This window comes from Actinomadura macra NBRC 14102 (assembly GCF_001552215.1).
Taxonomy (GTDB): domain Bacteria; phylum Actinomycetota; class Actinomycetes; order Streptosporangiales; family Streptosporangiaceae; genus Spirillospora; species Spirillospora macra.
The window spans coordinates 113,733-226,934 of record NZ_BCQT01000006.1; the positions used below are offsets into that span (position 1 = coordinate 113,733).

Here is a 113,202-nt window from a genome sequence, read left to right on the forward strand (position 1 = left end):
GCACTTCGCCCGAACATGACCGCCGCGGACCGCGATGTCCTCGACCAGCTCCCCCCGCTCTCCCAGGCCGCCGACCACCGGCTCCCGCTGTGGGTCCAGGTCGCCGACAGCGTCCGCGACTTCGCCGAACGGAGCACCGCCGGCGCGCCCGTCCGCCTGCCGACCGAGGTCCAGCTGGCCCGGCACTACGCGGTCAGCGTGTCGACCGTCCGCCAGGCGCTGACGGCCCTGGAGAGCGAGGGGCTGCTCACCCGCAGGCGACGGCACGGCACGTTCCTCGCGGCGCGCGACGTGCAGGCGCGGCCGCTGCACCTGACCGGTTCGCTGGACGCGGTCGTCCACCAGCAGGCCAGCGACGAGACGACCGTGCTCGACAAGACGATGGTCCCGGTCCCCGAAGGGCTGCGCGACGCCTTTCCCGGAGCCGCGGAGGTCGTCGAGTTCCAGCGCGTCCGGTACGCCGACGGCGCGGTGCTCAACTACGCGAAGAACTACCTGCGCCGCGATGTCGGCGCCCGCATCGACCGGGAGAGCCTGCGCAGGGGCTCGATGACCCAGTTGCTGCGCGACGAGCTCGGGCTGGAGCTCGGCCGCATCGACAACGAGATCGCGGCGATCTCCGCGGACTCGCAGATCGCGCGGTTGCTCGACGTCGAGCCGCACGCCCCCGTCCTGCTGTCGCGGAACCTGACCTTCGACACCGGCGGCGATGTCGTCGACGCCGCGCTCATCTACTACCGCGCCGACCGGTTCCGCTTCGCCTTCAGCCTCGCCCTGAGTCCGCAGGCCCAGACCTGAGCACGCGCCGGCCGATTGTCAGGAGGTCAGGGGGTCGGTGGCGGCGGTCCGCTCCAGGACTCTGAGGGACCCCTCCACCCGGCGTTCCTCGAACGCGCCGCTGGCCAGGGCCCGCAGGTAGACGTGGTACGGGGGCTGTCCGCCGTCGGCCGGATCGGGGAAGACGTCGTGAATCACCAGGGCTCCGCCCACGGCGAGGTGGGGCGCCCAGCCCTCGTAGTCGCCCTGCGCGTGCTCCTCGGCGTGACCGCCGTCGATGAACAGCAGGGCCAGGGGCGTCCGCCAGAGCGCCGCGACCGTGCGGGACTGGCCGACGATGGCGACGACCTGGTCCTCCAGACCGGCGGCGTTGATCGTCTTACGGAAGGCGGGCAGGGTGTCCATCCGCCCGGTGCTCGGGTCGACCAGGGACGGGTCGTGGTGCTCCCAGCCCGCCTGGTTCTCTTCCGAGCCGTGGTGGTGGTCGACGGTGACCACGACGGTTCCGGCCTGCCGGGCGGCCGCGCCGAGGTAGACGGCCGACTTGCCGCAGTAGCTGCCGACCTCCAGCATCGGGCCGGTCCCGGCCAGGCGCGCCCCGTAGTCCAGGGCCGTCTCGTAGAGGGCCAGGCCCTCGTCGTCCGGCATGAAGCCCTTGGCCCAGCGCGCGGTGCGCAGCAGAGCCGCCGGCATGTCGGCCGGCGCGGTCGCCCCGGGGCCGGTGGACGCCTGGGTGTGGGTCATCGTTCTCCTCCGCCGGGCACTGTTACCGAGATCCTTTCGCGGATCGGGAGTCTTGCCCAGCCGAACTGAAACGCGTTCTACTTTCGTGCTGGACACGCCCCTCCGAACCTGGTTCTGTAGGTTGGCGTCGAGGCGGCCGGGGGCCGTGCTTCGCGTCCCCTCGTCCCCTCCCGCACGCTCACCGCGACCGCGAACGGAGAAGGCGATGAGAGTACGAGTCGACCCGCTGGTGTGCGAGGCCAACGCCGTCTGCGTGGGGCTCGCACCCGAGGTCTTCGACCTCGACGACGATGACGAACTCCACATCCTCCAGCCGGACGTGCCTGCCGCCGAGGGCGACCGCGTCCGGCACGCGGTGCGGTCGTGCCCGAAGGCCGCGCTGACGCTGGAGGAGTAGGACCGGCCCGCCCCTCACCGTCCTCACCCTCTTCTTTCGGGACGCCCCGCACGCGCGGCGCGGGCGTCCTCCTCAGGGCCCTTCCTTTGGGCCAAACCAATGACGTGTGAGTGGTTGGTCAGGGATTCCCTCAGCGTGCCATCCTTCTTCGTGTCCGATCGGGACCTCTAGTCGATCATGGAGTGCGGGTGGCATTCGCTGGTGCGTGGGAACGGGTCGCGGCGGCGCGGGCGACACTCGCGGCGGCGATGCTGGCGGTGCCCCTGACGGCCGTCCCGCCCGCCTTGGCGGTGGGCCCCGTCCGCATCCACGACATCCAGGGCGCCGCGCACATCTCGCCGCTGAACCGCTCCGCCGTCTCCGGGGTTCCGGGCGTGGTGACGGCGGTGACCGGCACCGGGTTCTGGATGCAGGACCCCCATCCCGACAAGAGCGACGCGACGTCCGAGGGCGTGTTCGTCTACACCCGCACCCGCCCGTCCGCCGCGGCCGGCGACTCCGTGCGGGTGGACGGCAGGGTCAGCGAGTTCCGGCCCGGCGGCGCCAGGTCCGCCGGGCTCACCCGGACCGAGATCGACGCGACCGCCACCACGGTGGACGCGCACGGCACGCGCCTGCCCGCACCCGCCGTCCTCGGGCCCCGCGGGCGCCGGGCACCGTCGAGTCTCGTCAAGGACGGGCGGGGAGACGTCGAGAAGGGCGGCCGGTTCGACCCGCGCCGGAACGGGCTGGACTTCTACGAGTCGCTCGAAGGGATGCGGCTCCGGGTCGAGAACGCCGTCGCGGTCGGACCGTCCCGCTACGGCGAGCTGCCCGTCCTGCCCGCGAACGGCGCCGGCGCCGGGACGCGGACGGCGCGCGGCGGCATCCTGCTGCGCGACGGCGACGCCAACCCCGAGCGGGTGATCCTCGACGACTCGCTCGCGGCGCTGCCCGGCATGAACGTGGGCGACCGGCTCCCGGACGCCAACGACGGCGTCCTGGACTACGGCTACGGCGACTTCAAGCTGCTGCTCACCGCCACCCCCCGCCGCGCGGACGGCGGCCTCCCCCGCGAGGCGACCCGCCCGGCCAGGCCGGGTGAGCTGGCCGTCGCCACCGCCGGGCTGGACGGCCTCGACCCCGACTCCCCGCCCGAGCGCTTCCGCGCCCTCGCCGAGGACATCGCCCGGGGCCTGCGGTCCCCCGACCTCATCGCGATCAGCGGGCTGCGCGACAACAGCGGCGAGGCCGATGACGGCACGGTCGCCGCCGACCAGACCGTCGCCGAGCTGATCACCGCGATCAGCGCGGCCGGCGGCCCCGCCTACGACTGGCGGTCGGTGAACCCGCGCGACAACGCCGACGGCGGCGACAACGGCACCAACGGCCGGATCGGGTTCCTGTTCCGCACCGACCGCGGTCTCTCGTTCGTCGACCGTCCCTCCCCCGCCGAGCCGATGGCGGACGGGCCGCCCCCCGGCGGGCCCGACCCGGCGGTCACGGCGGTCAGGGCCGTCCCGCGGGGCGGCACGGCGGGGCTGACGCTCAGCCCCGGCCGTATCGCGCCGGGCGACGCCGTGTGGGCCGCGTCCCGCAAGCCGCTCGCCGGGGAGGTCACCTGGCAGGGACGGCGCATCATCGTGATCGCGGCGCAGTGGTTCGGGCAGGCGAGCGACGACCAGCCGCTCTTCGGGCGCTTCCAGCCCCCGTCGCGGCCGAGCGAGTGGCGCCGCGACGCGCAGGCGAAGGTGGTCGCGGGCTTCGTCCGGTCCATCCAGAAGGTGGACGCGAACGCCGGTGTGATCGTGGCGGGCGACCTCAACGGCGGCGAGTTCTCCCCGCCCGTCCGCACCCTCGCCAAGGACGGCGGGCTGACCGACCTGCCGGCCGGGCTCGCCGCCCCGGAACGCTACACGGCGGTCTCCGGCGGGAACGCCCAGCTGCTCGACCACATCCTGCTCAGCCCGTCCCTGCGGCGGCGCAAGCACGAGATCGACGTGGTGCACCGCGGCGCCGAGTTCGCCGACCGGGCGGGCGACCGGGACCCGACCGTCGTCCGTATCGACCTCGCGGGGAAGTGACCTGCGTCTTCCGAATTTGGGCTGTGCCAAAAATTCGGCATTGATCCGCCCTGAATAGGACCGGTGTTTTCCCGGTACGGCCCCGGGCACCGGTCGATCGTCACACCCCCCACGGGAGGAGACGCCCCTATGGCGCACCGATATCGGCCGGGCATCAGCCTGGTCGGCCTGCTCTACCTCATCATCGGCGTGTTCGTCGCCTTTGACCGCGACTACATCGACGCGGCCCTCCTGCGACGGGTCGGCAGCGCACTGCTGGCCATCTTCCTGTGGTTCCTCATCCTGCTCGGCGTGGACCTCCACATACACACCTGACCCGGAGCCGGCACGGGCCGCGCCGCATCCCCCCACGCGGGGCGGCCCGTGCCACCCCTACCCGCTCGACAGGTCGCCCTCGCCACCAGGTCATAGACCGAAGAACGCCGCGAGGGTTACTTTCCGCCCATGACGAAAAAGGGATGCAGTTGCGGGCACGGCAGCGGATGCTCATGCGCGAAGGGATGCTCCTGCGGCTGCAACGGCTGACGCCGCGTGCGCCAGTGCGGCGTGGTGCGGCACCGATGCCGCGTCAGTGCGAGGCTTGCCGGTGCCCCGCCGGCACCCAGTAGCGCAGCTTGACGCCCCGCCGGTCTTCGAGGACGCCGCCGTTCGCCTCGATGACACGGCGTGACCCCACGTTGTCCTCGTCGCAGGTGATGAGCGCGGGATCGATCCCCAGTTCGGCCGCCAGCGGAAGGGCGGCACGGAGCATGGCCGTGCCGTGCCCCCGCCGCCGCGCGGACGGGCGCACGTCGTAGCCGATATGGCCGCCCACGTCCCGCAGCCACGGGGTGAGGCGATGCCGGATCGACAGGCCGCCGAGGAACTCGTCCCCCTCCACCCACCACAGGGCCGTGGACGGGACGAACCCCTCCGGACGCGGCGTCGCCTCAAGGGACTGGGCGCGCAGCGACCACACGAACCGGTCGAAGACCTCGGGATCACTCCAGTCGGCGGCGTTCGCGCCGATCTCCCGGCCGATCCGGCTGTCGTCGTCCGGCCCGCCCCGTCCCTCCCGCCGGAACTCCTCCATCGCCGCGACATAGGAGCGGTGGACGGACGGGGTCGGCGGCACGAGCTCGGGCATGCTCCTCCTCAGGGCGCGACGGCGCGCCACAGGAGGGTGGTCTCGCCGCGGTGATCGGTGCTGGTGCCGAGGCCCAACAGGTCTCCGCCCATCGACGTCAGGGCGGTGAGTCGCTGGTCGCCCGGGCCGTCCAGCCCGGCCACCGGGACGCGGCGCCAGGTCGTGCCGTCCGGGGACGTCCAGACGGCGGCGTCGCCGCCGGTGGCACCGGCGGCGACGAAGCCCTTCGGGGTCGCGGCGACGGCGGTGACGGACGTCGCGCCGCCGAGAGCGCGCGGCGTCCAGGTCGCGCCGCCGTCGGCGGACACCAGCGGTAGCGAACCCGCCTGGCCGAGGGCGATGACCGTGTTCCCACGCGCCGCGACCTCGGCCAGCGGCCCCGCCGTCGGGGGACCGGTTCCCGTCACCGGGACGGGGGACCCGGCCGGGGGGCTCACGGAAAGCTTGGCCTGAGTCCACTTCAGGCCGTCCGGCGAGGTCCACGCGGCGGGGGCCTTCTCCCGCCCGCCGACCGCGACGTACCCGCCCGCGGTCGCGGAGACGTTCACGGGGTTGCCGTCGATGTCGGAGCGCTTCCAGGTCGTGAGATCGGTGGAACGCCAGGCCGCGCCCGTCCCGACCGCGACGTAGCCGACCGGGCCCGCGGTGACGGCGGCCGGCGCCGGGCCCGCGGGGAACGGGGCCTTGGTCCAGGACGCGCCGTCCGGCGAGGTCATCGCGAGGGGGCCGGGGGACGCACCGGACGTGCGGCCCACGGCGAGCCAACCCTGCGCCCCGTAGGCGACCTCGGACAACCAGCCGCCGGACCCGGGGAACTGGGCGCGGGCCCATCTCCGTCCGTCGGGCGCACTCCACACCGCCGTGGTCCCGTTCGTGCTGCCGACCGCGACGACCCGTCCAGGCCCCGCGGCGACGGATCTGATCGTCCGCTCGGGGCGGACGGCGCCGGGCACCGACGCCAGGTTCACGCCGAACAGGTAAGCGTCACCGCCCTGGTGGCCGGAGATCGCGACCGCGCCGGTGGCGACCGTCAGGCCGCTGACCTCGGGCGGTCCCTCGACCGTGCCGCCCGGCTGCCATGCGCGCCCGTCCATGCTGCGCAGCACCGCTCGCTTCTTGCCGCGGACGAGGACCGCCAGCCCGGCGGCGCCGCCGCCGAAGCGCTCGATGCCCGTGAACTCCGCGCCGCCGAACTGGCCGGCGGCCCGCCAGCCCTGGCCGTCCGCCGAGGTGAACACGACACCGAACCGTGTCGTTTTGCGGTGCTTCTTGCGTCCCGTGGTGCGCCGCCCCTCCCGGACGGTGGCGAACCCGCCGGGCCCGGCGACCAGGCCCTTCGTGGCGCCGTACGAACCCTGCGCCTGCGGGACGGTCACGGCGGTCCACGTCCTTCCGCCGTCGGCGGACCGCCACAGCCCGTCGCCGCGCACGGTGCGCGTGACCTTCCGCTTGCGCTTCTTCTGGGTGACCTTCTTGGTGAAGGTCCCGTGCGTCACCAGGACGTTCCCCGCCGCGGCGACCCGGTCGAGCCCGGTGATCCCGGGAACCTCGACGCGCTGCCAGGCCCGGCCGTCCGCCGAGCTCCACACCAGGGCCTTCCCCGGCGCGCCGCCCACGGCCACGAACCCGTACGCGGTGCGGGTCAGGGCGTTGATCTGGTCGGCCGGACGGAACGCGGGGCCGAGTTGCTGCCGGGTCCACGTCCTCGCGTCCTTGCTGGTCCAGGCGACGACACCGGCGGTGCCCCGGCCGAGCGCCACCCAGTTCCCGGCGCCGCCGGACAGCAGCCGCGGGCGGTCGCCGAGCGGCGGCTCCGTGCCGTCGGCCGCGCGGACCCGGGCGGTCCGCCAGGCGCGCCCGGAGTCGGCGGAGTACAGGAACGCGGTGCGCTCCCGCCCCTCCGCGCCGGTGCCCTCGGTGCCCGCGGCGACGATCGCCCCGCCGTCCGCGGCGATGGTCGCGAGGTCCTGGATGAGCCCGTCGGACACGGCCGCCGGGTCGGTGGCGAACAGCGCGTCCGCGGCCATCGCCCCCGCCGGCCGGGGCTTGGCGGGCTCGGCGTCGCCGTCGGCCCGCCCGAGGACGAAGATCACCCCGCCCGCGACCAGGACGAGCCCGGCGACGACCGCGATGCCCGACCGCAGCCCGCGCGTCCGGCCCGGCTTCGCGGACGGCCGCGGCGGCCGCGCCGATTTCGCCGCTCGCGCCGCGTCTGCGGCGGAGTACACCTTCTCGTCCACCGGCTCCGGTCGCGGCCGCACGGCGGGCGCCGGGCCGGCGGTTGGCGGAACAGCGGTTGGCGGAACAGCAGTGGGCGGGGCAGCGGGCGGCGCGGGACGTGCGGCGGGCGGGGGGCCGTGCCCCCACCCCAGCCCGGCGGACCGCCACGCCTCGTACGCGCGCTGCCAGGGCGTGAGGGACGCGGGCAGGTCGGCGGCGACGCCGAAGGTCAGGCGTTGCCGGACCTGGCGGGAGTCGGCGGGCCCGTCCTCGGTCGGGGGCCTGGCCTCGTCCTGCTCGGGGGTCCTCGCCGTCACGCGCGCTCCTTCACCGGGTCCGCCTCTGGACCGTCGATGGCACCATCAAACCGCGCCACACCCGCCCGTGTTGGGACATCGGTGTGAACGGCGGCCGATCTTAGCCGCGGCAGCGTTCTATCACCTCAGGCCCGGCGAAACCGATCTTTCGCCTCGATCGCCCCCTTGTAGGCGAAACCTTGGATGTGGATCACGGGCGCGTCCACCGCCGGAACGCCGTGGACCTCGGCGGACACTCCCACTCCACCCGCCTCGATCCGGACGCCCGGCGGGACCAGGATCTCGACCGTGGACTTGTAGGCGAGCACCCGGATCGTGGTGACCCGCCCTTCCAACTCGGCCGCGCGGAGGTCGAGCAGGGAGTGGCCCTTGTAGATCACGGCGGTGAAGTTCTCGGGCACCCGCCACCGGCCGCTGCGCTTCACGGCGCTCTTGTAGGCCATCTGGAAACGGCTCGCGGGACGCACCGGCGCGGGTTCCCTGGGGGCGGACGGCAGATCCGCCGACACCCGGTCAAGGTCCGCATGCGTCCGGGCGGCCAACGCCAGGTCGATGCGCTCGTCCAACTCCGCCTCGGTCAGCCGGCCTTCGGCGTAGGCCGTGTGCAGCCCGACGAGGGCCTCGTCCCGGTCCCGGTCCGAGGCGCGCAGACCGGGCCCGGCCTTCCGCTGCTCGACGCTCATGCCATCTCTCCTTCAGACCTCGACCAAGTCGCGATGTATCGTAACTCGTCATCGCTCGTTTCGCGAGACATTCGCCCGGATCCGGCCGTCGTGTCCCGACGCGCGATCTTGGTTCCGGCCCGTCCGGACGCCCGTCCACTAGATTCGGAGGCAGTCCGAAAGTCGAGGTGAGGGGGAGGGTCCATGGTCGGCACGCCCGGCCGCGCGCACGGCCCGTACACGCTCTACGACCTGGACGCGCTCCCCGAGGAGGGCCGCCGCTACGAGCTCGCCGACGGCTGGCTGCACGAACTGCCCGGCGACCTGTGGCACGACCACGCCGCCGAGCAGCTGAAGACCGTCCTCAAGGACGCGGCGCGCCAGGCCGACGCCGATGTCCACATCGCCGGCGCCCCGCAGGACGTGACGACCCCGGCGGGCATCCGCAAGCCGGACGTGTTCGCCGTCGGACGCGACGTCGCCCGCGCCGCGCTGGAGCGCCGCACCCGCACCTACTACGGCCCCGACCTGCTCCTCGTCGCCGAGGTCGTCACGCCCCGCACGGTCAACGAGCAGATCGACCGTGTCCGCAAGGTCGACGAGTACGCGGCGACCGGCATCCCCCACTACTGGCTCGTCGACCTGGAGCCGCGCCCAACAGTCACGATGCTGGAGCTAGAGGACGGCGGCTACCGCGTCACCGGCAAGGCACGCTCCGGCGAGACCGTCACCCTCGATCGCCCCTTCGCGATCGAGTTCGATCCCTCCCGCCTCTCCGAGATGGAGTAGCCGGGTCGCCCGGCCGACGGGCGGAGACCGCCTAGCGCCGTGCGAGATGGCGCAGGTAGGCGTCGCGGTCGAGCGGATCACCGTCCGTGCGCTCGCGCTCGGGCGGCCGTCCGGTCACGGGACGCTCACCGGACGGCCGCGACCACCACACCCCCTCGCCGTTCGTCAGCGCGGGAAGCGACTGCTCGGCCTCGCGGGCCAGGGACGCGGGGATCTCGCCGCGGACCGTCCAGCCCTCGGACGCCGGCTCCGGTTCCAGGGCACCGGCGCCGAGCGCGGTCAGCCTGGCCAGGACGGGGCTCAGCGCCTCGCCGGGAATCTCCGCCTCGAAGGCGTGGCACGGCTCGAACACGCGGGTCCCGGCCTCGGCCAGCGCCCGCATGAGCACGAGCGGGGTGAGGCCGCGGAAATCGGCGGCCGTGCTGAGCGGCGCGGCGTACCCCGACCGGGTGAGGACGACCGCGCAGTCGGTCACCGGCCAGCCGTGCAGGCCCTGCTCCAGCGTGCGGTGGACGGTCTCCTCGATCGCCCGGTCGAGCGCGTGCGGCAACGCCCCGAGCTCGACCTCGCGGCGGAAACTGACACCGGTCCCCGGCTCGACGCGCAGCCCGACGCTGGCCCAGAAGTCGGGCGTGCGGCGCCGCCAGTTCATGTCCTCCGCAGCCTCGCCGACGCCCGCCGGACGCTCCAGATAGACGGTGCGGCTCGCCTCGAACACCGCCTCGACGCCCGCGTCCGCGCGCAGCCGGGCCCCGATGATCTCCTTCTGCACCTCCCCGTACAGCAGGACGGACGTGGCGCCGCCGGGCGCGGGCCGCGCCCGGATCAGCGGGTCCTCCTCGGCGAGGTCGAGCAACGCGCCGCGCAGCCGGGCCGAGTCCGCGGGCCGCCGCGCGCGGACGACCGTCTCCAGGCTCGGCGGGTGGAACGGCGTGACGGCGCGCACCGGCGCCCCGATCCGGTCACCGACGCGGATACCGGCGAGGCCCCGGACACGGCCGATGTTCCCGGCGGTCAGGTGGGGCCCGGACGGGCCCACGACGTCCAGCCCGGTGACCCGCCCGACCCGTCCGCCGATGGTGACACGCTGACGGAGCCGCAGCTCTCCGGAGAACAGCCGCAGATAGGCGGCCCTCTCCCCGGACGGGCCGCGTTCGACGGCGAAGACCGAACCGCGGGTCTCCCCGCCCGCGTCCCCGTCGGCCGGAGGAAGCAGGTTCCCGATCCCGTCCAGCAGCTCGGCGACACCCGCGCCGGTCACCGCCGACCCGAAGTAGAGGGGGTGCACCAGTCCAGCAGCTGTCTGGACCCGCAACGCGTCCCGGACGACAGCGGACGCCGGTTCCCGCCCGTCCACGAGGGCTTCGAGGAGCGCGTCGTCGTTCTCGGCGAGGATCTCGGCCGAAACGGCACGGGCGGTGGTGCCGGCCGTGGCGGTCCCGACGTCGCGGACGTCGTTCAGCGGGACGGCACGCTCCGACAACCGCCGCCGGATCGCGGCAAGGGTCCCCTCGCCGCTCGCGCCCATCCGGTCGATCTTGTTGACGAAGATCAAGGTGGGCAGGCGCAGGGCGCGCAACGTCCGCATCAGCACACGGGTCTGCGCCTGGACGCCCTCCACGGCCGACATCACCAGAACGGCGCCGTCCAGCACGCCGAGGGCGCGCTCGACCTCCGCGACGAAGTCGGCGTGGCCCGGGGTGTCGATCAGGTTGACGTCCAGCCCGCCGGCGCGGAAGGACGCGACGGCGGTGCGGATCGTGATGCCGCGGCTGCGCTCCAGCTCACCGCGATCGGTCTGCGTATCGCCCGCGTCGACGCTGCCGAGCCGCCCGATGGCGCCGGTGTCGTACAGCAGCCGTTCGGTCAGGCTGGTCTTGCCCGCGTCAACATGCGCGAGGATGCCGAGGTTGAGGGTGGCCATGTGCGGTGAAGTCCTCGAAAGCTCTCGTCCTGACAGGGAACTGGGAGAATCCGAAGACTCGGCGCATCTCGCCTCCATCGCTAGATCGAACCAACCTGACCATGCTGCCAGCCGGGTCCGTACACGGAAACCGAATATTCTCTAGGCTCGGGGCGTGCTGCTCCTGACAACGCTGGAAGCGTGGCGAGCCCAGCCCGGCCCGAGGTTCGTCCTGTCCGACGCGGGCGCCGTGTGGGCGCCCGACGACAGGCCCGACCCGGAGGACGCGCTCGCGATCGCCGACGATGTGTTCGAGGAGGGCCAGGTCGTCGCGGTCACCCTCGATCCCGCACCCGGCCTGACACCGCCGCGCGGAATGATCGACCGGACGACGGCGACGGACGTCCGGTACGCGAGGCGGGCCCCGGACGGCCGTCACGTGGCGTTCCTGCCGCGCCCCGCCACCGCCGAGGCGCTCGACCTGCTCCCCCACCCCGAGGGCGGCTGGTACCGCGAGACGTGGCGGTCGGACGTCCGCTTCACCCCCGCCGGCTATCCCGGCGAGCGGGCGAGCGCCACCGGCATCTACTTCCTGCTGCCGCCCGGCGAGGAGTCGATGTGGCACAGCGTCCGCTCCGCCGAGGTGTGGCTGTGGCACAGCGGCGGTCCGCTGGAGCTCCTGCTGGCGGGCAACGGCGACCGCCCGTCGGACACCGAGGAAACGATCACCCTGGGCCCGGACGTGACGTCCGGTCAGGCCCCGCAAGCGGTAGTGCCCGCCGGAGCCTGGCAAGCAGCACGCCCCGCCGCGGGGCAGGAGGTCCTGGTCAGCTGCATAGTCTCCCCCGGCTTCGACTTCGCCGACTTCAAGGCCGGACCGAGCGGCAGCGACGCGGAAACCGGCGCCAAGGGCCCGTCCACGGGGTGACATCAGCCGTCACGCGAGCGCGAAACCCGACCGGTGGGGCAAAGCCGAAGACAAGCCCCACCGGGAAGATCGCGAAGCGATGACGCGCTCGCAAAATCATGGTCGAGGGGCGAGCCGCCAGGCGAGCCCCTCGGGCCAGGATTTCCTAATAAACAGCCTGCCGTCCGCTCATGGTGCGCATGATGTGCTCGACGAGTGTGATGAGGACCTTCTTGGCGTCCTCGCGGTCGCGGACGTCACAGTCGATCACCGGCACGTCCGCGGGCAGGTCCAGGGCGTCGCGGACCTGGCCGGGCGAGTGGCGTCCGGCTCCGTCGAACCGGTTGACCCCGACGATGAACGGGACTCCGCGGCGCTCGAAGTAGTCGACCGAGGCGAAGCAGTCGGCCAGCCGCCGGGTGTCGACCAGGACGACGGCGCCGAGCGCGCCCTTGGCCAACTCGTCCCACATGAACCAGAAGCGGTCCTGACCGGGCGTGCCGAACACGAACAGCACGAGGCCGTTGGGCAGCGTGATCCGGCCGAAGTCCATCGCGACGGTCGTCGTCGTCTTGGACGCCACCGCCGAGGTGTCGTCGATGCCGACGCTCTTCTCGGTGAGGGCCTCTTCTGTGCGCAGCGGGCGGATCTCGCTCACCGCGCTCACCAGGGTGGTCTTGCCGACGCCGAAGCCGCCGGCCACAAGGATCTTGACGGTTAGCGCGGAGTCGCCCGGTGAGGCTGCCGCGTCAGAGCGCACGGATTCCATCGATCACTTCCTTGAGTACGCGCTCGCTGGGGAACTGCGCCACCGGCGCGGGGCGTCGGACCTGGATCAGCGAGTGATCGAGAAGGTCGCCGAGCAGGACGCGGACCACTCCGAGGGGGAGTTCCATATCCGACGCTATCTCGGCGACCGACAACGGTGTGCGGCAAAGCTCCAAGATCATCTCATGTTCCGGCTCCGGCGCCCACGGCAACGCCGAGGCCGGCGGCGGCTCCCCGGTGGACCCTGGCGGGTCCGCGGTGGCCATCAGCGCAACGAGGTCCAGCTCGACGCCCTCGTAGTGCGTCCGGCCGCCCGTGAGCGCGTAGGGGCGCACGACCGGGCCGGCCGCGTCGTCGAACCACGCCGTTCCTCCCGCGCCCGTCCCGTGTCCCGGCCGGCCGGGACCGTGTCTGTGGTGGTCCACCTCAGCCGCCGCCCGGCTCGGACACGGCGGTCCGGGGGTTCGCCGACAGGTGCTGCCCGACCCGGGCCACCAGCATCGCCATCTCGTAGGCGATCATCCCGAGGTCGGCGTCACCGGAGGCGAGGACGGCCAGGCACGCGCCCTGGCCGGCTGCGGTGACGAACAGGAACGACGACTCCATCTCCACGATCGTCTGTCGGACGGGTCCGCCGCCGAACGACTCCCCGGCGCTCCGTGCGAGGCTCTGGAAGCTCGCGGCGACCGCGGACAGGTGGTCGGACTCCTCGCGCGCCAGGCCGCGCGAGGCGGCGATGCGCAGGCCGTCGCTCGACAGCACCACCGCGTTCCGCACCGGTGTGACGCGCTGGACGAGGCTGTCGAGCAGCCAGTTCAGCTCGCCTCCGGCTCCGCCCCGGACCTCCGCGTCGGAGTGCTGGGCATCTGTCATGTGGTGTCGTCCTCCCGGTCCCCGTGGTTCTGCCCGGCCTCGGGCCCGGCCGCCTCATGGCGGCCGCGCTGCCAGCCGCGCTGCATGGCAGACATCATCGATCGCAGCGCCTCGGGCGAGCGTGCGTCGCCCGCCTCCGGTTGGTCCTGGGGAGCGATCCCGGCGCCGTCGGCGGCGGTGCCCTCGTCCGCGGGCAGCGCGTCCGCGGGCAGCGCGTCCGCGGGCAGCGCGTCGGCGGGCACGGGCGCGGACAGCGGCATCATCCCGCTCGGTTCCGGTCGCGGTCGCGGCCTCGGCTCGGGCGCACCGTCCTGCGCGGCCAGGTGCGCGTCCACGCGCTGCTTGAGCTGCGGTGCGAGGTGCGTCTGCCGTTGCCGCTTCGGCAGCTCGCCGTCCTTGGGGGACGACGCGGGTTCCGGTACGGCCTCCGCGGGCGCGGGCTCGGCCCGTCGCTCGGGACGTGCCTGCTCGGGCCGCGCGTCCTCAGGACGTGCGGCCTCGGCGACCAGCCGGACGACGCCGCCCTGCTGCGCGGCCGGGCGGGCGGACGCCGACAGCGCGGGCGCGGGCGGGGCCTGGACGGTCTCTATCGGTCCCGTGGCCCGTCGCGTGACGGGCTCGGGTTCGGCGCCCTCCACGAGGAGCGAGCCGGGAATGAGTGCGATCGCCGTGGTGCCCCCGTACGGAGACTGGCGCAGCGTCACCTTGATGTCGTGCCGCTCGGCGAGCCGCCCGACGACGAACAGCCCGAGCTGCGCGCTGTCGGACGGGTCGAACTCCGGCGGCTCGGCGAGCCGCGCGTTGGCGACGCGCAGCGCCTCGTCGGTCATGCCTAGGCCGCGGTCCTCGACCTCGATCGCGAACCCGTGGGCGACGGGATGCCCGCTGACCCGCACCGGCGACTGCGGCGGCGAGAACGTGGTGGCGTTCTCCACGACCTCGGCGAGCAGGTGGATGACGTCGGCCACCGCGGAGCCGAGCAGCGCGATCCTCGGCAGTGGCTGGACGCGGACGCGCGGGTAGTCCTCCACCTCGGCGACCGCGCCGCGGACCACGTCCACCAGCGGAACGGGACGGCGCCAACCGCGGCCGGCGGTCTTGCCCGCGAGGATGACCAGGCCCTCGGCGTGCCGGCGCATGCGGGTCGCGAGGTGGTCGAGGCGGAACAGGTCCGATAGCTCGGCCGGGTCCTCGGTGCGGCGTTCCATCGTGTCGAGCAGGCTGAGCTGGCGGTGCAGCAGCGCCTGGTTGCGGCGGGCGAGATTGACGAACACCTCGCTGATCCCGCGCCGGGCGGCGACCTCGCCCGCGGCGGCGAGCAGCACCGCCTCGCGGGCCCGGTCGAACGACTCGGCGATCTGCCGGATCTCTCTGATCCGGTAGTCGACCTCGGGCCGCGGGTCGGGCTCGGCCGACTCCCCGGCGCGCACCTGCGCGGCCAGCAGCGGCAGCCGCTGCTGGGTGAAGTCGACGACGCCGCCGGCGAGCGTGCGGCACTCGCGCAGCAGCCGGCGCGCCACCCGCACCGCGATGAACGTCGACAGCACGACCGCGAGGAGGCCGAGGCCCCCCGCCAGCGCCAGCCGCGTGACGACGCCGACCGCGATGCCCTGCGCGCGTCCGGCGAGGTCGTCCAGGACGGTGTTCTCGAAGCTGTACAGGCGCCCGTTCGCGGTGTCGGCGACGGACCGCCACACGGCGGCGTCGACCGGCAGCGCACGGGACGGCTGCGCGGACTGCAGACTCTGGCCGCTCCGGCCGCGGGCACCGGCGGCCGGGCGCGCACCGCTGGCGCGGCTCCCCCGGGTCGTGCGGGCGACGGGTTCGACACTGCGGATGACCTGGTCCTCCATCGTCCGGAGCCGGGCGGTCTCCGGTGCGGCGGCGATGGCGCCGTAGCGCGCCCGGTCGGCGTCGGGGAGGTTGGGCGTCGCGTCGGCGTACAGCATCCGCTGCGCGCCGACGAGCTGCGCGAACTGGGCGCGCTCGGCGGCGGTGACACGGCCGGCCGCGAGCGCGCCGGTCAGCAGCGCGTCCTCGCGGGCGAGGAACTCGCGAGCGCGCCCGACGGAGATCAGCGTGCGGGCGTCGGCGGTGACCGTGCCGTCGCCAGGGATCGTCGCGTTGTAGACGGCGAAGCCGGCGTCGATGAGGGCGGAGTACTCCGCCAGGGCACGGGAGCGCTCGGCGACGCGCTCGTCCACGCTGCGGCGGGTCGCCTCCAGCGAGCCGAGCCGGGCGACGAGCGCGTCGATCCGCCGGACGGCCTCGGGTTGGATCGCTCCGCGCAGGCCGCCGTCCCGGCTGCCGCGCCGCACCTCCTCGCGCGCCGCGTCGGTCGCCTCCCGCTGCGCCCGCATCGCGCCGCGGTCGGTCGGCCGGGCGCCGCCCAGTTCGGCCATTGACAGCCGCCGCTCCTTCTGCAACCCGTCGATGAGCCGCTGCGTCGGCAGCAGGGACTTGCGCTGGAGCTCGCGGCTCTGCATCAGCAGGTGCGCGTCCCCGTAGGTGATGCTCGTGACGAACACCCACAGCGAGGCGAGCGCGAGCAGCGGCACGAGGACCAGCAGGATGATCCTCGACCGGATGCTGGAGAAGCGGCGCGCCATCACGGCGTGCGGACCATGCTCACGTGGACGGCCTTCGGCAGTGGGGGCTGAGACGTCGCCGGGACTTCTGACATGCTGCGAAACCTCCCGATGCGGGGTGTACGGGGGTCTGCCGGAGCCTACTACGTCGGGGCTTCGCGGAGGCCGGACGGCTGAACGTCATCCGGCAGGCACCGCGCCGCCACCGGCTCCGGCCCCGGCGCTGTCACCGGACTCCGCCCAGTTCAGGACGTGTTCCATGAGCGTGACGAGCACCTGCTTGGACGACTCGCGGCGGCGCACGTCGCACAGCACGACCGGCACGCCGGGGTCGAGGTCCAGCGCGATCGCGATGTCCTCGGGCCGGTGCCGCTCGGCGCCGTCGAAGCAGTTGACCGCGACGACGAAGGGCAGCGAGCGGCGCTCGAAGTAGTCGATGGCGGGGAAGCAGCCGGTCAGCCGCCGCGTGTCGGCGAGGATCACGGCGCCGATCGCGCCGGACGCCAGCTCGTCCCACATGAACCAGAACCGCTCCTGACCGGGCGTGCCGAACAGGTAGAGCAGCAGGTGGTCCGACAGCGTGATACGGCCGAAGTCCATGGCGACGGTGGTGGTGGCCTTCGCGGCGACACCGGACGTGTCGTCCACGTGCGTCCCGCGGTCGGTGAGGGGCTCCTCGGTGTGCAGCGGCCTGATCTCGCTGACCGAGCCGACCATGGTCGTCTTGCCGGCCCCGAAGCCGCCGGCGATGAGGATCTTCGTCGTGACGAGTTCGGGGGCGGGATAGCCGCCCCCGTAACCCCCGGGATACCCCCCGCCATGGCCGCCGTACCCGCCGCCGAACTCAGAGCCGTAGCCGCCCATCCCGTCATAGTGCGCGGAGCCCATTGAGCACCTCCCTCAGCACGCCGGTGCCCGGACGCGCGCCCTCCACCGCCGCCGCGGCCACCACCGCGACCAGCCCCTCGTCCCGCAGATCGCCGAGCAGCACCCGGACGACGCCGAGCGGCAGCCCGGAGTCCGCGGCGAGGTCGGCGACGGTGACGGGCCGGGCGCAGCCGCGCAGGATCCGCAGGTGGTCGGGGCTGTAGCGGAGCCGGTCACCCACCGGCCCGCCGATGGCGACCACGACCGCGATCAGCTCGAAGCCCTCGCCCTCCGGCCTCGTCCGGCCGCGGGTCCTGGCGTACGGCCGCACAAGCGGACCGGCGTCCCGGTCCAGCCACCGTTCTCCCGAGGAGGACATCGGTCACAATCCCCGCGGGGTGGTCCCCCCGAGGCCGCCGCCCTCGGCGGCCATCCGGTCGCCGGTCCCGAAGCGGGGATTGGCCTGCATGTGCTGGCCGACGCGCTTGACCAGCACCGCCATCTCGTAGGCGACCAGGCCCGCGTCCGCCTCGGCCTCGGCGAGCACGGCGAGGCAGGTGCCGTCGCCGGCGGCGGTCACGAACAGCAGCAGCGCGTCCATCTCGATGATGGTCTGGCGGACGCTGCCGCCGGCGAAGTGCCGTCCGGCGCCGCGCGCGAGGCTCTGCACGCCCGACGCCAGCGCGGACAGGTGCTCGGCGTCCTCGCGGCCCAGCTCGCTCGACGCGGCGATGGCCAGCCCGTCACGGGAGAGGATCACCGCCTGCCGGACGGTCGTCACCCGACCGGCGAAGTCGTTGAGCAGCCAGTTGAGTTCACCGGACACGGCGTTGTGCGTCATCGCGTCTCCTCATCCCCGTTGTCGGACGCGAGGCCGCGCCGCCATCCCTGCTGTATCGAAGCCATCAGCGAACGTGCCTCCTCGGGCGAGCGGGCGACGCCCGCCGCCCCGTCCACCCGCGTCGGCCGCGGCGGTGGCGTCTCGCGGAGCTGCGGCGCCAGGTTCTCCTGACGCACCCTGCGGGGCAGGCCCGCGTAGGTTCCGGCGGAACCGCTCTTCTCGACGTCGCCGACGGTACTCCGCTCCTGCGGCTCGGCCCGCGGCTCCCCGCCATCCGGTCTCGTGGGTTCCTCCCCGTCCGGCCGTTCCGCCTCGGGCTGCTCGGGTTCCGCCGCGTCGTCCGACCAGGGGTTCACGAACGGACGCGGCGACGGCGCGGCGGGGGCCTCGCGACGCGGCGCGGGAAGCGGCCACGGGGTCGCGTGCCCGGTCAGCTGCGGGACGGCGGGCGGCGGCTCCACCGGCTGCGCCGCGAACCGGCCGGCCGGCACGTCGTCGTGCAGCGGCACGACGGTCGTCTCGGGGAACGGCGTCGCGTACGCCGCCGGCCTGGCCGCCGGAGGCTCCGCGTCGTCGTCCACCTCCTCGGCCGGCACCACGAGCGCGAGCGGCAGCAGCACGATCGCGGTGACCCCGCCGTACGGGGAACGCTGGAGCGTGACCGTGACGCCGTGCCGGGCGGCGAGCCGCGCGACGACGAACAGTCCGAGCTGGTCGGTGTCGACCAGGTCGAACTCCGGCGGCTCGGCGAGCCGCCGGTTGGCCTCGACGAGCCGTTCGGGCCGGACACCGAGACCGCGGTCCTCGATCTCGATCGCGAATCCGGTGCCGACGCGGTCGGCCATCATCCGCACCTCGGTGCCGGGCGGGGAGAACGACGCCGCGTTCTCCAGCAGCTCCGCCAGCAGATGGACGACGTCGGTCACCGCCGCGCCGACCAGCCCGTCCGCGGTGTCGGTGAGCACGTTCACACGCGTGTAGTCCTCGATCTCGGCGACCGCCGCGCGCAGCACGTCCGCGATGTGGACGGGCTTCCGCCAGCCGCGCCCCGGCGTGGCACCGGACAGGATGATCAGGCTCTCGGCGTGCCGCCGCATCCGGGTGGTGAGGTGGTCGATCCGGAAGAGATCGGCGAGATCGTCGGCCTCGGCGCGGCTCTCCAGCCCGTCCAGCATCGTGAGCTGGCGATGCAGCAGCGACTGGTTGCGGCGGGCGATGTTGAGGAAGATGCGGCTGATGCCCGCGCGCAGCTCGGCCTGGCCGACGGCCGCGTTCACGGCCGTGCGCTGCACGGCGGAGAACGCGTCGGCGAGCCGCGCGATCTCGGTGGTGCGGCCGGGCTCCAGCGGCGGGACCTCCGCGGCGACGTCCACCGTCTCGTCGCGGCGCAGCCGTTCGACGACGTCCGGCAGCCGCCGCCCGGCCAGTTCCTCCGCGGCGCCGCGCAGTCCGACCAGCTCGCGGACGAACCCGCGGCCGAAACGCAGCGACAGCAGCACCGACACGAGGATCGCCAGCAGGCCCAGGCCGCCGACGGCGCCGAGCCGGGTGTAGGCCGCGCGCCCGAGGTCGTCGGCGTGCTCCCCCGCGCGCCTGGAGTTGCCCAACACCATCGCGTTGACCGTCAACACCAGCGGCTGGGCGGTCGCCTGCCACTCGGCGGCCCGGACCGGGAGCGGGCCGCGCCCGGAGTCGGCGATCCGATCCTCCATCGCGCTGAAGCCCCGGTAGCGGGCCGACTCGAAGATCTGCCGGGTACCGGTGTCGTAGACGCGCGGATCGAGCAGCGAGCGCTGCTTGGTCCACTGCCAGCGCTGCTCGCCGACCATCTCGACGAACAGCCGGTGCTCGGCCGGGGTCATCCGGCCGCCGCCGGCGGACGCGCCGGCGACCAGCGCGTTCTCCCGCTGCATCAACTCCATCGCCCGCCCGGCGGCGCGGGTCGACAGCGTCCACTGGTAGAGCTCGGAGTCGTCGATGACGACGAGGGCGTCGTACAGCCGATGCATGGCGTCCACCATGGCGCCGTACCCGTTGATCGCGGCGAGGCGGTCGACGGAGCGGGCATCCACCGAACCGCGCAGCCGCCCGAGCCCGCCGAGCACGCTCAGCACGTCCGCGACGCGCCGCTCCATCTCCGCGTTGGTGGCGCGGCGCGCGACGTCCGAGGTGGCCTCCCGGCGGAAGAACGCCACCGCCTCGTCCACCTTGGTGCGCTGGGCGGCGAGCTCGGCGAGCGACGCGGTGCCGGGCCCGCTGAGGTAGGTGGCGGACGCGAGCCGCTCCTTGCCCAGCTCGACCAGGACGCCCTGTCCGCCGGGCGCGAACTTGCGGTCGAGCGTGTGGTACCGGCGCTGGGCGAGCGCGTCGCGCCCGGTGACACTCGCGGCGTACCCCCAGAGCGCGACGAGCGAGAGCAGCGGCACCAGTAGCAGCGCCGCGACCTTCGAACGGATCGACGACTGCCGCGGACGGCGGACGGCGGTCCTGACCGGGGGATCCGGGGGGAGGTCCCCCCGAGGCTGATCGATTTTCATGGGACCTCGGACGTTCCGGGGCGCAGGTTCTTGCGATCATAAAGGCGCACCTTGTCGGCACCGCAACCCCTTCGGCCCCTTTCATGCGCAATGCCGTTATTTACTCGATCATGGGGGTACCGCCGCTTACCGCACCCACCCCACGAGGGCCCGTCCGGAATGAGATAACGGCAAATCTGGACAAGATAGTTCATTTCCCCCTGTTCCTCGGGGTGGAATGCGCCATACTCTGCTGCTTCACTCTGAAGCTCCGCTCACCGTCCGCCGGCGACACGGAAGGGAGATCGACGATCTATACAGGCAGTGACAGAGACGGGAACGAAGGCGCGCCAGACGCGCCCCGAAGCCAGTCCAGCCAGGGCGGGAGGCCGACTCCCGGCCCCGGGGGCGTTACGATTCCCGCCGTGAGTTCCGAAAGCCAGGCATCCGAGGCACTTCCGTCCCGACGCCGCCGCACCCCCCGCGGCGGACGCCATCGCGGCGACGAGTCCTTCCTGCTTCCCCCCGGATCCCCCACGCTGGTCCTCGCCGTCCCCGGCCCCGCCCGACGGGCCGGAACCGAGATCGCCATCGAACTCGCCCGCCTCGTCGAGATCGAGCACACCGGCCAGCCCGCCTACGTCGGACACTTGGAGGGCAACGAGGCCAGCCTGCCCGCCGTCCTGGCCGCGCTCCGCCAGGAACGCCCGGACGAGCCCGCGGCCGTTGTCGTCCCGCTCTCCACCGGCCCCGACCCGGCACTGGAAGGCGCCGTCCGCGACGCCGTGGCCGCCGCCCCCGTGCACGCCGTCGCCGCCGACCCCCTCGGCCCCCACCCCCTCATCGCCGAAGCGCTCCACGACCGCCTCGCCGACGCCGGCCTCGCCCGCGCCGACCGGATCAGAATGATGACAATGGTCACCGGCGCCTCCGGCTTCGTCGTCGGCACCCCCGGAGACGCCACAGCCGTCCGCCAAGCCGAGGTGACCAGCGTGCTCCTCGCCTCCCGCCTGGCGGCCCCCGTCTTCACCGCCCCCCTGGCCGACGAGGCCGCCATCAAGGCGGCGGCAAACCAGCTCCGCGCCTCCGGCGCCGCCTCCGTGGCCATCGCCCCCCATCTCATCGGCCCGGAACCCGAATGGGGGCACGTCGCCCCCGCGGCCGCCGCCATCGGCGCCGCCCACGCCGCCCCCCTCGGCGCCCACCCGGCCCTGGCCCGCCTGGCCGCCCTCCGCTACGTAGAAGCCCTCGCCACAGCCCTGGCTGATTGATTTTGGGGGGCGACCCCCAATCCCCCCCGGCTGCGCGGCTCGCCACCTCCTCACTCGCTGGCGCTCGCTCCGGGGGCGCGGCGCGCCGGGCATGCCCGCTGCGCTCGCTGGCGCTCGCTCCGCGTGCCTGTCCCGTAACCGGCGGCTGAGGCTCAACCTGCCGAGGTGCGGTTCAGGCCAGCAGCTGAGGTTCGATCCTGCCGGGGGCCTGGGAGGCCGGGTGATGTTCTGGGTCAGGAAGTGAGTTGCTGGATCAGTGGGCCCATCTGCTCGCCCATGTTCTTGTAGACCGTCAGCGGCGCGGTGGCGTTGACGGCGGACCAGTTGTCTCGGACGTCCTCGGCCGACAGAGTGACCCTCTGGCCGTAGCCGGGGCCCTCCGCCACGAAGATCTTCGCGATCCGGCCGCCGCCGACGGTGTAGACCTCGCCGGAGTCCTCGTTGTCCTCGTGGACGAGGTAGGCGACCAGCGGGGTGACCTGCTCGACGCCGAGCTTGGCAGCGAAGTCGGCGGGCAGGAGGTCCTCGGTCATCCGGGTCCAGGCGATGGGGGCGATGGCGTTGACCCTGATGCCGTACTTGGCACCTTCCTGCGCGAGGGTCTTGGTGAACCCGACCAGGCCCATCTTGGCCGTGGCGTAGTTCACCTGTCCGAAATTGCCGAACAGCCCCGCGGGGGACGACGTGTTGACGACACGACCGTAACCCTGCTCGCGCAGGTGCGGCCAGGCGGCACTGGAGACCAGGAACGAACCTCGCACATGGACGGCGATGACCGCGTCGAATTCGTCGGCCGTCATGTTCTTGAATGACCGATCGCGCAGGATACCCGCGTTGTTGACAACGATATCGACTTTGCCGAACGCGTCCAGGGCGGTCTGGACGATCGCCCGAGCACCCTCGGGCGTCGCGACGTTGTCGGGGTTGGCGACGGCCTCGCCGCCGGCCTTGGTGATCTCGTCCACGACCTGCTGCGCCGGTCCGGCGGACGCGCCGGTGCCGGACCGGTCGCCGCCGAGGTCGTTCACGACCACACGCGCGCCGCGGGCGGCGAGTTCCAGTGCGTGCCGGCGGCCGAGGCCGTGGCCAGCCCCGGTCACGATCGCGACCCGTCCGTCGTAGCGCAGTTCCGACATCCCTGTCTCCTCACCCATCGCACCGACTAAGCCCCAGGTAACCACTTCGGGTTACCCAGTGGTATCACCTAACCGAATCCCGCTCGGCCGCGCCCCCCGCCGGGCGGGTTGCGCGTTTCCCCGGCGCACGCTGCGGCTTCCCGGAAAGTTGCGGCAAATGCCGCATTTCACCGTCAATCCGCGTAGTGTCCACACTCATCGCGGTATCCCCCGCCGCTGCGATGGAGCACGGAGGTCCGGTCTCGATGAGCCCTGCCGACGCGATCCCACCAAGCCCTCGTCCGTACCGTGTCGTGCAGTGGGCGACCGGAGCGTTCGGGCGCCGCGTGATCCGGGGCGTCCTGGACCATCCCGGCCTGGAACTGGCCGGCGTCTGGGTCCACACCGCCTGCAAGGACGGCATGGACGCCGGCACGCTCGCCGGGCGCGAGCCCGCCGGGGTGACCGCCACCCGCGAACTGGCGTGCGTCCTCGACCTGGACGCCGACTGCGTCGTCTACGCGCCCGGCCCCACCGGCGACCCGTACGCCGACCTCGACACGGTCTGCGCCCTGCTGTCGTCCGGAAAGAACGTCATCTCGATGAACGGGCTGGTCTATCCGCAGGCGCACGACCCGTTCGTGGCGAACGAGTTGGAGCAGGCCTGCAAACGCGGTGGCGTGTCCGTGCACGGCAGCGGGATCAACCGCGGCTTCATGGCGGACGTGCTGCCGCTCATGCTGTCGCGGCTGTCCCGGCGGATCAACCACGTCTACGCGCGGGAGTGCACCGACCTTGCCCGGCATCCGTCGTGGCCACTCGTCCACGACATGATCGGGTTCGGCCGGGACGAGGAGTCCTACCTGTGCGGGCTGCGTCCCGCCCGCAGCGCCATGCGGGCGCTGTACTCCGAGAGCCTGCACCTGATGGCCGCGGGACTGCGCGTGGACGTGGACGAGGTGGACGTGGACGTCGATCACCGCCTCGCCGGTACCGACCTGCCGATCGCGGCGGGCATGATCCCCCGTGGCACCGTCGCCGCCGCGCGCTGGACGTGCAACGCCCTCGCCGGCGGCCGCCCGGTGATCACGATCGAGGCGATCCACAAGGCGGACGCGTCGCGGACGCCCGACTGGGGCGAGCCCGGCTATGCGATCCGGATCTGCGGCCACCCGTCCCTCACGCTGACGACCGGCGAGGACTGGATCACCGACCCGCTGTCGGCCGCGGCGGCGCACGTCCTCAACTCGATCCCGGTGGTCTGCTCCGCCGAGCCCGGCATCCGCACCTATCTGGACCTGCCGCTCGTCAGCGGCCGCATGGACCTCGGCCAGCAGGACGGCGACTGAGCCGCGGTCAGGGACGGGTCTGCTCCAGCGCCGGCTCCGCGGCGTGCGCTTCGGTCTCCTCCCGCGCTTCACGCCGGTGCTTGCGGACGCTCCACACGGCGATGGCGACGACCGCGGCCACCGCGAGCCCGATCGCCAGGCCGCGCCCCGCGAGCTTGGCGGCGTGGTCGAACGCCTCGCCCGCGAAGTAGCCGCCGAGCGTGAAGGTCAGCACCCAGGCGAGGCCGCCGATCACGTTGAACAGCAGGAACTTCGGGTACGGCAGCCGCGCGCTGCCGACGAGCGCGGGCATCAGCGCCCGCAGCAGTGCGGTGAACCGCCCGATGAACACGGCGAACGCGCCCCGGCGGCGGATCAGGTCCTGTGCTTTGCCGACCTTGGCCTGGTGCTTGCTCATCGCCCGGGTCTCCAGCAGCCGCGTCCCGTACCTGCGGCCGATCTCGTAGCCGACCGAGTCGCCCGCGACGGCCGCCACCACCGAGATGATCAGCAGCAGCGGCAGCGAGAGCGTGTCCTGACTGGCGAGGACGCCGCCGACCACGATCGCGGTCTCGCCGGGGAAGACGAACCCGAAGAACAGCGCCGCCTCGGCGAACACCAGAGCGGCGATGATCAGATAGATCAGAGCCGGTGGCAGCCCGTCCACCAGGGCGTTGAAGTTCTCCAGCATGTGTCTCCCGCCACGTGTCGCCGCCTGATCGGGCTCGTTCGCCAAAGCTACAGACGGTCATCGTAGCTGCGGGGTTCCCGCACTGGATCCACCGAACGGACGACCATCGGGTGACGCCTGGACGACCTGAGGAGGAGCCCGTTCGGGTCAGCCCATGCTGAGGAGGACCAGCGCGGCCCCCGCCAGCAGCAACGCGACCCCGGCGTAGGCCAGCATCCCTCCGAGCCGCCACGAGAACCCTCTGGAATGCGCTGCCGGGGCAAGTCCGGGCCTGGTCATCGTTGTGGACTCGTCCCCCGCTATGGCGAGAAGGAGCCTCTCCGCCACGTCCGCCGGCATGCGGCGCGCCGGGTCCTTGACGAGCAGCCCTTCCAGCACAGGACGCAGGGGTCCGGCGTCCGGTGGGACGAACGGCTCCTCGTTGAGCACGGCCCCGAGCACCGCCACCGGATCGTCCCGCTGGAAAGGCGCGCGGCCCGTCACCGTGGCCAGCAGCGTCACACCCAGAGCCCACAGGTCCGACGCCGGCACCGCGGGCTCCCCCTGGATCCGCTCGGGTGCGATGTAGGCGGGCGACCCCGGCAGCATCCCCGTCTGGGTCAGGCTCGCGTCCCCTTCGATGACGGCGATCCCGAAGTCGGTGAGGACCGCCCGGTCGTCCCGCGCGAGCAGCACGTTCCCCGGCTTGACGTCCCGGTGCAGGATCCCGGCCGCGTGCGCGGCGCCCAGCGCCCCCGCGAGCCGGGCCCCGATCCGCGCGGCCCGCTCGACCGCGAGCGGGCCGTCCTGGCTGATCACCTCCCGCAAGGACCGCGCCGGGACGAGTTCCATCACCACCCAGGGCCGTCCGTCCTCCTCCACGACGTCGAACACCGTGACCACGCCCGGATGCGACAGCCGGGCCGCCGACCGCGCCTCCCGGATCGCCCGCCGGGGCAGGACGAGGCGCCCGTCCTCGTCCATCCCCGGCGGGGCGACGATCTCCTTGACCGCCACGTCACGCTCCAGCACGAAGTCCCGCGCGCGCCACACGACGCCCATGCCGCCTCGGCCGACCTCCTCCACCAGCCGGTATCGGCCAACGACCGTCCGTCCCGCGCCGGAGACGCCAGGCACTTCTCCCACCATCACACCCGTTGTTCGTCACGAGGGGCGCCACGGATTGCCTCGAAGACGGGGAAGTTCAGAACCGGTCGCATCCCGTCGTTATGCTGGCGCACCTCCAGAAAGATCCCCACGACAGGACATGAGAGGCCACCCGACCATGCGCAGCCAGTTCTTCGGAAACATCGACCAGGGCCAGCAGTTGCCCGGTCACTTCGCGCTCCAGAACTCCAAGATGCTCCGAGTCCACCTCAACGGAGACGTCCTGGCCCGGCAGGGTTCCATGGTGGCCTTCCAGGGCCAGATGGACTTCGACTACGAGGGCGCCGGCGGTATCGGCAAGTTCATGAAGAAGGCCCTGACGGGCGAGGGCGTCCCCCTCATGCGCGTCAAGGGCCAGGGCCTGCTGTTCGTCGCCAACGACGCCGACGACATCCACCTGTTCTACCTGGAGAACGAGGGCCTCACCGTCAACGGCAAGAACATCCTCGCCTACGACTCGACCCTCCAGTCGGACATCCAGCGAGTCCAGGGCGCGGGCATCGCCGCGGGCGGCCTGTTCAACACCACCCTCCAGGGCACCGGCTGGGTCGCGCTCACCACGCACGGCACCCCGGTCATGCTCGACTGCGGCCGCGCCCCCACCTTCGCGGACGGCCAGTCCGCCGTCGCGTGGAGCACCAGCCTCCAGGTAGGCGTCAACCGCACCTTCAAGGCCGGCGCCCTCATCGGACGCGGCAGCGGTGAAGCGATGCAGCTGGCCTACCAGGGCCAGGGCTTCGTCCTGATCCAGGCCAGCGAAGGCCCCACGGTCCCCACGCACAGCCACTGATGTCATCTGGGGCCCAGCCCCCCATCCCCCCGGCCCCGCGGCCCCGCGGCCGGGGGGCAAAATCCACCAAGCCCGACCCCCGCACGACACAAAGCCCACCCGACGACCCGAACCGCACTCCGGCAAGGTTGAACCTCAGCTGAGGGTTACGGGACAGGCACGCGGAGCGAGCGCCAGCGAGCGCAGCGGGCATGCCCGGCGCGCCGCGCCCCCGCAGCGAGCGCCAGCGAGCGAGGAGGCGACGAGCCGCGCAGCCGGGGGGTTTGGGGGGTCGCCCCCCAATAGGCACCAGCCCAGATAAACACCACCTCCGGACCTCTTGGGCATCTGCGGGTTCAACTCCTAGTAGCCTTGACTCGTCTTAGAACTCACCTGCGAGCTGCGGAAGAGGGCGATCTCCGCCGTGTCGACAGAGTCGTCGCAAACTAGTGCCGACCCAAAGATCACAGACTTCGGTGCCAACGAGTGGCTGGTCGACGAGCTGTACCAGAAGTACCTCGAAGACCCGAACTCGGTTGACGAAGCCTGGTGGAACTTCTTCGCGGACTACCAGCCGGACACCCGGCCGTCGTCCGTGACCACCCCGGCCACCGATGGAGCGGCCGTGCAGGCCGCGAACGGCACAGCGGCTGCTCCGCCGACACCCCAGCAGCGACCGGTCTCGCCGCCAAAGGCGTCGGCGAAGACCGAGAGCGAGCAGGCCCCCAAGGCCGACTCCAAGCCCGCGCCGCCTCCGGTGCCCGCGGGTGCCGAGGAGGTCCGGCTGCGGGGTGTCGCGGCGCGGACGGCCACCAATATGGAGGCCAGCCTCGGCGTGCCGACGGCGACGAGTGTGCGGGCCGTCCCGGCGAAGCTGTTGATCGACAACCGCATCGTCATCAACAACCATCTCAAGCGCGGGCGCGGGGGCAAGGTCTCCTTCACCCACCTGATCGGGTACGCGATCGTCAAGGCGCTCGCGGCGATGCCGGAGATGAACGCGGCGTTCACCGAGGTGGACGGGAAGCCGGTGCTGGTCCGGCCGGAGCACGTCAACTTCGGTCTTGCGATCGACCTGCAGAAGCCGGACGGGCAGCGGCAGCTCGTCGTACCGAGTGTGAAGGCCGCCGAGACGCTGGACTTCCGCCAGTTCTGGGCCGCCTACGAGGAGATCGTCCGCAAGGCGCGTGGCAACAAGCTGACCCTGGAGGACTTCCAGGGCACCACGATCAGCCTGACGAACCCGGGCACGATCGGGACGGTCCACTCCGTGCCGCGGTTGATGCCGGGCCAGGGCACGATCATCGGTGTGGGCGCGATGGAGTACCCCGCCGAGTTCGCCGGCGCGTCCAGTGACACGTTGTCGCGGATGGGGATCAGCAAGATCATGACGCTGACCTCCACCTACGACCATCGGATCATCCAGGGCGCGCAGTCCGGCGACTTCCTGCGTCGTATCCACCAGCTTTTGCTCGGTGAGGACGGCTTCTACGACGAGATCTTCGAGGCGCTGCGCATCCCGTACGAGCCGGTGCGCTGGGTCAAGGACATCTCCGCCACGCACGAGGACGACGTCGCCAAGGTCGCCCGGGTGCACGAGCTGATTCACGCCTACCGGGTCCGGGGCCATCTGATGGCCGACACGGATCCGCTGGAGTACAAGCAGCGCCGCCACCCTGACCTGGACATTCTCAAGCACGGCCTCACCTTGTGGGACTTGGAGCGCGAGTTCGCGACGGGCGGGTTCGGCGGCAAGCCGACCATGAAGTTGCGCGACATCCTCGGTGTGCTGCGCATGGCCTACTGCCGGACGGTCGGCATCGAGTACATGCACATCCAGGACCCCGAGGAGCGGGCCTGGATCCAGGAGCGCGTCGAGGTTCCGCACGACAAGCCGTCGCGCGAGGAGCAGCTGCACGTGCTGCGGCGGCTGAACAGCGCCGAGGCGTTCGAGACGTTCCTGCAGACGAAGTTCGTCGGGCAGAAGCGGTTCTCGCTGGAGGGCGGCGAGTCCGTCATCCCGCTGCTGGACTCGGTGATCTCGGCGGCGGCGAAGGCGAGCCTGGACGAGGTCGTCATCGGGATGGCGCACCGCGGCCGGCTGAACGTCCTCGCCAACATCGTCGGCAAGTCCTACGGGCAGATCTTCGGCGAGTTCGAGGGCAACCTGGACCCGCGCAGCGCGCAGGGCTCGGGGGACGTCAAGTACCACCTGGGCGCCTCGGGCGACTTCGTGGCCGGGGACGGCTCCAAGATCCACACCGAGCTGGTCGCGAACCCCTCACACCTGGAGACGGTCGACCCTGTTCTGGAGGGCGTGGTCCGCGCCAAGCAGGACCTGCTGGACGTCGGCGAGGCCGGGTTCAGCGTGCTGCCCGTCCTGATCCACGGTGACGCGGCGTTCGCCGGGCAGGGTGTGGTCGCCGAGACGCTGAACCTCTCGCAGCTGCGGGGCTACCGCACCGGCGGCACCGTGCACGTCGTGATCAACAACCAGGTGGGGTTCACCACGGCCCCCGAGTACTCGCGGTCCAGCGTCTACTCGACGGACGTGGCCCGGATGATCCAGGCGCCGATCTTCCACGTCAACGGCGACGACCCCGAGGTGTGCGCGCGGGTGGCGCGGCTGGCGTTCGAGTACCGGCAGACGTTCAAGAAGGACGTCGTCATCGACATGATCTGCTACCGGCGGCGGGGCCACAACGAGTCCGACAACCCCTCGTTCACCCAGCCGCTGATGTACGACCTGATCGACGCCAAGCGCTCGGTGCGCAAGCTGTACACCGAGGCGTTGATCGGCCGCGGTGACATCACCGTCGAGGAGGCCGAGCAGGCACTCCGCGACTACCAGGAGCAGCTGGAGCGGGCCTTCACCGAGACCCGCGAGGCGGTGAAGAAGCCCCTGGAACCGGGGTCGGTGGTCAAGCCGGACGTCGAGGAGCGCATCCCGATCGACCATGGCAAGGCCGGGTCGGCGATCCCGCCGGAGACGGTCAAGCGGATCATCGAGTCGCAGGTCAGCCTGCCGGAGGGCTTCGAGGTCCATCCGCGGCTGAAGCCGATCCTGCAACGCCGCGCGCAGATGATCGAGGACGACGCGATCGACTGGGCGACCGGCGAGCTGCTGGCGCTGGGCTCGCTGCTGATCGACGGTCATCCGGTGCGGCTCGTCGGCCAGGACACCCGGCGCGGCACGTTCGGGCAGCGGCACTCGGTGCTGGTCGACCGTAAGACGGGCGAGGAGTACACGCCGCTCAAGCAGTTCGGGCAGGGCGTGTCGAAGTTCTACGCGCACGACTCGCTGCTCAGCGAGTACGCGGCGATGGGGTTCGAGTACGGCTACTCGATGACCCGCCCGGACGCGCTGGTGGCGTGGGAGGCGCAGTTCGGCGACTTCGCCAACGGCGCCCAGTCGATCCTGGACGAGTACATCTCGTCCGGCGAGCAGAAGTGGGGCCAGCACTCCAGCGTCGTGTTGCTGCTGCCGCACGGGTACGAGGGCCAGGGCCCCGACCACTCGTCCGCGCGGATCGAGCGCTATCTCCAGCTGTGCGCGCAGGACAACATGACCGTGGTCTACCCGACCACCCCGGCGAACTATTTCCACCTGCTGCGCTGGCAGGTGCTGTCGGGGCGGGGCAAGCCGCTGATCGTGTTCACGCCGAAGCAGCTGCTGCGGTTGAAGGCGGCCACCTCGGCGGTCGCCGACATCACCGGCGGCGCGTTCCAGCCGATCATCCCGGAGTCCGCTCCGGCGGTCGACCCGGCGGGCGTGCGGAGGGTGCTGCTCACCACCGGCAAGATCTACTACGAGGTGGTCAAGGCCCGGGACGCCGCGGGCGCGAACGACACCGCGGTGATCCGGGTGGAGCGGTTGTACCCGCCGCCGGTGGACGAGATCAAAGCCGAGCTGGCGAAGTACCCGGGCCACACCGAGGTCGTGTGGGTCCAGGACGAGCCCGCCAACATGGGCGCCTGGCCCTTCATGGCGCTGAAGTTGCCGCACCACATCGAGGGGCTGAGGCTGTCGCGGGTGTCGCGCCCGGCGTCCTCGTCCCCCGCGGTCGGCTCGGCGAAGCTGCACCAGGCCGAGCAGGAGGCCCTGTTGGCCCGGCTGTTCGGCGAGAGCTGACGCATACGGTCGAGGGCCCCGGCGCGCGCCGGGGCCCTCGGCGTCCTGGAAAGAGATCGCCATGTACTTCACCGATCGGGGCATCGAGGAGCTGGCCGACCGCCGCGGGGCGGAGGAGGTCAGCCTGACCTGGCTGGCTGAGCGGCTCCGCGAGTTCGTCGACCTCAACCCCGAGTTCGAGACGCCGGTGGACCGGCTCGCGACCTGGCTCGCCCGCCTCGACGACGAGGACGACTGACCTGCCGACACAAACGCGATACATCTTGACATTCCGAGGTCGCGACATATCGTGTTTACTGGTGAGGGGCCGTCTGACCGAAGGGCACCGTGATGTCGCGCTGGACGATCGACGAACCGACCGCTCTCGACTTCGACGGGGCGGTCGCGTTGCGGGCGACGCTGATCGCCGGGAGCATCTCGGTGCTCGCCTCGGACGAGCGGCCGTCCATCATGATCGGCGAAGTGGAGGGCCCGCCGCTGCTGGTCTCCCATGAGGCGGGGATGCTGACGGTCACCCATGAACGGCTCTGGGAGGGCGTGCTGAGCTGGCTGCGCACCCAGCGGTGCCGTGCGTCGATCACCGTGACCGTCCCGCGCGACTGCCCCGTCTCCCTCAACCTGATGTCGGCGGACGCGCTGATCACCGGGATGACGGCCCGCACGTCCATCAAGAGCGCCTCGGGCGATGTGACCCTGGACGGGGTGCTCGGTGCGGTCGACGCCAACACCGTGTCCGGCGCGATCGAGGCGCAGGGGCTGGACGGGACAGTGTCGTTCACCTCGGTGTCGGGCGACCTGTCCCTCGCGGGCGGCTCGGTCGAGCGGTTGGTGGCACGGACGGTCAGTGGCCGCATCGCCGCGGACATGGACCTCGTCGGCGACGGCCGCGTCGAGGTGAACACGGTCTCCGGGGAGGTGGCGCTCCGTATTCCCGCGTCCGCCGGGACGCAGGTCTCGCTGAACTCCGCCGCGGGGCACATCGACACGTCCTTCCCCGAGCTCGGCCGGCTGGAGCGGCCCGTCATCTGCGGTCTCAGCGGCAAACTGGGGGACGGCACGGGACGGCTCACGGTCAACACGGTGTCGGGTTCCATCACCCTCCTCCGCCGCGAGGACGAGGAACCGGAGATCACCACACCCCGAATGGAGAAGTGAGTTGAGCCCCGTTTTCGGCCATGGTCGCCTGCGGCTGTACCTGTTGAAGCTGCTGGAGGAGAGCCCGCGGCACGGCTACGAGGTGATCCGGCTGCTCCAGGACCGCTTCCTCGGGGTGTACTCGCCCTCGCCCGGAACGATCTACCCGCGGCTGGCCCGGCTGGAGTCCGAAGGGCTGGTCACCCATGAGGTGATCAAGGGCAAGAAGGTCTACTCGCTGACCGACAAGGGCCGCGACGAGCTGGAGCGGCGGATGGACGAGCTCGCCGAGCTGGAGGAGGAGATCACCGCTTCGGCCCAGGAGTTCGCGCGCGGCGTCCAGCAGGACGTCCGGCAGACGGTCCGGTCGCTGCGCGAGGAGCTCACCCAGGCCGCCCGGGAGATGCGCGAGGAAGGCAAGACCACGTCGAAGGAGGCGTGGAAGGAGACCGGCGAGCGCCAGAAGGAGGAGTGGCGGCGGCAGAAGGACCACTGGCGCGAGCAGAAGCAGGCGTGGAAGGAGGAGTGGCGGCAGAACTGGGAGGACGCCTGGAAGACGGCGACCGGTACCAGCGAGGACGTCGAGCGGCTCAAGCTGGAGCGCCTGCTCCGCAAGTTCGTCGAGGACGTCCGCAAGGGCGCCAAGAAGGCCCGGCTGGACGAGGAGAGCCTCGCCTCCTGTGAGGCGCTCCTGCGCGAGACTCGGGAGCGGTTGAAGAACGAGATCTTCCGCAATGACCGCAAGGACTGACCTGCGCCCCCACTGACCTGTTTCCCAGGAGATGGCGCGGGCCGCGGTCGCGGCCCGCGCGGCATCCTCAGGGCGTGAAGACGATCTTTCCGAAGAGGTCCCCGTCCGCCATCGCGGCGAAGCCCTCGCGCGCCTGCCCCAGCGGCAGCGTCCGGTCGATCGGCGGTCGGACTCCCGACTTGACCAGGAAGCGCGCGAGCCGCTGGAGCTCCGTCCGCGTCCCCATGGTCGAGCCGATGACCTGGAGCTGGAGGAAGAACACCCGGTTCAGCTCCGCGGGCGGCACGGCGCCGCTGGTGGCGCCCGACACCACGATCCGCCCGCCGGGCCGCAGCGACTTCAGCGAGTGCGACCAGGTGGCCTCCCCGACCGTCTCGATCACGGCGTCGACCCGCTCGGGCAGCCGCGCGCCGGACTCCAGCGCGACGTCGGCGCCGAGTTCCTCGGCGCGCTTGCGCTTGGCTTCGCTACGGCTCGTCGCGTAGACGCGGTACCCGGCCGCCGACGCCAGCGCGATGGCCGCCGTCGCCACGCCGCCGCCCGCGCCCTGCACCAGGACGGACGAGCCGGGCTCCAGCCCCGCCTTGACGAACAGCATCCGGTAGGCGGTGAGCCACGCCGTCGGCAGGCAGGCCGCCTCCTCGAACGACAGTTCCGCGGGCTTCGGGACGAGGTTGCGGCGCGGCACCGCCACCTTCTCCGCGAGCGTGCCGGGGTGGTCCTCCGACAGCAGCGTCCGCTTCGGGTCGAGGGTCTCATCGCCGCCGCCCCGGTCGGGGTCACCGACCACCGCGTGGACGATGACCTCGTTGCCGTCCTCGTCCACGCCTGCCGCGTCGCATCCGAGGATCATCGGGAGCCGCTCGGCGGGCAGCCCGACGCCCTTGAGCGACCACAGGTCGTGGTGGTTGAGCGCGGCGGCCTTCACCGTGACGGTGGTCCACCCGTCCGGGACCTCGGGATCGGGGCGTTCCCCCAGCGTCAGGCCGTTCAGCGGATCGTCTGCGTCGAGATGCGTTGCGGTGACAGCGAACATGGACGCACACTAACCGTCCGTCCTGGACCATGGACGGCCCGCCCCCCCGGCAGGGGCGGGCCGCACACCGTGGCCGGGTCAGATGACCTTGGACAGGAAGTCCTGCGTCCGGGCGTGCCGCGGGTTGGTCAGCACGTCCCGGGGGGTGCCCTTCTCGACGACGACGCCGTCGTCCATGAAGACCAGGGAGTCGCCGACCTCTCGGGCGAAGCCCATCTCGTGGGTGACCACGACCATGGTCATGCCGTCCAGCGCGAGCCGCTTCATGACCTCCAGGACGTCGCCGACCAGTTCGGGGTCCAGCGCGGAGGTCGGCTCGTCGAACAGCATCAGCTTGGGCTCCATCGCGAGGGCACGCGCGATGGCGACCCGCTGCTGCTGCCCGCCGGACAGCTGCGAGGGGTAGCTGTTGACCTTGTCGCCCAGGCCGACCTGCTCCAGGAGCCGCGCGCCCCGCTCCCGCGCCTTCGCCTTGCCCTCCCGGCGGACCCGGATCGGCGCCTCGCAGACGTTCTCCATCGCGGTCATGTGCGGGAAGAGGTTGAAGCGCTGGAAGACCATGCCGATCTCGCGGCGCTGCGCGGAGACCTCCTTGTCGCGCAACTCGTAGAGCCTGTCGCCCTTCTGGCGGTAGCCCATCAGGTGGCCGTTCACCCACAGCCGACCGGAATCGATCTTCTCCAGATGGTTGACGCAGCGCAGGAACGTCGACTTGCCCGATCCGGACGGGCCGATCACGCACATGACCTCGCCGGGTCTGACCTCCAGGTCGATGCCCTTGAGCACGTCCAGCCGCCCGAAGTGCTTGTGCACCGCCTCGGCCTTGACCATCAGATCCGCGACCGCCGGCTCCGGCGTGTCGTCCAGCCCGGTCATCCGCCGCCTCCCCCACTGCCGAAGCCCAGCGCCCGCAGCCCGGCCCGCTTCTCCCTGGGGACGCCCACACCGCGGGCGAAGTAGCGCTCCAGATAGTGCTGGGCGACCAGCAGGAAACTGGTCAGGATCAGGTACCAGATGCAGGCCGCGACCAGCATCGGGAACACGTTGAATCCCTTGTCCCCGACCGACTTGAGCTGGAAGAACAGCTCGTTGGTGACCGGGACGAAGGCGACGAGCGAGGTGTCCTTCAGCATCGCGATGGTCTCGTTGCCGGTCGGCGGCACGATGACGCGCATGGCCTGCGGCAGCACGATCCGGCGCATGGTCTGCATGCGGGACATGCCGAGGGCGCCGGCCGCCTCGTTCTGGCCGGCGTCGACCGAGAGCATTCCCGCCCGGACGATCTCCGCCATGTAGGCGCCCTCGGACAGCGCGAGCGCGAGGAGCCCGGCCATGAAGCCGGTCAGGAACGTGTTGGCGTCGATGGTGAACAGCGTGCCGCTCATGTCCACTCCGAGCAGGTCGCCGACCTGATCGGAGAAGGGGACCCCGCCCACGTGGTACTGGGCGTACAAGATCCCCATGTTGCCGAACAGGATCGCCAGCACCAGCCGGGGCACCGCCCTGAAGAACCAGGTGTAGAGCCACGCGACCAGGCTGAGGATCGGGTTGCCCGACAACCGCATGATGGCGAGGACGACGCCGAGGATCACGCCGATGATCATCGAGAGGACCGTCAGGAGCACCGTCGTGCGCACGCCCTCGACGATGTTCGGGCGGAACGCGTTGTCCACGATGAACGACCACTGGAACGCCTTGTTCGTGACGAGCATGTGCACGAACATCGCGGCCAGTACGACCAGCACGGCCACGGCGACCCAGCGGCCCGGATGCCGGACGGGCACGGCCTTGATGGCCGCCGGCCGTGTTCCGTCCGGCTTCGCGGTGTCAGGTGTTTCCGACATGCGGTCAGGAGACCTTCGGGTTCACGGCCGGATCGGTGATGGCCCCCTTGGAGACCTTCCACTTGTCCAGGATCTTCTGGTACGTCCCGTCAGTGATGATCGCCTTGTAGGCGCCCGCGATCGCCTCGGCGAACTGCGTCTGCCCCTTCTTCAGCGCCACGCCGTAGGGCGCCTGGCCGTAGGGCTGGCCGAGCAGTTCCAGCTGGCCCTTGGACTTGTCCACGGCATCGACGAAGACGGGGTAGTCGGCGGAGCCGGCGTCGTCCTTGCCGGACACGATCGCCGCGGTGGCGGTGGTCTGGTCCTGGAACTGGTCGATCTTGATGGCCGGCTTGCCGGCCTTCTTGCAGTCCTCGGACCTCTTCTGCAGGTCGGGCACCTCGACGGTGCCGGTCTGCACCGCCACCTTCTTGCCGCACGGGTCCTCCAGCTGGACCCCCTGCGGGTTGCCCTTCTTCACCACCCACTGGATCGGCGAGTTGAAGTAGCTCACCATCTCGGTGTCCTTGAGCCGCTCGGGGTTGATCGTGAGCGAGGAGATGCCGGCCTCGTACTTCCCGGACTTCACCCCCGTGATCACGCCCGTGAACGGCGTAGTGATCCACTGCGTCTTGAGCCCGAGCTTGGCGGCCGCCGCGTCGAACAGGTCCACGTCGAACCCGATCGCCTTGTTGTTCTCCAGGAACTCGGCGGGCGGATAGGTGGTGTCGGAGCCGATCTTGATGACGCCGTCGGACTTGATGTCGGCCGGGACCATGGCCGCCAGCTTCGGGTCCGGGCCGCCCTGCGGCGTGATGGACGCCGTCGGCTCGGTGGACTCCTTCTTCTCGCCGCACGCCGACAGGGCGAGGGCGCCCGTCAGCACGAGCGCGCTCGCCGCGATGGCGCGGCGGCGCAGAGAACCGGTGATCACTGGTCCCCCTCCAGATGGTTTCGTCGGATCCGTAGTGGTTCGTACTGATCCGTAGGTCAGATGCACATCTTGGCGCACACCGGCCGGTTCCGGATTAAGGGTCCGACACGATCGGACAACGAGGTAGCCCGGACGCAGCGCGCCTACCTTGACATTCCCCACGGGGGGCAGTTGATCCACCACCCGCTGTCACCTGCGTGGTGACGGCCGCCACCACCGCGCCTCAAGGCCGGCGGAGGAGCGTATGGCACAATCGGACAACGGGTGACCCCCGTACGTCGCGAGATGTCCGACCCGGTGATCAAGGCCACCAGACCGTCACCACCGCGGCGGCATCGCCCGAAGGCCAACTCTCACCGACAGGGGTCGCTGTGGCTGCCAAGCCCGTTTCCAAGGAACCGCTGAGATTCGACGACGATCCGGCCTTCCCGCTGCACCGCGGCGGAAAGCTGGAGATGCGGTCCACCATTCCCGTCCGCAACAAGGACGATCTCTCCCTCGCCTACACTCCCGGCGTCGCGCGGGTCTGCACCGCCATCGCCGAGAACCCGGAACTGGCCTACGACTACACCTGGACGTCCAAGGTCGTCGCGGTCGTCACTGACGGCACCGCCGTGCTCGGGCTCGGCGACATCGGCCCGGCTGCGTCGATGCCGGTGATGGAGGGCAAGTCCCTGCTGTTCAAGGAGTTCGCGGACGTCGACTCCGTGCCGATCGCGCTGAACTGCACCGGGGTGGACGAGATCGTCGACACGGTCATCCGGATGGCACCGAGCTTCGGCGGCATCAACCTGGAGGACATCAGCGCTCCCCGCTGCTTCGAGATCGAGGACCGGCTGCGCGCCGCGCTCGACATCCCCGTCTTCCACGACGACCAGCACGGCACCGCCATCGTGGCGCTGGCCGCGCTCACCAACGCGGCGCGGCTCGTCGGCAAGCCGCTGGCGCAGCTGCGCGCCGTCGTGGCCGGGGCGGGCGCGTCCGGCATCGCGGTGTCCCAGATCCTCATCGAGGCCGGCATCGGCGACATCGCGCTCTCCGACAGCAAGGGCCTCATCTACGAGGGACGCGACGGCCTGAACCCGGTCAAGGAGCGGATCGCCGCGATCACCAACCGGTCGCGGCTGACCGGCTCCACCGAGGAGGCGCTGCGCGGCGCGGACGTGTTCATCGGGCTGTCCGGCAGCACCGTCCACGAGTCGTGCGTGGCCACCATGGCGCAGGACGCGATCGTGTTCGCGCTGTCCAACCCCACCCCCGAGGTGCATCCGGACGTGGCGCGGCGGCACGCCAGGGTCGTGGCGACCGGGCGCAGCGACTACCCGAACCAGATCAACAACGTGCTGGCCTTCCCCGGCATCTTCCGCGGCGCGCTGGACGTGCGCGCCCACTCGATCACCGAGGGCATGAAGCTCGCCGCCGCGAGCGCGCTCGCCGGCATCGTCGGTGACGACCTGACGGCCGACTACGTGATCCCCGGCCCGTTCGACGACCGGGTCGCCCCGACCGTGACCGCCGCGGTCGCCACGCAGGCCCGCAGGGAAGGGGTCAATCGGATCTGATCCGGAGGACCAATTTCCGGCCCGTGCCGTAGGGCACGGGCCTTTTCCCTGACCAAGATTTCGATGAATTCGGTCGGCGGACTGGTCAATGCCCCATAGACGGTGTAATTCTCGTGACGAGGGAATGACCCTGACGATTCGCTGAGCAGGCCGGACTCTGTCGGGAGCGAATGTGGACCTCGTCTCTTACGGCGACCTGGCGGTCGATCTCGTGAACACGCAGCATCCCCACCACGATGATCTGCGGGATCTCGAAGGGCTGCAGGCCCTGTTGCTGAACCGTCCACAACTCGGAGGGCGGACGGCGCACCGCGACCTGGACGCCATGCGCGAGCTGCGCGCCGAGCTGCGCGCGATCTTCGTCTCCGCCGCCCGCGGGGACGCCGAGGACGCCATCGAGCGCCTCAACATCCTGCTCATCCAGCATCCGGTCCATCCGCAGATGACCCGGCACGACGGGCAGGACTGGCACCTGCACTTCAACGAGGGCGGCTCCGTTCCCGACCGTGTCGCGGCCCGTACCGCGATGGGCCTGGCCGCGAAGATCGGCTCCCAGGGGATCGACCGGCTCGGCGTCTGCCGCGCCGAGGACTGCGGCCGCGTCTACTTCGACACGACCGCCAAGCGGTCGCGCCGCTACTGCTCGGACCGGTGCGCGGGCCGCCCGAGTGTGACCGCCGCCTGCCATCCGAGCCCGCCGCGGGTGTCGGTCAGCAGGCGACCGGCGCGCCAGAGCGGCCAGTAACGGGCGGCGACCCGCCCGACGACGAGCGCGTCGGGCACGGCACCGAAGTCCCAGCTGTCGCGACGCCCCCGCGCGTGCTGGTTGTCGCTCTCCAGCCACCATCCGCCGCCGGACCGGCGTGTCGCCCGCTTGACGATGAGCAGGTCCGGGCGCCCGGGATGGCGGGCGACGACGAGGTCCCCGGGCACGACACGTCCGCCGACGTACACCACGAGCCAGTCGCCGGGACGCAGCGCGGGGAGCATCGAGTCGCCCGACACGGCCACCGCCCTGACCCGTCCGCGTGCTCTGGCCAGCGCGAACAGCAGCGCGCACCCGGCCGCCAGCAGCAGCGGGCGGTGCGGTCGCGTCCTTGCCATGGCGCTCCCTTTCCGGTTCGTACGCGGCGCATACTCCGGCGGCGCGAGGTCATCCTCCGCAGGAGGATTCCGGGCCGCGCGACGGCCCGGGTCTTAGGCCGAAATACCGAGCGCCCTGGCCGGACGGCCCCAGGGGCACAAGGGTAATGTCGGTGACCTGAGCATGATCCGAAACGAGGGAAGGGAACCGCAGGTGTTGCTCAAGCTTCTGCGTCCGAAGACCACGGTCTCCGCGCACTGCGACCTGCCGTGCGGCGTCTACGACCCGGCGCAGGCCCGGATCGAGGCCGAGTCGGTCAAGGCCATCGCCGAGAAGTACGCGGCCAACGAGGACCCCGAGTTCCGCGCGCGGGCGATCCTGATCAAGGAGCAGCGTTCCGAGCTGGTCAAGGAGCACCTGTGGGTGCTGTGGACGGACTACTTCAAGCCGCCGCACTTCGAGAAGTACCCGCAGCTGCACCAATTGTTCAATGAGGCCACCAAGCTCGCCGGGGCATCTGGTACCAAGGGCAGCGTGGACGTCAAGACCGCCGAGGACCTGCTGAGCAAGATCGCCGAGATCGACAAGATCTTCTGGGAGACCAAGCAGGCGTGACGCCGGCCGCACCGGCCGCGGGGGCCGTCCGATTTTCGGACGGCCCCCGCGGCGTGTTTAGGCCCATGTCTACTGACATTTCACAACTTCACGTGATCTTCTATGCCGCACATCCAGAGAGAGAGGATGATCCATGATCAAACGGATCACATCCGTCCGGTCGACGGCCGCGGTCACGCTCACCCTCGCGTGCCTGGTCTCACCGGCGGCTCCCGCCACGGCCTCCACCCACGGCCACCGCTTCACCCCCGGCGCGCCCGGCGCCGGCGACCCGTACTTCCCCGAGGAGGGCAACGGCGGCTACGACGTCGACCACTACGACCTCGCGCTCGACTACGACCCCGCGTCCAACGGGCTGGTCGCCACCGCCCGCATCAAGGCCCGCGCCACCCAGGACCTGTCACGGTTCGACCTGGACCTCAAGCAGCTCACCGTCAGCGGCGTCCAGGTGAACGGCAGGGCGGCGACGTTCACCCGCGCGGGCCAGGAGCTGATCGTCACGCCGCGGCGCGGTCTGCGGAAGGGCCGGACCTTCACGGTGACCGTCGCCTACGCGGGCACTCCGAAGCCCGCCGAGCGCCCCGACCTCGGCACGTTCGGATGGATCAAGACACCGGACGGCGCGTACGTGGTGTGCGAACCCGACGGCGCGTCCACCTGGTTCCCGAGCAACGACCACCCCACCGACAAGGCCACCTACACCTACCGTGTCACGGTCCCGCAGGGCACACAGGTGCTCTCGAACGGGGTGCCCGGCGGCGAGTGGACGCGGGGCGGCAAGTCCACGTTCGTCTGGAACGAGCGCTCCCCGATGGCGAGCTACCTGGCGATGCTGGCCATCGGGAAGTTCACCGTGCAGAAGGGCGAGACCGGCAGCGGCATCCCCGTCGTCACCGCCGTGGCGCCGAATCGCGCGGACGAGCTCAAGACCATCCATGAGGGAACGATCCAGGCGATCGACTGGGAGGAGAAGGTCTTCGGGAGGTACCCGTTCGCCTCCACCGGCGGCATCCGGGTCGGCGTGGACGTGGCGTTCTCGCTGGAGACGCAGAGCCGCCCGATCTACGGCTACAAGCCGGACACGGCGACGATCGTGCACGAGCTGGCGCACCAGTGGTTCGGCAACAGCGTCAGCGTGAGCCGCTGGAAGGACGTCTGGCTGAACGAGGGCTTCGCGACCTACGCCGAGTGGCTCTGGGACGAGCAGCACGGCGGCCCGACCGTGAAGCAGACCTTCGACAACCTCTACGGCAAGTCGGACAACTGGCCGTACTACGACGAGTTGTGGATCAAGCGGCAGACCGGTGACCCGGGCACGGACGAGCTGTTCACGATCACCCCGTACTGGCGCGGCGGGATGACGCTGCACGCGCTGCGGGAGCGGATCGGCGACGAGGCGTTCTTCACCCTGCTGAAGGCGTGGACGAGGGCGCACCGCAACGGCAACGTCACGACGGAGCAGTTCATCGCGCTGGCCGAACGCATCTCGCGCCAGCAGTTGGACGGGCTGTTCCAGGTCTGGCTCTACACCAAGGAACGGCCCACGACGTGGTGACGCGCTGACCTGCGAGGCCCTGGAACCGGGGTGTGTCAGGCGCGGGCGGCCTTGGTGAGAGCGTCGCCGGTGAGCCGGTAGACGGTCCACTCGTCCTGGGGCCGGGCGCCGATCGACTCGTAGAACCCGATGGCGGGGGCGTTCCAGTTCAGGACCGACCACTCGACGCGGGCGTAGCCGCGCTCGTCGGCGATGCGGGCGAGCTCGGTGAGCAGCGCCTTGCCGTACCCGTGGCCGCGGACGGCCGGGTCGACGAAGAGGTCCTCCAGGTAGATCCCGTGGACGCCCTCCCACGTCGAGTAGGTGAGGTACCACACCGCGAACCCCGCGACCGCACCGTCGTGTTCGGCGATGTGGGCGAAGACCTTCGGGTCGTCGCCGAAGAGACTCGCGCGCACCTGCTCCTCGGTGACCTTCACCTCGTGCAGCATGCGCTCATACTCCGCGAGCTCGCGGATCAGTCGAACGATCGCGGGGACGTCGTCAGGGGTCGCGGGTCGGATCACGCCTGCCAGGCTATTCGAGCGGGGCGAGTGGGACGGACGCGGCGACAGGGCCCTTGTGGACAATGAGGCGCCCCCGGGCGGGAGGTGGCCCGGGGGCGCGCGGGGAGCGGCACCGCCGTGGACGGTACGGCCTTGGGGCCGCCGGTCGAGGGGATGGGTCAGCCGGTCACCGGAACGAGGACGAGCCAAGTCCGGTAGATCGTGACAATACGGTAGTTGTCAGCACTTGGACTATTCATCCGATCCAAGCTGATGACGTTATCGAAGACCACTAAATAGCCGGACAAGGACAGCACCACCGCCCCGCGGTTGGGAAGCGAGCCGATGGGCACGAGCGAAGCGAGGTCCAGATCGCCGCCCGCACACAGCGAGGCGAGCCGCCAGGCGAGCAAAAGCGACACAACCACCACAACAGCACCAACCGCAGCAGTAGCCTCAATGATCACCGACCGAAACGCTGCGATCGCGTGCGAAGCCAGGCACGAGCGAAGCGAGGGCCTGATCGCGAAGTGAGCCGCCAGGCGAGCCAGAGCGATGCAGCGATCGCCGCGTTGCCCGCTGAAGGAGGGCCTCCAAGGCCCGACGCCAAGGGCAACGCAACAAACACAGCGCGCCGAAGTCTCGAAGCAGGCCCCGTAGGCGGTAGTTTCGGATGCAGCAGGACCATCCTGCGAGGGAGTGACGTGACCGAGGAAACCGCTGCAATGCCGGCCAGTACACAGTTGTCCGTCCGCGACGTGGTGACGGTGAAGTTGCCCGCCGCGAGCGCCTACCTGTCCGTCCTACGGACCGCCACCGCGGGTCTGGCGGCCAGGTTGGACTTCACGCTCGACGAGATCGAGGATCTGCGCATCGCGGTCGATGAGGCCTGCGCGATGCTGCTCGCCCAGGCCGTCCCCGGAACAGACCTGACCTGCGAGTTCGAGCTGACCGGGGATGCGATGCGCATCTCCGTGGCGGTGCTGACCGTGGACGGCCAGGAGCCCAGCCGCGACACGTTCGCCTGGACGGTCCTGTCGTCGCTCGCGGGCGAGGTCTACGCTCAGGTGGGTTCCGATGACCGGGTCACCGTGACGCTGCAGAAGCGCCGCGGTGCGGCGGGGGCCCCGTGACGGAGAAGACGACCATCGCCGGCGCCGGCAACGAGCGGTCCGAGAGCGCGGTGCCGGACCGCGCGAGGGCCCGTGCGCTGTTCGAGCGCCTCGCCGAGCTGCCTGAGGGCGACCCTGAGCGCCAGCGCATCCGCGACCAGCTCGTGGAGCTGCACCTGCCCCTGGTGGAATATCTCGCCCGCCGCTTCCGCAACCGCGGCGAGTGGCTGGACGATCTGATCCAGGTGGCGACGATCGGCTTGATCAAGTCCATCGACCGGTTCGATCTGGGGCGCGGGGTGGAGTTCTCCACCTATGCCACGCCCACCATCGTCGGTGAGATCAAGCGGCATTTCCGTGACAAGGGCTGGGCGGTGCGGGTTCCGCGCCGGCTCCAGGAGCTGAAGCTGTCGCTGACGAAGGCGATCAGCGATCTGGCCCAGCGGGAGGGGCGGGCCCCGACGGTCAGCGAACTGGCCGCCCATCTGCAGATGAGCGAGGAGGAGGTGCTGGAGGGCCTGGAGTCGGCGAACGCCTACTCCACCGTGTCCCTCGACGCACCCGACTCCGGTGACGAGGACGCCCCCGCGGTGGCCGACTCGCTCGGCATGGTGGACGAGTCACTGGAGGGCGTGGAGTACCGCGAGTCCCTCAAGCCGCTGCTGGAGAAGCTCCCCGCCCGCGAGAAGAAGATCCTGCTGCTGAGGTTCTTCGGCAACATGACCCAATCGCAGATCGCGGCCGAGCTCGGCATCTCCCAGATGCACGTGTCGCGGCTGCTCGCCCGCACGCTCGCGCAGCTTCGCGAGGGCCTCACCGCCGACGAGTGATCAACCGGTGGAGCGCGGCCTCGTGCCCGCTCCATCGCCGCCCCGGCCACTCTCGTCCCGGCCGGTCCGAGCGTCCCGGTCCGCGCCGGTCGGGTCGCCGGGGTCGTCCTCGTCGGTGTCGCGGACGAGCCAGGCGGTGCTCGGCGGGCTGAGCACCGCGATCAGCGCGAGGACCGCGGCGGCGGCCATCGGGACGGCGATCGCGGGGCGGTCGCTCTGCCACAGCGACCAGGCGACCGGTAGCGCGAACAGCTGCGTCAGCACCGTCGGCGCCCGGCTCCACTGGTCCGCGCGCAGGATCCCCCGGGCGCAGCCCAGCATGGCGAGGCCGCCGACGAGGGCGAGCACGGTCACTCCGATCGCGCTGACGGGGTCGGCGGCGGATCCGGCGGCGGTCTCCACGCCGGTGTACACCCCGAATCCGGCGGCGGCCACGCCCTCCGCGGCTTCGAGGGCGGCGGCTGCGTACACGGTGATGGGGCGCTTCGACACGTCTAGACCCTACTCGGCCCCGGCGGGGACCGGTGTCCGGGACCGTCGAGGGGAAAACCTCATGGGAACGGTCGATACGCTGACGCCGTGCGCGCCATGCTCATCGCCAACCCCAAGGCGACCTCAACCTCCCGGCGGGCCCGCGACCTTCTCGTGCGGGCCTTCTCCGGCGATCTCGATCTCGTCATCGCCGAGACCGGCCACCGCGGGCATGCCACCGAGCTCGCGCGGCGGGCGGCGGTGGAGGAGTACGACGCGGTGATCGCGCTCGGCGGGGACGGGACCGTGAACGAGGCGGTCAACGGCCTGCTGGCGGAGGGCCCCTCGCCCGACCTGCCGGCCCTGGCGGTCCTGCCGATCGGCAGCGCGAACGTGTTCGCCCGCGCGCTCGGCCTGCCCGGCGACCCTGTCGGGGCGACCCGGGTGGTGCTGGACGCGCTGCGCGCGGGGCGGCACCGGACGGTCGGGCTCGGCACCGCCAGCCACCCGGGGGGCACGGAGCGTTACTTCACCTTCTGCGCCGGTGTGGGGCTGGACGCGGAGGTCGTGCGGGAGGTGGAGCGCCGCCGGGGCGCCGGCGCCAAGGCCGACCCGTCGCTCTATGTGCGCACCGCCGTCCGGCATTTCTTCTCCGGCACCGATCGGCGGCGTCCCGCGGTAACGCTGGAAGTGCCGGGACGGCCACCGATATCGGGACTGTTCCTGGCCTTCATCTCCAATACCTCGCCGTGGACTTACATGGGTCCGCTGCCGGTGAATCCGAGTCCGAAGGCGAACTTCTCTCGCGGCCTCGACGTGTTCGGGATGCGGTCGCTGGACGTGGCGCCGACACTGGGGGCGCTGGGCCGGATGCTGACCGCCCGGACCCGTCCCGTTCAGGGCCGTCACATGCTGAACCTGCACGACGTGGCGGAGGTCACGCTGCGCGCGGAGCGCCCGGTCGCTTTCCAGTTGGACGGCGACTACCTTGGTGAACAGGAGCACATCACGTTCCGTTCGGTCCCGAAGGCGATACGCATCGTCATATGAGGCCGACCGATGCCCCCGTTAACGACAAAGCAACACGGCCGACCCACCGATGTGACACATGCGACACCCATACTTTGAGAATCCTTTCTCAAAGGTCTTGCGTGTGCCCGTGACCGGCTGACACGCTCAAAGTGCGCCAGCCGACAGGGGCCACAACGTCGTCAGCCTCCTGTTCGCGGCGCCGCCGAACAATCACCCCTGGACATGGCCACCGCCGCTCCGGGTGTTCGCGACATGTGAACCCGTTCACAAAAGTGGAGTGATTCCACCACCTGACGAAGGAGTGGACCGCATGGACTGGCGCCACCGCGCAGCCTGCCGTGACGTGGACCCCGAGCTGTTCTTCCCGATCGGCAACACCGGGCCCGCGATCCTGCAGATCGAAGAGGCCAAGCAGGTGTGCAAGCGCTGCGATGTCACCGACGCCTGTCTTCGCTGGGCGCTGGAGTCCGGCCAGGACTCGGGCGTGTGGGGCGGCATGGGCGAGGACGAGCGCCGCGCCCTGAAGCGCCGCGCCTCCCGCGCCCGCGCCCGCGCCAACGCCGGTCTGTAGCCGGTCCGCCTCGACCTACGGCGCCGCATCCGAACCCTCCGGCCGGAGAGCACCAGCGCCGTATCCGCACCACCCCGTGCCGAAACGGCACGCGCTCGTGCCCGTGGCCGCCCGGCCGCGGGCACTCGCCGTTTCCGTCACGGACGGGGCGGTCCGGGCCGGTGGTGCTGGTCGACGGGGACGTCCACCACCACCTCCGTGCCGCCTCCCTCGCGCGGCCTGAAGTCGAGCCGCCCGCCGAGCTCGCCCACGATCAGCGTCCGGACGATCTGGAGTCCGAGGCTGTTGCTGCTCTCCACGTCGAAGTCCGCCGGAAGTCCCTTGCCGTCATCGGCGACCACGACGACCAGCCGCCGCCCCTGCGCCTCCCCCTGGTCCGCACGGCGCGCGGCCCCCTGCCGCGGCTCGTGTTCGCCGGGCGCGGGCCACTCCCCCCAGACCGGCACACCGCCCGGATCCGGCGCCGGGTCGCCCTCGCCGTAGCGGTGCGCGGCCACTTCGAGCGTCCCGAAGCGGTTCGCCAGCCCGTGCTCCAGCGCGTTCTGCAGCAGTTCGGTCAGCGCCATCGCCAGCGGCGTCGCGACCTCGGCGGGCAGCACGCCGAAATTCCCGGCCCGCTTGGGCGTCACCTTCGTCTCCGGCGTCGACACCTCACCCGCCATCATGATCACCCGGTCCGCGATGTCGTCGAAGTCGATCAGCTCGTCCGGGGTGTGCGACAGCGTCTCGTGCACGATCGCGATCGATCCGACCCGGCGGACCGCCTCGTCCAGCGCGGCCCGCCCCTCGGGGATCTGCAACCGGCGCGCCTGGAGCCGCAGCAGCGCCGCGACCGTCTGGAGGTTGTTCTTCACCCGATGGTGGATCTCCCGGATCGTGGCGTCCTTGGTCATCAGCTCCCGGTCGCGCCAGCGCAGCTCGGTGACATCCCGGCACAGTACGATCGCGCCGATCCGCGTCCCGCCGACGACCAGCGGGATCGTCCGCAGCTGCATCACCGACCCGTGCGCCTCCACCTCGACCTCGCGGGGCGCCCGGCCGCTCAGGACGACGCTCAGCGCCTCCTCGCGCGGCTCTCCGGTGTCGCACAAATCCGCGGTGACCCGCCCGAGCGACTCCCCCACCAGGTCGGCCGGGAATCCGAGCCGCCGGTAGGCCGACTGCGCGTTCGGGCTGGCGTAGCTCACCCGGCCAGAGCGGTCCAGCCGCATCAGCCCGTCCCCGACCCGCGGCGAGCGGACGAGGTTCGGCTCCTCGCCCGGCACCGGGAAGCGCCCCTCGGAGATCATCTTCGCGAGGTCGCTGGCACTTTGGAGGTAGGTCAGCTCCAGCCGGCTCGGCGTCCGCGCCGAGCTGAGGTTCGTGCTGCGCTGGATCACCCCGAGGATCTTGGCGCCGCGCCGCACCGGGATGGACTCCTCCCGGACGGGGATGCCGCTGCCCCACTCCGGGTCGCCCTCCCGGACGATGCGGCGCTCCCGCCAGGCCACGTCGATCAGCCCGCGCCGTCCCGTCCGGACGACCTTGCCGACCAGGTCCCCGGGATAGGCGGTCGGCCCGGTCGTGGGCCGCATCTGCGCGATGGCCACCCAGCCGGGCACGGTCGCGCCGGTGTCCAGCGCGACCGGCTGGCGGCGGGACGGACCGGATCCGGCCTCGGTGGGCAGCGCGTCGCCCGACCGTAGCGGCACCCACAGCAACAGGTCGGCGAACGAGAGGTCCGCGAGGAGTTGCCAGTCCGAGACCAGGGCGTGCAGCCATTCCACGTCGGTCTCGGTGAGGTCGGTGTGATCGCGGACCAGATCGGTCAAGGTAGGCACGCGACCATCATCGCCCATGGGTTTGTGGGCGCCCCGCCCGTCCCCCACCCCCCACGGACTGGGAGGATTCGGGCATGACCGCTCCGGGAGATCCGCTGGCCAGGCTCCGCGACGCCGCCGCGCGCCGCGACACCGCGGGCCTGCGCCGCACGCTCCGCCCGCGCACCCCCGACCACGACGGCCTGGTCGACCTGGCCTCCAACGACTACCTCGGGCTGGCGGGCGATCCCCGGCTCGTCGCGGGCGCGGTCGCCGCCGCCCGCGAGTGGGGCACCGGTTCCGCCGGGTCGCGTCTGGTCACCGGGACGACGCGGCTGCACGCGGAGCTGGACCGGCGGCTCGCCGCGTTCGCCGAGGCCCCCGCCGGGCTCGTGTTCTCCTCCGGCTTCCTGGCCAACCTCGGTGCCGTCACCGCCCTCGCCGGCCCCGGCGCGCTGGTGGTGTCCGACCAGGTCAACCATGCCTCGATCGTGGACGCCTGCCGGTTGTCGCGGGCCCGCGTCGTGATCGTCCCGCACCGGGACGCCGCCGCCGTGACGGAGGCCCTCGCCGGACGCGAGGAGGAGCACGCCCTCGTCGTCACCGACGCGGTGTTCTCGGTGGACGGCGACCTCGCGCCACTGACCGAGCTGCACCGCGCCGTCCGGGCGCACGGGGCGCTCCTGGTGATCGACGAGGCGCACGCTCTCGGCGTCGTCGGCGAGCGGGGCCGGGGCGCCGCCCACGCCGCGGGCCTGGCCGGGGAGCCGGACGTGGTCCGCACCGTCACGCTGTCGAAGTCGCTGGCGTCCCAGGGCGGGGCCGTCCTCGGCGCGCCCGAGGTGATCGACACACTGATCGACACAGCCCGCGCGTTCATCTTCGACACTGGCCTGAACCCACCCGCCGCCGGCGCCGCGCTCGCCGCGTTGGACGTCCTGGAATCGGACCCGGACCTGCCCGGCCGTGCCCGTGACCGGGCCCGGCGGATGGCAAACCTCGCGGCCGGTTCCGGCCTGGAGACCGCCACTCCTGCCGCGGCCGTCGTCCCGGTGTTCCTGGGCGAACCGCATGCGGCGCTCCGGGCCGCCGAGATCTGCGCTGAACATGGCGTCCGCGTAGGCTGTTTCCGGCCTCCCTCGGTCCCCAAGGGCCGCGCCTGCCTGCGGTTGACCGCGCGCGCCACGGTGGACGAGGCAGACCTCACAAGGCTCGCGGCAGCCCTGGCGGAGGTCGCACACTCTACCGCCCGTAGTCTTCACGCATAACATCGGGGAGAACCGATGATGAACGTGAGGAGATGCCGTGACGGAGGTCAGGGGCGGGCCCCGGCACGGGGGCGGATTCGAGCACGGATTCGAACGGGCGACACTCGGGGAAGTCGGCAGGCACCACACAAGCCAGGCGCCGCGCATTCCGAAGTACTACAAACTCAAAGAGCTCCTCGTGGAGCTGATCCAGTCGCTGCCCCCGGGCAGCCCGCTACCACCGGAACGGACCCTCGCCGAGAAGTACGAGACGTCCCGCACGACCGTCCGGCAGGCCCTCGCCGAGCTGGTCGTCGAGGGGCGCCTTCAGCGGATCCAGGGCAAGGGGACCTTCGTCGCCAAGCCGAAGGTCTCCCAGGAGCTCCAGCTCGTCAGCTACACCGAGGACATGCGGCACCACGGGCTGCGGCCCGAGACCCGCATCCTTGAGGCCGGCTACGTCAGCGCCGACGAGCGTCTCGCCACCCTGCTCTGCATCCGCCCGGGAGGGCGGGTGCTGCGCGTCCACCGGCTTCGGCTCGCCGACGGCGAGCCCATGTCCGTCGACACCTCCCACCTGCCGGCTCGCCGCTTCCCCGGCCTGCGCCGCGAGCTGCCCCGGCACCACTCCCTGTACGAGACGCTCGCCACCGCCTACGACGTCCACCTGACCGAGGCCGAGGAGACGATCGAGACCGTCCTCGCCACCCCGCACGACGCCCAGCTCCTCGGCGTGGACGTCGGCCTCCCGATGCTGCTGCTGTCCCGCCACGCCTTCGACTCCACGGGCCAGCCGGTGGAGTGGGCCCAGTCCCTCTACCGCGGTGACCGGTACAAGTTCATCACGCGCCTGCGCAGATGAGTCGTTCGGTGACTCGATCTCACCGATCCGCATACACTCCGAACACACGTTCCCTACGATGACCGGAGCAGATCGTGAGGAAGGAGTCACCGAAAGTGACGCTTGTTGATCACAAGGGTCCGATGTTGCTGCCCGACACGGCATACGACATGTGGGCCCGCGGCGAGCTCGACGACTTCGTCCACGCGCCCGAAAGCTCCCGGGTCGAGGTCATCGGAGGAACGGTCGTTGTGACGCCGCCCCCATCGTTGGAACATAACGCCATCATCGGCGATATCACGTATGCGCTGGCCTTCGCCCATGCGGGCCGGGCCGACTTCCCCTGGCGGGCCGATCAGGGAACCGGCCTGTCCCTCGTCGGCGTTGGCGAAGGGTTCATACCGGATCTGATGGTCCTGGACCAGGAGGTGTATCTCGCCGCACGACGCTCACGTGTGAGAACGCTGGTGCCCGACCAGGTTGAACTCGTCGTCGAGGTCACCTCGTCCAGCAACGCCGGAAACGACCGGCGCCCCACGGAGAAGCGGCGTACCGACAACAAATGGAACGGGTACGCCGCGGCCGAGATCCCTTACTACCTCCTGATCGACCGCTCCCCCAAAGTCATGCAGTCCATCCTGTACTCCATCCCGGATCAGGGCTCGGCGGCATACCTGCATGAGGAATCCTGGGACTTCGGACAGACCGTGAAGCTCCCCGAGCCGTTCGACATGGACATCGACACCACCGAGTGGAAATCCTGGGACAACTGAGACTTCACAGGGTCTTGGACAGGGCCTTGATGGGCATCTGGAGTTCGGTGAGGAGGTCCAGGTCCTTCTCGGCGGGGCGGCCGAGCGTGGTCAGGTAGTTGCCGACGATGATCGCGTTGATGCCGCCGAGCATCCCGTCGCGGGTACCGAGATCGCCCAGGGTCAGCTCGCGCCCGCCCGCGTACCGCAGGATGGTGCGGGGCAGCGCGAGCCGGAACGCCGCGATCGTGCGGAGCGCCTCGGTCCCCTCCACCAGCGGGAAGTCCGCGAACGGGGTCCCCGGACGGGGCGCGAGGAAGTTCAGCGGGACCTCGTCGGGCTCCAGCTCGGCGAGCTGTGCGGCGAACTCGGCGCGCTGCTCGACGGTCTCGCCCATGCCGACGATGCCGCCGCAGCACACCTCCATTCCCGCCTCCTTGACCATCCGGAGCGTGTCCCAGCGCTCCTCCCACGAGTGGGTGGTCACCACGTTCGAGAAGTGCGACCGGGCGGTCTCCAGGTTGTGGTTGTAGCGGTGGACGCCCATCGCCGTCAGCTCGTCCACCTGCTCCTGGGTGAGCATGCCGAGCGAGCAGGCGATGTTGATCTCCACCGCCGCGTTGATCGCCTTGACGCCGTCCCGGACCTGCGACATCAGCCGCTCGTCCGGACCCCGGACCGCCGCGACGATGCAGAACTCCGTCGCGCCCGTCAGGGCGGTCTCCTTCGCGGCCTCGACCAGCTCGGGGATGTTCAGCCACACCGAACGGACGGGCGACTCGAACTTGCCCGACTGGGAGCAGAAATGGCAGTCCTCCGGGCAGCCGCCCGTCTTGAGCGACACGATGCCCTCGACCTCGACCTCCGGGCCGCACCACCGCACGCGGACCTCGTGCGCGAGGGCCAGCAGGTCCTCCAGCCGGTCGTCCGGCAGGTTCAGGCACTCCAGCACCTGGGCCTCGGACAGCCCCCGGCCCTCGTCCAGCACCTGCCGCCGCGCCACCTCAAGGATGTCCGTCACGTGTTCCCCTTCTCCAGCACCGAATCCCGGAAAGTAACAGCATCGAATCCACCACCGAACGAGGGGGCCAGGCCCCGGTGCGCGGTGACGAGGAACTCGGCCGGGTCCAGGGCGCCCGCACCCGCCGGCAGCACGCCCGCCAGCGGCCGGGCGGCGATCGTCTCCAGGTCCCGGACGTTGCTGCGCATGGCGAGGTCGGGCTCGTCCGGCCACGCGCCGATCACGACCCCCGCGAGCTGGACGCCGCGGTGCGCCATGGCCTCCAGGGTCAGCGCGGTGTGGTTGAGCGTACCGAGATCGGGCCGTGCCACCACGACGACGGCGGCGCCGAGCCAGCGCGCCAGGTCCGCGATCGTGGTGCCCTCCTCGTCGTAGCGGACGAGCAGCCCGCCCGCGCCCTCGACCAGCACCAACCGGTTGCCGCCGGACAGCTCCCGAACGCGTTTCGCCACGTCCGGCAGCCGGACGGGCGGGAGCCCCGCGCGGCGGGCCGCGGCGGCGGGCGACAGCGGGTCGGGGAAGCGCGCGAACTCGTGCACGTCGCCGATGCCGGCGAGCCGCGCGACCTCGTCGAGGTCACCGGGCTCACCGTCCCCCACTCCGGTCTGACCTGGCTTGACGACGGTGACCGGTGCACCGCGCGCGGCGGCCACCGCGGCCAGCGCGGCGGTCACGACGGTCTTGCCGACCCCCGTACAGGTCCCGGTAATCACGAGCACGCTCACGAGCCGCACACTAGCGCGCGCGTGTGGCGGCGACGGATACCGGATCCCCACAGTCTTCGGCCCCGGTTCTTGTGACGGGGGAACCGGCGGAGCCTCCCGCACGTCAAAGGGCGCATGGCCGGTCCATACGCACGTCTCAGCTGGGTCGTGGCGCTCGCATGCACGAGCACCCTCACCGCCTGCGACGGGGACTCTGGCGTCACCAAGCCCCCGCACTCGCTCGCCTCCCCCACCGCTTCCGCGTCGCCGCCTTCCGCGGCACCCTCGACCGCGCCCCCCGCCGAGAAGACCCCCGCCGGTGAACACCTCGTGCTGCGATGGCGCGAGACCGGCGGGATCGTCGGCAAGGGCGGCCCGGGAACCCTGCCCGATTTCTCCCTCTACTCGACGGGCCGCGCCGTGGTCGCGTCCGCGGGGGACCCCGTGGAGTACCGCCTGAAGCCCGCGGCGCTCAAGCGTCTCCTGGACGAGGCGCGGGCGGCCGGGCTCGGTCGCCCGCACACGACCGGCTCCGGCCAGATCGCCGACGCGATCACGCTGGAGTTCACCTTCGGCCGGGCGCACACCAAGATCATCCAACCGGAGGAGCAGTCCGACCCCGCGGTGAGGTTCCGCGACCGCCTGGACCCGCGCACCTGGCCCGCCTCCGACCTCGCCGCCCCGCGCAAGCCCTACTCCCCCGCCCGTGTCGCCGTCCTGGCGGGCGAGGGCGGTGGCGGGACGGTCAAGAACTGGCCGCTGTCCCCCCTCGGCAAGGGCGAGCCGGCCGCCGGCGCGACCTGCACCCTGGCACCCGCCGCGAAGGTTCCCGACACCAATCCCGACATCGCCTGGCGCAGCGAGGGCAAGACCTACTCCGTCCGCCTCCGCCCCCTGCTCCCCGGAGAGTCCACCTGCCGCGACGTCTGAGCCGGTTGCGACCACCCCCTCTCGTACGTACAATTTCTTGTACAAGCAAGGGGGGCGACCATGAGGACGATGACCTATTCCGAGTCCCGCGCCAGGTATGCCGAAACGCTCGACAAGGTGGTCGACGATCGCGAGGAAGTGATCATCACCCGCGCCGGTCACGAACCGGTGGTCATCGTCGCACTCGATGACTATGAGTCTCTCAAGGAGACCGCCTACCTGCTCAAGAGCCCCGCCAACGCCCGCCGCCTGCTGGCCTCCATAGACCGGCTGGAGCACGAGGGCGGGATAGAGAAGCCCCTCGCCGAATGAAGCTCGTCTGGGACGAGAGCGCCTGGGACGACTATGTCTGGTGGCAGACCGAGGATCGCAAGGTCCTCAAACGGATCAACATCCTGATCAGGGATATTCAACGTAACGGCAACGACGGGATCGGCAAGCCCGAGCCACTGAAACACGGATTTCACGGCTACTGGTCGCGTCGCATCACAGACGAACACCGCCTCATCTACAAGGTGACCGAAAGCGACGTCCGCATCGCTGCCTGCCGCTACCACTACGGGCGTTGACCCACGTGCCGTGAGGCCGTGGTGCGGCGGCGGGATATCGTGGCGCCGTGTTTGGGGAGAAGGTCGAGAAGGTGGTTGTTCGGGAGGCTCGGGCGGAGGAGTATCCGCGGGTCGGCGAGCTGACCGTCGAGGTGTACGTCCATGGCGGGCTCGTGTCGCCCGCCTCGACCTATGTGAACACCCTGTGTGACGCGGCTGATCGGGGCGAGAAGTCCGATCTGCTGGTCGCGGAGGTCGGCGGCCAGCTGGCGGGAGCGGTCGCGTACTGCCCGCCCGGCAGTCCCTACGCCGAGCTGGCCGGGCCGGACGAGGGCGAGTTCCGCATGCTCGCCGTCCTGGAGTGGGCACGCGGGAAGGGCGTCGGCGCGGCAATGGTCCGCGCGTGTGCCGAGCGGGCGCGGGACGCCGGGCTCGTCGGCCTGCGGATATCGACGCAGCGCAACATGGACGCCGCACAGCGCATGTACGAACGGTTGGGATTCGTCCGGACACCGGAGCGCGACTGGGCACCGGTGCCGGGCGTCGATCTGCTCACCTACGCGCTGGCGTTCTGATCAGGACGAGACCAGGGCGCCGTGGGTGGAGCAGCGGGCCGTCCAGCCCGCGGGCGTGACCTGGACGATCAGGCGGCGGCGGCAGCGCGGGCAGTAGCGCGGCGGCTCCATCAGCCGGGCGGCGCGGCATGCCTCGTGATCGTCGTCGCGGGCGGGGCCGCCGCACCGGTCGCAGTAGATGTCCACGCCCGTACCGTACCCGGGCTACTCGACGGGGCACGCGCCTCGGCCACGGCCCGTCCTCTCCTCAGGCGGTCGAGAGCGGGCGCATGCGCGCCACGACCCCGGTGTCGTACGACCCGTCCGCGAACTCGGGACGGTCCAGCAACTCGGCCAGGAAGGGCAGGTTCGTGCGGAGCCCTTCGATGTGGAACGCGCCCACGGCCGCGCGGGCGCGCCGCAGGGCGTGGTCGCGGTCATCGCCGTGCACGCAGAGCTTGGCGAGCAGGGCGTCGTAGTAGGGGGTGACGGTGTTGCCCTCGGCGTAGCCCGCGTCGATGCGGATGCCGTCGCCGACGGGCTCCTCCCACACCTTGATCTCACCCGGGCCGGGGACGAACCGCTGCGGGTCCTCGGCGTGGACACGGAACTCGACCGCGTGGCCGCGCGGGGTCGCGTCGGTGAACGAGACGGGCTCGCCGGCGGCGATCCGGAGCTGCTGCTCGACGAGGTCGATGCCGGTGACGAGCTCGGTGACGGGATGCTCGATCGGGAGGCGGGTGTTCATCTCCAGGAAGAAGAAGTCCTGCGCGGCGGGATCGAGGATGTACTCGACGGTGCCGGCTCCCCGGTAGTTGACCGCCTCGCCGGCGCGGACGGCGGCGGCCAGCATCCGCTCGCGCAGCCCCGGGGAGACGCCCGGTGACGGGCTCTCCTCGACGATCTTCTGGTGCCGGCGCTGGACGGAACAGTCCCGCTCGCCGAGCGCGAGGACGGTGCCGTCCGGCAGGCCGAGGATCTGCACCTCGACATGCCGGGCACCCTCGACGTACCGTTCCAGCAGGATGTCGGTGCTGCCGAACAGGCGCCCGGCGTGGCCGCGCGCCGTCTCGTACGCCTCGCGGAGCGCGGCCTCGTCGTACGCGGCGGCGAGGCCGATGCCGCCGCTGCCCGCGGCGGGCTTCACCATCACGGGGTAGCCGATGCGCTCGGCCTCCTCGACCGCCGTCGCCGCGTCCGGGACGGGCTCCCAGACACCGGGCGCGACGGGGACGCCCGCCTCCTTCATCAGGTTCCGGGCGTTGATCTTGTCGCCCATCCGGGCGATGGCGAGCGACGGCGGGCCGACCCAGATCAGGTCGCGTTCGGCGACCTCCCGGGCGAACGCGGCGCTCTCGGCGAGGAACCCGTAGCCGGGGTGGAGCGCCTGCGCGTTCGTCCGGCGCGCGGCCTCCAGGACGGCGGCGGCGTTGAGGTAGCTGCGGGACGGGTCGCCGGGGCCGAGCAGGATCGCCTCGTCCGCCTCGGCGACGAACGGGAGCGACGCATCGACCTCGGAGTACACCGCGATGGCCTTGAGTCCCATCGAGCGCACGGTGTTGATGATCCGGCTGGCGATCTCACCGCGGTTCGCCACCAGAACGGATTCGAACACCCGCGGGCCTCCTTCGGTGGTCGGGGCGGGCCGACCCGGCCGACACTAGTGCCCGCCGCGTCCCCGCGTCCGGCCGGGACCCACAAATAGGGGATCGTTGATTTGTGCCCGCCGTCAGGACCGGGGACGGCGGTCGACGACGCGGCTCAGCGCCTCGACGACGGTCGGGTCGTACTCGGCGGCGGAGTCGAGCCGCAGCCGTTCCAGGACGGCGGCGCCGCGGTCGCGGTCGGCGGAGTCGCCGACGAGGTCGTCGTAGGCGTTGGCGACCTTGATGACGCGCCCGGCGAGCGGCGGTGGGACGGGACGGGACGCCGCGGCGGGGTCGCCGGCTGCGGTCTCACGGCCCGTCCGGTACGGGTGGGACGACAGCCGGACGATGTGGGCGACGCGGTCCAGCACTCCGGTCTGTTTGATCACCTCTGCACCCAGTTCCGCGATGCGGCGCTGCTCGGCCGGGGAGGCCAGCACGGTGGCGCCGCCGGGGATGGGGTCGCCGAGGGACAGCTGCCCGATGTCGTGCATCAGCGCCGCGTACTCCAGTTCGAGCAGTTCCTCCTCCGACATGCCGAGCTCGCGCCCCATCGCCACCGCGAGCTGGGACACCCGCCGCGAGTGCCCGGTCTCGACGTATCCGCCGACCTCGGTGACCCGTGACAGGGCCCGGACGGTCTGCAGATAGGTGGCGCGGATCCCGGCGTACCGGCGGAACGCGAACTGGGTGACCAGGATCGGCACCGTGAAGATCAGCAGTGCGGCCTCGCCCATCGCGGTGGTCGCGACCGCGATCAGCATGGCGGTGGCACTGGTGGCCGCGCACAGCCCCAGCTTGGCGTCCACCTCGTCCCGCAGCGCGATGCCGAACCGGGCCCGGACGGCCTCCGCCCGGATCATCGCGGCGATCAGCACGTCGGTGAAACAGGAGGCCACCACGGCCACGCCCATCACCGCCAGCAGCAGCTGCCAGGGCAGGTGGAACGACAGCAGCGGCCGGAAGCACAGCGCGACCACGGCGACGGTGAACAGCCGGCGCGCCATGGCGTCCGGCCGGGGGGAGCGGCCGACGGCGATGTGCGGCAGGGAGCCGACGAGCATCCCGGCGGCGGTCACCGCGACGACCTGGAGCGGGGAGTGCGCGGCGGCCTCGACGCCGAGCGGCGCGCCGGGCGGGGCGTTCTCGGGGCCGACGCCGACCAACAGGGCGTAGCCCGTGGCGCCGGCGCTGGCGATGGGCGCGACCTCGCGGTTGCCGGGCATCACCATCCGGAACAGCTCGCCCAGCGCGATCAGCACGCCGAAGATGATCGCGATGTCGGGCTGGACGAGGCGCACGGCGGCGACCTGGGTGATCGCGACGATGACGAACAGGCCGGCGGTGGCGATCAGCAGGAGCTGGCCGGAGTCGATGGTCTGCCACGCGGCCCGCTCCCGGGTCCGCATCTTGGTGTTGGTCATGGGGGGCGTGTCACCGCCGCGCTTCGTCGCCGGCGACCTTGAGCGGCGCGCTCGGGTCGTCGTGGTCCTGCTGGGTGGTCTCGACGACGTCGTCGTCCGGCAGGACGACCGGGTCGGGCGGATCCCAGCCGTCCCGCTCCAGCGCCCGCAGGAACGCCTCGACCATCGCCGGGTCGAAATGGTCGCCCATGCCGCGGCGCAGCTCCCGGACGGCCTCCCGTGTGGTGCGGGCGGCGCGGTAGGAGCGGGTCGAGGTCATGGAGTCGAACGCGTCGGCGACGGAGATGACCCGGGCGAACTCGGGGATCTCGTCGCCGGCGAGGCCCATCGGGTAGCCGCGGCCGTTCATCTTCTCGTGGTGGTGCATGATCCCGGCGAGCGCCTCGTCCAGGAACCCGATCTCCCGGACGATCTCCAGCCCGCGCATCGGGTGCAGCTGGATCGCGGCGAACTCCTCCTCGGTCAGCGAGCCCGACTTCTGGAGCACCTTGGTGGGGACGCCGAGCTTGCCGACGTCGTGCAACATGCCGGCGTACCGGATGGCCTCGACGCGGTCGGCGCGCATGCCGATCTCCTGGGCGATCATCACCGACCCGCGGGAGACCCGTTCGGAGTGGCCGCGGGTGTAGAAGTCCTTGGTCTCGACCGCCTGGCACAGCGCGGCGAGGGTCGCGGCGTGCGCCTGCTGCTGCGCGTGCGCCTGTTCCAGCGCCCACCGCGCGACGAACAGCGGCAGCAGCACCAGGACGGCGGAGAGCGGGCCGACACGCGGGTACAGGCCGGCGATCAGCAGGCCGAACATGCCGAAGCCGAGACAGCCGAACGCGAGCTGGCCGCTCTCGCGCAGCAATTCGCGCGGCGCGGCCTGCCGGCTCAGCAGCAGCACCCCGGCCATGAGCGACAGATTGACCAGGACGAACGTGACGAGCGCGCCGAGGAAGGGACCGGTGACATGTTCCACCCAGTGGGCCTTGCCGGGCTTGAACTCAAGCCCGCCGAGAAGGCGAAAGACCGTTCCGGCGATGAAGCCGCTGATGGCGAACTGGGCGCCGTTGAACACCCGCTTGACCGGTGCGAAGAACCGCTGCCCGGTGACGAGCGCGCAGACGCCGAGCAATGCCGCCCCCTCGGGGCCGAGCAGCACCACGGAGGCAAGGCTCGCGGCGAAGCTGAGCGAGACACGTGCGCGCTCGACGTTCAGGCGGGCGGGCGCGGAGTCGCAGACAAGGAAGAGCACGGCCAGCACGGCCAGCTTGGTCCAGTCCAGCTTCGCGAAGGACGACGTCGCGATGAGCCCCGCCGCGAGAGCGGCCACACCGCACACGTACGCCCAGGCAGCAGGAGGAAGTCCACGCATTGCCGCCCCCTCGGGAGTGACGAATGAGCGGGCCGCCGCCGGGATCGGTCGTGCCTGCCGGCACTAGACCCAGGACACGCCCTTGGGCATCATCAGCGACGACGACGCCGAGGCGCTCGGGTGCCGGTCGTCACCGGCCGGCATCTCACGCTTCATGCTTGCTCTGCCTCCCCCCGCCGATCCGGGCCGTCCGGCCTCGCGGCCGGCCGCCGGGACCCTCTGGCCCCGGTCCTCCCGGGCGAGCACATACCCCGATTTCCGGGGCGTGCACTTGCTCCCGTCGCTGATTTCGGCACAAGCCTAACGCTCGCGGCCCGAGCCACACAGGCAAGCGGAGAATCGTGAGCAAAGCGTGAACCAATCGTCACCTCACGTGATCATTTGTCCGTCCGGAAAGGCGGCTGTCGTTTGCCTTCAAACGCTCGATGCAACACACAATGCACGTGCACTGCCACGGCAAGTCACAAACGCAGTCAGAATCAGGCCCGAAAGCAGTCGCGCCCCTCTCATGTCACGTTCAAGGGCGCCCGGCGGTGCTCCGTTCCCGTGCCCAGGCGACAGTGTCGGCCAACCCTTCCCGCAGGCCGAACTTGGCCATCCAGCCGAGGGCTTCACGCGTCAGGCGCGGGTCCACGGCCATGGCGGGGAGGTCACCGAGCCGGGGCGGCACGAACTCGGGTTCGTCGGGCGCGCCCGCCGCGTCCGCGACGAGCGAATGCAGCTTCCGGTCGGTCGTCTGTAGCCCGGTGCCCACGTTGAACCGCCCGCCGCCGCCCTGGTCGCCGGTCGCGCGGGCGAACGCGTCCACGACGTCCAGGACGTGCACGTAGTCGCGGGTCTGCCCGCCGTCGCCGAAAATGCGCGTCGGACGCCCGGCCAGCAGCGCGTCGGTGAAGATCGAGATCACGCCGGCCTCGCCCTCGGGCGTCTGCCGGGGCCCGTACACGTTGGCCAGCGTCAGCGTGGTGAAGTCGATGCCGTGCAGGTCCCGGTACATCCGCGCGTAGATCTCGCCGGACACCTTCGACGCCGCGTACGGCGAGGCCGGCCGGAGCTCGGCGCCGGGCGAGACGGGCAGTGCGTCCGGCACCCCGTACACCGCACAGCTGGAGGTGAAGACCACCTTGCGCGCGCCCGCCGCCCGCGCCGCCTCCAGCACGTTCGCTGTACCGACCACGTTCACCCGGGCGTCACGCAACGGGTCGGCGACGCTCGCACGCACGCTCACCTGCGCCGCGAGATGGCAGACGACCTCGGGGCGGCGCGCCGCGACACGCCCGGTCAGCGCCGGGTCCGCCACGTCCATCTCCCACAGGTCCATGCCGGGATTGGAGGTGGAGCCCGACGACAGGTCGTCCACGCCGACGACCTCGTGGCCGTCGGCGAGGAGCCGGTCGACGAGATGGGATCCGATGAATCCGGCCGCGCCGGTGACGAGAACGAGCACCTTCGCACGATACCGAGGGCACCCCGGCGTGCGGCCCGCTCAGGCGGTCTCGGACTTCCCGGCGTCGCCGGCCGTCCGGATCTCGCCGCAGATCTCCTCGATGCGGCCGAGGACCTTGCTGCGCAGATCGTCCGGCGCCTGCTCGCAGCCGCACGACTTGCTCACGAGCTTCTTGACGGCCTCCTCCAGCCCGTACTCGCGCAGGCAGGGCCCGCACTCGTCGAGGTGGTCGCGCACCTCGCCGCAGCCCCCCTGGTCGAGCTCGCCGTCAAGATAGGTGTAGATCCGCGCGAGCACCTCGTCGCACGGCGTCTCGTGGTGGTTGCCACAACTCATGGCTCACTCACCCTCCTCAAGCACCGCGTGGGCGGGCGCGGTGTCCGACATGTCTCCTGGCTCCGCGCGGCGGGCGCTCTCCCGGCTCATGCGGGGCCCCTGCTCGCGCGCGTGAGACCGCGGTCGCGGGCGTAGTCCTCCAACATGCCGCGCAGCTGCCGGCGGCCCCGGTGCAGGCGCGACATCACGGTGCCGATGGGCGTGCCCATGATCTCGGCGATCTCCTTGTAGGCGAAGCCCTCGACGTCGGCGAGGTAGACCGCGATGCGGAACTCCTCGGGCAACTCCTGCAACGCCCGCTTCACGTCCGAGTCGGGCAGGTGCTCCAGCGCCTCGGCCTCGGCGGACTTCAGCCCGCTGGAGGTGTGCGACTCGGCACGGGCGAGCTGCCAGTCCTCGATCTCCTCGGTGGCGGCCTGCTGGGGCTGGCGCTGCCTCTTACGGTAGGAGTTGATGAACGTGTTGGTCAGGATGCGGTAAAGCCACGCCTTGAGGTTGGTGCCTTCCTTGAACTGGTGGAAGGACGCGAACGCCTTGGCGAAGGTCTCCTGAACGAGATCCTCGGCGTCCGCCGGGTTGCGCGTCATGCGCAGCGCGGCCGAATACAACTGGTCCAAGAACGGGAGCACGTCGCGCTGGAACCGCTCCTGGCGCTGCTCCACGGTCTCCGTGGTGCCCGGTACCTGACCCACCCCCTTGACTGTGGCGACGCCGGCGGCGTCGTACCCCACAGACGATATCGGTCCGCGCGGCCTGCTCACGCGGGCGGGGGCCTTCGCGTCGCCGGGCGGCGCCGCCATCTCGGCGCTCCGCCTGAGATCGGCAACGGCTGTGGTCATCAGTCGCACCTCCGCTGTACTGGTGTTTGTGAGACGGTGCAACGCCGGGGCGCCCCCGCCGATTCCCTGACCGGGGGCGGCTTGCAAAAGGGTTTCCGGAAGTTTTCCCGCGGGCCGGGGATGACCGACCCTGACCTGTACGGAGGGTGATGACCGGGGCCAGACGGGGAAAGAAGTCACATACATGGCGAGAACAGGAGCAAACCGTTGCTACCGGTGCCGGCGCGACCTCCCGAGCCCACCATCGCCAGCCTGCGCGACGCCCCCTCGGAGGGGGCCGGGGACTCGCTGGCGAGCTACTGGACGTTCTACTGGGCGGTGGCGGAAGCCCAGCTCACACGCTGGTTGCCGCGCCGCCCGGCACGAGTGCTGGACATCTCCGGCGACCGCGGCCGCAGCGCGCGGCGGGCCGCCGGGGCCGGCCACTCCGTCCTGGAGGTCCGGGACCCCATGCTGGAACGCCCCGGCTCCGGTGGGCGCGTGGCGTCCGGTAACGGGCACCGTCAGCAGGGAAACGGACAGTCCGCAAGGGGACGCAGCGCAACCGTCGTGGCCGGCGATTCCGGTGCCCTCCCGTTCGTCGCCGACGCCTCCATGGACGCCGTCATCGCCGAGAACCGCGTCCTGTCCCGCCATCTCGCCACCGAGGCGACGGTCACCGAGATCGCCCGCGTCCTGCGTCCCGGGGGCCGTGTCCTGCTGTGCGTCGACTCCCTGACGCTCGGCATGGCCCTGTTGGCCGAGCAGAACTACTGGGCCCATCTGTCGGACGTCCCGTCCGCCGAGGTCGTCCTCGTCCCCTGGCCGGACGGGACGATCACCCGCTGCTTCTGGGCCGACCAACTGCGCGAACTCCTCACCGAGGCCGGCCTGGAAGTGGAGTGGATCAGACCCCGCACCGTCCTGTCCCCCTCAGCCGTGGAGCACGTCCTCTCCTCGTCCCCCCGAGCCCTCCCCCGCCTGGTCCGCACCGAGCTCAACGCCCCGCCGGCCGACGACTCCCTGGGGATCCACCTACTCGCCAGCGCCAGAAGGATCACCCAAGACCCCTGACCCCCACGACCGCAGCACCGCCAAAGGTAGTAACCCCAAGCGCCAACGACCTCCCATGGCGATCGCGTCCGAAGGCAGGTGCGAGCGGAGCGAGAACCTGATCGCGAAGCGAGCCCCCTAGGGCGAGTCGAAAGCGATGCAGCGATCGCCGCAGTACCCGCCGAAGGAAGGGCCGCCAGGCCCGACCGCCAAGGGCACTGCAATTAAGAACAGCTATTCACACAGCTCCTGGCAGGGGAGGCAGCGGGCGGCGTCGGGGCGGGCTTCCAGGCGGCCTTCGGGGACGGGGCCGCCGCAGCCGAGGCAGCGGCCGTAGGTACCGGCGGCGATGCGGGCGAGGGCCGCCGTCACGGCGTCGCGGTGGCGTTCCAGGGATTCGAGGGCGGCCTCGACCCGGTCGCTGTCGGTGAGGCCGGAGCCGGCGTCGGCGGCGGAGCCGTCCCGGCCGGGGTGCTCGCTCCGGAGGATCGCTATGGAGCGATCCAAGCCGTCGACCATGGCCTCAAGGCGGGAGCGGGCGGCGTCGGTGTCCACGGTGGTCCGGGCTCCTCCCGGGCGGTCCCTGGCGGGGGGCTCACTTCCGGCCGCTGGGGGACGGCGGTCAGAACAGGGCGTCGGAATCGTTGCCGAGACTATCCCCGTTCGTCGATGGTTCTATGAGTTGTGGCCCGTTGTTTTTCACGTTGTTGACCGCCTTTGACACGGGGTAGGCCTCCATCGTCCCGGCCATGGCGGGGACGAGCAGGCCGCGCACCTCCTCGACGTCAGTCAGCGCGGGGTCGAGCCAGGCCTGCCAGCGGTCGGGCTCGACCACCATCGGCATCCGGTCGTGGATGCGGCCGAGGTCGTCGGGCGCGTCGGTGGTGATGACCGTGCAGGTCCACACCCATTCGTCAGCGGGGTTCTTCCACAGCTCGTAGAGGCCGGCGATGGCCATGAGCGCGTCGTCCTTGGGGTGGATGAAGAACGGCTGCTTCTGCGGTTTCTTGCTCTTCTTCTCGGCGGGCTCGTCCTGGCCCTGGAGGGTGTACCACTCGAAGTAGCCGTCGGCGGGGAGCAGGCAGCGGCGCTTGGCGAACGCGCGGCGGTAGGACGGCTTCTCGTGCGCCGTCTCGACCCGGGCGTTGATCATGCGGGAGCCGATGGACAGATCCTTGGCCCAGGACGGTACGAGGCCCCACCGCAACGTCCGCAGCTGGCGGACGGCGGCCTCCTCCTCGGGGGCGTCCTTGGGGCGCCGGGTGAGGACGGCGGGGACCTGTTTGGTGGGGGCGACGTTGTAGTCGGGCTCGATGTCCCCGTCGACGGCGTCGAACTGGACCTGGAACTCGTCCAGCAGCTCCTGACGCGCCCGGGTGGTGGCATAGCGACCGCACATGCCTCCATCCTGCCCGCTTGAGGCGCGGCGCGGTGGGCATGTAGCGGGTCATGCGACCCATCACGACCTTGGCCCGCCCGTTCGTGGCGGCGCCGTACATCATGTCCGGCCTGGACGCGCTCCGGGATCCGCGCGGGCGGGCCGAGCAGGTCGGCCCGTCCGTCAAGCCGATCGCGGACCGGATCGAGTGGCTGCCGAAGGACCCGGAGGCGCTCGTCCGGATCGAGGGGGCGGTGAGCCTCGGTACCGGCGCGCTGCTGCTGACCGGCAGGTTCCGGCGGCTGACCACGCTGCTGCTCGCGGCGCAGCTGCTGCCCGCGCTGGCGACCGAGCACCGCTACTGGACCGAGGACGACCCGGAGCGCCGCGCGAACGAGCGGTCCCACCTGCTGAAGAACGCCGGGCTGTTCGGGGCGCTGCTCATGGTGGCGGGCGAGCCGCGGCGCGCGCCGCGGACCGCCGAACTGCGCCGGCGGGCGCGGGAGACGCAGATCAGGAGCGGCGCGGAGGCCAAGGCGCTGCGCCGCGAGGCCGCCGCGACGTTGAAGGACGCGCGGCGGGAGGCGGCGCGCCAGGTGCGGCAGGCCCGCGCCGAGGGCGCCCGGAAGGCGGCCAGGTCCGGGACGAGGGTCACGAAGGTCGCCAAGAGCGCGAAGGCGGCGCGGGCCGGCGCGGCCGGCAGAGCGGCCAAGGCGGGCAAGTCGGTCAAGGCCACGGCCAGGAAGAGCCGTGCGATGGCGGGCTCCCGGCGCTGAGGTCCGCGGCCACTTCCCGAAGACAACCTTAAAAGAGGCTCAAATCGGTTGAACCGCGCGCCGGTGCGGTCCCGTACTGCTGGCTGACCGCCCGTTCCCCCGACCTGACGGAGACGCCCGGCCATGGCAGCACCCGGATCGACCGGACGCCGGACCGGCGGGCTGCGGAGCCTTATCCGCAGGCCCGGCGGGCCCGCCCGGCCGCAGCCGAGATCGGCAGACGACGACGAGCGCATCGTCGCCGAGTTGTATCGCGATTACCATCGCCCTCTGCTGGCCTTCGTCCTGCGGCTCACCGGCGGCGACCGCCAGTGGGCCGAGGACGTGGTCCAGGAGACCATGATCCGCGCGTGGCGCAGCGCCGACCGGCTGGACGACCGCACGGCATCGCTGATGCCTTGGCTCGCCACGGTCGCCCGGCGTATCGTCATCGACAACCGGCGGTACCGGGAGGTCCGGCCGCCGGAGGTAGGCGACAGCCCCCTGGAGAACCTGCCGATGGCGGACGAGATGGACGGCCTGCTGCACAAGGTCGTCGTGGCGGAGGCGCTCGCCTCGCTCTCGCCCGCGCACCGGCAGGCACTGACCGAGACGGTATTGCGCGACCGGACGGTGAACCAGGCCGCCGAGGCGCTCGGGATCCCGGTAGGAACGGTCAAGTCCCGTGTGTACTACGCATTGCGCGCATTGCGCGTGGCCTTGGAGGAAAGGGGCGTGACGGCATGAGCTCCCAGGTCGAGCACACCGACGTCGGCGCCTATGCGCTGGGCCTTTTGGAGGACGGTGACCGCCGCGCCTTCGAGGTGCACCTCAGCGATTGCGAGTCCTGTTCGGAAGAGCTCCGGCAGATGACGGGAATGGCGCGGGCCCTTTCCGGGATCGGACCGTTCCTGGCGTCGGCGGATCAGGTGGCGGACGAGCCGCCCGACGGCCCCGACCGGCTCGACGGGGCCGGCGGCACGTCCGGGCGCCCGCCCGGGACGGTGTCGACCCTCAGCCCGCGGGAGCCGGGCGAGGAGGACCCGTCCGCCGCGGCGGCACCGGTCATCGACATGCTGCGCCGGCGACAGCGGGCCGAGCGCCGGTTTCGGCGCGGGACCTACATCATCGGGACGGTGGCGGCCGCCGCGCTGCTCGCCACCGGGGTGACCATCGGTACCTCACTCGACAACGAGAGCGTGTCCCCCGACCAGCACGCCGGGCACGGCCCGGCACAGGCCCTGGTCATCTGGGGTGAGCGCCACCAGGCCGCCAACACGGGGACGGGCGCGTCCGGCGTCGTCGGGCTGGAGAGCAAGGGCTGGGGAACACACGTCGGGCTGGAACTGCGGGGCGTCAAGGGCCCGCTGCGGTGCCATCTGGAGGCGGTGTCGCGCAACGGCGAGCGCAGCGTCGTCACCGGCTGGCAGGTCCCGCCCAAGGGGTACGGCGTGCCCGGCTCGCCCGCCCCGCTGGTGACACACGGTGGTACCGGGATCCTCCGCAAGGATCTCAGCCGCTTCGAGGTCGTGGTCGACAACGGCGGCCCGGTCCTGCTGACCATTCCACTCTGATTCCCGATCTGCGTACAAGACCGCCCGGCCCGGCATTCCTGCCGCGCCGGGCGGTTTTATCGTCATTAATGGCACGCTCCATTGAACGGTCGGACAAAAAGTTTTCGATCCCGCTGAACCCTGTGCGGGCCGCCGTCCGTGCGACTGGTTGAAAGGGAAACAACGTTCCGCACAGCCGAAGTGGCGGACAATCCTAGAGACCAGGGATAATTCCATGTCCATTCGTAGAATCGCTCTTCCGGCGCTCGCCGCCGCCGCTTTCATCGCCGCGGGCGCGGGCGTGGCGGGCGCCACCGGGATGGCCGGATTCGCCGGAGCCCAGGCCGGGACGGCCGCCGGGCCGAAGGGCGAGGTGACCTTTCTGGCCGCGAGCCTGAACGGCCGCAACGAGGTGCCGACGCAGGGCGGCCCGGCCGTCGGAGACCAGGACGGCAAGGCCCTTGCCGTGCTGCGGATCCAGGGGGACCGCCTCTGGTACGCGCTGCGCTGGCAGAACATCGCGGCCCCGACCGCCGGGCACATCCACCTGGGCGCCGCCGGGACGAACGGCGCGGTCAAGGTGCCGTTCTTCGCCGGGGCGTTGCCGGGCTCGGCCAGGGCCGTGACGGGCACCGTCAAGATCACCGACAAGGCCACCCTCGACCAGCTCCGCAAGGACCCGGGCGGCCTCTACGCCAACCTGCACACCGGTGAGTTCCCCGGCGGGGCCGTGCGGGGCCAGTTGCACAAGCTGAGCCGGCCCGCCGACCTCAACGGGGTCCTCAACGGCGGCTCGCCCTCGACGCTACAGTCCATCGCGGACGGTGCGCAGGAGATCCCGGCGCCGGACGGCAAGCCGACCGGCGACCCCGACGGCCGCGCGACCGGGCTCGCCCGCCCCCACGACGGGACGCTGGCGTGGAACCTCACCTGGTCGTCCATCGCGCCACCGACCCTCGGCCACATCCACCGCGGCGCCCGGGGCGCCAACGGCCCGGTCGTGGCGGACCTGTTCGCCGCGCCGTCCGGGCTCCCGGCCTCGGTGACCGGCATCGCCGGCACATCGCAGATCGCACCCGACCTCGCGCGGCAGATCGCGCACGCCCCGGGCGGCTTCTACACCAACCTGCACACCGCCGAGTTCCCCGGCGGCGCGGTGCGCGGCCAGCTCGCCCCCGCCCCCGGCCGCACGCCCCGCGCGTTCACCAAGGCCGTCGTCGAAGGCGTGCAGATCTACCGCTGCACCCCCCAGCCGTCCGGCGGCAACGCCTTCACCCAGGACGGCGTCGCCGCGGTGCTGGAGGACTCCATCCGCCACTCGTTCGTCAAGCCCGGTCCGACCGGCCCGCCGCAGTGGATCGCCGCCGACGGCAGCGCCGTGACGGGCAAGGCCGTGACCAAGACCCCGAACGGCCCCGGCAACATCCCCGAGCTGGTCCTGGACGCGACCCAGACCGGCACGCAGGGCGGCCTGCTGTCGAGCACGACGCAGATCCTGCGGCTGAACACGGTCGGCGGCGTCGCCCCGGACGGCGCCTGCGACCCGGCCACGCGGCCCGTCGCCCGTGTCCCCTACAAGGCCGACTACCTCTTCATCGGCTGATCTTCACAACCCTCCGTCCGACCGGGGCCGCTAGCCTTGCGGGTATGTCCGTACCGCACTGGCCGGCCCCGGTCGCACGCGTCCCCATCGACGCCACCGTGCCGCTGCCCGGCTCGAAGTCGATGACGAACCGGGCGCTGGTCCTCGCCGCGCTGGCCGAGGACCCCACCCGCATCAGCCGCCCCCTGCACAGCAGGGACACCGAGCTGATGGCCGCGGCGCTGCGCGCCCTGGGTGCCGGGGTCGGCGAAGACGGAACCGGCGGAGAGCACGCCGACTGGCAGGTCCTCCCGGCCGATCTGACCGGCCCGGCCCGGGTGGATGTGGGCCTCGCCGGCACCGTGATGCGGTTCCTGCCGCCGGTCGCGGCGCTCGCGTCCGGCGAGGTCGCGATCGACGGCGACCCGCGCGCCCGCGAGCGGCCGATGGGCCCGATCATCTCCGCGCTGCGGGCGCTCGGCGCCACCATCGACGACGACGGGCGTGGCGCGCTCCCCTTCACCGTGCGGGGGACGGGCGCGGTGCCGGGCGGGCCGGTCACGATCGACGCGTCCGGGTCGTCGCAGCTGGTGTCCGGGCTGCTGCTGGCCGCGCCGCGCTTCGAGAAGGGCGTGGAGGTCCGGCACGAGGGACCGCCGGTCCCGTCGGCGCCGCACCTGGCGATGACCGTCCAGATGCTGCGGGACGCCGGCGCCGCGGTCGAGACCGGCGAGGACGTGTGGCACGTCGCGCCGGGGCCGATCCGGAGCCGCGAGTGGCGCATCGAGCCCGATCTGTCCAATGCCGCGCAGTTCCTCGGCGCCGCGCTGGTGACGGGCGGCCGGGTGACCGTCCCCGGCTGGCCTGCCGAGACGACGCAGCCGGGTGACGCGTTGCGCGGGCTGCTCGCCGACATGGGCGCCGAGGTCGCCCTGGGCCCGGACGGCCTGACCGTGCGCGGCCCCGGCGGGTTCTGCGGGCTGAACGCCGACCTGCACGAGGTCGGGGAGCTGACGCCGGTGCTGGCAGCGCTCGCCGCGCTCGCCGACTCGCCGTCCCGGCTGACCGGGATCGCGCACCTGCGCGGCCACGAGACCGACCGGCTGGCAGCGCTCGTCACCGAGATCAACGCACTGGGCGGCGACGCACGCGAACTGCCCGACGGCCTGGAGATCCGGCCGAGGCCGCTGCGCGGCGGCGTCTTCCACACCTACGACGACCACCGGATGGTCATGGCCGCGGCCCTGCTGGGGCTGGCGGTTCCCGGTGTGGAGGTGGAGAATCCGGCCACCGTGGGCAAGACTCTTCCGAACTTCACGCGGTTGTGGGCGTCGATGCTGGCGCCCGCCTGAGACAGGGGTTGGACCACTGGCACGACGAGCACGCGACTACGACGAGGACGACGTCCGGGTGCGCCCCGGGCGTCGCGGGTCACGTCCGCGGACCCGCCGCCGCCCGGCGCACGAGGACGCCTCGCCGGGGCTGGTCACCGCCGTGGACCGCGGCCGCTACCGCTGCCTCGTGGCCGCCGGGACCCCCGGGGAACGCGCCGTCACCGCCATGCGGGCCCGCGAGCTCGGCCGCAAGGGCGTGGTCGTCGGTGACCATGTCGCACTGGTCGGGGACGTGACGGGCGACACCGACACCCTCGCCCGGATCGTCCGGGTGGAGCCCCGGACGTCGTCGCTGCGCCGCACCGCCGACGACACCGACCCGTTCGAGCGGATCATCGTCGCGAACGCCGACCGGCTCGTGATCGTCACGGCGCTCGCCGACCCCGAGCCCCGCCCCCGCATGATCGACCGGCAGCTCGTCGCCGCCTTCGACGCCGGCATGGACCCGCTGCTCTGCCTCACCAAGGCCGATCTCGCCGACCCCGCCGGGCTGGTCTCCGAGTACGCGCCGATCGGCGTCCCCTACGTCGTGACCCGACGCGGCGGTGACCTGGAGGGGCTGCGTGAGCACCTGACCGGGCACACCAGCGTGCTCGTCGGCCACTCCGGCGTGGGGAAGTCCACCCTGGTCAACGCGCTGGTTCCGGATGCCGAGCGCGCGGTCAGCCACGTCAACGCCGTCACCGGGCGCGGCCGGCACACCTCGTCCTCGGCCATCGCGCTGGAACTGCCCGGCGGGGACGGCTGGATCATCGACACCCCGGGCGTGCGGAGCTTCGGGCTGGCGCACGTCAAGCCGGAGAACGTCGTCCGCGCGTTCGACGACCTCGCCGAGGGTGCGGAGGAGCGCTGCCCGCCGCACTGCGACCACCTCCAGGACGACTGCGGCCTGGACGGCTGGGTCAAGGACGGCCGTGCCAGCCGCGCACGCCTGGACTCCCTGCGCCGCCTGCTCTCCAGCCGCGAGGGCGAAGCCGAGTAGTCGGGCATGTCGCGACGTTTCGGAAAACGTTCCGCGCGCCGCGCTGAGCCGAAACAATGACCGCATGGAACGGCGAGCGGTGCTCAGGGCGGCGGCGCTGGGCGGTCTGGCCGCGGCCGGGTGCTCCGACGAGGACCGGCCGCCGCCCACGCGGGCGACGCGTCCCGCCGCCGGGCGCCCCGGAGCCACCGTCACCCCGGCTGACTGGAACGCGCTGCCCAAGCACCTCACAGGCAGGCTCGTCCGTCCCGGCGACGCCTCCTATTCCGACGCGCGCCGCCTCTACATCCCCCGATATGACGGCATCCGGCCGCTGGGGATCGCCTACTGCGCGTCCCCCGGCGACGTGAGCACGTGCCTGGCGTTCGCGGCCAAGAACCGGGTGCCGGTGGCCGTGCGCTGCGGCGGGCACAGCTACGCGGGCTGGTCCACGGGTACGGGCCTGGTCATCGACGTCTCCGCGATGAGCACGGTGACGCCGGACGGGGACCGCGCGACCGTCGGCGCGGGAACCCGGCTGATCGATCTGTACGACCGGCTCGCACGCGAGGGCGTGAGCGTCCCGGCGGGAAGCTGCCCCACGGTCGGGGTGGCCGGGCTGACACTGGGCGGCGGCCTCGGCGTCACGTCCCGCGCGTACGGGCTCACCTGCGACGTCCTGGAGTCGATCGACGTCGTCACCGCGGACGGGCGGATCCGGACCTGCGACGCGAACCGCGACCGCGACCTGTTCTGGGCGTGCCGGGGCGGGGGCGGCGGGAACTTCGGGGTCGCGGTCTCGTTCGCGTTCCGCACGCACCGGGTCGGCGATGTCACGCCGTTCTCCCTGCGCTGGCCCTGGTCACGGGCGTCGGAGGTGGTCCGCGGCTGGCAGCGGTGGGCCCCGTCGGCCCCCGACGGGGTCTGGACGAGCCTCCAGCTCAACAGCCGTCCGTCCGAGGGCGTCCCGAGCGTCGAGGTCTCCGGGGTCGCGCTCGACGACGCCGGACCGTACCTGGACCGGCTGACCGCCGCGACCGGTGTCGACCCCGGCACGTCCAGCGCGCGGACCCGCACCTACATGGACGCGATGAAGTTCATGGGTGGCTGCGCCGGAAGCACCGTCGACCAGTGCCATGGGCAGGGCTCGCTCCCCGGCCAGCGGCCCGGCGGCACCTTCCCGAGGACGGACTACAACGGCAAGTCGCATGTCGCGTACCGCCCGTTGCCGGACGTCGCCATCGGCGCGCTCCTGCGGCGCTTCGAGCAGGGCAACGACGTCGGCGACAGGTCCGTCCTGATGGACGCGATGGGCGGGGCGATCGGGCGGATCCGTCCGGGCGACACGGCGTTCCCGCACCGGGCGGCGCTGTTCTGCGTCCAGTACCTCGCGCCGGACAATGCCTGGCTGGACGGGACGCACCGGGCGATGGAGCCGTACCTCGGCGGCACCGCCTACGTGAACTACGTCGACAGCGGGCTGAAGGGCTGGGCACGCGCCTACTACGGCGCCAACCTCGAACGGCTCGCGAAGACGAAGGCGGCCTACGACCCCGGCCACCTGTTCACCTTCCCGCAGGCGATCAGCTAGCCGGCGGGGCTCGCACGGCGCCCGGGGTCCGCCCTAGCCGCCTGCCGGCTCACCGAACAGGGTGCGGGCCCGGGCCTCGGCCTCGTTCAACGCCTTGACATGCTCGGGCGCCAGCTCCTCGACACACCGGGTCATCTCTTCGGTGACCTGGCTGAACGCGCTCTCCTCCGCGCCCCGCAGCGCCGCCCGAACGCTCGCCGATCGGGCGCCCAGCGCGGCCCACTCCAGCTCCAGCCGGGCGACCGCCTCGTCGAACGCGCGAGCCGTCTCGGCTCCCGCGTCCTTGAGTTCGCCGGGGATCGGGCCCCGGCCCGCCTTCCTGGCGTGGCTCGACAGCGTGGAGATGCGGCTGGCCAACGACAGGCCCTCGCGGGCCAGCGGCAGCACCTCGTGGATGAGGTCCGTCACGGCCTTGGCCAGTTCCTCGACGCGGGTGAGCAGCGTCTGCGTCGCCTCCTCCAGCGCCGCCGACGTCCGCGCGGCGACCCGCTCGGCCACGTCCTGCTGCTGCCTGGACAGTGCGGGCACGATGTCGCTGTCGAGCCGGCGCCGCAGCTCCCGCTCGCGGGCGCCCCGGTCGCCCGGCCCGGCGCGCTCGGCCCAGTCGGCCCACACCCGCTCGATGCGCTCCTCCCCGGAGGCGGCGATCTCCGCCGTGATCTCCTCCAGGGCCTCGCCCGCGCGGGCTTTCAATCGTTCCACCCGGCCGTAGAGGGCCTCGCGCTTGAACGGGTCGTTGAGCTCGTTGAGCTGCGCCTGCAATCGACGGGAGACATCGATGGCGTGCTCGGCCAGGGGGACGAGGCGGTCGGCGAGCTCGTCGAGCGTCTGGGCCCGGCGTGGGTCGGTCAGCTCGGCCACCCACCCGGGAAGGTCGTGCGCCATGCGCCCCATGCTGCCATCTCACCGCCCCGGGAACGGTCCGCAACGCCTCGGCGCGCCCTAACCGGGACGACCGAAAAGCCGGAACCGCATGGGTAAGTGTGTCGGCGCCCCGCGTGATCAGGGTAGCGTTGCACGCCGTGGCGGGCTATTCCGATGACCTGCGTCTCGCGCATGTGCTGGCGGACGGGGCCGACGACATCACGACCAGGCGTTTCCGTGCGCTCGATCTAGAGATCGAGACCAAGCCGGACCTGACGCCGGTCAGCGACGCCGACCGCAGCGTGGAGGAGCAGATCCGCGGCACGCTGAAGCGGGCCCGCCCACGCGACGCGGTGGTGGGCGAGGAGTTCGGCAAGACCGGCTACGGGAACCGCTGCTGGATCATCGACCCGATCGACGCCACGAAGAACTTCGTCCGCGGCGTCCCTGTTTGGGCGACGCTCATCGCGCTGATGGAGAACGACCAGATCGTCGTGGGCGTCGTGTCGGCGCCGGCTCTGAACCGCCGCTGGTGGGCGGCGCGCGGCGGCGGCTCCTGGACGGGCCGCAGCCTGACCCGCGCGACCAGGATGAACGTCTCCGCCGTCTCGGACCTGTCGGACGCGTCGATGTCGTTCTCCAGCCTGAGCGGCTGGGAGGAGCAGGGCCGCCTCGCCCGGTTCCTGGACCTGACCCGTGAGGTGTGGCGGACCCGGGCATTCGGCGACTTCTGGTCGCACATGATGGTCGCCGAGGGTGCGATCGACATCTCCGCCGAGCCCGAGGTGTCCCTGTGGGATCTCGCCGCGCTCCAGGTCATCGTGGAGGAGGCCGGCGGAATGTTCACCGACCTGTCCGGCGTGCCCGGCCCGGACGGCGGCAGCGTGGTGTGCACCAACGGCAAGCTGCACGCCGACGTCCTGCGCACCCTGGGCGGCGGCCAGCTCTCCCTCCGTATCTGACATCCCCGGCACGATCACCGGGGGCTAACGGGTTTTGCGTACGCGATATATCGTGGATTGACAGGCGGTCCCGGAACCACGACCTCACGGCGGCCGTTGACCTGGTGAGAGCCTCGGAGGTGCAGGGATGGGAAAGAAAGTCGTCTACGTCATCGGCGGTGTGGTGGTCTCGATCATCGCCCTCAACGTCCTCGGTCCCCTGATCGCCCTGCTCATCGTGCTGGGACTCGTGGCCCTCCCCGTCGTCGCCTACATGATGCTGGACCCGTCCCAGCGGAAGCGGGTGCGCGCGCAGGGCCGCAAGCGCCTCGGGAGTTGATCTCCCCGTAGGGTGCGGGGTGTGGCGGAGACAAGGATCGGTGTTGTCGGCGCGGGCATCCTCGGGCTGGCCATCGCGCGCCGGCTGACCGAGAGCCGACCGGACGTGAAGGTGACGGTCCTCGACAAGGAGGACCGCGTCGCGGCCCACCAGACGGGCCACAACAGCGGCGTCGCGCACGCCGGTCTGTACTACGCGCCGGGCTCGCTGAAGGCGACGCTGTGCCGCCGGGGTATCGGACTCCTGAAGGAATACTGTGCGGACCGGAACCTCCCCTACGAGGAATGCGGCAAGATCGTCATCGCCCGGAACGCCGCCGAGACGGGCCCGCTGGAGGAGATCGAGCGCCGCGCGACGGCCAACGGCGTCCCGGGTCTGCGGCGGCTGACGGCCACCGAGCTCCGCGAGATCGAGCCGCACGCCACCGGGGTGGCCGCCCTGCACTCCCCGACCACGGCGATCGTCGACTTCCCGGCGGTGGCCCGCGCGTTCGCCGACGACGTCGCCAAGGGCGGCGGCGAGGTCAGGCTGGGCTTCGAGGTCGTCCGGCTCGGCAGAAGAGGCGAAACGGTCACCGTCGCCTCCCGCTCCGAGGAGCTCGTCTTCGACCGCCTCGTGGTGTGCGCGGGCCTGCACTCCGACCGCGTGGCACGCATGGCGGGCGACTCCCCCGCCCCCGCGATCATCCCGTTCCGCGGCGAGTACTACCGCCTCGTCCCCGACCGGACGGACCTGGTCCGGGGCCTCATCTATCCGGTCCCCGACCCCCGCTACCCCTTCCTCGGCGTCCATTTCACCCGCCGCGTGGACGGCGGCGTCGACGTCGGTCCGAACGCCGTCCTGGCCCTGGCTAGGGAGGGATACCGGCGACGCGACATCCACCCGGCGGACGTGTGGGAAACCCTCCGCTGGCCAGGCTTCCGCCACCTGGCCCGCCGCCACTGGCGCACCGGGGTCCGGGAACTGTACGGCTCGGCCGTCCGTCGCGCCTTCGTGGCCGAGGCCAGGGCGTTCGTCCCGGACCTGACGGTCGCCGACGTCGTCCCCGCCCCCGCCGGGGTCCGCGCCCAGGCGGTGGACCCCGACGGCTCCCTGGTGGACGATTTCCGCATCGGACGCCGCGGCCCGGTCACGACGCTGCGCAACGCGCCGTCCCCGGCCGCGACGTCCTCCCTGGCGATCGCCGAGCACGTCACCGCGAACCTGTGACGATCACCTCAGCCGTTCGACGAACGACTCTCCCCCCGCCTGAACCACGGACAGGATCGTCGTCGTGCCGGGCACGTTCCGCATGTTGCTGACGAACACCCGGTCCTCGGAACCCCGCACCGGCCCCTCCGCCGACGTCCACTCACCGGCGTTGTAGCGGAGGTACTTGGACCGGCCGACTCCGTTGCTGGTGCCGAGCCAGACGCCGCCGCGGCCATCGGAGGCCAGATGCGGTTCGTAGTCGAGCCACTCGGGCACCGGAATGTTCTCCCACTCGCCGCCGCTCCAGCGGAGCAGCGTCTGGTGGTTGGGCACGGCGCCGCCCCGGCGGTAGGCCCATGCGCGGCGGGGCCCGAGGGGCAGGATCTCTGTGATCTCGTGGGCGCCGTCGGTCGGCGGGGTGTTCGGGATCTTCGTCCAGTTCCGGCCGTCCCACCGCAGGGTGTACGGCCGGCTACTGAAGGTCTTTACGGCAACCCAGATATCGCGGGACGAGCCCACGGACACGAGCTTGGGCTCGTCCAAACGGTCCAGCGGCAGCGTCTGCCGAGCCCAGGCCCCCTTCTCGAAGCGTAGGACCGGATAGTCCTGCTCCCGGTAGTTCTCCATGACCGCCCAGGCCGTCGTGCCGGGCGCAGCCGACAGCGACTCACCACCCCGCTGGAGCGGGCGCTCCACCTCGTTCCACCGCGTCCCGTCCCAGTGGGAGGCCGATCCCCAGTCGGTTCGCAGCGTCCAGGCACTGCGGGGCCCCGACGCCGCGAACAGGTTCCCGCCGACACCGAACGTTGCCGGCAGCACGGACCGCGTCCAACCGTGTCCCCTCCACCTCAGCAGGAGCGCCCCTTCGAGCCCGGTCTCCGCCCCGAGCAACCAGATGTCGCGCGGGCCGGTCGCGGCGAGCTGCCCCAGCGTCTGCGGGGCCGCGGGCTCGGGCAGCGGAACGTTCCGCCACATGGGAACGGCCGCTGCCGCCGGACGGGCGAGAGGCAACGACAGCGCAGCGGCGGCGCCGGTTAACAGTGCGGTACGGCGGCTGATGGGACCAGTGGTCATCCGGACTCCTGAAGCGGGGATGGGCGACGGTCGCAGCCAAGAAGACAAGATCCCCCGCCTCCCCGCAATGCTCACGACCGGATGCGGGCAGTCACCTCCCGCACCACCACCACTGTCCGAACCCGGCCGGTTTGACCAGCCCGAACCCGCGCACGCCGTAACCCCAGGAACCAACAACCACCACGTTGCGATCGCGTGCGAAGCCAGGTGTGAGCGGAGCGAGAACCTGATCGCGAAGCGAGCCCCCTAGGGCGAGTCGAAAGCGATGCAGCGATCGCCGCAGTGCCCGCCGAAGGAAGGGCCCCCAAGGCCCGACGCCAAGGGAACTGCAATCAACACAGCGATCGCGTGCGAAGCCAGGTGCGAGCGGAGCGAGAACCTGATCGCGAAGCGAGCCCCCTAGGGCGAGTCGAAAGCGATGCAGCGATCGCCGCAGTGCCCGCCGAAGGAAGGGCCCCCAGGGCCCGACCGCCAAGGGAACTGCAATCAACAAGAGCGGATCCGGGCGTCGTAGTTCTTCCTGGCCTCCGGGTCATAGTCCAGGAAGATCGTGTCCAGCCCGTACCGGCGCGAGATCGCCTGTTTGAGCCGGTCGGGGAACAGCGTGCCCAGCCGGATCTGCGCGCCGAGCCGCCTCGGGACGACAGTCTGCGGGCGCGGGCGTCCGATGAGCTGGGCGACCGCGGCGGCGACCTCCTCGGGCTCGCAGTTCGTCCCGCCCTTCGGGCTGCGCGTGCCCGCGATCAGTTCGGTGTTGGTGAAGGTCGGCAGGACGGCGCTGACGTGCACGCCCCTGCCCTGGACCTCCAGACGCGTCGCCTCGGTGAAGGCCACCACGGCGGCTTTGCTGGCGTTGTAGAGGGCCAGGCCGGGGGTGGGCAGGACGCCCGCCAGCGAGGCGATGTTGATCACGTGGCCGCGGCCGCGCGGCAGCATCCGGTCGAGGGCGAGCTTGGTGCCGAGCATCACGCCGTGCACGTTGACGTCGATACAACGGCGGGTGTCGGCGTCACTCTCCCCGGTGACCGGACCGATCGGCATGATCCCCGCGTTGTTGATCAGCACGTCCAGGCGTCCGGCCGTCCCCTCCGCTTGGTCGAGGAAGTCGGTGAACGACGCGCGGGAGACGACGTCCACGGCGAGCGCCTCCACGCCCAGGCTCGCGCCGGCCTCCCGCACGGCGGCGTCGTCGATGTCGCCGATGACGACGGTGGCGCCCCGTGCCTTCAGCGCGCGGGCGGTCGCGAGGCCGATGCCGCGCGCCGCCCCGGTGATGGCGACGACCTTGCTCACGTGTTCTCCCATCGGTCGAGCCGGACGGGCAGCCCGTCCTTCGGCGAGGGCAGGGACGTGGTGTCCAGTGGCCATTCGTACCGCGCCGGGACGCTCCAGCGGTATCGCAGCAGCATCTGATGCAGGATCGCCTTCACCTGCATGCCCGCGAAGTACAGGCCGATGCATTTGTGCGCTCCGCCGCCGAACGGCGCCCACGCGTATTTGTGGACCTTGTCCTCGCGGCGCTCGGGTCCGAATCTCTCGGGGTCGAAGCGCTCCGGGTCCGGCCAGCATTCGGCCATGTGGTGGTTGGTGAGCGTCGGGACGACGACGGTCGTGCCCTCGGGGATGTGGAAGCCGAGGATCGAGGTGTCCTTGACGACCTTGCGGGGCAGCGCCGGGACGGGCGCCACCATCCGCAGCGACTCCTTCATCACCATGTCGATGCCGGTGAGGGAGTCCAGGTCGGCGTGGTCGAGCTCGGGTCCGCCGAGCGCGAGGGACTCCTCGCGCAGCCGTTCCTGCCAGTCGGGGAACCTGGCCAGGTGGTAGGCCATCGTCGTCAGCGTGATCGTGGTGGTGTCGTGCGCCGCCATCAGCGCGAAGATCATGTGATTGACGACGTCCTCGTCGCAGAACCGGTGGCCGTCGTCGGTCTCGGCCTCGCAGAGCGCGGCGAACAGGTCGTCTCCGCCGTCGCGGCGCTTGGCGGGCAGGTGCCGGTGGAAGAACTCCTCCAGCACCTTGCGGGCCTGAAGCCCTTTGTGCCAGCGCAGCCCCGGGACGGGGAAGCGCACGTAGGCCGTGCCCGCCCGAACGGCGTCGACGAACGCGCCGTTGACGCGGCCGCGCTCGGCCCGGCTCAGCTCGACGCCCATGAACACATCCGCGGCGAGGTCCAGGGTGAGCTGTTTGACGTGGTCGTAGACCGTGAAGCCGCGGCCGGGTTCCCACGCCTCCAGCCCCCTGACGATGCCGGGCGCCATCGCGTCCATGTACGTGCGGAGCCGCGCCTGCGTGAACGCCTGCTGCATGATCCGGCGGTGGTGCAGGTGCTCGTCGAAGTCCAGCAGCATAATGCCGCGGTGGAAGAACGGGCCGATGAAGTAGCTCCAGGCGGGGCCGTTGGCGAACGCCTTGTCCCGGTTGACCAGCACGACCTCGGCGGCCTCCGGGCCTTGCACCGTGACCGTCCGCTGGCCGAGCAGCCATCCCCAGGAGACCGCGCCGTACTCGTCGTAGCGCTTGCGCGCGTAGCCGAAGGGGTTCCGCATCACCTGGAGGGTGTTGCCGATATAGGGGATGCCGGGCACGCCGGGGACGGCTTTCAGCCCGCTGCCCTCCGGCGGCGACGCGAGAACGCTCGTCATGAACCCTCCGGCCGTGCAACAGATGAGCGAATTCTGTGCTTTGTTGTAACGCAGCCGGTCACTGTAAGTCCAGACTTATCCGCCCATTTCATCGGCCCGAATCAGCGGACGGTACACGCCGGTCCCGTCCCGGGCATAGGTGCGTCCGTCGCCGCCCGCGGGGACGCCCTCCTCGCGCAGCGGCGCGGTCCGCAGCCGCCACCCGGCCGTGACGGGGATCTCGTCCACCACCCGGACGATCGCGGGTCGCAGCGCGGGCTCCACCCGCAGCAGCGCCTCGGTCAGGTCGATCGGCCTGAGGGGTTCCCGTGAGGGGGAACGAGGTCCGGGCGAACGCCGCCCGGCCGACGGGCCGCCGCGCAGGCTGACCGCCGCCGCGGCCAGTTCGGTGTCCCCGTCCGGGATGCCGTAGACGGCGACCGTGTCGATGCAGGGCAGGTCGCCCAGCGCGTCCCTGATCGGGCCCGGCGGGACGATGCCCTCCGCCGTCCGGATCAGCTCGGCGTCCCGTCCGACCAGCCAGAAGTCGCCGTCGGCGTCGCGGCGGAACAGATCCCCGGTGATCGTCCAGGCGTCCTCGGGGGCGAACACGCTCCGCATCGGGCGCCACCCCCCGACAGGGGGTGTGGGAGGCCGCCCGCCCTCGAACGGCACCGCGCCCAGCGCCGACAACCGGACGCGTGCCAGCAGCATCCCGATCTCGCCGGGCTCGCACTCGACCGCGAACCCGTCCGGTCCCTCGACGAGACGGCCGCTCTCCAGGTCGTAGCGGGCGAGCCTGACGGGCGCGCTCCCCGGCATCGGGCGGCCGAGCGAGCCCGGCTTCCTCCCGCTCAGGTTCACCAGGATCGTCTCGCCCTCGGTCGAGGCGTAGAACTCCAGGACCCGCGCCGGGGCGAACCGCTCCTCGACCCGCCGCCACAGCCCGCGCGGCATACCCGACCCGATGAACAGCCGGACGGGATGGTGCCGCTCCCCCGGATGCGGCGGCGCGTTCACGAGGTCGCGCAGCAGCGTCCAGGTGTAGGACGCGACGGTCACCCCGTAGCGGCGTGCCTCGTCCCAGAACGTCTCGGGGTCGTAGGCGCTGGCCAGGGCGAGCCGGGCACCACCGGCGACGGCGCCGCCGAGGCTCATCAGCAGCGCGGACGGATGCTGGATCGGGGTGATGCTGAACACCGTGTCCGCCGGCGACAGCGCCGCCGACGAGGCGGTGCCGAACGCCGACAGCGCCCACCGGCGGTTGGTGACACGGCTGGCACGCAGGTGCTCGCCGTCTCCGGTGAATACCACGAAGGCCAGGTCACCGGCCCGCCCCGGGTTGGGCCGGTACCAGCCGGGGAGCGTGACCTGCTCGGGGTCGATCAGCTCCATGTCCGTCAACTCGTCACGCTCGCCCGAACCGCGCCCACCGAGCAGATAAGCCCGGACGCCGTCCAGCCGCGCCGCGCGCCCGGCGTGCTCGGGGTCGGCGATCACCCGCGTGACCTGCCCCAGGCGCGCCTCCGCCGGCACATCCCCGTCCGGCCGCAGCAGCACCGCGACCGCACCGAGCCGGCTCAGCGCCGCCACCAGCGCGAGCGCGGTCGGCCGGGTGCCCATCAGCACGCCCACCGGCTCGCCCCGCCGGACACCGATGTGGATCAGGCCGCGCACCACCGCGTCGATGCGGCTCTTGGCCGCGGCGTGCCGGTGCGCCCGCCCCTGGTAGAGGAAGAACACCTCGTCCGGCATACGCGCGGCCTGCTCGTCCAGCAGCAGGCCCAACGACATGCGCGTATCGGAGCTGATCCGCTCCAGCCGGGCGAGCCGCGGCAGGTTCTGCGCGGCCTCCCCCGCGAGCTGGCGCGTCCCCCGCACCGCACGCGCCGCCGTCATGAATGCCTGCCGGGCGGCGCCGGCCCCGACTCCCATCGCAAGCTGGAGCCCGTATCCCGCCGGACCGCCCGGCAGCCCGGCGGGCGGGGCCTCCTCGTCACCGGCGACGGGCGCGACGATGTCCGGCAGCGTTCCCTCGCCTTCCCGCCACCTCGCCCACCCGGCCACCGCCGGCCATGTCTGCCCGATCGCCAGGCCCCCGACCACCAGCCCGAAGTGCCCCGCCCGCAGCGCCGCCTCGTACACCTGCGCGCGCGGCGCGGCCCGGCGGATGCCGCGGACCATCGGCGGCGGCGCGATCTCGTCCACCTCGCCGACGAACGTGAGCACCGGGCACGTGATGTCGGCCAGCGTCACCAGCCGGTCGCCGATGACGAACCCGCCCGTGAGCATCCGGTTGTGCTGGATGAACTGGCGGACGAACTCGGCCAGCGCCGGCCCCGGCCACGACACCCAGCCCTCCCGCTCCAGGAAGCGCCGCTGCCGCTCACGCGGTGCGAGACGCTCCCGGTCGTGCAGCTGCAAGATGAACTCGACCCGCGACCGCACCGACTTCACCGGGCTGAGCAGCTGGAACCCCATCCGCGTCACCCAGCCGGGCACCGCGAAGGCCCCGAGCAGCTGGTCGGGGATCCGCTCGATCCCCTCCGCCGCGAGCCAGCCCGGCAACCCGAACGGCAGGCCGACGCTCGTGTCGGACGGGCTCCCGAACGTCACGACCGACGCGATGCCTTCACCCCGCCGGTACGCGGCCGCCTGGTACACGAACATCCCGCCCTGCGAGTACCCGGCGAGGTGGACGTCCCGTCCGGTGATCCTGCGGATCCGGTCGACCGCGTCGTCGACCGCCAGCACATGGTCGGTGATCGTCCGTTCCAGCCCGCCGGGCTCCCGCTCCGGGGCCCCGAAATCCACCACCCACGGATCCACTCCGAGCCGCCGCAGCACCCCCACCGCGCTGACCCGCGAGGAGATGTCGTACACCTCCGCCGTGATCATCAACGGTGGGACGAGCAGCATCACGGGCCCGTCCCCCGTCCCGGGGAAGTAGTGCCGCAGCCGGTACACCCGTTGCTCGGTCACCACCTCGCACGGCGACGCGTCCTCGTCGGTGTCGAACCCGCCGAACCGGGCGACCTCAAGGGCGTTCTGCGCCGTGGAGCCCAGCCGGGCACCCAGGCGGAACAGCGTGCTGGCAACAGACGGCATCGTCGACCCCTCACAACGTCAACGACATGGTGTCCGTAATTCCCAACTTATGCCAACACTCCCGTACCAGACGCACCAGACCGCCGGAGGAACCTGGAACCGCCCGCCCACCGTCCGAAGAAAGGCGCCTTATCGGACAGTAAGGAGTCCATCTGCAATGGTCTCTCCACCGATCGATCCCTCCCGATCCTCAAGCTCGCGCGCGGCTCCAACCGTCGAGGAACAGCTCAAGACGGTGCACTGGCACCTCACGCGATGCGACCAGCTGCGAGCCGGCGTGGCCGCCCGCGCGGGCACGGTGCTCAGCACGAACGCCCTCGTGATCGCCGGGGTCGCCCTGTCGCTACGGAGCCAGAGAACGGACGCCTTCCTCATAACGCTCGCCATGGCGGCGCTCGCCTGCGTCGTCGTCTCCGTCAGCAATGCCGCGTTGACACTGATGTCGGTTCGGAACTGGCAACGCCAGTTCGGGGAGCCGGACACACCCTCCGCGTTCCTGTACTGCTACTCCGAGACCGGCGAGACCTCGCAAACCTTCGACGGCTTCAGGCAACGGGTGACGAGAGCGTCCGCCGACGACCTCCTCGACTTCGCGCTCGCCGAGTTATGGCGGTGCGGGCGTTTGCATGCGTATCGGTACAGGAGGCTCCGCGTGGCGACGCGCTGGCTCCTCGCGGCGCTCATCTTCTTCCTGGCGACGGGCGCCGCCTCGATGCTCCACTGACCCCTGGGGGAGGTGAGAACAGCCTGGTCGTGATGTCAATCCCCGGTGTTCGGGATGTCCACCGAGCCGCTCGGTGGCCGAGACTCGTGGTCGTAGGGGAAACAGGGCGGGCCTGCTCGGCGGACCCGTTGAACCAGGTGGACACGCAGCGGACTCATGAGGGGGTTGTCACATCATGATCACGGGGGCGACGGGCGCGGCGCGGGGGCTCGCGGCAGGGGTGGTCCCAGGCCGGTGGTCGGCGGCGGGGGAACTGCCGAAGGCCACGTGGCTGGCCACGAACACGGCGGTGCTGCTGGGCGATGGCACCGTACTGCTGGCCGGCGGGGAGGACGCACGGCGCAACGCGTTCGGCGAGGCGTCGGTGTACGACCCGGGCACCAACGCCTGGAGGCCGACCGGGGCGCTGACCGCGACCCGCAGGCTGCACACGCTCACCCGCCTCGCGGACGGGCGGGTCCTGGCCGCCGGCGGGATCGGCGGGACGTTCTCGGTTCCGCCGGGCGAACTCGCGTCGGCCGAGATCTACGATCCGTCCACGGAAACGTGGACGCCGACGGGAAGCATGGGTCAGGCTCGCTACTTCCATTCCGCGAACCTGCTGCCGGACGGCCGGGTGCTCGTCGCGGGCGGCACCTCGGTCCGCGACGACGAGTCCTACCGGACGCTGGACTCGGCCGAGCTGTTCGACCCCGACACCGGCACCTGGTCCGAGACCGGTCCGATGACCGGCGCCCGGACCGGGCACCCCGCCGTGTCGCTGCTCGACGGCCGGGTGCTGGCGGCCGGCGGCATGGTGATCGTCACCCGGGACGACGCCGCCGGCATCTCCCACTGCGAGATCTACGACCCCGCGAGCGGGACGTGGAAGCCGACCGGGAACCTCCTCACGCCGCGGATCAGCGCGGAGGCGGCACCGCTGCCGGACGGTTCGGTGCTGCTGACCGGCGGTGGTCAGGGCATCTTCCAGGACTGGGACTACAGCCCGTACAGCATGTCCTCGACCGAGCGCTTCGACCCGGCCACCGGGCGGTGGAGCGCGTCCGAGGACATGCCGTGGGCCCTGAGCTTCCACCGCGCCGTGCCGCTGCCGTCCGGGAAGGTCCTGGTGGTGGGCGGCACCGACACCGGGTGCGTGGACGTCGGCTACCGGGCGACGTTCATCTACGACCCGGCCGCGCGGACCTGGGGCATCGCGGGAGGGCTGAGCGTGGGCCGCTGGGACTTCGCGGCCGTCGGCCTGGCCGACGGGCGCGTGCTCGCCGCGGGCGGTATCGCCCTCGGCCCGCTGGCCACGGCGAGCGGGGCCGCACTGGAGCTGACCGCCACCGCCGAGCTCTTCACCCCTGACCGGCCCTAGGGCGATCGGGGGCGCCGAGTTGACGTAGTCGGCCTCGTCACCGGGTCAGGCGGCGGGTTCGCGCTCGGTCAGGGACAGCGCGCAGAAGACCAGGCCCGCCACCAGCCCGGCGCACTGAAGGATGGTGCCGGCAAAGGCGAGGAAGTCCCCAGGGTCGCCGAGGGCGTCCCGCGCGTTGTCATTGACCACCGCGCCGAACGACAGGAAGACCGCGATCAGCGTCGGCACGGCGAGCGCCCATTTCGGGCGGACGAGCAGGGCGACCAGCGCCCCGGCCGTGAGGATCAGCAGCCCGGGCGGGACCACCGGGTAGTCCATTCCCCCGGCGATCTGTACCGGAATGGCCACGGCGGCGGCCGCCAGCCCCGCTGCGGCGAGCCTGCGGTAGGTGGACGAGGCGACGTACATGATCGGTTCCTCACGACGGCTGGTCACGACACGACCATCGTCGGAGGGGGACGCGCGCCCCGTCGTCGTCGCCAGGGAGGCTCCGCGGCTACGCCACCGGGCGTAGATCAAGCCGGGCCGGCGTCACCCGCGGAATGGACGGCGAACGCGCCCTCGACATCTTCCCTGGGTGAGCAGCGCGGTGTTCGAAATCCCCCAGAAGGCCCTGGCCGCCGACGCCTACGGCCAGATCGTCGTCCCGGTCCTGGAACAGCGGCGGTGTGATCAGGCAAACGGTCGATCCCGCCGCGGCGACACACGACCGGCCACCAACCGCCACCCCAGCAGCACCAGCGCGAGGAAGGCGAGAGCGACGACCACGAACGCGAAGGCCGTCCCCTGCCCGGACACCACCCGCAGCACCATCCCCACGGCCACGGTCACGAGCCAGACCCCGACCCCCACGGGCACCACCCCGTCCGCCCGCCGCCAAGGCCCGCAAGGCTCCCCACCCCGCCACGAGCCCCACCAGGAACGGCCACGCGGTGGTCGCGAACCCCGTCACGCTCCCCGCCTCGTCATGGGAGGCCCGCCCGATGGCGACGAAGGCGAGCACACCGCACACATCCAGCCCACCAGCAACAAGATTCCGCACAAGAAAAAGATAAGCCCGCCCAGCAGACCCCCAAGAGGGGAGTAAGGCCCAGAGCCCCACAAGGGGTCGAGGGGCGAAGCCCAGGGGGCAAGGGGCGAAGCCCCGAGGGGGGCGTGGGGGGCGGAGCCCCCCACATCGGGGGGTCCGGGGGGTCGCCCCCCGGGAATGGCGAAGGGGCCCGCGGGGAAGTGCGCCAAAAGCGCACGACCACACGGACCCCAGGAACCGTAGCGGGGGCAGGATTTGAACCTGCGACCTCTGGGTTTTGAGACGCGTGCGGCGTTCAAGTCGGTCCCAGGCGATGCCATTTTCTCCAGGTATTCTCCCAGGTAGAGCACATGATCGCCGTGCTCGTGAATGTCCGACAGTGCTCATTAGTAGCGCCCTTTCCGCGGACGAATCACGGACGAATGATCGACCTGGGAGCCCCCCCGCCGTGGGATATGCGAAAAAGCGCCGCAACAAGCCGGCAAGTACCGCTACACCGCCTGCTACATCGACGGCTGCGGACGGCTGCGGTCGGCGGGAACCTTCTCCAGCAAGAAGGACACCGACCGAGCTTGGCAGGCCGCCGAGACGAAGCTCGCCGAGGGCCGCGTGGGTGACCCCGCCCGTGGCCGTCAGAAGTTCCGCAAGTACGTCGAGGAGACTTGGCTTCCGCACCATCAGATGGAGCACAGCACCCGCGAGGGCTACACCTACTCCATCGGCAAGCACGTAATGCCCGAGTTCGGCGACATGAGGATGATCGACATCCTGCCCGAACACGTCCGCGAGTGGATCACAAAGCTCAAGCAGCAGGGCGTCACCCCCGCCACGATCCGGAACAACAAGATGATCCTGTCGGCGATCCTGGCCACCGCGCTGGACGACCAGGTGGTCTTCCTCAACGCCTGCCATGGCGTCAAGACCCCACCCGTGCCCCGGAAGCCGTTGCAGATCATCACCCCGGAGCAGTTCGACGACCTGTACCACCATCTGCCAACCGAGGACTTTTGGTTGCTCGCCGAGACCGAAATCGAAAGCGGCCTGCGCTGGGGCGAGCTGGCTGAACTCCGCGTCCGCGACCTCAACGTCCGGTTCCGGATCCTGACCGTCAGCCGCACCGTGGTCGAACTCAACCCCAAATTCCACCCCGATGGAAAGCGGTTCCAGGTGAAGGGCTACCCCAAGGACCACGACTTCCGCCGCTTCAAGCTCAGCACCCAGATCGTCGACAAGCTGGCCCAGCACATCACCTCGCACGGCTTGAGCTCCGACGATCTGCTGTTCTCCGTCACCGAACGCGCATCAACCAGACCGCAGCTGCGCGTCGTCCCAGACCGGGACGAGCTGGGCTGGACCGAACCGAACGCCAAGGGCCGCCGCTATAAGCACGGCACCCTGTCGGCCTACAACTCCGGCCCCTGCCGCTGCGACCACTGCCGAGCAGCCTTCGCCCTCTACCGCGCCCAGCGCCGCAGCAGCGGCAAGGACGAGCCACGCAAGCCCCGCACCCGAGCGTCCGACGCCGACGGGCACATCTCTCGTGACTGGTTCCGGCGACAGATCTGGGTACCCGCCGTGACCGCCGCCGGACTGGACTTCCGGCCGACGATGCGCGATATGCGCCACGCGCATGCGTCCTGGCTCCTTGCCGGTGGCGCCGATCTCCAGGTCGTCAAGGAACGCCTTGGCCACGGCTCGATCGCCACCACCAGGCGCTACCTGCACACCCTCCCAGACGCCGATGAGACCGCACTGGACGCCATGGCCAAGACCCGCAGCCGAGCCGCCCGCTAACCGCCGTCCCCTCACATGCGTATCGACGAGGCAACAGGCATCTGATGACGATCGCACTCCGAGACCAGCACCCCGACCACACCGCCAGCTCAGCAGACGAGCACAGCGGGCACGACAACACCCGCCGCGTCGCGAACTGGGTTCACGCCCCTGCAACCCCGCACCGCGTACCCGTAGGCGACCGGATGATCCGGATCTCGACGACCACCGTAGTCATCGTGGTCGCGGCCGTCGCCGCCTACGTGTCCTACCGGCACGCCTACGAGCTCATCCGCGCCAAGGGCGAAGACCACGCGACCGCCGTGGTCATGCCGATCACCGTCGACGGGCTGATCTTCGCCGCCTCCATGACCATGCTGGACGCCACCCGCCGCGGCAACAAGATCCCCAACCTGGCCCGATGGACGCTCGGCTTGGGCATCACCGCCAGCGTGCTGGCCAACATCGCCCACGGCATCGCCCACGGCCCTATCGGGGCCATCATCGCCGGCTGGCCCGCCCTCGCACTCGTCCTCATCTACGAACTACTGATGACACTCATCCGAGGCAGTCACACACCCGGCAACACGCCACCGAACCCCTCCGTACCCGGGCCGCACCCGCTCGTACCCGCCGTACCTGAACCCGCCGTCAGCGCCTACCCGGCGGAACCCGGCGACAGCGCTGGGCCGGACACCGCCACCGATGCACTTGCGGTTCAAACACGCTCGCTGTTTGCCGACGACATCGCCGCAGGACGCCGCCCGAGCATCCGCGCCCCCGTCGAGCCCTCCACATCGGACAAGCCAAAACCCAACAAGTCCAAGCACACCTCACCGAGCCACCAGCGTGACCGGCTCCGTGAAGCACCGGCCCCGCCTGGCACGTCGCCGCCGAAGGCGACCAGGCCCCGGAATCGTTTTGCCACGCGCACACGAAATGGAATGAAATGGCTGATGGACTGAGTGGCACGCCGGAGTCACCCACCACACCGACCAGTGCTCCATCAAGCGGCTCCGATGCAGACGCGGGAACACCGACATGCACATTTCCCGGGTGCACCCGCCCCCGCCGCCCGGCCAAACCCGGATCAGGCAACAAGCCGCGCTACTGCGACCTGACCGACGCCGACGGCAGACTCGTTCACACAGCCTCCACGGCGTACAAGGCCCGCAACCCTCCATCCGGCACCACCTCGACCAACGGTCGCCCAGCCCCCAAGAGTCCGTTCACCGACTCAGTCACTACGGCCTCACAGGCTCGAGACCAAGTGCAAACCCTCGTCGCCGTGCTGGCCGACAGCCTCGCCGAGTTCCAGTCCGCGATGGAGCACATCACCGACACCCAAACTGCCGAGGCTGAGATCCAGGCCATCCGCGCCGAGGCGACCCAGCAGATCGCGCAGGCCCAAGAAGCACTCGCCCGCCAAACCCAACGCCGCCACCAAGCCGAAGAAGCCGCCGAAAAGGCGCGCAAGGCCGCCACAGAACTCTCTGCCCAGCGCGACACAGCCGACCAGGCCCGCCAACAAGCCGAGCAGGCCAGCCGTAAAGCCGAACAACGCGCCATCCAAGCCGTGCAAGATGCCGACAACGCGATTTCCCAAGCCCGACGAGGCGAAGCCGAAGCGAAAGCCGCAACCGACCGAGTTCACGCCGAGACCACCGCGCACCTGACCGAACTGCGAAGCGTTAACGAGCAGCGCATCACGGAACTGACCACCGCTCTGGAAGAAGCACGCCACCGCGCACAGCGCGCCGAAGCAGCACTGGACTCCCTAGCCGCCGACCACCAGGATCTGCAGAACCGCGTCCGCGACCTCACAGCCCAACTCACCAAACTCCGCAGCCGGCCAGACCAGCCCAACGAGCCCGCCTAGTAGCGCGACCGACGAACAAGCGTGACGGCTTCTCAGAGATGCGAAGCCGCCCCGGCGGCTGTGGCCAACCATCCAGTCGATGGCTCAGGTCATTGGAAGCAAGGTCCAGCACCGTGGGGACTGGTGACAGCAACGCTTCCACCTCTCGCCCGAAGATCGACCCGTCCGCGCGTAGGTCGTTACCGCCCATCCCCCAGCCGATGATCAGCCCACTGCCGGGCGGCCTCGGCGTGCTCTCTCGCCCAGTCGGCGTCATTGGCGGCAAGGTTGAGCTTCCATTTGTCGGCGAAGACGCGGCTGAACAGATCGATGGTCGCCTGGTCGGTGTTCGTCCACACGGGGAATCGGGAGAGCCATGCCTCCGCCTCGGCGGGCGTGTGCCCGGCCTTCAGCAGCCAGGGAACGAGCAACGCCAGCTCCAGGAACGCGGCACCACGGCCGACGAACGCCCAGTCCACCAGGTAGACCGTCCCATCGTCACCGACCAGCACGTTGGCGGGGTTCAGATCGGCGTGCAGCATCGTGTCGCCAGCGAGCATGGTGACGTCGGCCATCGCCTCCCAGCGTCGCTCGACGCGCTTGCGTTCGAGCACCGGCGGGACTGGGTGAGCCTGGAGGCCGTCGATGACCTTAGTCAAGACGTCCAGGTCCGCCGAACCCGGCGTGTAGTCGGCGTGGCGAGCCTGGACGTGCTCGAAGGCCAAGACGAGCCACCCCCCGGCCTCCACCATCCAGTGAAGGCGGGGGGCGTACTCGGTGACGTGGGGATTGATCGCGGCTTCCCAGCGCAGGGACCGGACCTCTGGGCCATCAGTGTCCGGCTCGGTCTTGCGGGCAGCCTTGACGAACAACCGCCCGCTGCCCGCGTGGACGGTCGCGGCGATGTCCGCGTGATTGCCAGCGGGCGCAGGCTCGACCCCGTGGATCGGCCCGGTGTGCGCCGTAATCGCCCCGAGCACCTCGGACGGCAGTGCGGACCAGTCGCTACGCATTGATCAATCCCCGTCGTCGAATCAGGCGGTGTGAGGTGGCTGCGCGCAGTTCTCCGGGCAGCAGGACTCGCCGTCCGTCCACCATTCCAGATCGACCCTGTACCCGGTGCCACGCATCGCTGCCAGGCCGCGCTCGGACGCCTGCCCGGACCGGATGTCCTCGTCCATGATCGGCAGGTGGTGCATGTACCGGCCCGCGACCCGGCCACATACCTCGGCGAAGGTGCGGGTGCGCATCATCGAGCGGTGCCAGATCTTGTCGACGGCGGGCGACGGCGCGAACTTCACCCAGGCGCGCGGGTCGCCGCCGACTTCGGCCATGGTGTCGCCCCACGCCTTGAGGAAGACCAGGAACTGCTCGACGCCGCGCTCGGCGTAAGGACGGGTGACCTTGTCGAAGGTGACCACGTCGTCGACCATGACCTGGAACTGCTCCAGCGTCACCAGGTCGCGAGGGTCCTTGGCGACCGTGGCCGCCCGTTCAGTGGTGGTGATGGTCATCGTGACCTCCAGCGGCGCGCCTGATGTGTGGTTCCGCGACCCGGGTGCGCGCCTGCTGGCCCAGGCCGCGGAGTTCAGGGGCGCTCGGTCGCGGCATCGACCGCCGGGACCCGCGCGCCGAGGCTCACGGCAATCAGCTGAGACGGGGAGTGAAGAAACCAGTTCGCGGTTCCACCGCCGTGAGCCCAAGGTGTCGGTGCGAGGACTACTCCTCGTTCTCCAGTTCCTGGATGTTCTGTTCGGCCAGCGCTCGGATGGCCTTGATGGAGGCGGCAGCATGCCGTGCTGCACCATCGCCTGTTCGTAGGCGCCATGGGCGATCTCCAAGGCGGCCTGTACGGAGACGAGGGTTTCGCCTGCGACGACTGCGGTGCTTTCAGACATTGGGAAGTACCTCCAGAACGGCGAAGACCCACTTGCCTTCGTCGGCGGGCCGCCAGCCGGTGTGGGCCGCAAGCATCTTCACGATGAAGAGCCCACGCCCGTTCCCGGCGTCGAGCTGTAGAGACTTGTGCTGGGGCGATGCCGGGACGGAGTCCCAGACCTCGACGGTGAGTGTGTTGACGACCTCTTCGCAGATCCGGACACGGATCTTCTTGTGGCTTGCTTGTGTGACCGCGTTCGTCACCAGCTCGGACACCACCAACTCGAAGTCTTCGGCCTGTCTCTCGGAGAGCCCCCACACGACGAGAGCGCGCACCGCCGCACGGCGGGCGATGCCCACTGTCGCTGGTGTTGAGAGGAACTCGTGATCCATGAGGATCTTCCGCGTCTCCTGCGCTGCTGTCGTCATCGGTGACTCCCGAGTCGGTACCGGGCCCGTTCTGCTGTGCCACACCAGACAGCGGGCCTCGTGTCACACGACACTGACTTGCGGCGAGGGTTCTGCACCAGAAGAGAGGCAAAAGGAGGCAGACAACCTCAGCGGTAGGCGTCGGCCGCTGCCTCGATCAGCCTCCCCGCCTCGTCTCCAAAGACGGCAGAGCGGTAAAGATCTTCAAACGCAGCCAGATACAGGGAGACCTCACCCGGCACGGTGATGGTGACCAGGGCAGACAGGATCTCCACCTCCACCTTGTTGCCGTCGAACACGGTGAAGTTCTCCAACACCCACTGCGAACGCGCGCGAGAGAAGGGGAGCACTCCCAGCGCCACCGAAGGGATCGCGGACGCTGTGATGTTCGCCAGGTGCGAGAGCTGGTTGACCATTACCTGTGGTTCACCGAGGCGGTAATACAGCGCCGCCTCTTCCATCAGGAACAGGAACTTGCGACCGGGCCGCCACAGAACACGCTGCCGGTCAATGCGAACGGCAGCCGCTCCTGGTACGTCGTCGTCGGGCCCGCCTGAGCGGCGAGAGATGAGAGTGAGCAACTCGGTGACGTAATCCCGAGTCTGGAGAAGGCCAGGCACGACCTGAGAGCAGTACGTCCAGTCAGTGGAGGCCCCCTCGTACAGGGCGAGGCGGCTCTCCTGGAGCCGCCTCAGGCCGCCTTTACCTCGCTGGAGCCGCTTCCAGGTCGCATAGGCAGAGTCCGCGGACTGCAGAGCCGCTATGAGGTCTTCGCACTGGTCATCGGCGTCACAGATGTGGCACCAGGCCCTGATGTCGGCGACGGTCGGCGCCCGCTGAGCATGCTCGATCTTGCCGACCTTCCACCTGTCCCATCCGGCGGCTTCGGCAAGGTACTTGGTCTTGATCCCGGAGTTCAGGCGGATCTCGCGCAGGCGGTCTGCGAGGGCCTGCCGGGCCGCTTGAACGGCCGGGTACTGGGGTGAAGGCACGGTGTCAGTGTCGAATCGGCTACTGCGGGCAGTAGTCCTTATGCGGAATCGCTCGCTCCCATGCTGCCTCGAAAGCGCTACCGCACTGCTCCGCCACCGCCGCATCGTCGGTCAGTTCTGCGCCAAGGTAATTCCCGACGCCAGAGAAGTAGCCGAATCGAACGAGACGATCGTCCAACACCCAATAGTCATTGGCGGGCAAGCACAGGCCGATAGCCTGCCGGCGGGGCAACCAACGGACCTGCTCGCCAGCCGCCTCGTTGAGCGCGCCGGCCCCGTCGTACTCGAATCGGGTGAACGGGGCCAGAGGCTCAGAGACGACCCGGACACGGCGCATGGTGACGCCGCGTCCCACCGCAGTCCGCACGATCTCGGCCCACTCGTGCTCATGCTCGGCGATGTCGGCGGAGGTCACACGACCGTCCAGCCAGCGCAGGAACAGCGGGTCATTGGGCGTGTATGCGTCCCTCAGTTCGAGGTGAACCGCCGTCCGCCGCACCGTGGCGAACAGCGCGGCAAAGTCCTCTGCATCGAGATCGTCAGGTCTCGGCGTCGTCACGTAGCGCCTCCAAGATGGTCTCCCGCATCCGGGCCGGGAACCTCACCAGACTCTCGTGAGGAGCGAGAGGACTGTTCCTCTCCGCCTCGGCGAGCACCTGCGGGGCCACCTCGGTCCAGCCCTGGAAGAGGATGTCGCCGGTGTCCTCATCGAGGTGGACAGCCAGGCAGTTTCCGCCCTGCGTGTTCGGGTCGATCGCCAGCAACCGTAGCGCCATGACGGCCTCCGTCATCGATGGTGAGGCGAAGAGAGGCATCTCGTCTAGGAGACTCTCCTGCCCATGCAGCTCTGGTCAAGGGGTTCCACAGCAAGCTAACGTCCGCGCATGGATGCCGCGAGGACGTCGAAGAGCGTGGCGTGGAGGACGTCGACTTACACCAGGGAAGGCAACTGCGTCCAGCTAGCCGAACTCGAAGCCCGAGTCATAGGCATCCGAGACTCCAAAGACCCAGACGGCCCGCACCTGCCCCTGTCCCACGCTGTCCTGGCGACTCTCCTCACCCAGATCAAGGCTGGCGTCCTCGACCTCTAACCCGGGCGACCAGCCACCAAACACACTTCGTGACGACGACTCTTCGTGCTGCTCAGTTTCGTCGCTGTCCAGGAAGTGGGTCTGCGCTCACTGCTGGCCTCGACCGCACCGACGAGGTCACGGGCAACGTGGAGCGCCCCTCGTATGGGTACCGAGCAGTGGCGGATGGCGCCCTGAGCACCTTGCTAAGGATGCTCTACCTGCCCCGGCCCCGCGGCTACTCCCTTCTCAGGCGGATACAACTATGGAGAAGGTTACGGACCGCGCTATAAACCTGCACCTGATCGTGAAACGCACCTAAGCTGGCCCGTCCGGTTTACTCTCCAAGGGCACTGCGGGCAGACCCCCTTCGAGGGCCACCCGAGCGTCTGCGAGCTGCGACCCGGCATGTTGCAGAGCCGCAATCAGCTTCGGGAGCCGTGCGCCTGTGGCCGGATCACCATCGTCACCATCGGTGTACGTCTTAATGGTGCGTGCCAACCGAAGGAGGGCGTCCCGTGCCGCTCGTTGCTCGTCCACTTCGAGATGCTCCGAGAGCTTCAGCCATTTGGCCTCCTTGTCGGCAGCCTCTTGGGCAGCGAAGGCGACGATCTCTCGTGTGACGCTGCGGACGGTCTCCTCAAGTTCTAGCGCGATCCGAAGTAGCGGTGCCCCGACCATGTCGTCCTCACTGGGTTCACGCCCAGGCTGGAACATCCGGTAGAAGCTCCAGGGATCTTGCGGCTCGCTCAGCCGCTCCAATGCTCTGAACACGGGCTCGAATGTGTCCAGGGGCTGTGTCGGTGAGGAGAATACGCTCCGGTGGTTCCAGAGCGCGAGGATGGCGGTCATCGCTTCGCGCCGTATGCCGTTCGCCTCTGCCCCCGTGGCGTTCTCCGCCTGAACGATCAGGGCGCCGATGTGATGTGCCATCCAGCGGCCTAGGACATCACTGTCGGAGAGATCGTTGGCTATTTCCTTGCCAAGTTCGAGGGTCCGCTCAAAGTTCTTCGCATCTTCCGGATTCATCGAAGAGGTAAATTTTGTAGGACCGTTCGCGCGGCGGGAGGGATTCGTCATCGTCTTGGTGGAACCTCGTCGTGTAGCTCTGCTCGTGTTCTTTGTGAGTGCGGTCGATCATCACTTCAATTATCATGCTACGGCCGGTCAGATTCAGCAATTCTTGAAGGGCGTTGGGCTGAATTTCCAGCCGTTGGCCTTGGGTTCCCGTCACGCGGTCGGAACTGGTCGCTGACGTATCTGTCCAGTAAGTGCTACGGAGAGCGATACCACCGCCTCGGGTCCATTCGCGCATATCTGCGTCCGGTTGTAGACCGAACAGATCGATGAATTCATCAGAGGGCATATAGGGCGGGTACTTTATTCCTGCGGCCAGTGGGTCTTTACTGTCGATCCCATCATGTCGGTCAGGATCGACGATCCAGCCGGTCAACTGGAAGCCTGGGACGTCGAACTGGTAGTCGCTGTCATCGGCGTTGGGAATGCGGTAGCCCATGTACGAAGGGGCCGTCTGCAGGGCGAGTACCAGTGCCCTGGCCCTCGCAGGAGTGACGAGAGCACTGCGGATCAGGACGCTCTGCGCAGCTTCATAGCCTGCATCATCGGAGCTTTCCCAGACTCTGATCCATCCGTCATCCGAAATGAGACGTTCGCTGAAGTGCCTGCTGTTCAACCGCCAGACCCAGCCAGCGTCCAAATTGTCCCTTCCTATCAGGACGCTCTGTGGTGAGGGATCTCGACGGTCCGCAAGCCATCTGCCGTCGTCGCGGGTGACATGGAAATCGCGAAGCCAGTAGGTGAACTGGTCCAGGTCCGCATCGCTATCCTTGTATACGGGTTGATCCTTGAGCAACTCCCCGGCCACGGTCCACAAGGCGTGAGTCGAGAGATAGAAGTCCAGGTCTTCGGCCTCCGGCCGGGTCGTACGGTAGGAGAAGGTGCTCCCTTCTCTGTAAAGCCTGAGAGTGTGGCGCGGGTCGTCCTCGTGGGTGCCACGGTAGGGAAGCCCCCAAGTGCCCGTGATCGCTTGACCGGCGAGACGCAAGACGGCCTCCTCAGGAATCCCAAAGGCTTCACCGAGGGGCTTGCACCAGATATCCTTGAAGTCCCAGAAGAAGTGGAAGTTGTCTGGTTCGGATTCATAGGTTTCCTCCTCTTTGCCATTTCGCCTTCTTGCCGCACGTTCCACCCACGACTCTGTGAGGATTTTCATCGGGATGTTGATCCTGCGGACGATGGCGAGTTCCTCCGCGCCCAGGATTCCCGCACCGGACCGGTCGAGGGCCATACAGATCGTTTTCGCGCTCTCCTGCATTACAACGTGCGGTTCGTCATCGAAGATCACTTTTCGCAGCAAGGGTTCGAACACTGCGAGTGTCTGATGCGTCGCAGAATTCTGTGCGGCCCGTGCGAGGGCGAAGAGCAGCCACTGGCGGGCGTGCCGATCGTAGAAGGGCAGACGGGCGTCGTGGAACGGGGTCACATCGAGCGTCCCGAGCGCGAAACGAAGGAGGGCCTCCAGTTCCTCTTGGCAGCCGAGTTCAGCAAGGAGCCAGACACAGTGCGCGGCCCGCCACCTAGCGTCGTGCTCGGGGTCGCCGAGAACGGTCCACAGGTAGCCTGCAAGGCACTCCGCAGCGCTGGTAGGTCCAGCGGGAAGGTCGGCGAACCTGCCGTCACCCGAGTCCTCGGGTGAAAGATCAGTCAGCATGGTGTCGAAATCGTCGAGGACAGTCTGCGCCTGGGCGCCGGTAAGCCGGGGAACGAGTCGGGCTGCCAGGTGATGACAGTCCTCCGGGGGAAGCACGGCCGCTTGGGAACCGAGTTCTCGAAGTGCTGTCGCGAGCAGATCCGCATCAGGTTCGTCGGCCAACCTGGCGAGTTCTGACAGGTCGAGGGGGTCGTAGACCTTGGTAGTCAACTCCCGGCAGAATCGCGCCGCTGCCGTGTGCGCGAGATGCCTCAGTTGCCGGCGTGCCGCCCGCGGCAGCAGCGTCAGTTCGGCCAGCCTCTTGACCATTCGCGCGTAGTCGAAAATGCGGAGGTTGGGATTGGCCTGGAACGCGGCTAGCATGTTGTCCAGTTCGCGTAGGGGAACCGTGACCGCTTGGTCTATGACCTGCTCCATGTGCAGCGAGCGCTCCGACGCGATTACTATCTGGCGGGCTTGCTCCCAGCCTTCGGCGGTGGAGAGGTCGCATGCCCCGAGGGCGTCTTCGAACTGCCGTGAGCGCGCCAATCGCGCCTCGTCCTCCTTCGCATTCGAGGCCCACCGTCCCGAGGTGTAATCACGCGATGCCGGGAAGGCAATGTGGCGTGCGCTAGGGGCGAGCAGTGTTCCGGAGAGGTCGATGTCCAGTTCGCCGACGGTCGCGTCGAGACGTTCGAAGGAGGCACTGCTGAAGCGTCGTGCCCGCAGGAATAGTCCCAACGTCTCAGCGATGCGCTTGCCGTCGCCTGGAGTCTCACGCAGTGCTCGCTCGACGAGACGGAGGCCGTCAACGTGGTGCTCGCCGAACGGCAACAGCGCCGAAGCGGTAACAGCGGACGGAGCGAGGGGGCCGGGTTCCTCGTCGAGCAGCGCCTGGATGATCGGGCCCTGTGAACAGAAACGGCGGTCGCGCCAGCGGGAGGCAACGGTCATCGCGGTCGTGGCGCTCAAGTAGCCCATCGCGGCCAGTACCTCAGAGTGCTCTATTGCGTCCCCGAGGTAGGGTTCTAGACTTTCGGTGATTTGCGCAACGCGATAGGCGCGGCGCTCATCACTGTGATTGCCGTCGGATGCCCGGTGGGCGACCGCAATAAGGGCTCGCCACAACGCGTGTGCATCATCGCCCACACGGTCTGTCAGATCGATTGCCTGGGTGAAGTAGGTGTGAGCTTCAATTTTGTCGAATTGCTGGATGGCTCGAGCGAGCTTCACCATCTGCTCCGCCTTGGACTCAGCATTCTCCTGAGCCAGGTCGAGCGACTTGGCTACCGACTCGGCGAGTTCTACGGCGATGTGCTGTAGCTCGTCGACAGCAGCAGCTACTCGGACGGCATCGATGAGCACATTCTCTGGAAGGTGCCGCTGAGCACTTCGGTACCAAGCGAGCATGTTTTGGCGCGACGCCTCGGAGGAGCCAAAGGCGAGGATCCGGACACCGAGCCGGGCGATACCTCTGTGCAGGAAGTGCGGCAGCTCGTCACGGCCCCAGCGGGATGAGGCGGGTGCCACTAGTTCCTGGAAAGGGCTGTCCGTATCGCTGGCGGTTCCGACAAGGCAGTCGATCAACAGTCTCGCCCAGACGCCGAGGGGCACGACGTTCCGCTTGTGATCGTTCACGGCACTCGAGTGCACGTGGGGCTTCTCTCGCGCTTCTGTGACGTCTTCGCCAGCGATCTCTTCCACGTCGAAGGGCTTTAGTCGGATCTTTGACAGCAACGCGAAGCCGCACAGCAGCGTGATCGTGTCGGTGCCACGACCCCAGCGGCTTCCGGCACCTCTGCTCAACCTGCCAGGAAGATTCAGACACAGGATCCGTTCGGCTTCCCCGCTTGGGAGCAGTCCGTGGCGCAGGCCCATCGCGATAATCCAAACAACCGCCGGTAGCACCTTGTTTTCTTCTGAGCGTGCCGAATACCAGCGAACAGAGACAGGTCTGCGCTGGCGCTTCAACATCCTGACCAAGCGCCGGGCAAGGGGGGCCTGGCAGACGATGTTGGCCTTCCATGCTGCATACGCGACCGCGAACTGGAGGTATTTCAACGACACGGCCGCGTGCCCGAGACGCTCCAGTTCTGCTGTACGGCCCGAGTCAGCAAGCCGGGTGGCAATGATCACCCCGGCCTCGAAGCTCACCCAATCGGGCCGCCAGCGAGCAAGGTGGCTGACGCATGCCTCCACGCCGTCGGTGTTGAGGAGTCCGAGGGCGACTTCGGCGATGTCCGTGGCGGTGACGCTGTGCCGATTCGAATCGTCGTTAGGCTGCCGCACCCACGCCCTGAGCCATTCCGACGCACTGCGCAGCCGGCTGCCGGCGAAGTCGGTCTGGCCTTCGGCGAACGAGAGAAGGGCACCCTCGTAGTGCAGATTGGAGCCAGGCCAATCGCCCACAAGGCTGCGGTTCGCAACAATGTCCTCAATCGTGATGGCGTCCAGGAACTGGCCTGCCAGATCGGTGTTGGATCGCAGCAGATGAAGTCGCCGAGAGTGGCCAGCGGCCAGACTACCGGCCTTGACAGCCAGCCGGGTCGCTTCCCATTCCCTTCCCACGCGTAGTGTGGCCTTGAGAGCAAACTGGGCCCGCTGCTGAGCGATCTCCCGCCGTTCCAGGTCGTTGCACGCGGGGAGGGCACTGTCGGTCATCGCCATCTCGACAAGAGTGTCGACCTGGCCGGCCTCCCAGAGCAGTTGAGGCAAGCTGGCAGCCACGTATGGTTCGTCGGCGGCGAGCGGGGTCAGCCGGTTGATGAAGTCACTCAGGGAGTCGCCGGTCGGACGGTACGTCGTCCGGAACCACGTCTCGGTCGGTTCGTCGCGGAATTGCAGGGTGTCACCGTCGACGAGGAGCGGGCGTCCGAGGTCGGCCGCGAAGCTGTGCACGAGGGCGGCCGGTACCTTACATAGCTTGGTCAGAACGTTGATGGGCATCCTCGGCCGGAGTGCGGCCAGAGCCTCGCACAGGCGGTCGATCTCCGTGCTCAGGTGGTTGGCGTCCTTGCACTGGTCCACCATGCCCTGGAGGAGTTCGTCGAACAGAGGGTCGTCGGGATGCCTCGCTTCGCCGAGAGAGACCAGACAGGACCTGAGGTCCGAGGCCGTGGCCAGAACGAGGGCCTGGATCCGGGGATTGCCGCCGGTGCGCCGATGGAACTCGGCCGCCTGCGCCTCCGTGACCGGACCGAAAACCGATTCCAGGTGCTGCCTGGAATCGGCGATGCCGAACCCTTTGAGCTCGATTCTGTGAATGCTGGGCGGCGGTTCCAGCAGACCGATGCGTTCCGTACGGCACAACATCACGAGCCGCACATTGTCCGGCAGGGCCTCCCGCAGCATGTCCGTGACAAAGGTCCGCTCCCCGCCGTCTCTCGCGATGAGCGCCGCGTTGTCTGCAGCGTCCACGACAAGAACCAGGAGCGCCCCTGGAGCGGAGGCCGCGACAGCCGCTGCAGCGGCCCGGACCCTGGCCATGAATGCCTTCGCATAGTCGGTCGGCTGAGCTGTGCCGACCGGGATCAGCGGGTCGCAAAGGGCATGTGCAGCAAGCTCATTCGCCAGCTGGACCAATCCTTGCTGATGCTGATGGCGTGGTGAGCTAGAGCGCCGGTAGCTACCGTTCCCAAAGCAGTCGTAGACGAGGATGATCGAGCCAGACGGCAGGTTCCGTTCGATCTGTGTCGTGAGCACCGACTTGCCTACACCGCCGGCCGCGTGAACAACGACGGGCCGCCCAGTGAGTCCGATGATGTCGTCGACGATCGCACGCGTCTGCTCAGTCAGGATCGTGTGCTCAGGCTCGTCGATAAGTTTGGGAGCAGGCATCACATGCTCCGGTGAAGCTCCGAGAGCGGTAAGCACGGTAGAGCGTTCGACGACGTGGTTCGCTTCGAGTGAGGTCGCTCGTCTGGTGATCATCTCCTTCAACAGAAGGGGTTGCACATCGGCAGCACCGGGAAGAAGGCCAGTCAAGTCCAGCCGGAACAACCCTTCGAGCCGCAACAGACCCGGAGCCGTGGCATCCACTTCCAGGCGGCCGAAGAACGCGGCCTCACCGGCTGCGTCACCAGAGAAGTTCGCATACTGCCTCAGGTACTTGACGTCGTGCGCATACTCGCCGACTTCTCCACCATCTGCCAAAATGCCGATCGCTCGGAGTACCGACTCACGGATCGGGCGATTGGACAGGAACTCGAAGGTCACCTTTTCTTCGATCCCTGGGGACTCCTTGCGGATCTGCCTAAACTTTTCCGCGAACCCTTTGACCGTCTTCGAGAGACCCGATACAGACCATTCTTCTGTGGCCCGTGCAGTCGAATGCTTCAGCTGTCGATACACCACACGATTGGCGTTGAAAAGGCTAGTCCCACCATAGTATTCGGCGATGTCGATTACGTCCTCGCCATCTTCCCCCCGGGTGTCGTTGGGTGATACACCCTCGATCGCAATCGCGGTCAGATCGGCATCGGGACGCAGCAGTTTAAGCGCCTGACGAGCCGCCCAGTGGTAATGAAATTGATCACCGTCTCGACTGGCACGCAAAAGATCCGTGTCAGACAATTCTCCTCCCCGGACCTACAGCGAAGAAATGAGGCAAGCGTCCGCTCGCCTCACAGCAGACAAAGGGTATAAGTGCACCCAAATACTCACCCTTCCTTGGAGTTGGGCAACATATCTAGTAACCCCTTCCACTCTTCGGTTCTGCAGGCGCACGAAAGAAGCCTAACGCAATGCGCGTTGCAGGTGCCGCCAGCAGATGATGCTGGTGGCAAGGGCGAGGAGCATACCGTTGGATGTCGTCGCCGATCTCCCAGCGGCCACGGAGCCCGAAGGAACCAGTGCGGCAGGGCGGTGGTGCGGTGGTGCGCTCGACGAGGTAACACTGTTGGCCGAGGCATGGGCCATGTCGTCAATGTCTTCACCCATGTGACGACAGCACCCCCCTTGCCCTCCCGGTCTGCCGCCACAAACTCGATCTGCCTATCGATCACGGAGTCTCGCTTGGCGTCGTTCCGGATGTGGCCGACATCAGAAATGTCTTGCCGACGAACGCCCTGCCTCGGTAGCCAGTCCCCTGCTAGAGACTGGCCCTGAACGACACCAGAGAGCACATCGACACACGTTTAATGATTCTCGATAACGCACCAATCAGGATGGTCATTCGACACACTCTCCGAGGCGGAGAAAGTTATAGGGCTTGTGGCCACAATTCTGGATTTAACGAAATCCAGAATGCACACTGGTGGTGTGGGACCGGGCGCGGTCCTGGCGAGGAGGCAAAAATGAGCGAGGTCGCGCAGGATGGGAAGGACGCACCAGGTCGGAGGTTGCAGCGCCGGTCACGGCAGGGGCAGCCCGGTTGAAGGTGATGCGGTTCCGGGTCAACCAGGCCGAGGAAGCTGAGATTGTGGGCGCGGCGAAACGGCAGGGGCTGGCCTATGGCGCGTTCGTGGCGCAGGCGGCGGTGGCCGCTGCGCGCGACGAGTCGAGGCCTGTTGATTCGGTGTTGCGTGAGCTGCATTCGGATTTGAACGCCGCGACCCGTGCGGCGAATCGGATCGGGGTGAACTTCAATCAGGTCGTCCGGGAGATGCACGCGACCGGGCAGATACCAGGGAGCATGGAACGGTATGCCGAGATGTGTATTCGCGCGGTTCGGCGAGTGGATGACATCGCAGTCCGGATCGGGCGCAGGCTGCGGTGATCGGCAAAGTGACCCGGGGCCAGCGGGTGGCCGGGCTGCTGGCCTACCTGTTCGGGCCAGGGCGGGCCAACGAACATGTCGATCCGCCCGTGGTGGCTGGGTTTCGGCATCCGGCCGCGATGGAGCCGCCGATGGCCCACGACGAGAGACGGGACGTGCGGCGCTTGGCCGCGCTGCTCAACTCCCCGTTGGACGCGCAACCACGCAAGGGGTTCGTGCAGCCGGTGTGGCACTGCGGGATGCGCACAGCCCCCCCCGGTGACCGGGGGCTGTCCGACGATGAGTGGGCCGAGATCGCTGAGGAGCTGATGCACCGCACTGGGCTGGCGCCTCGGGGCGACGACGGGGCGTGCCGGTGGGTGGCGGTACGCCACGCCCCTGACCACATCCATCTGGTCGTGACCCTGGCCCGCGAGGACAGCCGATGGGTCAGCATTCACGGCGACCATTACAAAGTTCGCGCGGCCTGCCGGGCGATTGAGCAGCGCTTCGGCCTGACGGTCACCGCCCCGGCCGATCGCACCGCAGCGCCCCGGCCGACCCGAGCCGAGACCGAGCACGCTGGCCGGACGGGCCGACGCGAGCCGCCACGGGCGACCCTGCGACGCCTGGTCTCCCAGACCGCTGCGGGTACCTCCTCGGTCGGGGGCTTTCTCACCGACCTGGATACTGACCGGCGAGTGACGGTCCGCGTCCGGTACAGCCCATGTGATCCGGGTGCGGTGACCGGGTACGCCGTCGCGCTGCATGGCCACACCGACCGCGATGGGAACCCGATCTGGTTCTCCGGCGGGAAGCTCGCCCCAGATCTGACCATCCCGCAACTACGCCGCCGCTACACCCCGCCCCCAGGCCACACCCAGCGCGAAACTCCCGCCCCCACAGGTCACGCAACCCACAGCCAGGACACCGGCGAGTGGTACGAAGAGCTGAACATGGCCGTCGCCGCGGCTCGCCGGGTCTACCTGAATACCCGTGACGCACAGGTACGCGCCGATCTGAACCGCGCCACTGCCGACACGCTGCATCTGGCTGCGCGTGTCTTCGATGACCCAGGTCTGGGGCAGGCAGCCGACCTGTTCGACCGGGCGGCCCGCCAGCCGTACCTCCGTACCCCGACACCGACCCGTTACGGGTACGCCCTCCGGCAGGCAGCCCGGATCCATGCGCTCGACGCTGCGCGTCGCCGACGCCCCGACCCCGCCATTGCGCTACTTCACCTGCTCGCCGCCCTGATCGACCTCGTGCAGACCATCGCTGACGTCCTGCACGATCACCAGGCCACCGCAGCCCGCCACGCGGCCGATCGTCTCGCCGCCCTGCGGGCATCACCAGGCCCTCCGCAGCGGGTAGCCCCGCCACGTCCCCGCCCTGACACCGCGGCCGTCCTCGCGGCTGGCGACTTCCCTACCGCCCCTCTCCCACCGCGCTCTTCAACTCCCCCGCGCCGACCGCGCAGGCCAGCGCCACACGCTCGCCCACAGCCGCCAAGCCCTGAGACCGGTCATGGCCGACACGCGAACCAAACCACCTCACTAAGACCCAACACACACTAAGTCGCCTCAAAGAGCGCAAAGACGCCTTAGTCGTGCATGCTGGTCAGCAGAGGCCGCGGAACGGCGGCGTCGCCGAGCGGGAGAGGGCACCGATCATGGCCGACAGCACCGGCTACGAGCCGGACCCCGACATCCTCACCACCGAGGAGCTCTCCGCCAAGATCCGCATCGCGCCGCCCACCATCCGCAAGGCCGCCAGCCGCGGCGACATCCCCGGCATGCGCATCGGCAAAGACTGGCGCTTCTCCTACAGCGCCGTCGTTGCAGCCATCGCCAGCTACTACCTCGTCGCTGATGACGGCACCGACGATCCCCCGGCCAACCCCGCCGCCCTGGATTTCCCCCACGACATCCGCCAGGGGGTGCCCCAGCGGGACCCCACCGGGCGGCAGCAGGGCAGACCCACCGTGAAGGAGTCCCGACCGATGATGTGAGCAAGGCGCCAAATCCGCATCCATCACAGCCACTTCCCAGGACGGCGCCACGCCGCACAACGCCGCAGACCCGAACTCAGGCTCCGAGCGGCCGTCCACACACCCGCGACGCGGCAGGGCACACATCGGTGCCGCCGCGGAGCAACGCCCGCGTCACAGTCCTCGTCCGATCCACCCAGAAAGACGATTACCGAGATGGAACCGATGAGTATTGAGCGACTGCGTGCCCTGCCGGCGACCGTGGACGTCGTCACGGCCGGGCAGGCGTTCGGGTTCGGCCGCGCCAAGGCCTACCGGCTTGCCCGCGAAGGCCACTTCCCCTGCAAGATCACCAAGGTCGGCCGCAACTACCGCGTGCTGACCATCGATCTGCACCGGGCGCTCGGCGTAGACGCGTCCTGACCCGTGTCCAGAAAGATCTTTTAAGGCCGGATGCGGTCACCCGGTGGCTCTCAGTGCCACGGACGAATCACGGACAAACGATCAAGGGCCCGTGTTCTCGATCTTGAGAACCGGGCCCTGACCTTGTGCTTCTTGGTAGCGGGGGCAGGATTTGAACCTGCGACCTCTGGGTTATGAGCCCAGCGAGCTACCGAACTGCTCCACCCCGCGGTGATGTCTTAACTCTATGGGGCGCCTGTGGCTTGCGCAAACCGGTAGCGAAGCGGGCGCGGCGAGGGTGTGAACCGGGCCTCGCCGGGGGCTGTCGGCGCCCCGGGCGAGGCCCACCCCCGGTGCTGTCGGCTACTCGGTGGACATGTGGGGGTAGCGGTAGTCGGTGGGCGGCACGAACGTCTCCTTGATGGAGCGCGGCGACGTCCATCGGAGGAGGTTGAGGATGGAGCCGGCCTTGTCGTTGGTGCCGGACGCGCGGGCGCCGCCGAAGGGCTGTTGTCCGACGACGGCTCCGGTGGGCTTGTCGTTGACGTAGAAGTTCCCGGCCGCGTAGCGGAGGACTTCGGCGGTGCGGGCCACGGCGGCGCGGTCGTCGGCGATGATCGCGCCGGTCAGCGCGTACGCCGACGCCGACTCCATCTGGGCGAGCATCTCCTCGTACCGGTCGTCCTCGTAGACGTGGACGCCGAGGATCGGGCCGAAGTACTCGGTGCGGAAGATCTCGTCGGCGGGGTCGTCCGAGACGAGGACGGTCGGCCGGACGAAGTAGCCGACCGAGTCGTCGTAGGTCCCGCCGGCGATGATCTCGACGGACGGGTCGTCCTGCGCGCGGTCGATCGCGGCCTTGCTCTTCGCGAACGCCCGCTCGTCGATCAGGGCGCCCATGAAGTGGGACAGGTCGGTCACGTCGCCCATGGTCAGCTCGTCGACCTCGGCGGCGAGCGTCTCCTTCAGGCCGCCCTCCCAGAGTGACCGGGGGACGTAGGCGCGGGAGGCGGCCGAGCATTTCTGCCCTTGGTACTCGAAGGCGCCCCGCACCAGCGCCGTCCTCAGGATGCCGGGGTCGGCGGACGGGTGGGCGACGATGAAGTCCTTGCCGCCGGTCTCGCCCACGAGCCGCGGGTAGGACCGGAACTTCTCGATGTTGTTCCCGACCGTCTTCCACAGGTGCTGGAACGTGGCGGTGGACCCGGTGAAGTGGATCCCGGCCAGTTCCGGGTGCGCCAGCGCCACGTCCGACACCGCGAGCCCGTCGCCGGTGACCAGGTTGATGACGCCCGGCGGCAGTCCGGCCTCCTCCAGCAGCCGCATGAGCAGCACGGCCGAGTACGTCTGCGTCGGCGACGGCTTCCACACGACCACGTTCCCCATGAGCGCGGGGGCGGTCGGCAGGTTGGCGGCAATGGCCGTGAAGTTGAAGGGGGTGATGGCGTAGACGAACCCCTCCAGCGGACGGTGGTCGGAGCGGTTCCACACGCCGGGGCTGCTGATCGGCTGCTCGGCGACGACCCGCCGGGCGAAGTGCACGTTGAAGCGCCAGAAGTCGACGAGCTCGCACGGGCTGTCGATCTCCGCCTGCTGGACGGTCTTGGACTGGCCGAGCATCGTCGCGGCCAGCAGCGTCTCCCGCCACGGTCCCGACAGCAGGTCGGCGGCGCGCAGGAAGATCGCGGCCCGGTCGTCCAGCGACAGCGCCCGCCACGCGGGAGCGGCCGTCAGTGCGGCCTCGATGGCGTCCTGCGCGTCGTCCTCGGTCGCCGTCCCGAGCGTTCCGAGGACCGAGGCGTGCCGGTGCGGTTGCACGACCGCCACCTTCGCCCCGGCGCCGAGCCGCCGCTCCCCGCCGATCGTCATGGGCAGGTCGATGGGGGCCTGCGCGGTCAGCTCGGCGAGCTTGGCCTCCAGCCGGGCCCGCTCGGCGCTGCCGGGGGCGTAGCCGCGCACCGGCTCGTTCACCGGCGTCGGAACAGTGGTCACGGCGTCCATGAAAGGGACCCTCCTGGTCAGCGAGAGACGAACGAACGGAGAAAGAACACGAGGTTGGCGGGGCGTTCGGCCAGGCGCCGCATGAAATACCCGTACCAGTCGGCCCCGTACGGGACGTAGACGCGCATCTGGTGCGCCTCTGCCAGCCGCCGCTGCTCGGCGGCGCGGATCCCGTAGAGCATCTGGAACTCGTACGAGTCGGCGGCCCTGGCGGATCGTGCGGCCATGGCGAGCGCGATCTCGATCATGCGCGGGTCGTGGCTACCGACCATGGGGTAGCCGGCCCCCTCCATGAGGGTTCGCAGCCCCCGCACGTAGGCGCGGTCGATCTCCGGCTTCCCCTGGAACGCCACCGAGCCCGGCTCCGCGTAGGCGCCCTTGACGAGCCGGACCCGTGACCCCTCGTGGGCGAGGTCCCGCAGGTCGCCCTCGCTTCGGCGCAGCATGGCCTGGACGGCCACCCCCACCCAGGGGAAGTCGGCGCGCAGCTTGCCGAGGATGTCCAGCGTGGAGTCGACGGTCGTGTGGTCCTCCATGTCGAGCGTGACGGTCATGCCCGCCCGTCCCGCCGCGGCGCAGACGGCCCGCGCGTTGTCGAGCGCGAGATCACCGGGAAGCCGCTGCCCCAGCGCCGACAGCTTCACCGAAGCCTCGGAACCTTTCGCGAGTCCCTGCTCCTCCAGAGCCGCGAGCAGATCCAGGTAGGCGTCCCTCGTGGCGTCGGCCTGGCTGCGCTCGGTGGTGTCCTCTCCCAGGTGGTCGAGCGTCGTCAGGAGCCCTGCGCCCGACAGCTCCCGCACCACGCCGATCGCGTCCTCCACCGTCTCACCGGCCACGAACCGGTCGACGACTCCCCTGGTGAGAGGGACGGTCGTCACCACACCGCGCATCCGGTCACTGCGCGCCGCCGCAAGCAGAAGGGGACTGGGCATCGAGACCTCCAACCACGATTGACATCTCGCACGTTAGAAGCGATCTCGTACGGTCGCGTATAGTCAACTGTCACTTTCGGGCAGCATATTTGTCATACAGATGTCAGAAGGATGACCATGGCCCTCGATCTGCAGGAGATCGTGGAACTGGCCGCCGACCTCCTGGGCGCACCCGCGACCCTGGAGGACCGCGACTTCCACCTCGTGGCCTACGCCGCGCACGGCGACACGATCGACCCCGTCCGGATGGAGTCGATCCTGCACCGCCGCGCGACCGAGGCCGTCCGCACCCGCTTCGAACGCCACGGCATCGCCCGCGCGACCGGGCCCGTCCGCATCCCCGCCGACACGTCCCGCGGCCAGCTCGGCCGGCTGTGCCTGCCCGCCCGCTGGAACAACGTCACCTACGGCTACCTCTGGCTGCTGGACGACCAGGAGCGCATCACCGGCCCCCGCGCGGCCCAGGCCATGCCGCTCTGCGAGCGCGCCGGGCTTCTCATGGCGCGGCAGGCCCGCGAGCGCGACGACCTCGGCTACCGGGTCGCCGACCTCCTGTCGACGCAGCCCGACGTCCGCGCCCAGGCCGCCAGCGAACTCGCCGAAGCCGACCTGAGCACCCCCCTGGCCGTCGCCGTCCTCCGCACCCGCACCGCCGAACCGCTCAACCCGTGGCTGCTCCCCCACTCCGTCCTCACGACGGTCTGGCAGGGCGACCACATCCTCGTCATCCCGACCGCCGCCCCCCGCGCGGTCGTCGACCGCGCCCGGCGCCTGCTTGAGGAGCGCAACACGCCCGTCCAGGCGGGCCTCTGCACCCCGTGCGCCACTCTGGACCACGTCCACGAGTGCTGGCTGCGCGCCCGCGTGGCCGCCCGCGTCGCGGCTCCCGGCGAGACCCGCGACTGGACGTCCCTGGGCGTCCTCCGTCTCCTGCGCCACACCGGCGACGAACCTCTCACCCAAGCCACGCAGACCCCGGGCACGCAAAGGCTCCTGGAACACCCCGATCTGGCCGAGACAGCCCGCACCTTCCTGGACCTGGCAGGCAACGTCCAGCAGACGGCCAAGGCCCTCAACGTCCACCGCCAGACCCTCTACCACCGGCTCCGCCGCATTGAGGAGCTGACGTCCCTCGACCTCGCCGACGGTCAAGCCCGCCTGACGATCCACCTGGCCCTCACCCTCACCCCTCACCTCAACCCCCACGCCTGAGCGCAAGCGGGCTCTGACCTGCGGTCTCCGGGTGACATCTCGGTGGCGGCGAAGGACGCCGGGCGCGTGCGGGCAAGAAAACTCTCGGCGAATTCCCCGCCTTCTCCCCGTTGATCTTCCGGGTGTGCCGGAAGTGTCATGGGGTCCCCGCGCCGGGGACGCGACCGACGTCCCCGAATACCCGGTGCGGTAGGCGTTCACGCTCCCTACCTGATCGGTCCTTCGAGGTTCCCATGACGCCTGCTCCCAGTGATGTCAGCTCGACCGCGGACAGCGCGGCCGAGCGCTACCATCCCCGCTTCGTCCCGGACGTGGAAGCATCCGGGACACCGACCGTGGAGATCGTTCTCCCCGTCTACAACGAAGAAAGGGCCCTTCCCGGCTGCGTGCACACGCTCCACGCGTACCTGCTCGAACACCTGCCCTTCCCCTGGTGCATCACCGTCGCAGACAACGCCAGCACCGACCGGACCCTCCAGGTCGCGCGCAGACTCGCGTCCGACCTGCCAGGCCTGAACGTGCTGCACCTGGACCGCAAGGGGCGCGGCCTGGCCCTGCGACGGGCATGGGTCACCAGCGAAGCCGACATCGTCGCCTACATGGACGTCGACCTGTCGACCGGGCTGGACGGGCTGCTGCCGCTGCTCGCGCCCCTGGCCAGCGGGCATTCCGACCTGGCGATCGGCAGCCGCCTCGCGCCCGGGGCCCGCACCGTGCGCGGCCCGCGCCGCGAGTTGATCTCGCGCTGTTACAACGCGCTGCTGCGGTACGGGCTCGGCGCCCGCTTCAGCGACGCGCAGTGCGGCTTCAAGGCCGCGCGGACACGCGTCGTCCGGCCGCTGCTGACGGTGACGCGGGACGATTCGTGGTTCTTCGACACCGAACTGCTGGTCCTCGCCGAACACAACGGCCTGCGCATCCACGAGGTGCCGGTCGACTGGGTCGAGGACGTCGACAGCCGCGTCAACATCGTCCGGACCGTCCTGGACGATCTGAAGGGGATGTGGCGAATGGCGAGGTCGAAGGCATCCGGGTCCGCCGACGTCGCGGTGCCGCGCCGGGCCGAGCCGTCCGCCGCGCATCCCGACGCGGTGCTCGCGCCCGCAGGCAAGCGGGCGGCCCTGACCTGGGAACTGGTCTGCTTCATAGCGATCGGCATCGTCTCGACGGCCGGGCAGGCGCTGCTGTACTGGCTGCTGCGGTCGTGGTGGCCGGCGGTGGTGGCCAATCTGGTCTCGCTGGTGGTGCTGACGGTGCTCAACACCGAGGCGAACCGGCGGCTGACGTTCCGCGGGGCCGCGGTCGGCGCCGGACGTGCGCATCTGGGCGCCGGTGCCCTGTTCACGGTGGGGTACTCGGTGACGTCCGCAGCCGTGCTGCTGTTCCAGCGTGCCGAGCCCGACGCCTCGCACGGCGCCGAAACCCTGGTCCTGGCGGTCGCGTCGGTGCTGGTCACCGCGATCCGCTTCGTCGTGCTGCGAACGGCGGTGTTCCGCCGCCGCGCCGCTCCCGCCCTCGATGAAAGCGAATCCTCATGAGCTCCGACATCGTCACCCCGGCCGACTCCCCGCCGAGGTCGCCCGCGGCCCCGCCGCGGTCCGTGCCCACCTGGGCTCCCACTGCCGCGCTCGGCGCGATCCTCGCCCTGTCCTGCGTTCTGTACGGCTGGTCCCTCAACTCACTGGGGTGGGGGAACGCGTACTACTCGGCAGCGGTGAAGTCGATGGGCGAAGGCTTCACGAACTTCATGTTCGGCTCGTACGACCCGGTGGGCGTGGTCACGGTGGACAAGCCCCCGGCCGGGCTGTGGCCGCAGGTGATCAGCATCAAGCTGTTCGGACTGCACGGTTGGGCGCTGCTGCTGCCCCAGGTGATCGAGGGCGTCCTGGCCGTGCTGGTGCTGCACCGGGCGGTGCGCCGCTGGGCCGGCGAAGGCGCCGGCCTGGTCGCCGCGTTCGTCCTGACACTCACCCCGGTCACCGTGGCGATCACCCGCACCAACAATCTCGACACCCCGATGCTCCTCCTGCTGGTGTGCGCGGCGTACGCGCTGACCCGGGCCGTCCAGGAGCCTGCGGGCCGGGCCGCCACATGGTGGCTGTGCGGGGCCGCGTCCCTGATCGGCTGCGGGTTCGTCACGAAGATGCTGGCGGCGTGGATCGTGCTGCCCGCTTTCACGGCCGCCTGGCTGGTCGGCGCGAGCGGCCCCTGGATGGCCAGAATCTGGAGGCTGGTGGCGTCGGGTGCGGTCCTGGCCGTGACGTCGCTCTGGTGGGTGGCGCTGGTGGCCCTGTGGCCGGGTGACCGGCCCTACATCGGCGGCAGCAAGGACGGTTCGGCCTGGGATCTGGTCATCGGCTACAACGGCCTTGGCCGCGTTTTCGGGCAGGGACCGGGCCCCGGCGGTCCACGTCCCGGTGGCCCGGAGGGCGCGCCGAGACCCGGCCCGATGTTCGGCGGCGACACGGGCCCGCTGCGGATGTTCGGGGACGAGGTGGCCGGGCAGATCAGCTGGCTGCTCCCGGTGTGCGCGGTGGCCATCGCGGTCGCCGTGCTATGTCGCAAGCACCGGTTGCCCGCCACGGGCTGGGTCCTGTGGAGCCTCTGGCTGGTCGTGTGCGCCGCCGTGTTCTCCTTGCAGAAAGGGATCTTCCACCCGTACTACACGACGCAGCTCGCCCCGGCCATCGGCGCTCTGTGCGGGGGGCTGGCGGTCGTGCTGGTCCGCGCCCACCGGGCCGGTTCCCGGTGGCCCGCCCCGGTCGCGGCGGTCACCGTCGCGAGCACGGCGGCGTGGGCCGTGGTGGTGATCCGGCGGTCACCACAGTGGCACGGGTGGCTGGTGTGGCCGGTGGCCGTCACCGGGGTGGCCGCCCTTGTGCTGCTGTGCGCCGCGTGCTGGCGTCCCGCCCGATTGGTGCCCGTGGCGCTCGGAGCCGGCGCGCTGGCGGTGCTGATCGCGCCCGCCGCGTGGTCGGTGATCGTTCCTTTCGGCGGGCCGATCAGCGGGGGTCTCCCCGCCGCGGGCCCGCGGATGATGCCGCCGCTCCGGGAGGGAGGGGACATGCCTCGTGGTCTCCCCCCGAGGCCCGGTGGCCCCCGCCGGTTCGGTCCCTTCCCGCCGGGGGGCGCGAGAGAGGGGGCGGTGCTCACCGCCGACCAGAAGAAGGTCCTGGACTACACGCGACGCAACTCCGGCTCGGCGCGGATCACCCTGGCCGTCGAAGGCGGCGCGATGGCCGCATCGGTGTACATCCTGCACAGCGACTCGCACGTCATCGGCATGGGCGGCTTCATGTCGGCCGATGACGCTCCGTCGGTTCGGCGGCTTGAGAAGTGGACACGCAGCGGTGAGCTGCGCTTCGTTCTCGGCTCCGCGATGCCGCCGGGCCCGTTCCCGAGACGGACCGGCCCGCCGGCGGAGCGAAGCGCGTGGGTCTCCCGTCACTGCCGGGCAGTGCCCCCTTCTGTCTACGGCAGTCAGGCCGGCCCGATGGGGATGGGAGGTGCCGCTACCCTCTACGACTGCGCGGCTCGCTGAACCCGTTGGCGAGGTGATCGATCGTGGTCGAGCAGGACGCGGAACAGTTCCCGCGGCGCGTGCTGGTCGTGGAGGACGAGGCCGGCATCCGCGTCCTGCTGGAGTCCACGCTCCGGTTGTCGGGTTACGAGGTGGACAGCTGCGACACCGGCCAGGGCGCGCTGCTGGCCATCAAGCGGTTCGACCCGGACCTGATCATCCTCGACGTGATGCTCCCGGACGTGGACGGTCTGGCCGTCACCGAGGCCCTGCGGGCGGTGGGGGTCGACACCCCGATCCTGTTCCTGACTGCCCTCGGCGAGGTCCAGGACCGCATCGCCGGGCTCGCCGCCGGGGCGGACGACTACGTCACCAAGCCGTTCAGTCTGGAGGAGGTGCTGCTGCGCATCCAGGCGATCCTCCGGCGATCCCGCGCTGCCGACGGCAACGGAACGGCTCGGGACGTCCTGCGCTACGCCGACCTGATCCTGGACGACGCCGCCCACGAGGTGCATCGCGCGGGCGAGTATATCCGGCTCTCCCCCACCGAGTTCAGCCTGCTCGCCTACCTGATGGCCAACCCGAACCGGGTCCTCAGCAAGGCCCAGATCCTCGCCCACGTGTGGCGGTACGACTTCAACGGAGACGGCCGCATCGTCGAGACCTACGTCAAGTACCTGCGCCGCAAGATCGACCGCTTCGACCCGCCGCTCATCCACACCGTCCGGGGGGTGGGGTACTGTCTGCGGCTGCCCCGCGAGACGGCCGGACCGTGATCAGGCTGCTCCCCGGGGGGCGGGGGTCGCTCCGCCGCCGCCTGGTGCTGGGCGCCACCGCCCTGGCGGCCGTGGCGGTCCTGACCACGCAGGCGATCGGGTTCGTGGTCCTGCGGTCGTGGCTGCTCGGCCAGGTGGACGATCAGCTACGCGACTTTCCCCCGACACCCGGCAAGGGACGCTGGGAACCCGCCCTCCCACCACCGCCGCAGGGTGTGGATCTGCCGTCGGACTTCCGCCTCTACTTCTATGACAACTCCGGCCGTCTCTCGCCACGATCCCTCGGACGCGGCCCGAAGTCGGCGCCCCGCCTCCCGCAGACCGCGGCCCGGCTGCCCCTGCGTCCAGGCGAGCTCACGACGCTCCCCGCGGCCGCCGGCGACGGCCGCTGGCGGGTGCGCCGCGGGACGGCACCCAACGGCGAGATCTTCATCGTCGCCCTCCCCATGGACACCGTCGACGGCGCGATGTCCAAGCTGCTGTGGCTCAACGGGGTCGTCCTGACGGTGACACTGGCCGCACTGGTGGTCGCCGGCCGCTGGGTGGTCCGGCTGGGGCTGCTGCCGCTCACGCGCATGGAGCGGACCGCGGAGGAGATCACGGCAGGCAGGCTGGACGAGCGGATCACCGACACCGACCCGCGCACCGAGATCGGCCGCCTGGGGGACGTGCTGAACGCCATGCTGGAACAGGTTCAGGGGGCGCTGCGGGAGCACGAGGCGTCCGAGGCCCGGCTCCGCCGTTTCGTCGCCGATGCCGGACATGAGTTGCGCACTCCCCTGACCTCCATCCAGGGCTTCGCCGAGCTGTCACTGCGCCACCACGAGCTCCCGGCACGCCAACGGCGCGCGGCCGACCGCCTGATCCGCCAGAACGCCGAGCGCATGAGCGTGCTGGTCGACGACCTGCTCCTGCTGGCCAAGCTGGACCTGGAGCCCACCTACGCCAGCGAGCCGGTCGACCTGCTCGCCATCGCCGCGGACGCCATCGGCGCCACCGCCGTCCACCATCCCAGCCGCCTCATCACCCTGAAACCCTTGGGCGACGGCGCAGGAGAACTGGAACTGGTAGAAACGACCGGAAATCCCCATCGGCTCCGGCAGGTGCTGACGAATCTGGTCTCCAACGCCCTGATCCACACCCGCCCCGGCACCCCGATCCACGTCCGCGTCGGCATCGCCTGCGTGAACGCCGATCGCGGCACCGACCACA

The 113,202-nt window shown here is 70.4% G+C and carries 108 protein-coding genes, 1 tRNA gene and 1 pseudogene (2 of these 110 running past the window's edge); 55 read left to right on the top strand and 55 right to left on the bottom strand.

The window, feature by feature from the left end; translation table 11 throughout:
- On the top strand, positions 1–19 hold the end of the coding sequence (gene hmgA / locus AMA02S_RS09710; RefSeq protein ID WP_245667428.1) for a homogentisate 1,2-dioxygenase. It extends 1,316 nt beyond the left edge of the window; 19 of the gene's 1,335 nt are visible here — the last part of the coding sequence; its start codon lies off the left edge, out of view; its stop codon occupies positions 17–19.
- Positions 16–798 carry a GntR family transcriptional regulator gene (locus AMA02S_RS09715; protein ID WP_067455093.1) on the top strand — a complete coding sequence of 261 codons (783 nt, stop codon included), beginning with the start codon at positions 16–18 and terminating at the stop codon, positions 796–798. Before hmgA ends, AMA02S_RS09715 begins: the two co-directional genes overlap by 4 nt.
- An 18-nt stretch (positions 799–816) precedes the next feature.
- On the opposite strand, the gene AMA02S_RS09720 is transcribed toward AMA02S_RS09715, so the two are convergent.
- Positions 817–1,521, bottom strand: a complete 705-nt coding sequence (locus AMA02S_RS09720; RefSeq protein ID WP_067455097.1) for a class I SAM-dependent methyltransferase — start codon at positions 1,519–1,521, stop codon at positions 817–819.
- A gap of 205 nt (positions 1,522–1,726) precedes the next feature.
- Between AMA02S_RS09720 and AMA02S_RS09725 the strand changes: the two genes are divergently transcribed.
- The 3 genes from AMA02S_RS09725 to AMA02S_RS09735 all read left to right on the top strand — a co-directional run bounded on the left by AMA02S_RS09725 (position 1,727) and on the right by AMA02S_RS09735 (position 4,296).
- Positions 1,727–1,918: a ferredoxin gene (locus tag AMA02S_RS09725; protein WP_067455101.1), complete on the top strand. Its 192-nt coding sequence runs from the start codon at positions 1,727–1,729 to the stop codon at positions 1,916–1,918.
- A 188-nt stretch (positions 1,919–2,106) separates the two neighbouring features.
- Positions 2,107–3,981: a DUF8508 domain-containing protein gene (locus AMA02S_RS09730; protein WP_245667429.1), complete on the top strand. Its 1,875-nt coding sequence runs from the start codon at positions 2,107–2,109 to the stop codon at positions 3,979–3,981.
- Between the two features lie 129 nt (positions 3,982–4,110).
- Positions 4,111–4,296 (top strand): hypothetical protein, encoded by a 186-nt coding sequence (locus AMA02S_RS09735; protein ID WP_067455104.1) that lies wholly within the window; start codon positions 4,111–4,113, stop codon positions 4,294–4,296.
- A 253-nt stretch (positions 4,297–4,549) separates the two neighbouring features.
- Here AMA02S_RS09735 and AMA02S_RS09740 read toward each other — a convergent pair whose 3' ends face one another.
- The 3 genes from AMA02S_RS09740 to AMA02S_RS09750 form a co-directional block, all read right to left on the bottom strand.
- On the bottom strand, positions 4,550–5,107 hold the full coding sequence (locus AMA02S_RS09740) for a GNAT family N-acetyltransferase (protein WP_067455107.1): 558 nt from the start codon (positions 5,105–5,107) through the stop codon (positions 4,550–4,552).
- Positions 5,108–5,115: 8 nt separating this feature from the next.
- Entirely contained in the window at positions 5,116–7,644 is a 2,529-nt protein-coding gene (locus AMA02S_RS09745; protein ID WP_067455110.1) for a hypothetical protein, read from the bottom strand.
- A gap of 125 nt (positions 7,645–7,769) precedes the next feature.
- Entirely contained in the window at positions 7,770–8,327 is a 558-nt protein-coding gene (locus AMA02S_RS09750) for a DUF1707 SHOCT-like domain-containing protein (protein ID WP_067455113.1), read from the bottom strand.
- Positions 8,328–8,510: 183 nt separating this feature from the next.
- Here AMA02S_RS09750 and AMA02S_RS09755 point away from each other — a divergent pair, with 183 nt between their 5' ends.
- Positions 8,511–9,095, top strand: a complete 585-nt coding sequence (locus tag AMA02S_RS09755) for a Uma2 family endonuclease (RefSeq protein ID WP_067455116.1) — start codon at positions 8,511–8,513, stop codon at positions 9,093–9,095.
- A 31-nt stretch (positions 9,096–9,126) separates the two neighbouring features.
- Here AMA02S_RS09755 and AMA02S_RS09760 read toward each other — a convergent pair whose 3' ends face one another.
- A complete protein-coding gene (locus tag AMA02S_RS09760) occupies positions 9,127–11,019 on the bottom strand; it encodes an elongation factor G (protein ID WP_067455119.1) in 1,893 nt (630 codons plus the stop codon).
- Between the two features lie 154 nt (positions 11,020–11,173).
- On the opposite strand from AMA02S_RS09760, the gene AMA02S_RS09765 reads away from it, so the two are divergent.
- The gene (locus AMA02S_RS09765) at positions 11,174–11,926 is read left to right on the top strand and encodes a cupin domain-containing protein (protein WP_245667430.1); all 753 of its coding nucleotides are present in this window, start codon (positions 11,174–11,176) and stop codon (positions 11,924–11,926) included.
- Between the two features lie 145 nt (positions 11,927–12,071).
- Here AMA02S_RS09765 and AMA02S_RS09770 read toward each other — a convergent pair whose 3' ends face one another.
- The 8 genes from AMA02S_RS09770 to AMA02S_RS09805 all read right to left on the bottom strand — a co-directional run bounded on the left by AMA02S_RS09770 (position 12,072) and on the right by AMA02S_RS09805 (position 20,379).
- The gene (locus tag AMA02S_RS09770) at positions 12,072–12,674 is read right to left on the bottom strand and encodes a GTP-binding protein (protein ID WP_067455122.1); all 603 of its coding nucleotides are present in this window, start codon (positions 12,672–12,674) and stop codon (positions 12,072–12,074) included.
- Positions 12,655–13,098, bottom strand: coding sequence for a DUF742 domain-containing protein (locus AMA02S_RS09775; protein ID WP_067455124.1), 444 nt, complete (start codon positions 13,096–13,098; stop codon positions 12,655–12,657). Before AMA02S_RS09775 ends, AMA02S_RS09770 begins: the two co-directional genes overlap by 20 nt.
- 1 nt (position 13,099) lies before the next feature.
- Positions 13,100–13,546, bottom strand: coding sequence for a roadblock/LC7 domain-containing protein (locus AMA02S_RS09780; RefSeq protein WP_067455131.1), 447 nt, complete (start codon positions 13,544–13,546; stop codon positions 13,100–13,102).
- On the bottom strand, positions 13,543–16,155 hold the full coding sequence (locus tag AMA02S_RS09785) for a sensor histidine kinase (RefSeq protein ID WP_067455134.1): 2,613 nt from the start codon (positions 16,153–16,155) through the stop codon (positions 13,543–13,545). Before AMA02S_RS09785 ends, AMA02S_RS09780 begins: the two co-directional genes overlap by 4 nt.
- Positions 16,156–16,314: 159 nt before the next feature.
- Complete coding sequence (locus AMA02S_RS09790; protein ID WP_245667431.1) at positions 16,315–17,022, bottom strand: GTP-binding protein; 708 nt, start codon at positions 17,020–17,022, stop codon at positions 16,315–16,317.
- Positions 17,003–17,380, bottom strand: a complete 378-nt coding sequence (locus AMA02S_RS09795; protein WP_067455137.1) for a DUF742 domain-containing protein — start codon at positions 17,378–17,380, stop codon at positions 17,003–17,005. The genes AMA02S_RS09790 and AMA02S_RS09795 overlap by 20 nt, the downstream gene beginning before the upstream one ends.
- 3 nt (positions 17,381–17,383) lie before the next feature.
- Positions 17,384–17,842 (bottom strand): roadblock/LC7 domain-containing protein, encoded by a 459-nt coding sequence (locus AMA02S_RS09800; protein WP_084264944.1) that lies wholly within the window; start codon positions 17,840–17,842, stop codon positions 17,384–17,386.
- Positions 17,839–20,379 carry a sensor histidine kinase gene (locus AMA02S_RS09805; protein ID WP_084264945.1) on the bottom strand — a complete coding sequence of 847 codons (2,541 nt, stop codon included), beginning with the start codon at positions 20,377–20,379 and terminating at the stop codon, positions 17,839–17,841. The genes AMA02S_RS09800 and AMA02S_RS09805 overlap by 4 nt, the downstream gene beginning before the upstream one ends.
- A 404-nt stretch (positions 20,380–20,783) precedes the next feature.
- On the opposite strand from AMA02S_RS09805, the gene AMA02S_RS09810 reads away from it, so the two are divergent.
- Positions 20,784–21,629, top strand: a complete 846-nt coding sequence (locus AMA02S_RS09810) for a sirohydrochlorin chelatase (RefSeq protein WP_067455140.1) — start codon at positions 20,784–20,786, stop codon at positions 21,627–21,629.
- Between the two features lie 233 nt (positions 21,630–21,862).
- Here AMA02S_RS09810 and AMA02S_RS09815 read toward each other — a convergent pair whose 3' ends face one another.
- Positions 21,863–22,765 carry an SDR family oxidoreductase gene (locus AMA02S_RS09815; protein ID WP_067455142.1) on the bottom strand — a complete coding sequence of 301 codons (903 nt, stop codon included), beginning with the start codon at positions 22,763–22,765 and terminating at the stop codon, positions 21,863–21,865.
- 245 nt (positions 22,766–23,010) lie between these two features.
- Between AMA02S_RS09815 and AMA02S_RS09820 the strand changes: the two genes are divergently transcribed.
- Complete coding sequence (locus AMA02S_RS09820; RefSeq protein ID WP_067455145.1) at positions 23,011–24,093, top strand: NAD(P)H-dependent amine dehydrogenase family protein; 1,083 nt, start codon at positions 23,011–23,013, stop codon at positions 24,091–24,093.
- A gap of 7 nt (positions 24,094–24,100) precedes the next feature.
- On the opposite strand, the gene AMA02S_RS09825 is transcribed toward AMA02S_RS09820, so the two are convergent.
- Positions 24,101–24,763, bottom strand: coding sequence for a DedA family protein (locus tag AMA02S_RS09825; protein WP_067455148.1), 663 nt, complete (start codon positions 24,761–24,763; stop codon positions 24,101–24,103).
- 147 nt (positions 24,764–24,910) lie between these two features.
- A complete protein-coding gene (locus tag AMA02S_RS09830) occupies positions 24,911–25,879 on the bottom strand; it encodes a serine/threonine-protein kinase (protein ID WP_245667432.1) in 969 nt (322 codons plus the stop codon).
- 148 nt (positions 25,880–26,027) lie between these two features.
- Between AMA02S_RS09830 and AMA02S_RS09835 the strand changes: the two genes are divergently transcribed.
- The 5 genes from AMA02S_RS09835 (at position 26,028) to AMA02S_RS09850 (ending at position 32,695) form a co-directional block, all read left to right on the top strand.
- The gene (locus AMA02S_RS09835; RefSeq protein WP_067455153.1) at positions 26,028–26,699 is read left to right on the top strand and encodes an AIM24 family protein; all 672 of its coding nucleotides are present in this window, start codon (positions 26,028–26,030) and stop codon (positions 26,697–26,699) included.
- 403 nt (positions 26,700–27,102) lie between these two features.
- Entirely contained in the window at positions 27,103–30,810 is a 3,708-nt protein-coding gene (locus tag AMA02S_RS09840) for a multifunctional oxoglutarate decarboxylase/oxoglutarate dehydrogenase thiamine pyrophosphate-binding subunit/dihydrolipoyllysine-residue succinyltransferase subunit (RefSeq protein ID WP_067455157.1), read from the top strand.
- Between the two features lie 61 nt (positions 30,811–30,871).
- Positions 30,872–31,048 carry a DUF6104 family protein gene (locus tag AMA02S_RS42800; RefSeq protein WP_169806804.1) on the top strand — a complete coding sequence of 59 codons (177 nt, stop codon included), beginning with the start codon at positions 30,872–30,874 and terminating at the stop codon, positions 31,046–31,048.
- A 92-nt stretch (positions 31,049–31,140) separates the two neighbouring features.
- Positions 31,141–31,965 (top strand): DUF4097 family beta strand repeat-containing protein, encoded by an 825-nt coding sequence (locus AMA02S_RS09845; protein WP_067455160.1) that lies wholly within the window; start codon positions 31,141–31,143, stop codon positions 31,963–31,965.
- A 1-nt stretch (position 31,966) separates the two neighbouring features.
- Positions 31,967–32,695 (top strand): PadR family transcriptional regulator, encoded by a 729-nt coding sequence (locus AMA02S_RS09850; protein ID WP_067455164.1) that lies wholly within the window; start codon positions 31,967–31,969, stop codon positions 32,693–32,695.
- Between the two features lie 67 nt (positions 32,696–32,762).
- Here the strand turns inward: AMA02S_RS09850 and AMA02S_RS09855 are convergent, their stop codons facing one another.
- The 4 genes from AMA02S_RS09855 to AMA02S_RS09870 all read right to left on the bottom strand — a co-directional run bounded on the left by AMA02S_RS09855 (position 32,763) and on the right by AMA02S_RS09870 (position 36,488).
- A complete protein-coding gene (locus tag AMA02S_RS09855) occupies positions 32,763–33,731 on the bottom strand; it encodes a zinc-binding dehydrogenase (RefSeq protein ID WP_067455165.1) in 969 nt (322 codons plus the stop codon).
- Positions 33,732–33,809: 78 nt separating this feature from the next.
- A complete protein-coding gene (locus AMA02S_RS09860) occupies positions 33,810–34,607 on the bottom strand; it encodes an amino acid ABC transporter ATP-binding protein (protein WP_281181859.1) in 798 nt (265 codons plus the stop codon).
- The gene (locus tag AMA02S_RS09865; RefSeq protein ID WP_067455167.1) at positions 34,604–35,575 is read right to left on the bottom strand and encodes an amino acid ABC transporter permease; all 972 of its coding nucleotides are present in this window, start codon (positions 35,573–35,575) and stop codon (positions 34,604–34,606) included. Before AMA02S_RS09865 ends, AMA02S_RS09860 begins: the two co-directional genes overlap by 4 nt.
- Positions 35,576–35,579: 4 nt before the next feature.
- Positions 35,580–36,488 carry an ABC transporter substrate-binding protein gene (locus AMA02S_RS09870; RefSeq protein WP_067455168.1) on the bottom strand — a complete coding sequence of 303 codons (909 nt, stop codon included), beginning with the start codon at positions 36,486–36,488 and terminating at the stop codon, positions 35,580–35,582.
- 371 nt (positions 36,489–36,859) lie between these two features.
- Between AMA02S_RS09870 and AMA02S_RS09875 the strand changes: the two genes are divergently transcribed.
- Both AMA02S_RS09875 and AMA02S_RS09880 read left to right on the top strand, forming a co-directional pair.
- On the top strand, positions 36,860–38,050 hold the full coding sequence (locus tag AMA02S_RS09875; RefSeq protein ID WP_067455170.1) for an NAD(P)-dependent malic enzyme: 1,191 nt from the start codon (positions 36,860–36,862) through the stop codon (positions 38,048–38,050).
- Between the two features lie 172 nt (positions 38,051–38,222).
- On the top strand, positions 38,223–38,795 hold the full coding sequence (locus AMA02S_RS09880; RefSeq protein ID WP_067455174.1) for a CGNR zinc finger domain-containing protein: 573 nt from the start codon (positions 38,223–38,225) through the stop codon (positions 38,793–38,795).
- On the opposite strand, the gene AMA02S_RS09885 is transcribed toward AMA02S_RS09880, so the two are convergent.
- On the bottom strand, positions 38,687–39,154 hold the full coding sequence (locus AMA02S_RS09885) for a S24 family peptidase (RefSeq protein WP_245667433.1): 468 nt from the start codon (positions 39,152–39,154) through the stop codon (positions 38,687–38,689). The two genes, AMA02S_RS09880 and AMA02S_RS09885, sit on opposite strands and share 109 nt — an antisense overlap.
- Before the next feature lie 193 nt (positions 39,155–39,347).
- Between AMA02S_RS09885 and sodN the strand changes: the two genes are divergently transcribed.
- Entirely contained in the window at positions 39,348–39,749 is a 402-nt protein-coding gene (gene sodN / locus AMA02S_RS09890) for a superoxide dismutase, Ni (protein ID WP_218004900.1), read from the top strand.
- A 133-nt stretch (positions 39,750–39,882) separates the two neighbouring features.
- Positions 39,883–41,304, top strand: coding sequence for a M1 family metallopeptidase (locus AMA02S_RS09895; protein ID WP_067455179.1), 1,422 nt, complete (start codon positions 39,883–39,885; stop codon positions 41,302–41,304).
- 35 nt (positions 41,305–41,339) lie between these two features.
- Here the strand turns inward: AMA02S_RS09895 and AMA02S_RS09900 are convergent, their stop codons facing one another.
- Together AMA02S_RS09900 and AMA02S_RS09905 are read right to left on the bottom strand one after the other, a co-directional pair.
- Positions 41,340–41,810, bottom strand: coding sequence for a GNAT family N-acetyltransferase (locus AMA02S_RS09900; RefSeq protein WP_067455183.1), 471 nt, complete (start codon positions 41,808–41,810; stop codon positions 41,340–41,342).
- Between the two features lie 158 nt (positions 41,811–41,968).
- Positions 41,969–42,256: a hypothetical protein gene (locus tag AMA02S_RS09905; RefSeq protein WP_157430487.1), complete on the bottom strand. Its 288-nt coding sequence runs from the start codon at positions 42,254–42,256 to the stop codon at positions 41,969–41,971.
- Positions 42,257–42,493: 237 nt separating this feature from the next.
- Between AMA02S_RS09905 and AMA02S_RS09910 the strand changes: the two genes are divergently transcribed.
- Both AMA02S_RS09910 and AMA02S_RS09915 read left to right on the top strand, forming a co-directional pair.
- Positions 42,494–42,922 carry an ATP-binding protein gene (locus AMA02S_RS09910; protein ID WP_067455189.1) on the top strand — a complete coding sequence of 143 codons (429 nt, stop codon included), beginning with the start codon at positions 42,494–42,496 and terminating at the stop codon, positions 42,920–42,922.
- Between the two features lie 50 nt (positions 42,923–42,972).
- Positions 42,973–43,731 carry an RNA polymerase sigma factor SigF gene (locus AMA02S_RS09915; protein WP_067456860.1) on the top strand — a complete coding sequence of 253 codons (759 nt, stop codon included), beginning with the start codon at positions 42,973–42,975 and terminating at the stop codon, positions 43,729–43,731.
- Here the strand turns inward: AMA02S_RS09915 and AMA02S_RS09920 are convergent, their stop codons facing one another.
- The gene (locus AMA02S_RS09920; RefSeq protein ID WP_174550951.1) at positions 43,732–44,223 is read right to left on the bottom strand and encodes a hypothetical protein; all 492 of its coding nucleotides are present in this window, start codon (positions 44,221–44,223) and stop codon (positions 43,732–43,734) included.
- 87 nt (positions 44,224–44,310) lie between these two features.
- Between AMA02S_RS09920 and AMA02S_RS09925 the strand changes: the two genes are divergently transcribed.
- A complete protein-coding gene (locus AMA02S_RS09925) occupies positions 44,311–45,252 on the top strand; it encodes a diacylglycerol/lipid kinase family protein (RefSeq protein ID WP_067455191.1) in 942 nt (313 codons plus the stop codon).
- Between the two features lie 292 nt (positions 45,253–45,544).
- On the top strand, positions 45,545–45,805 hold the full coding sequence (locus AMA02S_RS09930) for a WhiB family transcriptional regulator (RefSeq protein ID WP_067455193.1): 261 nt from the start codon (positions 45,545–45,547) through the stop codon (positions 45,803–45,805).
- Positions 45,806–45,942: 137 nt separating this feature from the next.
- Here AMA02S_RS09930 and AMA02S_RS09935 read toward each other — a convergent pair whose 3' ends face one another.
- Complete coding sequence (locus AMA02S_RS09935; protein ID WP_067455196.1) at positions 45,943–47,625, bottom strand: sensor histidine kinase; 1,683 nt, start codon at positions 47,623–47,625, stop codon at positions 45,943–45,945.
- Positions 47,626–47,699: 74 nt separating this feature from the next.
- Between AMA02S_RS09935 and AMA02S_RS09940 the strand changes: the two genes are divergently transcribed.
- The 3 genes from AMA02S_RS09940 to AMA02S_RS09950 all read left to right on the top strand — a co-directional run bounded on the left by AMA02S_RS09940 (position 47,700) and on the right by AMA02S_RS09950 (position 50,465).
- A complete protein-coding gene (locus AMA02S_RS09940) occupies positions 47,700–48,872 on the top strand; it encodes an 8-amino-7-oxononanoate synthase (RefSeq protein ID WP_067455198.1) in 1,173 nt (390 codons plus the stop codon).
- Positions 48,873–48,909: 37 nt separating this feature from the next.
- Positions 48,910–49,713, top strand: coding sequence for a GntR family transcriptional regulator (locus AMA02S_RS09945; protein WP_245667434.1), 804 nt, complete (start codon positions 48,910–48,912; stop codon positions 49,711–49,713).
- 74 nt (positions 49,714–49,787) lie between these two features.
- Complete coding sequence (locus AMA02S_RS09950; RefSeq protein ID WP_157430488.1) at positions 49,788–50,465, top strand: Uma2 family endonuclease; 678 nt, start codon at positions 49,788–49,790, stop codon at positions 50,463–50,465.
- 4 nt (positions 50,466–50,469) lie between these two features.
- On the opposite strand, the gene bioB is transcribed toward AMA02S_RS09950, so the two are convergent.
- Complete coding sequence (gene bioB / locus AMA02S_RS09955) at positions 50,470–51,465, bottom strand: biotin synthase BioB (protein WP_067455205.1); 996 nt, start codon at positions 51,463–51,465, stop codon at positions 50,470–50,472.
- The gene (bioD, locus tag AMA02S_RS09960) at positions 51,462–52,190 is read right to left on the bottom strand and encodes a dethiobiotin synthase (protein ID WP_067456868.1); all 729 of its coding nucleotides are present in this window, start codon (positions 52,188–52,190) and stop codon (positions 51,462–51,464) included. Before bioD ends, bioB begins: the two co-directional genes overlap by 4 nt.
- A gap of 114 nt (positions 52,191–52,304) precedes the next feature.
- Between bioD and AMA02S_RS09965 the strand changes: the two genes are divergently transcribed.
- Genes AMA02S_RS09965 through AMA02S_RS09980 form a run of 4 tightly spaced genes read left to right on the top strand, consistent with a single transcriptional unit; the run spans position 52,305 to position 54,222 of the window.
- Positions 52,305–53,099 (top strand): hypothetical protein, encoded by a 795-nt coding sequence (locus tag AMA02S_RS09965; protein WP_067455208.1) that lies wholly within the window; start codon positions 52,305–52,307, stop codon positions 53,097–53,099.
- A gap of 60 nt (positions 53,100–53,159) precedes the next feature.
- The gene (locus AMA02S_RS09970) at positions 53,160–53,411 is read left to right on the top strand and encodes a type II toxin-antitoxin system Phd/YefM family antitoxin (protein ID WP_067455210.1); all 252 of its coding nucleotides are present in this window, start codon (positions 53,160–53,162) and stop codon (positions 53,409–53,411) included.
- Positions 53,408–53,668 carry a Txe/YoeB family addiction module toxin gene (locus AMA02S_RS09975; protein ID WP_067455212.1) on the top strand — a complete coding sequence of 87 codons (261 nt, stop codon included), beginning with the start codon at positions 53,408–53,410 and terminating at the stop codon, positions 53,666–53,668. The genes AMA02S_RS09970 and AMA02S_RS09975 overlap by 4 nt, the downstream gene beginning before the upstream one ends.
- A 47-nt stretch (positions 53,669–53,715) precedes the next feature.
- Positions 53,716–54,222, top strand: a complete 507-nt coding sequence (locus AMA02S_RS09980) for a GNAT family N-acetyltransferase (protein WP_067455215.1) — start codon at positions 53,716–53,718, stop codon at positions 54,220–54,222.
- Here the strand turns inward: AMA02S_RS09980 and bsaP are convergent, their stop codons facing one another.
- The 7 genes from bsaP to AMA02S_RS10015 all read right to left on the bottom strand — a co-directional run bounded on the left by bsaP (position 54,223) and on the right by AMA02S_RS10015 (position 61,250).
- Positions 54,223–54,408, bottom strand: coding sequence for a biotin synthase auxiliary protein BsaP (gene bsaP, locus AMA02S_RS09985; RefSeq protein WP_084264948.1), 186 nt, complete (start codon positions 54,406–54,408; stop codon positions 54,223–54,225).
- A gap of 61 nt (positions 54,409–54,469) precedes the next feature.
- Complete coding sequence (locus AMA02S_RS09990) at positions 54,470–55,816, bottom strand: acetyl-CoA carboxylase biotin carboxylase subunit (protein ID WP_067455218.1); 1,347 nt, start codon at positions 55,814–55,816, stop codon at positions 54,470–54,472.
- 114 nt (positions 55,817–55,930) lie between these two features.
- Positions 55,931–57,271, bottom strand: coding sequence for an HD-GYP domain-containing protein (locus AMA02S_RS09995; RefSeq protein ID WP_067455221.1), 1,341 nt, complete (start codon positions 57,269–57,271; stop codon positions 55,931–55,933).
- 10 nt (positions 57,272–57,281) lie between these two features.
- A complete protein-coding gene (locus tag AMA02S_RS10000) occupies positions 57,282–58,628 on the bottom strand; it encodes an HD-GYP domain-containing protein (RefSeq protein WP_067455224.1) in 1,347 nt (448 codons plus the stop codon).
- A gap of 517 nt (positions 58,629–59,145) precedes the next feature.
- On the bottom strand, positions 59,146–60,075 hold the full coding sequence (locus tag AMA02S_RS10005; RefSeq protein ID WP_067455227.1) for an NAD-dependent epimerase/dehydratase family protein: 930 nt from the start codon (positions 60,073–60,075) through the stop codon (positions 59,146–59,148).
- 39 nt (positions 60,076–60,114) lie between these two features.
- Positions 60,115–60,411, bottom strand: coding sequence for a mycothiol system anti-sigma-R factor (gene rsrA, locus AMA02S_RS10010; RefSeq protein ID WP_067455230.1), 297 nt, complete (start codon positions 60,409–60,411; stop codon positions 60,115–60,117).
- A gap of 86 nt (positions 60,412–60,497) precedes the next feature.
- Positions 60,498–61,250, bottom strand: a complete 753-nt coding sequence (locus tag AMA02S_RS10015) for a sigma-70 family RNA polymerase sigma factor (protein WP_439951588.1) — start codon at positions 61,248–61,250, stop codon at positions 60,498–60,500.
- Positions 61,251–61,466: 216 nt separating this feature from the next.
- Between AMA02S_RS10015 and AMA02S_RS10020 the strand changes: the two genes are divergently transcribed.
- On the top strand, positions 61,467–62,303 hold the full coding sequence (locus AMA02S_RS10020) for a class I SAM-dependent methyltransferase (protein WP_067455233.1): 837 nt from the start codon (positions 61,467–61,469) through the stop codon (positions 62,301–62,303).
- A gap of 213 nt (positions 62,304–62,516) precedes the next feature.
- Here AMA02S_RS10020 and AMA02S_RS10025 read toward each other — a convergent pair whose 3' ends face one another.
- Together AMA02S_RS10025 and AMA02S_RS10030 are read right to left on the bottom strand one after the other, a co-directional pair.
- Entirely contained in the window at positions 62,517–62,837 is a 321-nt protein-coding gene (locus tag AMA02S_RS10025) for a TraR/DksA family transcriptional regulator (protein WP_084264949.1), read from the bottom strand.
- Positions 62,838–62,904: 67 nt separating this feature from the next.
- Complete coding sequence (locus tag AMA02S_RS10030) at positions 62,905–63,681, bottom strand: SOS response-associated peptidase (protein WP_067455237.1); 777 nt, start codon at positions 63,679–63,681, stop codon at positions 62,905–62,907.
- 50 nt (positions 63,682–63,731) lie between these two features.
- Between AMA02S_RS10030 and AMA02S_RS10035 the strand changes: the two genes are divergently transcribed.
- The 7 genes from AMA02S_RS10035 (at position 63,732) to AMA02S_RS10065 (ending at position 71,496) form a co-directional block, all read left to right on the top strand.
- Complete coding sequence (locus AMA02S_RS10035; RefSeq protein WP_067455240.1) at positions 63,732–64,436, top strand: DoxX family membrane protein; 705 nt, start codon at positions 63,732–63,734, stop codon at positions 64,434–64,436.
- Between the two features lie 123 nt (positions 64,437–64,559).
- Positions 64,560–65,162: a sigma-70 family RNA polymerase sigma factor gene (locus tag AMA02S_RS10040; protein ID WP_084264950.1), complete on the top strand. Its 603-nt coding sequence runs from the start codon at positions 64,560–64,562 to the stop codon at positions 65,160–65,162.
- A complete protein-coding gene (locus AMA02S_RS10045; RefSeq protein WP_067455241.1) occupies positions 65,159–65,989 on the top strand; it encodes an anti-sigma factor family protein in 831 nt (276 codons plus the stop codon). Before AMA02S_RS10040 ends, AMA02S_RS10045 begins: the two co-directional genes overlap by 4 nt.
- Positions 65,990–66,203: 214 nt before the next feature.
- A complete protein-coding gene (locus tag AMA02S_RS10050; RefSeq protein ID WP_067455242.1) occupies positions 66,204–67,571 on the top strand; it encodes a CHRD domain-containing protein in 1,368 nt (455 codons plus the stop codon).
- 44 nt (positions 67,572–67,615) lie between these two features.
- On the top strand, positions 67,616–68,902 hold the full coding sequence (gene aroA / locus AMA02S_RS10055; RefSeq protein WP_067455243.1) for a 3-phosphoshikimate 1-carboxyvinyltransferase: 1,287 nt from the start codon (positions 67,616–67,618) through the stop codon (positions 68,900–68,902).
- A gap of 58 nt (positions 68,903–68,960) precedes the next feature.
- Positions 68,961–69,926: a ribosome small subunit-dependent GTPase A gene (rsgA, locus tag AMA02S_RS10060; RefSeq protein WP_245667435.1), complete on the top strand. Its 966-nt coding sequence runs from the start codon at positions 68,961–68,963 to the stop codon at positions 69,924–69,926.
- A 64-nt stretch (positions 69,927–69,990) separates the two neighbouring features.
- Entirely contained in the window at positions 69,991–71,496 is a 1,506-nt protein-coding gene (locus AMA02S_RS10065; protein WP_067455246.1) for an FAD-binding oxidoreductase, read from the top strand.
- A 33-nt stretch (positions 71,497–71,529) separates the two neighbouring features.
- Here the strand turns inward: AMA02S_RS10065 and AMA02S_RS10070 are convergent, their stop codons facing one another.
- Positions 71,530–72,381 carry a hypothetical protein gene (locus AMA02S_RS10070; RefSeq protein ID WP_157430489.1) on the bottom strand — a complete coding sequence of 284 codons (852 nt, stop codon included), beginning with the start codon at positions 72,379–72,381 and terminating at the stop codon, positions 71,530–71,532.
- A gap of 137 nt (positions 72,382–72,518) precedes the next feature.
- Between AMA02S_RS10070 and hisN the strand changes: the two genes are divergently transcribed.
- The 3 genes from hisN (at position 72,519) to lhgD (ending at position 74,850) form a co-directional block, all read left to right on the top strand.
- Positions 72,519–73,322, top strand: a complete 804-nt coding sequence (hisN, locus tag AMA02S_RS10075; protein WP_067456886.1) for a histidinol-phosphatase — start codon at positions 72,519–72,521, stop codon at positions 73,320–73,322.
- Positions 73,323–73,449: 127 nt separating this feature from the next.
- Positions 73,450–73,641 carry a tail-anchor membrane protein gene (locus tag AMA02S_RS10080; RefSeq protein ID WP_067455251.1) on the top strand — a complete coding sequence of 64 codons (192 nt, stop codon included), beginning with the start codon at positions 73,450–73,452 and terminating at the stop codon, positions 73,639–73,641.
- Positions 73,642–73,662: 21 nt separating this feature from the next.
- Positions 73,663–74,850 (top strand): L-2-hydroxyglutarate dehydrogenase, encoded by a 1,188-nt coding sequence (gene lhgD, locus AMA02S_RS10085; protein ID WP_067455254.1) that lies wholly within the window; start codon positions 73,663–73,665, stop codon positions 74,848–74,850.
- A 3-nt stretch (positions 74,851–74,853) separates the two neighbouring features.
- Here lhgD and AMA02S_RS10090 read toward each other — a convergent pair whose 3' ends face one another.
- From AMA02S_RS10090 to AMA02S_RS10105, 4 genes are all read right to left on the bottom strand, one after another.
- Entirely contained in the window at positions 74,854–75,807 is a 954-nt protein-coding gene (locus AMA02S_RS10090) for a hypothetical protein (RefSeq protein WP_067455257.1), read from the bottom strand.
- Between the two features lie 585 nt (positions 75,808–76,392).
- Positions 76,393–77,199 carry an SDR family oxidoreductase gene (locus AMA02S_RS10095; protein WP_218004901.1) on the bottom strand — a complete coding sequence of 269 codons (807 nt, stop codon included), beginning with the start codon at positions 77,197–77,199 and terminating at the stop codon, positions 76,393–76,395.
- The gene (locus AMA02S_RS10100; protein ID WP_067455263.1) at positions 77,196–78,551 is read right to left on the bottom strand and encodes a cytochrome P450; all 1,356 of its coding nucleotides are present in this window, start codon (positions 78,549–78,551) and stop codon (positions 77,196–77,198) included. The genes AMA02S_RS10095 and AMA02S_RS10100 overlap by 4 nt, the downstream gene beginning before the upstream one ends.
- Positions 78,552–78,626: 75 nt before the next feature.
- Positions 78,627–81,638, bottom strand: coding sequence for an AMP-binding protein (locus AMA02S_RS10105; protein ID WP_067455266.1), 3,012 nt, complete (start codon positions 81,636–81,638; stop codon positions 78,627–78,629).
- 235 nt (positions 81,639–81,873) lie between these two features.
- Between AMA02S_RS10105 and AMA02S_RS10110 the strand changes: the two genes are divergently transcribed.
- Both AMA02S_RS10110 and AMA02S_RS10115 read left to right on the top strand, forming a co-directional pair.
- A complete protein-coding gene (locus AMA02S_RS10110) occupies positions 81,874–82,362 on the top strand; it encodes a Pycsar system effector family protein (protein ID WP_067455269.1) in 489 nt (162 codons plus the stop codon).
- 175 nt (positions 82,363–82,537) lie between these two features.
- On the top strand, positions 82,538–83,722 hold the full coding sequence (locus tag AMA02S_RS10115) for a Kelch repeat-containing protein (protein ID WP_067455271.1): 1,185 nt from the start codon (positions 82,538–82,540) through the stop codon (positions 83,720–83,722).
- Positions 83,723–83,767: 45 nt separating this feature from the next.
- Here the strand turns inward: AMA02S_RS10115 and AMA02S_RS10120 are convergent, their stop codons facing one another.
- From AMA02S_RS10120 to AMA02S_RS44955, 3 genes and pseudogenes are all read right to left on the bottom strand, one after another.
- Positions 83,768–84,157, bottom strand: coding sequence for a hypothetical protein (locus AMA02S_RS10120; RefSeq protein WP_157430490.1), 390 nt, complete (start codon positions 84,155–84,157; stop codon positions 83,768–83,770).
- 237 nt (positions 84,158–84,394) lie between these two features.
- Complete coding sequence (locus tag AMA02S_RS44950) at positions 84,395–84,574, bottom strand: DUF3054 family protein (RefSeq protein WP_369688382.1); 180 nt, start codon at positions 84,572–84,574, stop codon at positions 84,395–84,397.
- A gap of 91 nt (positions 84,575–84,665) precedes the next feature.
- A pseudogene (locus AMA02S_RS44955) lies at positions 84,666–85,139 on the bottom strand (hypothetical protein); the annotation flags it as partial.
- Between the two features lie 120 nt (positions 85,140–85,259).
- On the opposite strand from AMA02S_RS44955, the gene AMA02S_RS10130 reads away from it, so the two are divergent.
- The 3 genes from AMA02S_RS10130 (at position 85,260) to AMA02S_RS41555 (ending at position 88,404) form a co-directional block, all read left to right on the top strand.
- Complete coding sequence (locus tag AMA02S_RS10130) at positions 85,260–86,546, top strand: tyrosine-type recombinase/integrase (RefSeq protein WP_281181871.1); 1,287 nt, start codon at positions 85,260–85,262, stop codon at positions 86,544–86,546.
- Between the two features lie 44 nt (positions 86,547–86,590).
- Positions 86,591–87,490: a DUF2637 domain-containing protein gene (locus AMA02S_RS10135; protein WP_067455280.1), complete on the top strand. Its 900-nt coding sequence runs from the start codon at positions 86,591–86,593 to the stop codon at positions 87,488–87,490.
- Positions 87,491–87,813: 323 nt separating this feature from the next.
- Positions 87,814–88,404 (top strand): hypothetical protein, encoded by a 591-nt coding sequence (locus AMA02S_RS41555; protein ID WP_157430491.1) that lies wholly within the window; start codon positions 87,814–87,816, stop codon positions 88,402–88,404.
- A gap of 179 nt (positions 88,405–88,583) precedes the next feature.
- Here AMA02S_RS41555 and AMA02S_RS10145 read toward each other — a convergent pair whose 3' ends face one another.
- The 6 genes from AMA02S_RS10145 to AMA02S_RS10170 form a co-directional block, all read right to left on the bottom strand.
- A complete protein-coding gene (locus AMA02S_RS10145; RefSeq protein ID WP_067455286.1) occupies positions 88,584–89,396 on the bottom strand; it encodes a phosphotransferase in 813 nt (270 codons plus the stop codon).
- A gap of 21 nt (positions 89,397–89,417) precedes the next feature.
- Complete coding sequence (locus AMA02S_RS10150; RefSeq protein ID WP_067455289.1) at positions 89,418–89,897, bottom strand: glycine-rich domain-containing protein; 480 nt, start codon at positions 89,895–89,897, stop codon at positions 89,418–89,420.
- Positions 89,898–90,273: 376 nt separating this feature from the next.
- Positions 90,274–90,690, bottom strand: a complete 417-nt coding sequence (locus AMA02S_RS10155) for an ATP-binding protein (RefSeq protein ID WP_084264952.1) — start codon at positions 90,688–90,690, stop codon at positions 90,274–90,276.
- Positions 90,691–90,818: 128 nt separating this feature from the next.
- A complete protein-coding gene (locus AMA02S_RS10160; RefSeq protein WP_067455292.1) occupies positions 90,819–91,682 on the bottom strand; it encodes a helix-turn-helix domain-containing protein in 864 nt (287 codons plus the stop codon).
- Between the two features lie 19 nt (positions 91,683–91,701).
- Positions 91,702–92,241, bottom strand: a complete 540-nt coding sequence (locus AMA02S_RS10165; protein ID WP_218004902.1) for a DUF6879 family protein — start codon at positions 92,239–92,241, stop codon at positions 91,702–91,704.
- Positions 92,222–92,473, bottom strand: a complete 252-nt coding sequence (locus tag AMA02S_RS10170; protein ID WP_084264954.1) for a hypothetical protein — start codon at positions 92,471–92,473, stop codon at positions 92,222–92,224. The genes AMA02S_RS10165 and AMA02S_RS10170 overlap by 20 nt, the downstream gene beginning before the upstream one ends.
- 93 nt (positions 92,474–92,566) lie before the next feature.
- Between AMA02S_RS10170 and AMA02S_RS40070 the strand changes: the two genes are divergently transcribed.
- The gene (locus tag AMA02S_RS40070; protein WP_084264955.1) at positions 92,567–92,773 is read left to right on the top strand and encodes a DUF397 domain-containing protein; all 207 of its coding nucleotides are present in this window, start codon (positions 92,567–92,569) and stop codon (positions 92,771–92,773) included.
- A 297-nt stretch (positions 92,774–93,070) separates the two neighbouring features.
- On the opposite strand, the gene AMA02S_RS10175 is transcribed toward AMA02S_RS40070, so the two are convergent.
- Entirely contained in the window at positions 93,071–93,781 is a 711-nt protein-coding gene (locus tag AMA02S_RS10175) for a hypothetical protein (protein ID WP_157430492.1), read from the bottom strand.
- A complete protein-coding gene (locus tag AMA02S_RS10180; protein WP_157430493.1) occupies positions 93,753–100,034 on the bottom strand; it encodes an ATP-binding protein in 6,282 nt (2,093 codons plus the stop codon). Before AMA02S_RS10180 ends, AMA02S_RS10175 begins: the two co-directional genes overlap by 29 nt.
- Positions 100,035–100,842: 808 nt before the next feature.
- On the opposite strand from AMA02S_RS10180, the gene AMA02S_RS10185 reads away from it, so the two are divergent.
- From AMA02S_RS10185 to AMA02S_RS10200, 4 genes are all read left to right on the top strand, one after another.
- Entirely contained in the window at positions 100,843–101,178 is a 336-nt protein-coding gene (locus tag AMA02S_RS10185) for a hypothetical protein (protein ID WP_067455301.1), read from the top strand.
- On the top strand, positions 101,175–102,734 hold the full coding sequence (locus AMA02S_RS41560; protein ID WP_157430494.1) for a relaxase/mobilization nuclease domain-containing protein: 1,560 nt from the start codon (positions 101,175–101,177) through the stop codon (positions 102,732–102,734). The genes AMA02S_RS10185 and AMA02S_RS41560 overlap by 4 nt, the downstream gene beginning before the upstream one ends.
- A gap of 95 nt (positions 102,735–102,829) precedes the next feature.
- Positions 102,830–103,168, top strand: a complete 339-nt coding sequence (locus AMA02S_RS10195; protein ID WP_067455307.1) for a helix-turn-helix domain-containing protein — start codon at positions 102,830–102,832, stop codon at positions 103,166–103,168.
- 204 nt (positions 103,169–103,372) lie between these two features.
- The gene (locus AMA02S_RS10200) at positions 103,373–103,570 is read left to right on the top strand and encodes a hypothetical protein (RefSeq protein ID WP_067456897.1); all 198 of its coding nucleotides are present in this window, start codon (positions 103,373–103,375) and stop codon (positions 103,568–103,570) included.
- 133 nt (positions 103,571–103,703) lie between these two features.
- On the opposite strand, the gene AMA02S_RS10205 is transcribed toward AMA02S_RS10200, so the two are convergent.
- From AMA02S_RS10205 to AMA02S_RS10215, 3 genes are all read right to left on the bottom strand, one after another.
- A tRNA-Met gene (locus tag AMA02S_RS10205) sits at positions 103,704–103,780 on the bottom strand.
- Positions 103,781–103,912: 132 nt separating this feature from the next.
- Positions 103,913–105,550 carry an L-glutamate gamma-semialdehyde dehydrogenase gene (gene pruA, locus AMA02S_RS10210; protein ID WP_067455310.1) on the bottom strand — a complete coding sequence of 546 codons (1,638 nt, stop codon included), beginning with the start codon at positions 105,548–105,550 and terminating at the stop codon, positions 103,913–103,915.
- Between the two features lie 17 nt (positions 105,551–105,567).
- Complete coding sequence (locus tag AMA02S_RS10215; RefSeq protein ID WP_067455313.1) at positions 105,568–106,482, bottom strand: proline dehydrogenase family protein; 915 nt, start codon at positions 106,480–106,482, stop codon at positions 105,568–105,570.
- A gap of 117 nt (positions 106,483–106,599) precedes the next feature.
- Here AMA02S_RS10215 and AMA02S_RS10220 point away from each other — a divergent pair, with 117 nt between their 5' ends.
- From AMA02S_RS10220 to AMA02S_RS10240, 5 genes are all read left to right on the top strand, one after another.
- On the top strand, positions 106,600–107,694 hold the full coding sequence (locus AMA02S_RS10220) for a PucR family transcriptional regulator (RefSeq protein ID WP_218004904.1): 1,095 nt from the start codon (positions 106,600–106,602) through the stop codon (positions 107,692–107,694).
- A gap of 233 nt (positions 107,695–107,927) precedes the next feature.
- Positions 107,928–109,232 (top strand): glycosyltransferase, encoded by a 1,305-nt coding sequence (locus tag AMA02S_RS10225; protein WP_084264956.1) that lies wholly within the window; start codon positions 107,928–107,930, stop codon positions 109,230–109,232.
- The gene (locus tag AMA02S_RS10230; RefSeq protein ID WP_067455319.1) at positions 109,229–111,235 is read left to right on the top strand and encodes an ArnT family glycosyltransferase; all 2,007 of its coding nucleotides are present in this window, start codon (positions 109,229–109,231) and stop codon (positions 111,233–111,235) included. The genes AMA02S_RS10225 and AMA02S_RS10230 overlap by 4 nt, the downstream gene beginning before the upstream one ends.
- Positions 111,236–111,258: 23 nt before the next feature.
- Complete coding sequence (locus AMA02S_RS10235) at positions 111,259–111,990, top strand: response regulator transcription factor (RefSeq protein WP_067455321.1); 732 nt, start codon at positions 111,259–111,261, stop codon at positions 111,988–111,990.
- Positions 111,987–113,202 carry the 5' portion of a sensor histidine kinase gene (locus tag AMA02S_RS10240; RefSeq protein ID WP_218004905.1) on the top strand. The gene runs 296 nt beyond the window's last position, so 1,216 of the gene's 1,512 nt are visible here — the first part of the coding sequence; its start codon is at positions 111,987–111,989; its stop codon lies off the right edge, out of view. Before AMA02S_RS10235 ends, AMA02S_RS10240 begins: the two co-directional genes overlap by 4 nt.

What these genes read in the sequence shown, in the direction of transcription:
- AMA02S_RS10195 (WP_067455307.1), top strand. Translation starts at nt 102,830, where the DNA reads ATGGCCGACAGCACCGGCTACGAGCCGGACCCCGACATCCTCACCACC.
- AMA02S_RS09740 (WP_067455107.1), bottom strand. Translation starts at nt 5,107, where the DNA reads ATGCCCGAGCTCGTGCCGCCGACCCCGTCCGTCCACCGCTCCTATGTC.
- AMA02S_RS09725 (WP_067455101.1), top strand. Translation starts at nt 1,727, where the DNA reads ATGAGAGTACGAGTCGACCCGCTGGTGTGCGAGGCCAACGCCGTCTGC.
- AMA02S_RS10115 (WP_067455271.1), top strand. Translation starts at nt 82,538, where the DNA reads ATGATCACGGGGGCGACGGGCGCGGCGCGGGGGCTCGCGGCAGGGGTG.
- AMA02S_RS40070 (WP_084264955.1), top strand. Translation starts at nt 92,567, where the DNA reads ATGGATGCCGCGAGGACGTCGAAGAGCGTGGCGTGGAGGACGTCGACT.
- AMA02S_RS09820 (WP_067455145.1), top strand. Translation starts at nt 23,011, where the DNA reads ATGAGCCCTGCCGACGCGATCCCACCAAGCCCTCGTCCGTACCGTGTC.
- AMA02S_RS10040 (WP_084264950.1), top strand. Translation starts at nt 64,560, where the DNA reads ATGGCAGCACCCGGATCGACCGGACGCCGGACCGGCGGGCTGCGGAGC.
- AMA02S_RS09715 (WP_067455093.1), top strand. Translation starts at nt 16, where the DNA reads ATGACCGCCGCGGACCGCGATGTCCTCGACCAGCTCCCCCCGCTCTCC.
- AMA02S_RS09755 (WP_067455116.1), top strand. Translation starts at nt 8,511, where the DNA reads ATGGTCGGCACGCCCGGCCGCGCGCACGGCCCGTACACGCTCTACGAC.
- AMA02S_RS10035 (WP_067455240.1), top strand. Translation starts at nt 63,732, where the DNA reads ATGCGACCCATCACGACCTTGGCCCGCCCGTTCGTGGCGGCGCCGTAC.
- AMA02S_RS09760 (WP_067455119.1), bottom strand. Translation starts at nt 11,019, where the DNA reads ATGGCCACCCTCAACCTCGGCATCCTCGCGCATGTTGACGCGGGCAAG.
- AMA02S_RS10135 (WP_067455280.1), top strand. Translation starts at nt 86,591, where the DNA reads ATGACGATCGCACTCCGAGACCAGCACCCCGACCACACCGCCAGCTCA.
- AMA02S_RS09720 (WP_067455097.1), bottom strand. Translation starts at nt 1,521, where the DNA reads ATGACCCACACCCAGGCGTCCACCGGCCCCGGGGCGACCGCGCCGGCC.
- AMA02S_RS10225 (WP_084264956.1), top strand. Translation starts at nt 107,928, where the DNA reads ATGACGCCTGCTCCCAGTGATGTCAGCTCGACCGCGGACAGCGCGGCC.
- AMA02S_RS10045 (WP_067455241.1), top strand. Translation starts at nt 65,159, where the DNA reads ATGAGCTCCCAGGTCGAGCACACCGACGTCGGCGCCTATGCGCTGGGC.
- AMA02S_RS09795 (WP_067455137.1), bottom strand. Translation starts at nt 17,380, where the DNA reads ATGTCCTCCTCGGGAGAACGGTGGCTGGACCGGGACGCCGGTCCGCTT.
- AMA02S_RS09895 (WP_067455179.1), top strand. Translation starts at nt 39,883, where the DNA reads ATGATCAAACGGATCACATCCGTCCGGTCGACGGCCGCGGTCACGCTC.
- AMA02S_RS09845 (WP_067455160.1), top strand. Translation starts at nt 31,141, where the DNA reads ATGTCGCGCTGGACGATCGACGAACCGACCGCTCTCGACTTCGACGGG.
- AMA02S_RS10170 (WP_084264954.1), bottom strand. Translation starts at nt 92,473, where the DNA reads ATGACGGAGGCCGTCATGGCGCTACGGTTGCTGGCGATCGACCCGAAC.
- AMA02S_RS09860 (WP_281181859.1), bottom strand. Translation starts at nt 34,607, where the DNA reads ATGACCGGGCTGGACGACACGCCGGAGCCGGCGGTCGCGGATCTGATG.
- AMA02S_RS10080 (WP_067455251.1), top strand. Translation starts at nt 73,450, where the DNA reads ATGGGAAAGAAAGTCGTCTACGTCATCGGCGGTGTGGTGGTCTCGATC.
- AMA02S_RS09855 (WP_067455165.1), bottom strand. Translation starts at nt 33,731, where the DNA reads ATGTTCGCTGTCACCGCAACGCATCTCGACGCAGACGATCCGCTGAAC.
- AMA02S_RS10070 (WP_157430489.1), bottom strand. Translation starts at nt 72,381, where the DNA reads ATGGCGCACGACCTTCCCGGGTGGGTGGCCGAGCTGACCGACCCACGC.
- AMA02S_RS10150 (WP_067455289.1), bottom strand. Translation starts at nt 89,897, where the DNA reads ATGACCATCACCACCACTGAACGGGCGGCCACGGTCGCCAAGGACCCT.
- AMA02S_RS09800 (WP_084264944.1), bottom strand. Translation starts at nt 17,842, where the DNA reads ATGACGCACAACGCCGTGTCCGGTGAACTCAACTGGCTGCTCAACGAC.
- AMA02S_RS09805 (WP_084264945.1), bottom strand. Translation starts at nt 20,379, where the DNA reads ATGAAAATCGATCAGCCTCGGGGGGACCTCCCCCCGGATCCCCCGGTC.
- AMA02S_RS09790 (WP_245667431.1), bottom strand. Translation starts at nt 17,022, where the DNA reads ATGGGCTCCGCGCACTATGACGGGATGGGCGGCTACGGCTCTGAGTTC.
- AMA02S_RS10105 (WP_067455266.1), bottom strand. Translation starts at nt 81,638, where the DNA reads ATGCCGTCTGTTGCCAGCACGCTGTTCCGCCTGGGTGCCCGGCTGGGC.
- pruA (WP_067455310.1), bottom strand. Translation starts at nt 105,550, where the DNA reads ATGGACGCCGTGACCACTGTTCCGACGCCGGTGAACGAGCCGGTGCGC.
- AMA02S_RS10090 (WP_067455257.1), bottom strand. Translation starts at nt 75,807, where the DNA reads ATGTGGCGGAACGTTCCGCTGCCCGAGCCCGCGGCCCCGCAGACGCTG.
- AMA02S_RS10220 (WP_218004904.1), top strand. Translation starts at nt 106,600, where the DNA reads ATGGCCCTCGATCTGCAGGAGATCGTGGAACTGGCCGCCGACCTCCTG.
- AMA02S_RS09825 (WP_067455148.1), bottom strand. Translation starts at nt 24,763, where the DNA reads ATGCTGGAGAACTTCAACGCCCTGGTGGACGGGCTGCCACCGGCTCTG.
- rsrA (WP_067455230.1), bottom strand. Translation starts at nt 60,411, where the DNA reads ATGAGTTGTGGCAACCACCACGAGACGCCGTGCGACGAGGTGCTCGCG.
- AMA02S_RS10000 (WP_067455224.1), bottom strand. Translation starts at nt 58,628, where the DNA reads ATGCGTGGACTTCCTCCTGCTGCCTGGGCGTACGTGTGCGGTGTGGCC.
- AMA02S_RS10175 (WP_157430492.1), bottom strand. Translation starts at nt 93,781, where the DNA reads ATGAATCCGGAAGATGCGAAGAACTTTGAGCGGACCCTCGAACTTGGC.
- AMA02S_RS10145 (WP_067455286.1), bottom strand. Translation starts at nt 89,396, where the DNA reads ATGCGTAGCGACTGGTCCGCACTGCCGTCCGAGGTGCTCGGGGCGATT.
- AMA02S_RS10215 (WP_067455313.1), bottom strand. Translation starts at nt 106,482, where the DNA reads ATGCCCAGTCCCCTTCTGCTTGCGGCGGCGCGCAGTGACCGGATGCGC.
- AMA02S_RS09995 (WP_067455221.1), bottom strand. Translation starts at nt 57,271, where the DNA reads ATGACCAACACCAAGATGCGGACCCGGGAGCGGGCCGCGTGGCAGACC.
- aroA (WP_067455243.1), top strand. Translation starts at nt 67,616, where the DNA reads ATGTCCGTACCGCACTGGCCGGCCCCGGTCGCACGCGTCCCCATCGAC.
- AMA02S_RS10030 (WP_067455237.1), bottom strand. Translation starts at nt 63,681, where the DNA reads ATGTGCGGTCGCTATGCCACCACCCGGGCGCGTCAGGAGCTGCTGGAC.
- AMA02S_RS09885 (WP_245667433.1), bottom strand. Translation starts at nt 39,154, where the DNA reads ATGGCAAGGACGCGACCGCACCGCCCGCTGCTGCTGGCGGCCGGGTGC.
- AMA02S_RS09735 (WP_067455104.1), top strand. Translation starts at nt 4,111, where the DNA reads ATGGCGCACCGATATCGGCCGGGCATCAGCCTGGTCGGCCTGCTCTAC.
- AMA02S_RS09940 (WP_067455198.1), top strand. Translation starts at nt 47,700, where the DNA reads ATGACCGCTCCGGGAGATCCGCTGGCCAGGCTCCGCGACGCCGCCGCG.
- AMA02S_RS10155 (WP_084264952.1), bottom strand. Translation starts at nt 90,690, where the DNA reads ATGACGACAGCAGCGCAGGAGACGCGGAAGATCCTCATGGATCACGAG.
- AMA02S_RS09785 (WP_067455134.1), bottom strand. Translation starts at nt 16,155, where the DNA reads ATGGCGCGCCGCTTCTCCAGCATCCGGTCGAGGATCATCCTGCTGGTC.
- AMA02S_RS09780 (WP_067455131.1), bottom strand. Translation starts at nt 13,546, where the DNA reads ATGACAGATGCCCAGCACTCCGACGCGGAGGTCCGGGGCGGAGCCGGA.
- AMA02S_RS10185 (WP_067455301.1), top strand. Translation starts at nt 100,843, where the DNA reads ATGCGGTTCCGGGTCAACCAGGCCGAGGAAGCTGAGATTGTGGGCGCG.
- AMA02S_RS09835 (WP_067455153.1), top strand. Translation starts at nt 26,028, where the DNA reads ATGCGCAGCCAGTTCTTCGGAAACATCGACCAGGGCCAGCAGTTGCCC.
- AMA02S_RS09965 (WP_067455208.1), top strand. Translation starts at nt 52,305, where the DNA reads ATGGCCGGTCCATACGCACGTCTCAGCTGGGTCGTGGCGCTCGCATGC.
- AMA02S_RS10100 (WP_067455263.1), bottom strand. Translation starts at nt 78,551, where the DNA reads ATGACGAGCGTTCTCGCGTCGCCGCCGGAGGGCAGCGGGCTGAAAGCC.
- AMA02S_RS10015 (WP_439951588.1), bottom strand. Translation starts at nt 61,250, where the DNA reads ATGACCACAGCCGTTGCCGATCTCAGGCGGAGCGCCGAGATGGCGGCG.
- AMA02S_RS10065 (WP_067455246.1), top strand. Translation starts at nt 69,991, where the DNA reads ATGGAACGGCGAGCGGTGCTCAGGGCGGCGGCGCTGGGCGGTCTGGCC.
- AMA02S_RS42800 (WP_169806804.1), top strand. Translation starts at nt 30,872, where the DNA reads ATGTACTTCACCGATCGGGGCATCGAGGAGCTGGCCGACCGCCGCGGG.
- AMA02S_RS09770 (WP_067455122.1), bottom strand. Translation starts at nt 12,674, where the DNA reads ATGGAATCCGTGCGCTCTGACGCGGCAGCCTCACCGGGCGACTCCGCG.
- AMA02S_RS09970 (WP_067455210.1), top strand. Translation starts at nt 53,160, where the DNA reads ATGAGGACGATGACCTATTCCGAGTCCCGCGCCAGGTATGCCGAAACG.
- AMA02S_RS09865 (WP_067455167.1), bottom strand. Translation starts at nt 35,575, where the DNA reads ATGTCGGAAACACCTGACACCGCGAAGCCGGACGGAACACGGCCGGCG.
- AMA02S_RS09815 (WP_067455142.1), bottom strand. Translation starts at nt 22,765, where the DNA reads ATGTCGGAACTGCGCTACGACGGACGGGTCGCGATCGTGACCGGGGCT.
- AMA02S_RS10050 (WP_067455242.1), top strand. Translation starts at nt 66,204, where the DNA reads ATGTCCATTCGTAGAATCGCTCTTCCGGCGCTCGCCGCCGCCGCTTTC.
- AMA02S_RS09930 (WP_067455193.1), top strand. Translation starts at nt 45,545, where the DNA reads ATGGACTGGCGCCACCGCGCAGCCTGCCGTGACGTGGACCCCGAGCTG.
- AMA02S_RS10200 (WP_067456897.1), top strand. Translation starts at nt 103,373, where the DNA reads ATGAGTATTGAGCGACTGCGTGCCCTGCCGGCGACCGTGGACGTCGTC.
- AMA02S_RS10230 (WP_067455319.1), top strand. Translation starts at nt 109,229, where the DNA reads ATGAGCTCCGACATCGTCACCCCGGCCGACTCCCCGCCGAGGTCGCCC.
- AMA02S_RS09750 (WP_067455113.1), bottom strand. Translation starts at nt 8,327, where the DNA reads ATGAGCGTCGAGCAGCGGAAGGCCGGGCCCGGTCTGCGCGCCTCGGAC.
- AMA02S_RS09975 (WP_067455212.1), top strand. Translation starts at nt 53,408, where the DNA reads ATGAAGCTCGTCTGGGACGAGAGCGCCTGGGACGACTATGTCTGGTGG.